Origin of the sequence: Photobacterium makurazakiensis (assembly GCF_050336715.1) — a bacterium.
GTDB lineage: Bacteria > Pseudomonadota > Gammaproteobacteria > Enterobacterales > Vibrionaceae > Photobacterium > Photobacterium makurazakiensis.
In genome coordinates this window covers 1-84530 of record NZ_JAKJSJ010000028.1, presented here as the reverse complement: position 1 = coordinate 84530, position 84530 = coordinate 1, and the positions used below count along the sequence as shown (strand labels likewise).

Here is an 84530-nt window from a genome sequence, read left to right as displayed (position 1 = left end):
CCTTACTATTGAGTTATCAACGATATTAGAGGTAAAAGATAAAATACGAAATATAATTAATGACATTGAATAAGAAGAAAAAGTATAGGCATATTGTTTGTTTAACATTACTTTGTAACTAATGATCCTGTCACTTGGGTCATATTAGGAATTAAAGCCAATTTATCTGCAGACATTTTTTTACCATCTGGTAGTTGAATATGATTAACCATCCAGACTACACAACCTTCATTTAAGTTAAAAAGGCTTCTTACTTGTGAATAGAGCACGCCATCGTTAAATTCATCTGACACGGGAAACGCCTTACCCTGCCATGCGCCTAATACATTTTCCTGACGAACAGGTAAATCAAGGTAAAGTAATTCAGGCTCAACATCTTTGATTACTTTCATGCAAAGGCGGGTTTGTGTATCACTTTGTTTTTCAACCCATAAGCGATGAGGGATCTCACTATCATTCCACTCTAATGTATTCATATAAGCGTTCATATTAATCCTTATTTAACACATATTTTATTGACTAAAGACTTATCAATTTTTACAACGACTTTTTTCACAGCAGTAGGTTCACTGACAGCAACAAGAGGACGATGTGGCTGAAGGGTATCAAAAATTACAAAATCACCTGATTGCAATATAATAAATTTTTCATCAATAATATCTTCGCTGAATGCAACATCCTTTTCTAAAAGAAAATCTTCTTTAATGGATTGAAAAGGATGCTCACTATAACCAAAGCACTCTTGACCTTCTAAGATTATTTGAACATCAATGTATTGACGATGTATTTCACAACATCTTTCTGACAATAACTGAGTATGATCATCAACAACGAAGAAAAATGCTTTATCTTCCGTGATTGTATAGTGGCCAATACCTGAATTCTCGTTCAAACGTCGTTTAACTATTCGTAAAATATTGATGATTACCTCATCGATATTACGATAGTTATCAATATTATTTAAATTGCCTTTTATCATTGTAATTTCATCAAATATAAGTATAAATCACCTTATTATACACAACAACCAACAATTGGTTGACCAGTTGTATTTGAATTATTGATCTTGATCCTGATTTTAATAAAAAAGGCTAGGTAATAATACCTAGCCTTTTTATGCATTTATTTCTTATCGTTTATTTATATATTACTTGTAGCTTAGGCCCCAACCAAATGGGTATAGCGTGTCGCCTACTTTGTATGCTGGATCATCTGAGTCTTGGTCAATAATCGCCTGGGCACTTTTTGCCAATGCAAATGGCAGTTTACCGGTTGGATTAAACTCACCACTCACAACATCCATCACTGCTCGGTCATCAGAACCAAACGTTGCGATAATCGCACCAGCGTCTTTCAGTTTACTTTTTTCATCAAGGACATATGGCTGACGGAAGTAAATAGAAAGTACGGTATTCTCTTCACCAACTTCATCCATCACTTCTTGGATATCGTCAAGTGACGGGGTGATTACCCAAGAATTAGACCCTGCCATACCAGTGAAATCGAGAACTGACAGTTCATCGAAATCAGAGCCACCAAATACTAAAGCACGATTTGTTGAAGGGTCGCTACCGATCACCGCTGGAATATTATCAACACGTACACGAATTAATGCACGATCGCTATCAGATGCATCTGCTACCTTATTGCCTTCTTCATCATCACCGATAGTGACCTCATAACCGTATTCTTCAGCAATTTCGCCGTCCATTCCCATGGTAAACAGGCTAGATGTGGTTGGTAATGGCAGCGCTGTATCTTGATTATCAAGCAAAACCACAGCTTTACGTTGTGCTAACTGCGCTTTTTCTTGGAAGTCAGCGTTGCCAACAATAGAGTTCGCTTTATCGGCATCAACATAGGCATTTTCAAACAAACCTAAGTCAAATTGCACTTTCAGTAGACGTTTAACCGATTCGTCAATGCGCGCTTCGGTAACTAAACCCTGCTCAACGACAGTACGAATTTCATCGTTTCGATTAAAGCCTGAGAACACATCCGTTCCCGCTTCAATCGCGATAACAAATTGCTCTGTTTTATTCTTATCTTGTAGACCCCATGCACGATTATTATGCATCATTTCATAATCTGTATGCGGGTTATTAGGATCATTAATGATCCCCGTATCAGAGTTGATTACGCCACTAAAGCCAAGTTCTTTTCGTAGAAGGTCATCCAAAATACCTTTAGAGAAGGCTACGCCAACATTACCAGCAGGTTGACCGACATCCGTCGAGTAATCATTATTTGCTACACGCACAGTATAGTGATCACGCTCATCTAGAAGATCACCCAAAGGTTGACCATTACCTACATCTAAATCCGTCTCATTATCAGGACTATCAATAGACCAATCTCCACCACCGACAATACCATAGTAAGGCATAATTGCCGCTACCCCAGCATCGATAGCGGTAATGAAAGGCTTAAGGTGATAATCAAACTTATCTGCCGGATAGCTTTGATGTTGACCTGCGAAATAATGAGGGTCAGCACCTAGGAATTGTGGCCCTCCGCCAGGGAAGTGTTTCATCGTCAGTACTATACTCTCAGAATCAACCTCATCACCTTGTAGGTTCTCGACAAGAGTTTTAATAATATCGGACGTTAAATCCGCATCTGAGCTAAAAGTCTCATGCACGCGGTACCAACGTGGCTCGGTTGCCAAGTCAGCCATATAACCGTACATTCCGCGCAAGCCGATAGCATTCCATTCGGCCTGCATCACTTCACCAAACTCAGCAATAAGATCCATATCACCTGTTGCGGCTAGTCCGCCCTCTTTTGGCCACGCCGAGAAAGCACCAGAGTCTACATTAATGCCCGCTTTGGCATTAGGATCGATATGATTACGAGCATTTGATTTAAATAGCGCAGGAATACCCAAGCGTGTACGTTCGGTCATCTCCTGCATGGTATTCATATACTGAGCCGCTTCCATCGGGCTTATTACATAGTTCGCCCCCATTGGGCCACCAGCTCCACCATCTTGTCGCTCTTCATCTGTAAGCGCATCAATTTCTTCTTGGGTCAGTATATTATTTCGGAAAATAAAGCGGTTCATCTTCTGGCGGTTAACCAAGTCTTGGTGTTCACTACCAATATAGCCATAAGCTTCCGCATTCAACGTATCAATCAGCATCATGCCGACTTTTTCTTCTAGCGTCATACGGCCAACCAAGTCAGCAGCACGCTCTTCAGAGGTTAAACGCCAGTCTTCATAAGGATTAAGTTCGCCATCTCCATTAGCATCGCGGAATTGGTAACCATCAACGTCTAAAAGATCATGAACTCGAGATTGGACAACCGGTTGTGTTAAGTCATCATTTGAACTTGATGACGAATTACATCCCGCTAAAAGGAGTGCTACTGCTATTGGTGCTAGGGTAAAGAGTCTGCTGCTCATAGTGTGCCTTTAATATTATATTTAGTTTAAACAACAGCTTTATCATAGTCCTCACTCGAATTTGGTTAACCAAAACAATCTAAAAATCAGATCAAGATCTACCAATTTAAACATTTGGTTAACACTGCTCACAAAACAAAACTTATGACCAATGTTTCATTGGTATTCATTATGTGAATCACAGAAAATAAAATGAAATGTTGATAGTTAACCAATCAACATTCCATTTATTTGCGATATATTGGGGGGTAAATTTATCCAGTAAATAATAAGTAAGGAGCGTATGTGGAGATCATCCCAGCCGACAAGAGTCATGCAGAAAAAATAGCTCAACTTCATGCCACCAGCTGGCAAACCATTTATAAAGGTTTACTCAAAGCAGATTACCTGGAACATAGTGTGTTTTCAGAAAGAACACAGCTTTGGCAAAAACGTTTCTCGGAACCACAGGCAAATCAGCGGGTATTTATTGCAGTCCAAAACGATGTGCTATGTGGGTTTATCTGCTGCTACATTGATGAAGACGATAGCTGGGGGACATTAATTGAAAACCTTCATGTAAACCCACAGTTCAAAGGACAAGGTATTGGCCGCTCGCTACTGCAATATGCAGTAAAGCAAACCGCCAACGAAACCAATTTAGATGGGCTATACCTTGAGGTGCTTGCAGAAAACACCAGTGCACAGGCTTTCTATCATCACCTTGGGGCTGACAAGGCTAAAGCTCAACAATGGCAAGCTCCTGAGGGCAGCACGGTTGACGAATTTGTTTATCGCTGGGATACAGTAAGTACGCTAACCGAGTTGAGCAATCAGCTTTAACGCTCCAGCCTCATGAATAAGATATCGCACGGCATTTTTCTCAGCAGAGGCTCGCTGGGTGACATAGTCAACTGTTGAAAAAGGGTTGATTTATGATGCCCAATGACTAATAAATCAACATCATATTCTTCTATTGCTTTTATAATTTGATCTTCGACATACCCTGCATAAAATACATGTTTATAAATGGGGTAATTCGCCCCTTTTAACAATTTCGTCATTGCCAAAACCGAATGGCTGTGTACATTTTCATCAAACCTTTCGGGATTAAATTCGCGAACGCCTTCATAAATTTTTGAAAAGTCAGGATCGATATGAATAACGCTGAACAAGGCATGGTTTGCTCTAGCTTGCTGCGCAGCTTTCATCACTAGCGGCTCTGCATCTTGATTAAAGTTCACTGCTAGCATCACATGTTTATAATTCATGGTCTGAATCCAAAATCACTCTGAACACCCCTTTCACTATAAATCATACGGCAATGTTGCGTTGCCTTTTACACGAAGAAAACACCGAATACCCAAGCCGCTATACTGTTATCAGCAACCGAATAACCATAACCAATAATCAAGGTCGTTGTATGTATCAAGAGTCCTTTTTAGATTCTCTCTCTATCTACACAATTCTCGCCCTGATCTTTGTTGTCATTGCGTTGATGTTTGAGTTTGGGTACCGGTTAGCCCTTGGTTTTCCTTCGAAACAAATTAGCCACTCGATAAGCCCGATGGCGACGGGATTGGCGAGTTTATTAGCATTTATCCTAGCGATTACATTTAGTATGGCGGCGGCTAAATCTGCAGAAAGAAAAGAGCTGGTACTCCAAGAAGCCAATGCCGTCGGCACTACAATCCTCAGAACATCCTTGCTCGATGAACCTTACCGCTCACGAAGCCGCGAGCTATTAAGAGAGTATGTCACCATAAGGGTTGTTGAAGATCCTAAGCAAACAAAGAAGCTTGTAAATTCAATCATTAAACAAAGTGAAGAACTACAGCTAAAGCTTTGGCACGAAGCCATGGCTGCTCATTCATCAACATCGCCCCAGCAATTGCTGCTTTATATCAACTCACTAAATGAAGTATTTGATCTCCATACAGAACGTGCCAATAAAGGCATTCGTGGCCGTATTCCCTTGAGTATCTGGTTGACACTCGGCTTACTCACTTTCCTGACTGTTGGGCTTAATGGTCTACAGGTTGGTGCACAAAATAAAGGACGAGCATTAGTCGCCGCTATCCCGTTTGCGTTGGCTTTTTCAATTGTACTGACACTCATCGTTGAGCTCGACAGACCTGCAAGAAGTATTATCGACATTAGCCAGCAACCTCTCATAGATCTACGTGACAGTTTAGACAATATGCTAAATACAAATAAAATATGACTATTTATTACAAAAAACAACTTGTAAAACAGTGAATTACAAACAATTCACAAACAAATATTCAACAAAATCATTCACTTTTTTGACGTTGCTCATATATGTAAATCAGTAATACAATCGTAAGCATATTGTCATTCAAAATACTGATTGAATCATGTATATTCATACCGTTATGTGGGAGCAACATCACACCGGTGTTTGCTTTATAAGATATTGATGAATACAAAGTGATGCAGAAAAGCATTGCAGCATGGATTGCATAGGTAGATTACAATGAGTACGGATACCAAATTGGTAAGACAAAAAGTTAAAAAGCACAGTCAAACCGTGATGAGTAAAGTAAGACTTTCTTTCTTGAAAAACTACAAAAAGAATTAATGCCAAGCTCTCCTTAGATAAGTTGGCACTTTTCAAGGCCCAGAAATAAACCACTTAATAATTTGCAGGAACAATCAGGTTGCCCAATACAACGCTCTTTATTTCTGGTTGCATGCTTTGCTCATAATATTTGGCCAACTTTTGCTGATTTGCAGTCATCACATTTTCGGCCTCCCCCCCTTTTCCATTTGGGCTGGGGCTTTCAGATAAAGTAATGGATGGTTCGTTGCGCGGGGCATTTACATACTCTTCGATACCATCATCAAACCATGACAGCTTATCAACAGCCAAGATCCCTAGGGTAATGATCATTACGATAATATTAGCTTGCATGGCGCCTCCTTTTGCAATGCACTGTTATCATTGATAGACCAGAAACAAAGTATGATCAAGATCACATTGACTAACCTAAAGCTTTTTCAATATGGTTTAGTTAATCACGAATAACGCCATAAACTCGTTCACAGGGGTAGATTCAAGTTTGTCTTGATCACTACACAAATCATAAATTCGCTGGCTAATACCAACAGGAAAGCGGGTCTGTAAATTACGCATAAACTTCTGCTCAAGCACAGGAATACCTTCTTCACGGCGGCGGCGGTGTCCTATTGGGTATTCCGCTGCCACTTTTTCAGTCGATGATCCATCGGTGAAATGAATCTGAATCGCATTGGCTATCGATCGCTTGTCTGACTCTAGGTACTCTTGGCTATATCGCTTGTCTTCGATGATTTCCATTTTATTTCGTAGGGCATCAATACGAGGGTCATCATTATGGAAATCATCCTCATAGTGTTCTGCTATCAAATCACCATGAAGCAGTGGAACGGCAATCATGTATTGAAGGCAATGGTCACGATCGGCTGGGTTTGCTAAGTTACCTACCTTCGAAATAATACGAATGGCCGATTCATGGGTTGTAACCTCTATCCGCTCTATCTCATCAATTCTATCTTTCACTTGTTCGTGTAACGTCACTGCACATTCCACCGCCGTTTGCGCATGAAATTCTGCAGGAAAAGATATCTTAAACAGTACATTCTCCATGACATAGCTATTGAATACTTGGTTAACTTGGAAAGGTTCACCGTTAAACAGCACATCGTAGAACCCCCATTGCGGGGCCGTTAATACTGATGGTAATCCCATTTCACCTTTCATGGTGATCATTGCAAGGCGCACTGCACGTGAAGTTGCATCACCAGCCGCCCACGATTTGCGCGACCCTGCATTAGGAGCATGGCGATAGGTACGTAACGCACAGCCATCAACCCAAGCTTGAGAGACAGCATCGATGATTTGCTCTCGATTTCCCCCTAGCATTTTAGTCACTACAGCTGTTGAAGCGACGCGTACGAGCAATACATGGTCAAGACCAACGCGATTGTAACTATTCTCTAATGCCAATACCCCTTGGATCTCATGCGCTTTGATCATTGCGGTTAACACATCACGCATGATTAATGGGGCTTTACCCTGTGAGATAGCAACACGGCTTAAATAATCTGCCGTAGCAAGAATACCGCCAAGGTTATCTGATGGATGCCCCCACTCTGCCGCAAGCCAAGTATCATTAAAGTCTAACCAACGAATAACAGTGCCGATATTAAATGCAGCCATAACAGGATCAAGCTCATGGGATGTTCCCGGAACTCGTGCGCCATTCTGCACCGTTGTACCCGGAATAATTGGACCTAAATGTTTTGTACACTCGGGAAAGCGCAGGGCCAATAAACCACACCCTAATGTATCCATTAGGCAATTTCTGGCGGTATTGTAGGCTTCTGCTGATTGTATTTCAGTGTTGGTAACATACTCGGCAATTTGAACCAGTAACTTATCTGGTTGTGGGCGTTCGTTAATATCAACATTCATACTCATAATCTATTCATCCTTAATATTATTAATCACTTAATGCAGGCTCAGACTGTAGCTAACCTTCTAAATCACTAACGTCGCTGTTCAATAGGTATCCAGTCTTGATGCTCAGGCCCTTGATAGTCTGCACTCGGACGAATAATTCGGTTATTTTCGCGTTGCTCATAAACATGTGCAGCCCAACCTGTTACTCGGCTCATGACAAAAATGGGGGTGAATAATTTCGTCGGGATCCCCATAAAGTGATAAGCAGAGGCATGAAAAAAGTCAGCGTTACAAAATAGTCCTTTTTCGCGTTTCATCACTTGCTCAACGCGTTCTGACACCTCATAAAGATGGGTATCACCAACATCTGCAGACAACTTTTTCGACCACGCTTTAATTAATGCATTTCGTGGATCGGACTCACGATAAATGGCATGACCAAACCCCATGATTTTTTCCTTTATATCCAGCATTTGCATAATGCCATCGTCGGCTTCATCGGGCGTCTTCCATTGCTCAATCATCGCCATTGCCGCTTCATTAGCACCACCATGCAATGGCCCTCGTAAGCTTCCAATTGCAGCTGTAATACACGAGTGCAAATCAGATAATGTCGATGCACAAACACGGGCTGTAAATGTTGAAGCATTGAATTCATGCTCCGCATACAAAACTAGAGAACAATGCATAACTTGCTTATGCAGATCAGAAGGTGCTTTATCAGTGAGCATTTCCAAGAAATAACCACCAATACTGTCTTGGGTAGTTGTTGCAGTATCAATGCGGACACCGTGGTGGCTATAGCGATACCAATAACAAACGATGGCCGGTAGCATCGCTAGTAGCGTATCTGTTTTCTCACCTTGCTCGGAAAAGTCCATTTCCTGATCAAGGTTCCCCAACATCGAGCACCCCGTGCGCATAACATCCATTGGGTGGGCATCTGCTGGAATGGCTTCTAGCACTTGGCATAATGCAGCAGGTAAACCGCGTGATTTTATTAATGTTTGTTTATATTCATTTAATTCAACTTGAGTCGGTAATTTTCCGCGCAATAATAAATGTGCGACTTCTTCAAATTCAGCGTTATTGGCTAAATCCGTAATATCGTAACCACGGTATGTTAATCCAGTCCCTGTTTTACCAACGGTGCACAAGGCGGTTGTACCAGCGCTTTGACCTCGTAGGCCAGCTCCAGTTACTGCATTGCTATTATCTAACTCATCCTTCTTCACATCAGCTACGGCTATCGCAGTCATAGCAGACTCCTTATTATCACGTTATGGAATGTTGTTTAATTTTTATTCTTTGCATTTTCTAGGTTGCAGAAGGCCCTTCTAACAACCGTTAGAATTTAATTTTTTATTATTTAATGAAGCTTACACTGCGAGTCTAATTAGCTTTTAGGCTTAAACAGCGCATCTAATTTCTGTTCGTATTCATGGTAGCTAAGATAGTGGTAAAGCTGTTCACGGGTTTGCATTGTATCGACCACATTACGCTGGTGACCATCACTCAATAAGTGCTGGTAGACATTGAGAGCGGCTTGATTCATCGCCCTAAATGCCGATAGCGGATACAACACCATATCAACACCACACTCAGATAATTCGTCACAACTAAACAATGGAGTTTGTCCAAACTCCGTAATGTTGGCAAGAATAGGCACATCGACCGCAGCAGAAAATTGTTTATATTGATCTAGCGTATTAATGGCTTCTGGAAAAATCATGTCAGCACCGGCATCTACACAGGCTATTGCTCGCTCAATCGCAGCGTCCATACCCTCAACGGCTAGCGCATCGGTACGTGCCATAATCACAAAATCGTGGTTGTCTCTGGCATCTACCGCCGCTTTTATCCGATCAACCATTTCATTTTGGCTAACGATGGCTTTATTAGGTCTATGACCACAGCGTTTTTGCGCGACTTGATCTTCCATATGAATGGCCGCGGCCCCTGCCCGCTCCACTTCTTTAATGGTACGCGCAATATTAAACGCGCCACCAAACCCGGTATCGATATCGACCAGTAACGGAAGTTTTGTTGCCGCAGTGATCCTTCGGACATCTTCCAAAACGTCATTGAGTGTCGTGATCCCCAAATCAGGCAACCCATAGGATGCATTGGCAATACCTCCACCTGATAGGTAAACAGCCTGGTGGCCCACTTGTTCAGCCATCATTGCACAATAAGGGTTCACTGTTCCTACAATTTGCAATGGACGATTGTTTGCAACGGCTTGGCGAAAGCGTTTACCTGGGCTCATGACACGATCTCCTTATCGGTATGTAGTTGCTGTTCTATTAACTGCCGGCTACGCATGATATGTCGCCGCATTAACATCTCGGCTAATTCACCATCTCGCTCTTTAAGTGCAGAAAGTAAATGAAAATGCTCTTTAATTGCTTGCTCTGGACGAGAGTGAGAGCGCTGTGACTGGTAGCGGTACATGCGAAGTAAATGATAAAGCTCATCGCACAATAAGCTAATAAGCTTACTGTTTCGACTGGCTTTAATAATACGGTAATGAAAATCGAAGTCCCCTTGCTGGTGAAAATACGAGGCGCCATCGACGTCATCAATATGTTGTTGGTGGGTCGTTAATAATGCTTCCAACCCTGCGAGTTCATCTTCATTAATATGAATGCAAGCGAGTCTTGCGGCCATTCCTTCCAATGCCTCTCGCACAGCATAAATCTCAATCAGTTTTTCGTGCGTTAAGGCTACCACCCGTGCTCCAACATGCGGTGAGCGTTCAACTAAACCAAATGACTCCATTTTCATTAAGGCTTCACGCAAAGGGCCGCGACTCACACCGAAACGCTTAGCTAATTCAGGCTCTGAGATTTTACTTCCGGCAGGACACTCTCCACTGACAATCAAGTCCACCAGTAACTCAGTCAAGTTCTCCGTTTTTGTCGACTCTTTCACATCAGAAAGATTGTCGACACTTTTAAGCATTACGTTTTTCTCAATCATCTACATTGTCAACAATTTGATAACTTAATAGCTAATATAGACATTGAATATGCAAATACCAAATAAATTGTTAACAAATTGTGTTAGACCTTAGTCTAAATTGTCGACAGTATTGGTTTTCAACCCATCTAATCCGGCATATTCAATCAGCTCAATAACGTTATTATCATCATCGCGGAAAAAAACAGAAATACCTGTAGGATGCTTAGTTGGTCCGCCGCTTGGGGTCAATTCGAGAAGTGTTAATTGCTCAAGTACTGAGGCCATATTGGTGACTTCTAGTGCAACATGGGTATAACCCGTGTATTTGATTGGGTCATCCATCAAAATATTATTACTAGATCGGTCGCTGGCGTTGAGTATCAAGTTGATATTAATACCAGATGGGTGCAATAGAATCGCGACAGGCTCTGGTCCTGAAGGGCCCGTAATAAAGTCAAAACCCAGCTTTCGGTAAAAATGCTTAGCTTTCTCTAAGCTGCTCACCCGAATACCAATATGATTCACTCTGGTAATTTCTTGCATAGTCTCTCTCCTTGATATGCGCGGCGATTCATTTTTTATTAATACAAAAACGGCAGTAACTATTACGTTACTGCCGTTTAATGTTAAGTAATATAATACCGCTATACAAATAAGTACTAGGCTGTCACCGCTCTATCGACTTCCAGCTTAGGTTTACGCTGTGCTAAATACACACCAGCCAGTACCATGCCACCGCCTATATAATGATATATCGCTAGCTGCTCATTTAAAATCACACTAGCAATAATGGCTGTTATTACAGGCATTAGGTTCATGAACATTGCCGTTCTGTCTGCCCCTAAGATCTCAATTCCTTTTAGCCAACACCAAGGTGCAATGACAGAAGCAGGGATAGCAGCATAGGCAATCAAAGGCCACGACTCACTGGTAATGGCCATACGATCACTACTTAATAGCATCGGTAATAACATCGTAACCGCAAAGAGCCCCTGAATATATACAGATTGCCAATTGTTGATAGGCATTTTCCAGCGCTTAAGTAATACACAATACAATGCGTAGACAAAAGCGGCAATTAATAACAAGCCATCGCCTTGAGTGATCCCCTTAGATACCAAGTTTGAAATATCACCATGGCTCAACATTAATACCAGACCACACAATGAAATAACGGCACCAACCACAGCGACTGCTAGCATTCGTTTTCCTAACAGATAAGCACTTAAAAACATGCTTAATAACGGTACTAGTGACATGATCAATGCCATATTCGTAGCTGTTGTGGTGATTGCGGCAAAATAACCCAGCGATTGGTTAAGCACCATTCCGAGCAAAGCAAGAAATGCAAGCTTTGAAAGGTGAGGCTTGATTTTTTCACGATTGCGCCAAACTGAAGGTAATACAAATGGTGTAAGCACAACCATGGCAAAAAACCAGCGGTAAAATGATATCGCTCCTGGGTCAATAACGCTGTAAGACAGCTTATTGACAATGGCATTCCCTGCCCAAATACAAACGGTCAATAAAGGAAATAAGTAAAACATGGCGTGCCTTTTCTTTTGGATATGATGATGAATTATTCATCTACTGCATATTCTGGCAGGTCAGTTTTAAAATAAATATCTCTAAAAAGACATCCTGACTTTATTGTCAGACATTTATTTTACTCACCAGCTAAAATCAGCTCGCCCACATGATAAGAATCAATACAAATAAGCCACATAACATTGATTTATAACAATAAAAAATCATACTGCGAACTATTAATCTCATTCATTCCCAATAAGAAAGAGTGATCTACCTCAAAGGAAATCGTCCGCACAACACTTGCTAGAATTTAGTTTCGCAGATAAAGAGGATATTGCTTTTATTCAACATCTGCTAAAAATATGCACTGATTAATAAGCTAATTTGATGATTAAATGGATTGAATATTCTATTTTTAACTTGCACTGTGGTCAGACCAGACTATAAGTTTATAAATGGTCACCACCAACAAATTGAAAAGGATATTTCGATGCGAAAGAACCTCAAAATATATAAGCAGCTTACCCGCCTTCCTTTTGGCAACGGTATTTTTTCTTTTGTCGTATGCCGCTTGGCCCCTTACTTTGGTTCGATTAAACCAAAAGTAACTGAACTTAAACCCGGCTATGCTGAAGTCACCATTAAAAAACGTCGTAGAGTCACCAACCACCTCAATACCGTTCATGCCATTGCTATGTGTAACATGGCAGAACTTGCGGGCGGAATGATGACTGATGTTTCTGTCCCGATAAAAAGCCGTTGGATACCTGTCGGCATGACCGTTGAGTATTTAAAAAAAGCCAAAACTGATTTAACCGCTCAAGCTTTGGGTGACAATATTGATTGGGCAACAGAAGGCGATAAATTAGTGCCTGTTGAAATACTAGATAAAGATGGAAACATTGTTTTTCGAGCTGAAATCACCATGAATGTAAGGTTAGCTTAATCATAAAGCGCCAGAAAACCTGGCGCTTTATGATTTGTCATACAGACTAGTTTATTTTAAAAGATAAGCAAACCAAGCCCAATGATCGTGCCAGAAGCGAATAGAGACACAACGCAGAACCCCATAATGTCTTTAGCATTTAGTCCTGCAATACTCAGAGCGGGTAATGCCCAGAAAGGCTGGATCATGTTTGTCCATGCATCCCCCCAAGCAATCGCCATTGCGGTTTTCGCAGCAGGAACACCAAGCTCGGCCCCTGCTGGCATCATTATTGGCGCTTGTACTGCCCATTGGCCGCCCCCTGAAGGCACGAAGAAATTCACAATACCAGCACTAATAAAAGTAAATAGTGGGAAAGTATGCTCATTAGAAATACTAACGAACATATCTGACATTGCTCCCGCTAATGACACGCCGTCAGGGCCTTTCGCAACCATCATCCCCATTATTCCGGCATAGAATGGGAACTGCAGTAATATTCCTGCAGTATTTTTGGTTCCCTCTGCCACTGCCTTTAATAAGCGCTTAGGTGTGCCATGCAGTAAAATAGCAGTAAATAAGAAGATGAAATTAACGATATTAAGGTTTAAAGCAAAACCATTAGCTGAAAAATAACTAACAATATAGGTAAACCCAAGCAATGCTAGCAGGCGATTCACCCACGGGCTCTGCTCAAGCCTTTCAGCAGGCGTAAGATCTTTAGAATCTTTCTCTTCTTCTGGCTCATCTGCCAATAAATCAGGTGAAATAGTAATAACTTGATCGCCCGCAGGGTGCATCGCTCGGTTTAAAAGTGGAATAACGACTAACATAACGAGCAATATAATAAGGTTCATACTAGAAAAAAGTGTTTCGCTCGTTGCGATGGGTGCCGTAATCGCCCCTGCCGTTACTGCCTCAAGATTACTGCCACTGGCGAGTGCTAGAGGTACTGATCCCGACAGCCCTGCATGCCAAAATAAAAAACCCGTATATGCCGAAGCAATCAACAGACGATAATCAACCCCTTTTACTTTTGCCGCTAATTCTCGCGCAAAAATGGCACCAACAACCAAACCAAAACCCCAGTTTATCCAGCAGGCAATTGCCGACACAAAGGTAACGATCAAAATAGCATGGCCCGGCGTTTTGGCGGTCATTGCAAGGTACGACAGGCCACGACGAAAGACTGGTGCTGACGCCATTGCATGGCCCGTAACCACGACCAACGCCATCTGCATTGCGAAAGTTAATAGCTTCCAGAACCCGCCAGAAAATGCATCCACCATTTGCATAGGACTTTGCTGAGTAACGGGCATTGCAATTAGAAATACTGCAAACGTCAATAACGCAGCAAATAGAAAGGGATCTGGCAGGTACCGTTGTACTATCGATGTGCATACTGCCGAAAAACGCTGCAATAGCGTCGATTTCTGGTAGGAAAGCGCTTCTGTGGACATATCTTTCTCCTTGATGGTCCGCTGAATAATCGTCGTAGCCGTATTTTTATATCTTTGAGATGACTAACGATTCCAACTGAATCAGGGCTTAATTGATAGGTCTAATTTCAGGAAGTGGCTTTGCATATTTAGGAAATGGAAATGTGAGCTAAAATTTAGCGCTAAATATACTTCTAGCGCTAAAGTAATGATGATTAAAAAGGAGTGCTAACACATCATTAAGCAGATTTAACAAGAGCGTCTTCAGCAGGCGGAAGCCAATGAAACATATAATCAAACAACTCTTTTTCTGTTGGGCGTTCCATTTTCCCGTGAATTAATGAGCTCATATCCAACAAATGATCAACTTTTGCCGTTGGCATATATGCTTCATGGTAGCGTCTGAATAAAGGAGAATGTTTAATATAGAAATTAGCTGCAGTCACCGCTTCTTCAAACGTATCATGCTCTGAAATTTTACGAGGGCAATCCCACGTAGCACCATCAAGTACGAATACACCAATAGCACCCGTTTCCTCGTAGCTGAGTTCATCTATATATGGAACATTCCACCACTGTATAATTTCTTGATGAGCGCGGTGCTCGTTCAATTTATCACCACAAGGAAATAGCTTTGCCGTATCCCTTTGCTTAATAGGAATACGACAGTTTGTAAAATTCATAACCAACCAATTGTACTTATAATTAATATGAAACCAGTTTATTAAATAGCCATAATTTGTCAAACAAAAAGCTAATAATTATGTTTATAAATCAAATGTTAAGGTGTTGAGGTCATAAATACTGACTTTTATATGATATAAGGGAGCAAGGTCACCTTACTCACAGTCATTATCTAGCAGGGTTACTCTGAAACAATAGAGTGTTACGAATCTGCTGGAAATAGGGTTTTGGTTAAACGTGCAAGGTTATAAGCATCATCATAGCCAGAGTGCTGGCGTCCTTCCCACTCTATTCCAGCCATTTCCATCGCAGCACGCTGACCACAGCGCTTCTTATAAACATGTCGCTGCAGGCGAAATAACGTCGCGATATTAAGAAACTCGTTAAATGGTACTTTTACATCTTTCTCTTTACACTCATTATGCAAAATGAGGTCATCACGTCCCCAAGCAGCATAAATCTTATGTCGACCACCAAACTTTTGTTCAATCGACTTTAAAATAATGCCAAGCGGCTTGCCATTTTTTTCTATTACTTCCGGTTTAATACCCGTTAGCTCCGTACAAAACGGCGACACTTCGTCATGTTCAGGTTTAACAAAGTGTTGAGCTCGTCGAACAATTTCACCGCTTGCTAGATCGAGTTCGGCTACTCCGATTTCAATGATCTCTCCTGTTCTTGATTCCCGGCCATCATTCCAACAGCACATTTCGAGATCAAAACAGACAATACGATTAAAATTCATCTTACTTCCGGACTTAACACAAAAAACAGGGCGTGCAGGATAGCATTTAGCGAGGCTTGATAGTAGGGCTTTGCCTAAGTCAATAGCGTGTCGTTAGTAAGAGTAATATAGGGACGAGCCGACTTTATCGGCTCTGTAACTTAAGAAGTACTCTTTAATCAAACAGCTCAATCACTAACTTATTATTCTTGATGACTAAATTGGGTTCAGCTGATCTGATCAGTGCTTCCTGAACTTTAGTACTATCAAGTTTATAGACGGGTTGCTTGGACAGCGCATAACCAATCATTGAAACCGCTGGTTTTAAAAGCTTTTTTATTTCAGGGGGCAGCTGTTGGCTACTACTTTCACCAAAGTGCTCTAAGCGGAGTGAATTTAGAAATACCTCCCCACTTTCTTTGTCATATTTAGGGATAGCACTAAATTCAATATCCAGTTCCAATCCCATATTTTTCATACTGAGCAGCTGTACTTGTGCATTTGTATTGGCAAAAATAGAAACACGCTCAACATCTGCTCGACCAATCCTCACTTTAAGATCTTCAACCGCAACTTGCGCATACATGACATTCTCAACACCCACGGATTGATCCAAATTAACGGTATCTTGTAAGTATTGGGTCATCTCTTGTTCTGTGATGCTATAGCTTGCACAGCCACCAATAACGAGCACTACAAGCGTCGGAATTAGCCTTTTAAATAACTTGCTTATCATCGATATCGACTCTTCTTCGTCCATGGCAAACACAAAGTTTACTGGAACATATAAAACATAATCAAGATAACCAAAAATCCTTATCTCAATTTCAGATTTTTTACTACCATTACAATACCGATATGCAACATATGTCGCATTGAGTTTTATAAATTACATCTCGTTGCGGAGTTTTCTTTATGATATCAGATAAAAAATTTTTGTTGATCGATGACTCGAGTACTGCAATATCGATTATGCGTTCGATTTTAAATACATCTGGTGTTTCTAATGAAAAAATCGATAGTACGATGGATAGTTTAAAAGCCATTCGCCTTTTAACGCAGCATAAATATGACATCGTTCTTTGCGATTATAATATGGGGCATCATATTGATGGTGGGCTTATTTTTGATGAAGTGAAGCAACGAAAGCTACTTGCAAATGATGGGGTGTTTATTTGCGTAACAGGTGACAATACACGGCAGGTCGTTACCCACTTTATCGAATTAGAACCCGATGATTATCTAATTAAGCCCTTTTCTACTGCTGTCTTCATTGAACGCATTAAGTCTGTCCTAAAACGAAAGTCTGCTTTGTATTCTTTGTTATTGGCGGTTGATAATAAAGAGTATGACATCGCCATTGAACATTGCATTCAATTCCACGCCTTATACCCACAATATAGAGCCTATATCGACAGAATACATGGCGACTGCTTATTACGTGCTAATCGACACAACGAAGCTAAACTATTTTATGCCGAAGCCTGTAAAAACTATGAGCATATATGGCCTCAAATTGGTCTTGGCCAAGCATTACAAGGACTCGGTGAATTAAAAAGTGCGGAAGCAACTTTCCAAAATATTTTAGCTAAGCACCCAAAACAGCCACTCGCCAGAAAATACTTAGCCAGTTGCATGATGACCACGAATCGAATTCCTGAGGCATTAGCACAATTCGAGCTTCTACATCAGGTCAACTCAGCTAACCCACTAAGGGAGCTGATTATTGCCAATCTATATGCCACATTACAATGCCATAAAGAAGCCGCTATCTGCTACCAACGATTTACCAATAAGGTTATTGGTACCAGTCGATTTAGCTACGGTGTAAATGTTAATACTTCTGTCTCTCTTATGCTGGCTAGTATTTATGCTGACGAAAGAAAGGTGGCAGAAGAACTCTTAAATGAAGCAAGTCATAGCCTTCATGATCAACACAGTCATAAAGAACTAGAACAAGCGAATTATGAGCGCGAGATAAGCACAATGATTAGTCTGGCCATTCTGGCTTGTATTCATGGCGAAATTGAAGATTGTTTTACGATTGTAAGTAAAATCAACTTAGACGAGAGGCCAAGTAACGACTTTTATACAGTGTTAAACGTCGCCAGAATCTATGGCTTTTGCGGCATGCCGATGCAGTATGAGCACACTATGCAGATAGCAAAAAAACTGTGTGCCGCATCGGATGATGACGTATTAATACAGAGCCAAATAAAATTACTTGAAGCCTGCCATACCGAAGTTAACACTCGCTTAAAAACAGGCGGTGAGTTAGTTGAACGCGCTTTCTGCATGCGTGAAAATAACAAAGCAAAAGACGCAATTAAAGATGCGTACCGTGCATTTCATATGGTGCCTTATCACTACAAACTATGTTTCTTGATTTTAGAACTCACCGCTTTAGCAACACCATCATTTTTAAAACCAGCAGAGGTAAAGTGTGTTATCACATCTTGTCATTGGGTGATTATTCACGATACTCGTCCCAGTAAAGAAGACATGAAACGCGCCGATGACCTTTATACCGTGGCATTAACCAGAATAAGAATGCAGAAATAAAAATCTACCTCTGCACTTTGTTTTTAAGATACGGAATGAACCGTTGTAGATTGGTTATCCATTAATGTATTTTTCGCAAACACCTCGTGGTAAGTCTGCATAAAATCCTGACGAATAAGTTGCTCAAGGTGTGACGCTAACTCTGTTGGGCAAAACAGCATGATATGAACGACCTGCTCACCCGTTGCCGTCGTCGTCACTGTCACATGAGGTTCAGAACCAGGTAAGTCGACACCAGCATGCTTTTCTATGACACCGTTATAGCGGCGTGCTACATCAATAAATTCTTCACAGTGTCCTTCAATTTGTTCAACAATTTCAGGCACTATTAGGTATAGATTGACGAACTCTTTCACTGTGATAGAGAAATTATGGTAAACATAACGCTTCATAAAATTAAGGTTCTTTACCGGGTAGGTAAAGAACATACTATTTGGCAACGTCGCCGTTTTACCAGTGAAATGATACTGTCCATGATGTAAGTCGATCTCTTGAATCACTGTCGCCATCATATTGTGTTCAATAACCTCACCGCACAATGACCCGACTTCTATCCAGTCACCGATGCGAAACGACCGTGAACTGGCACGCTGAATCGAACCAGTGAAGCAAAGAATGATTTCCTTGGAAGCAACAACTATCGCCACAGCAAGTGCGGTGAGTGATAGAGCAAACTCGCTAATTTCAGACTGCCATAAAATAAACAGCGTCAGCACAATGAAAGTAAAAGTGCCGTTCTTAGTTCGGGACATCCACTTTCGCTGGTTCTCAGTTAAGAAAGCAACATCTCCACGAATACTCGAGATCACTAATCGCCTAACCATCAACACCACAGCAACAATCAATGCACTCAAAATAACTTTATGCGTCATTAAAAAATCAATAACGAGCAATAACTTGTCCACGATAGCGGATTCCTTTTCTACAACATTTATCTATGATTGATAACAGTATCAATACAGGTTATTTACTACGCAAATTTCCCATACATTTTTGAAGAGATCTAGCCCGTAATACCAAACATTTGAAATTTTAGTGGTATAAAATGATGAAATTATCGCTCTGTATACGTTATTGAATTCCGCCATTTCATTTATTCAAAGCCAACTTCTCTGAACCCAAAATCACTACAAAACCAGCAACAAGCAAAAAAACGCATGGGACATGCATCAACAAGCATAGCCAGAAAGTATGAAATTCAAACAAGTAATAGACTAAAAACCATGCGAAATATGACGTAATAAGCCACCAAACACCACAACAAATAAAATTTTCAGCTTAATTTTATAATAAGATCATTCCAATCAACCAATTAAACCATTTTCAATTCATTTTCATTATATTCCAACAGGGAATCATAAGTATCAAAAATAGTTAATGTATTAATTTACCCTCCCATCGAATATGAACCAAGCTGAGTATGATTTTATCAAACACGAGGTTGCTCTATGGAAGGATTAACTTATCGCCAGTCATCCAGATTTTTGGATATGGCAACAATGGGAATAAAAAAAGGTGAAGTAGAAGCCTTTATGGCACTCGATAACCGAGCAAGTTGGATTGATGCACAATTAAGTGCTCCATTTGCTAATCACACCGAGCAACTCAATTATCAAGCACAACAACGAGGAACATCAACCCTAACGCAAGAAATGCGTGTGTGTGCTTGGTTTGATATTGCGCTATGGCGTGAAGATCAGCTACGTCAAAGGATGGCTTTTGCACTCAGCCAAATTGTGGTTGTCGGCGATCGTGATGCTCAGTTAGCGCCCTACCCTGCAGAAATGGCGAATTACTATGATCTTCTCACTCAATACGCATTCAGCGATTACAAAACGCTACTCTATCATGTAACGCGATCCCCCATTATGGGCCACTTCCTAACGATGGTAGGTAACCTGCCAAAAAGTCAGACAGGGGTTAACCCTGATCAAAATTACGCCCGCGAAGTGATGCAGCTTTTTACTATAGGGCTTGAAGAGCTTAACTTGGATGGCACTAAAAAGCTTGATTCAGACGGGCTACCTATCCCGACCTATGATGACCAAGATATTGAAGGTATGGCACGCGTATTCACAGGGTGGTTTATGAGTGGCAGCAGCATGTCTGAGCCAATGGTTGCTTACGATGATTCCCATGATATGGATGAAAAAAATATCCTTGGAAATTATTTCCCCGCTGGGGTTGGAGCAGAAGCCGAGCTAGACCAAGCATTAGATATGTTAGTGAACCACTCCAATACAGCGCCTTTTATTAGTACATTACTCATAAAACGCTTTGTCACATCAAACCCAAGACCTGAATATGTTGCGCGTGTGGCATCTGTATTCCGCAATACCTCGGGTGATCTCGGTGAGGTCATAAAAGCCATTTTAACCGATGATGAAGTATTAAAAGAGAATGATCTTCATGTGGCGAAGGTAAGAGAGCCTATATTGGCAATGACCTACTTCTATCGTGCTATGGATGCTTATCCAGGAAAAAATGGCGACATTATCTATAACCCAATGAACTATCAAGAAACCTTTGGGCAGTATCCTTTGGGTTCACCCTCTGTCTTTAACTTTTATTCACCAGACCATAGCCCTCAGGGTGAGTTGATGGATGCAGGGTTAACTGCCCCTGAACTTGAACTGATTGACTGGACACAAATTATAAAAGTTAGCAACGTAATCTATCGTACCGTCTTAGATTATGGGCAAGACAGGAACAAAACTAACAATAAACAAGAAATGTATGTTGCCCCTGTTGATATGGAAGGTGCCGCGAATAACGAAGACAAAGCGGCATTAATGAGCCTTATCCAAGACCGATTCTTACACGGCACTATGGCGCCTGAACTAGAGGAACGTATCAGCAATATTTACGACATCCATGACCGAAAATATTGGGCAGTTCCTAAAATGGTGTTCTTCGCGTTAGCTTCCCCTAGTTTCATGGTTCAGGAGTGATAAATATGAGTATATCCCGTCGACAATTTCTAAAAGGCTCAGCTATCGCATCGGTATCAACAGCCCTGCCTTTATCACTTACCTTACCCCATAACGCTTTTGCAGCAGAGAGCGGTGACTATAAAGCGATTGTTTGCCTGTTCCTTTATGGTGGTAGCGATTCATTTAATATGATTGTCCCTACGTCAGGCGCAAACTACGACAACTACAGTGCAGCTCGCCCTGACATTCACCTCACCAACGCTGAAATGCTCAATATACCTAACACTGAATCAGGACAGCCTTTATCCATCAATGGCAGCATGCCTAATATAGCCCAGATGATGGCTGACGGAGCTGCAACTGCCGTCGTCAATGTGGGGACATTATTAGAACCCACGAATTCCGCTAATTTAAGCTCGGTAAAAAAACCGCCAAACCTTGGTGCACACAACAGACAGCAAGAAGCATGGCAAGTGGCATGGAATAACACCGAATACCATTCATATGGCTGGGCTGGCATGATGATGGACTTGTTAGCCAATGAAGCTGCGACTGTTTCTGAAAGCCTATCGATGTCTGGCAATTCATTGTTAGGAGGGCAAAACAACCAAGATCTTCGTATTAGCAGTGATGGTGTTAGGGCAATGGATGCTTTAGGCCATTCAGGCACCCTTAATAACAATGTGACAAAAATGGTAGAGGCCCCTTACGGCTCTGAGTTCTCCCGTGCATATTTGTCTCGTCTGCAAGGTGTTATTGATTTTCAAGGTGAACTCGATGCCGTCATGAATTCCTACCCAGCTGATGAGTCAATTCCGGCTGGTTACCTCGGCAATCAATGCCGTATGGTGAAGCGGATGATGCAAGCCAGCCAAGAACTCAACCACCAACGTCAGATCTTTTTCATTACTCTCGGCGGTTTTGATAACCACGGCAACCAACGTGGTAAACATGACGATCTACTCGCACAAATTGATACTGTTTTAAGCGCTTTTTACCGTTCACTGGATAACGAGGGTTTACACGACAAAGTGACGACTTTTACAATGTCAGACTTCGGTAGAACCATTGAAAATAACAGTAACCGCGGAACAGATCATGGCTGGGGCAGTAATCAACTAATTCTAGGTGGTGCAGTCAACGGCGGGAAAACTTACGGTACCTACCCTGAGTTTATCCGTGATGGTATAGATGCCAATGGCAATAAATTCATCCCATCAACATCATCAGAACAGTTAGCCGCAACACTGTGTAAATGGTTTGGTCTTTCTGACACCAGTGTTGACTATATTTTCCCGAGCTTAAACCCAGCCAATGAAAACCCATTTAGCAGCCGCTACCTTGGATTTTTAGGCGAGGCCTCTACACCACCAGCAGTGCCAGCCAAGTTAGCCATTGCTGCAGTAGCTGCATCTGAAACACGGGTTGATCACACGCCTGAAATGGCAGTCGATGGCGACAGTGTGACTAAGTGGACAGCACATGGAGAGGGTATAACCTATACCCTTGAACTCGAAACTCCTGCCACTCTTAGTGAGCTCAAGTGGTCGCAAGCCAAAGGCGATATGCGTCAGTACTTTATTGATATCGCAGTAAGTAGCGATGGAACCAATTTTAGTACCCTTTCGAGTATCGTCACACCAGGAACAACAACTGGCTTGATTAGCTTCCCAATGACAGCAGCAAACGTAAAATATGTTCGCTTAACCTGTAATGGCAATAATGATCCCGCAGGCGGCCGCTGGGTGGGCTGGAATAACTTCCAAGAAATAGAAGTGTGGGGTGTTTAACCCCTGACTCATTCTCAATTATAAGGGCCGTTAAGGCCCTGCTTTTTTATCGCGTTTCTTGTTAGGAAGGTGGAGCATAAACGTCGCCCCTTCACCAAGCACTGAATCGACTTTAATCCTCGCTTTAAGCGACTCTACCATCACTTTTACCATCGCAAGTCCCAAGCCGTAGCCCGACTTTGTTCGGCTCTGATCAACTCGGTACAAGCGCTTAAAAATCAATTCATGATGTTCTGGCGCAATACCGACACCATTATCGCCGACACTCAAAAATACCTCGGTACCTTGATCCCCGCAGGCTAAACGAATCATCCCGCCTTCAGGCGTATACTTAAAACTATTGTCGATAAGGTTAACAATAATTTGCATCAATCGGTTAGGTTCCGTTTCAACCTGACAGGGCTTAAGCCCAGACAGATCCAAACTCATTGACCGGTCTTCTGCTAACTCTTCATACCAAGAAGCAACCTCAGCTATCAATTGAGATAAATTAACGTTCTGATAAACAATCGAAGATTTACTTGCTGCTTCATCATTAATTTTCATCAATGTATTGAGCATATCACTCGCTTGCTGGGCTGACTCGGCACAATCAGATAAGGCGCTAGTTAACTGTTCATTTGATGGTGGGGTCGTGCCTGTTAATGTTTTCTCTGTGCTTAATATAATTCGGGAAAGCGGTGTTCTTAAGTCGTGGGCAATAGCATCTAACGTATTATCCATACTTGATATAGTCGCCTGCAGGCGACCGTGCACCAGTTCAAGGCTATGGTTCAATACTGACAGCCTATCTTCTGCTTTAGTCACCCCTATTTCCGGTGAAGCGACCGCCCATTCACTTGCTTGATCCAATGTTTTCGCTAACTTATGTATCGGTGACAATGTCGATGCCAACAAGCGCCAGACGATCAATGAGATCATCGCGCATAGCAGTGCCAATGCACCCACCATAATCAACCACTGCATAAACAGCAGATGTAGACGCGGGTGAACATTTAAAATCAGCCAAAAATCTTGTTGCTGTCCATTTAACTGCAAGGTCAAATAATGGGGCTCAATCAGTAACTGATACCAGCTGCGTGCATCAAGCTGGTAATAATCGAGGGCAATGTCGATATTTTGTTGTTTAGCACCCGCAATATACTGCGGGGTAGCTTCTTTATTTTGGCTGAGGGCTACAGCGGTAATAGCATTTTCGATTAGCCGTTCAGGGTTACCTTCGAGTACATGTATTAGTTTTTCATCCGACTCATATTTCAAAATCCGTTGATATTCTTCCCCCATTGAAGTGAGTAGTTTTTTATCAACACCATCCAGAGAGTAAACCTGCATCAGACCTATCCCGAGCAAAATAACAACAAAGCATAGGGTTACGGTTGCCACAAAACGGCCAAATAACCACCGCTGGGCTAAACGGGTTGATTGTTCAGCTCTCATACTTAAGGACATAACCTACCCCACGTATGGTGTGGATCAAAGGTTGTGCGAAGCCTTTGTCAACCTGTGCCCTCAAACGGCAGACTAAAACGTCGACCACATTGGTTTGCGGATTGAACTGGTAACCCCATATCTTTTCTAAAATAATAGTTTTCGAAAACACCCGCTCAGGTTGCTGCATTAATAATTGGAGCAAATCGAACTCTCGTTGCTTAAGCAGAATTTCTTTTCCTTGGCGGAAAAGCTTTCGGGTAAGGAGATCAAGGGTAAGATCGTTATAAACTAATTGGCTCTGGCTATTGGTCGGCATTTGACGACGAAGCAAAGTTTGGCAGCGAGCAGCAAGTTCAGCAAAAGCAAACGGCTTCACGAGATAATCATCGGCTCCCGACTGCAAGCCTTGGACTTTCTCTTCAACCAAGTGTCGAGCACTCAAAATAATAATAGGAACTTGATAACCTTCACCTCGCAAGCGACGCAATACATCCATACCATCCCAAGTCGGTAGCATCAAATCCAAGATGACTAAATCAAACTCATCTTGTGTCGCCAGCATATAACCCTGCTTACCATCGGCAATACAGCTAACATTAAACCCCATTTCTTCAAAGCCTTGCTTCAAAAAATTGCTGATATGGCTGTCATCTTCGATCACTAAAATATTCATCTTGCATCCTGCTTACCACCATTCCTTTTTACGATACTACATGATGACAACATTTCACTTCATTACAAACATGTAATGTTTCGACAAGGTTGCAGTAATTCTCGGCGGATATTGTTATCTCATCGCAACAACGAATCTAATTCAAAGAATCAATACAACAACCTAATTATTGAAACCGATTAAGGAAAGATCATGAAATTGAATATTGTACTTGCCGCAACACTACTAGCCGCTTCAAGCTCTGTATTGGCAGACGACAAAATCTCGACAATTACCCAGCTATCATCGGCGACAGCCTTCGAGTTAGCCAATGCAGCTGTAGGTCAATGCGCCAAAGATGGCTATAACGTGTCTGCAACGGTAGTCGATGTTTCTGGCCGAGTTCAAGCCCAGCTTCGTTACGATAATGCTAGCCCACACACCCTAGAGAGCTCACGCCAGAAAGCCTTTACCGCCGTGAGCATGAAGCAACCAACGGCCAACCTTATGAAGCTAGTCGCCGAAAAACCGTTGATGGATCCACTACGTGATATGGACGACAACCTGCTATTCCTGGCTGGCGGCCTACCGGTTGAGTATAAAGGTCAGATTGTAGGCGCGATTGGTGTCGGTGGCGCACCAGGCGGCCACCTTGATGTCATTTGTGCTGAAGCTGCGATTAAAACAGTGATGAAGTAAGACAAGAGTAATCAATAGTACAAATACAACAAAGCCCAGCATTCGCTGGGCTTTGTTTTTACAAGAACATTTAAAGGTGCTAGATGATCTCTTTAAAATTGAAGATTTTCTCTTGCATCTTATCTAAGATAATTTCAAAGCGCTGGTTTTCTGGGTTCGCAATTTGAATTTCGCCATCATATTGAATAGGGTTATCCAAAACTGCATTACAAGTAAATGCAACGGTATAATTACCTGCTGGAATATAACCAAATGCATAATCGCCATTATCGTCTACTGAAACTGATGCATAAGGGAAAACGGCATTTTCGGGTAAAACCGTATCTTGATCGTAATCAGGGTCATGAATATCAACATTATCAATTAACGGCTCACCATCATGCCCATGATCTTCATATAAATAAACAAAGTTACCGCTGTTAGCATCACAATCAATGCCAGCAGAGAATAAAGCTGGATCGACATTTCCCCACAAAGAAGCGGCTGCACTGTTATCTATGATCGTAATACCATGAGGTTTAAGGTTGTAACCATTATTGTTATTACCATTTCCACGAAGAACTAATGATTTACGTAAATCAAATTCGATGGTAAAGCTTTGTACTGTTTCAGTGTCTACTTCAAAACCGCCAAGTTTTAATTTATTACTTGGGATTTTTAGATTATGGGTTCCATTATCTTCAACCCAGTTCATGTTGCCTGATTTGGTGTGGATGATCATTTCTTTGTAACTACCAACCGGAATCTCTTCCTCGGTAATAATGAGTGCAGCATCAGTACCTTGATAGTCTAACAAATCAATCTGTTGATAATCATTACCTTGATCGTCAGTGTCGACATCAATGATATAAGATTTACCATTTTCATGCTTTAATTCAATTTTATCGAAGGCAACAACGACTTCAGAAGCTGAATCTACTGGTGCATCTGAAACACTGAATGAAACTTTAGCCGTTTGCGGTGTATTCTCGTCTGAGCTACTGCCACCACAGGCAGAAAGCAACACTGCTGTTGCTAATACCGATAATGATTTATAAAAGGTCATGATAATCTCCAAGTCTGGAGCAACTTTACAGCTTTTATTTTATCCATTTCAATATGCCAGATTAATACTGACATGAAACTGACATTTAATATGGAACTTATTCTATTAAATCAATTTTTAATATTGCCTAGATATAAATACACAAAAGCACTTATTTACCCCTCTATAAAAAAATAAATAAATGCCACATCATATCAGGTCAAGTTAATCTCATCTTTTTAATGAATTTACTGAAGGGATTTTAAAGTAACCATTCGGTAATTGCCCTGCTCGAATATTTACTTGAACAGAGGGATAAAGCAATTTAGGTACATTTAGCTGGGCATCACGTTGGGTACGAAATACAACAAACTCGTCTTTCGCCATTGTGCTAGGAATATGTACATTCTGTTTTTTACTCTCAGACACTGTGACTTGGTACCTAAGCTCCCGACCACCAGGTTGATAGTCATGGCACATCCACAAAATAGTCTCATTCGGTAATTGATATAACAGCGAAATGCTGTCATATAGCTGCTCTGCATTACCTCCTGGAAAATCACACCTTGCTGAGCCAAAGTCTGGCATAAATATGGTATCACCAACAAAAGCATTACCCTCAATAAGGTAAGTAACACTATCACTCGTGTGACCAGGGGTTGAAAGTACCTTTCCGGCTAAGTGACCGAATGAAAACACCTCATTATCAACGAAGCGATGATCAAAGCCATCATGCCCAGCACTAAATAAATCATCCCCAAGATCAAGACTGGCCTTAAAGTATTCTTGAACTTGATCAATACCTTGCCCAACACCAATTTTTCCACCCAGACATTTTTTCAAATAGCTTGCTGCTGATAAGTGATCAGCATGGGCATGGGTTTCTAAAATCCAAACGATTGTCAGGTCATTAACCTCGATAAAATCAACTAGTTGATCGGCAAATTCAGCACTAACTTCACCGGAGCTGAAATCAAAATCTAGGGCGCTATCAATAACAATGCAGTGACCACCTTCCTGATCGAAAACCACATAACTAATTGTCGATGTCGAAGTATGATAAAACGCTTGAATATGAGCCGCCATAAGTTCACCTTCGTAAAATTAGTAACCGTTGCAATGCTAAGTGTAGTTGGCAATGCGCTTAACCATCCCCCACAGCCCCCTCTTTACCAAGGTCCTATCGATGGGGCTTTTAAATCACAGCTTTATACAACTTCTGAATTATCGTAACCTGACACATTCAACAATTAACAAGTGCCCATCATGACGAAAATCTATCAGCCTCTTTTTGATAACGATAATCCACCCGGTGAGATTTTTTTCGGTCATGAGGTTTTCCTACCAAACACGACAACACCAAGCCACGTTCATCCCTGGGGACAGCTGCAGCTTATCAATGGCGGTATTTTAGAGCTACGCGCTGAGAAGAAGCGTTTTCTATCCCCTTCACAATATGCGGTATGGGTGCCTGCGGGGATTGAGCATGAAAGTTACATGCGTCGTAGCATGAATTATTGCTCGATGAATATCATTAAACCGCTTGCAGCGCCTCTGCCGAGCTATCCATGTTTACTTGAGGTGACCCCGATTATGGAAGCGATTGTTACCGATCTTAAACAACGTCGGATCACCGTCCCTGAAACCGAGGAAGATCAACGCTTGGTTAAAGTCCTATTAGACCAGGTTTACAAAGCCAAAGAACACGAACAGTTTTTGCCGAACACCAACGACAAGCTATTGAAACCTATTCTAAAAGATCTTGAACTTAACCCCACGACAGAAAAAAGCCTCAAAGAGTGGGCGGAAGAGTTACACACAACAGAACGAACACTCGCCCGCCATTGTCAGGATAAGCTCGGTATGAGCTTTACTGAATGGCGCCAACGCCGTAAGTTTGTTTACTCATTGCATTTACTCCGTAAGGGCTTATCTGTAAAAGAAATTGCTCTTACGCTGGGTTATCACCAAGCTTCACCATTTATTACCCTATTCAAGAGACATGCGCACTGCACCCCAGAGCAATATCGCCAAAAGTTTTCATCGGCAATAGAGCAGTCAGGAAAATAACCTCGATTACATATCGCGAGAACTTTTTCACTTGGCTTTGAAAGTTCCCTTCTATTGTTCGGTCTGTATTAATAGCGCGATGGAGGGGTAAATGAAGCGGCTCATTCTAATTTTATACGGACTTATCTTCACTCTGCCGTTAGGCATGCATGCTGCATCGCTTAACGGCTTTTCCTTAGATAGATCCATCATACCGACTACTGAAATCTTACCTGGCGGCCCAGGCAAAGATGGAATTCCAGCGATTCTTAACCCCACGTTTATTTCAGCGAGCCAAGCAACTTACCTGAAGTCACACGACCCAATCTTAGGACTCTCGCTCAATGGTCAACACAGAGCCTATCCGATTAAAATCATGGATTGGCATGAAGTGGTTAACGATAAAGTAAATGGTCACCATTTTGTAATCAGCTATTGCCCATTATGCGGCTCAGGCATGGCGTTCAATGCGACATTGAGTAGTCGAAATCTAACGTTTGGTGTTTCCGGCCTACTTTATAATTCAGATGTATTACTTTACGACCACCAAACCCAATCGCTTTGGTCGCAAATAAGAGGACAAGCGATTACAGGCGCTTCAGCAGGCCAACGCCTCACACAAATTCCTTTAACACTTACTCAATGGCAGCGTTGGCAAGCTATGCATCCAGAAACATTGGTGCTATCAACCGATACAGGATTCAGACGTAACTATCAGCAAAACCCATATGCCGATTATCAACGTTCCCCACAATTATTTTTCCCCGTTGCCAATAAGGCACCGAGTACCTACTCGACTAAAGAAACAGTCATGGGTTTTAAAGGCAAAGATCGTGTTATTGCATTTCCATTCTCTGAACTCTATAAATACGGGAAAGCGCAGTTCACCTATTCATTTGAAGGGAAAGAGATCACAGTTCATTTTGACAAAAAGAGTCAATCCGCTTGGGTGACAGATAAAGAAGGTAAACAGGTCTCATCCACATTACTCTATTGGTTTGCTTGGTATGCATTTTACCCCGACACCCTACTATATAAAGCACCAACAGAGTAACTCATTACGCAGTCGCGATTTTAATCGCGAAAAGAATACAACTAATTAAAGCTTTAAACCAACAGTCAATGCCACTTGTTCCGGCTTATAATTTTTATGGCCAATGTCATAATTTAATACTTCATTAGAAACATCAAAATATAATGGACCTGCAACTAAACGTAAGCCAATGCCATAGTAAGTATTTGTATCACTGTAGCTACTTTGATAGCAGTGCTTTTTCGAGCACCAATAATAGTCTTCTTTTGAGTGATGAAAGCCTACGGATACATAAGGTTTCATTGAAATACTATGAGTCAGTTGAAATGCATAACCTAAATCGGCACCCAGTTTAAAAGTTTCGAAATCAAGTGCTTCATCACGAGAATCGTAATCAGACTGCTCATAAGAAAGCGTCATACCCACAATACGGTTAAAGTCATATCCTCCTTCGAACTTAATACCTGAATCGGTATCAATACTACCGAAGTCTGTACTAGATACACCAATACCAAACCTTGGACCCGTGTAATAATCATAGTGGTGTGCATTCGCTATCGATGACATTGCAATTAGTGAAAACACTGCTGTTATTTTAATAATTTGTTGGATCATATATAGAACTTAAAGTAGAGAATTGAGTGATGGCTATAACTAGGTAGCCTCAACGAATGAAAGGATTATCTACTAGTTCAATAAAAAAATACTGTTCAAAAGATGAAAATAACAAAAATATGACATAAGAAAACAACCTAAACCTTTATTTGCTTGTATGTAATTTATACAAAAGTTTAGTAATTAAAGCTCAGTTGTAGGCAAGGTAATTAAACGCTCGCACTTGTTTTAAATTTGAAAGACATCGCCACTTTAGATATAAATCCTTTAATAGAAACAACCGTTTTTCAGTTTGGATATAAAGTCACTAAATATTTAATTTATGACCAAAATAGGGAGCCAAAGCTCCCTATTTCATGGTGTCTACGCTTAATTACTTAACCGCGATAACTTCAATTTCGACTTTAGCATCAAGCGGTAATCGTGCAACTTCCACACAACTACGTGCAGGACAGTTGTCACCAAAAAAATCTGCGTAAACCTCATTCACTGCCGTAAAATCATTCAGATCTTTAACGAATACCGTTGCTTTAACAATATTTACTTTTGTCATACCAGCTTCCGCTACAATAGCGTCAACATTCGCGAGAGATTGTTTCGCTTGCTCTTCAACCGTTTCAGGCATTGTGCCTGTTTTAGGGTTCAGCGGTAGTTGACCAGAAGTAATTAACATATTACCAATAAGTTTAGCTTGAACGTAAGGGCCAACCGCTGCTGGCGCATTAGCCGTATTAATCGTTTTCGTCATTGTAGTTCCCTGTATATCGCTTCAGATAGCAGCAATATTACCTACTTAACTGGGGAAATGTTTACTCAGTATTCTTCTAATATACAAGTCATGTGGAATTTTTTTCTCCATAAATCAGGTTTTATTCATACCAATAAGAAACACGTTACACATTGAGGCGAGCAGCTGTCATTTAAAATGTAAAATAGTGTCAAAATAGGCGACTATTTTGTTTCAATCATTACAATACTGGAAAAGATCATTTTAATGCAAAAGGATTAGCAATAATGAAAGTGCAAGATCTAGTTTTGCGAGTTGCTTGCTTTGTTATTTGCACACCCACAATCGCTGTTAGTGTTGGATTTATTGCCTGCCATATTTCAGATGCAAACGGCATTTAATTTAATCGACAAGCAAAAAAACGCCAGCGCAAAAAGCACTGGCGTTTATAAAGATAAGATCTGAGCTTAAGCTAACTCAGCTTTACTCTCACCAACCTTCAGTGTACGAATCGGCTTCGCTGGAGAGCCAGCACATACGGTATTCGGCGGTAAATCTTTTACCACAACGCTTCCAGCACCAATTACCACATTATCACCAATCGTTACCCCAGGGCAGATTGTCGCATTAGCACCAATCCAAACATCATTGCCAATAGTAATTGCTTTCGCAAACTCTTCACCCGCAGCTCGTTCAACAGGATCGAGAGGGTGACCAGCCGTTGCAATCACTACACCAGGGGCTAATAGACAGTTGTCACCAATGATTATCGGCGCACAGTCTAAAATCGTACAACCATGGTTAGCGTAAAAACCTTTACCTGTTTGAATGTTATAGCCGTAATCGCAATAAAATGGTGACTCAACCCATGCATCACTCTCATGACCAAATAACTCATTAATCACCCCCTGACGAGTCTCTTTCTCAGTTGGGCAAGTCTGATTAAGCGTGAAACATAGTTTCTTAGCTTTCTGCCGTTCTTTTACCAGTACATCATCCCACGCTTGATACATTAGCCCCGAGATCATTTTTTCTTTTTCAGACAACGCCATTCTTCTACCTAATACACCTAAAAAAATTAACGGTTTTATTATGTATTTTATCCAGCAAAGATCTCTGATTATTGGCTTTTTATGTTGAAAAGAGTTGAGCTCGTCACATTCAGTGCAGATGGTAATCATGCGAGCTTCATCTACTGATTACGAGAGCATAATTTTTGCGCCAAGCAAGGTGAATAAACCGCCAGTAATGTAATCAACAACTGATGAGATTTTCTTATAGACCTGCTTTGCCAATGGGTGTGAAAAGGAATATGCCAAGAACAAGTGCCAGATAAGGGTGATAGAAGCCATTATTATCATAATATTGAGCATCATGGCCACGCTGATATCCCTTGGTACAGATACACTGAACAAGCTGACAATGAAAAAACCAGTCTTCGGGTTTAATATGCTCGTCAGAAATGCCGTGCAGGTTAACTTCAATTTAGTCGGTGATTGCTGATAAACAAATGGCTCTCCAGCCTCTAATAGATTACGTTGCTTTCGAGTGCGGTAGAGTTGACTCAATCCGAGATATACAAGGTAACAACCACCAACGATTTTCATCACAGTAAACAACTGCGGATAGAGGGTTAATATCACCATCAAGCCAGAGGCTCCGAAAAAGGCCCATAGCAAAATAGCTAAACTCACACCTAAAGCTGAATACCTTGCCAAACTTCTGTCATGGTTCAACGCGGTATTGATCGTTAACAAGACATTCGCACCTGGCGTCATCACAGCCAAAACCCAGATCACCACCACATGGGCGATAACAACCCCATACTCCATTCCCTGTCATCCCTCTATTTAGTTGTTAAGCTGCTAAGCCGCTGTACGTTCTAACCGTATTTACTAATATTTGGCGATGATAATCACTTGCTAGAGCGATTAATGAGTCCAAAATCACAACGCTATGATATACCGCTATAAATGGAAGTACCTATAGTCCGCAATAAACCTATGTTTATCTGACGATTAATTTCAGCGCCTCTATTTCCCTCCCGCTAAATCAATGAATGAACCCGTTACATAGCTGGCTTCATCAGATAGTAGCCATACAATAGCATTCGCTACTTCCTCTGATGTCCCACCACGCTGTAACGGAATTTGCGGGCTTAACCGTTCAACTCTATTGGGTTCTCCACCATCTGCATGCATTTCGGTATGTATAAAACCAGGTCGAACACTATTAACTCGGATCCCTTTAGGAGCAAGCTCTATGGAAAGTCCTTTGGTTAGGCTGTCCATTGCCCCTTTTGAGGCTGCGTAATCAATGTATTCGTTTGGCGCCCCAGTTCTAGCAGCAGCCGAAGATACATTCACAATCGCTCCGCCATCAGGCATACGCTTAATGGCCTCACGGCAACAGAGAAAACAGCTGGTCACATTCGTGGTCAAAATGGTGTTGAAACGTTCTAGGCTAATATCAACCAAAGGTGTTTGGGTCAGTAGCATTCCCGCGTTATTAACTAAATGAGTCACCCTACCGAGCTGCTGCTCAGTTTGTTCAAAAAGACGGATAACGTCCTCTTCACTAGCAACATCAGCAGCGCAAGCTATAGCCTGTCCACCAGCAGCAATAATATCAGCAACAACCGCTTGCGCATCAGCTTCCCTTACACGGTAATTAACACAAACGGCATACCCGTTTGCAGCTAAAGATTTCGCTGTCGCAGCACCTATCCCTCGACTGCCCCCAGTAACCACGACCACTTTTTTGCTCATCATCTCGATTCCTTGTGCTTATGCCTTTGCTTATAGAAGCCAGGTTGTAACCTTATGCATTTAATCACGGTTAACCATCAAGATCACCCCTTCCAGTACAATTAACAAAGATTATAAGCAGTTGTTAATTAAAGAAAACACACGATATTCTTATAGTTTTCCATTTTTAATGGCTTTTCAACACGTATGCTCATTCCGATATAAAAACATCAATAAGATAAGAGAATCACAAGGTAAAACTGACACTCGAGAACTAGAAAGATTAGCGTGAAGGTAACAGGGATAAGGGATAAGGGATAATAGTTATGCCGGTAAAAGTTAAGTGGAAGAAACAATTAAAACTTACTTAGTTGAATAATGAAATACGAGGCTGCACCTATGGAGCAGTATAGATGAAGATACACCTACATCGTTCGGCAGCTTCGTATTCCTATTCACTTCAAACGGTTAGCCTTGGTTACTACAGGTGCCTTTTTCTGCCATCGAGAGCTTTATAACCTCAGATTTGCCAACGTCAGACTCCACTTTATTTAAGCCTGCACCGCCAACAAATGCCCCCATTTTCATGTACTGTTCAATAAAATACAGTTGTCCACTTTCTGCTAATAAGCTTACTTCATTAGCTGAAAACTCTGACTCAGTTGATACTGTCTGGTTTTTCCCACCTTCAACTTCATGATAGAAAAATACGCCCGGTGCCGTTTCACCAATACACTCATCTTCAATATAAATATCTTTCTTTAACGCTGCGCCAAAAACACTGTCGATTCGATAGACATAGATACCCGCCTTCCCCTCTGAAGGCATGTTGAATTCTTTCGCCTTTGTTGACTGTGAATCAGAAACCGTCGGTACTGATGCACAACCCGTCATTACCATTGCTGACATTAGGCTTAATAATAATTTCTTATTCATACTACTTTCCTTGTAATAACCTCGAGAAAGAAATAGTACAAACAGGTATCTGCTTTTAAAATAAATCTAAAAAAACAAATACGATAAATGCGGCGCACTACACATTCATAGATCCATACCCGAGACAATGGAGAAAGAGCATTAGCTAGATGATTAATTCCTATAGTGAAAACTCACAACAAATAAAAAAGCAGGCTACCAAGGCAGCCTACTTTTAAAATACTAATCGCAGAATGAGCTGTTATGCCGCTTGTTCAAGCTGCTTTAAGTTCGTGTATATTCTTTCTTCTGTCTTACCATCAAACAATAATGCATCAGCAATGTTGAAACCAACGTCAATCGTTTCACCTTCTTGGATACGGTATTGACGATCAACACAAAGTAAGAATTTATAGCCATTCGTAGAGCAATGAATAATACGGTCACTGCCTGTCGTTTCCACAAGATCAACCGAGGTCTGCCAACGCACATCTTTGGATTGACTGGCTTCCAAAATCGTCATTTTATCGGGACGAATACCCAATTTGTACACTCCACCAGATAGACCGTTATCAGAAGCAATGCCTATTGAAATACTCTCCATCAGCGCAGCCTGATCCCCTTCAACCAGCAATGGCATTATATTTGTTGGTGGCGCACCAATAAACGAGGCAACAAACACATTAGCAGGGTTATCATAAATTTCTTCAGGGCTAGCAAATTGCTGTAATACGCCACCTTTCATCACCGCAATCTTATCTGCCAATGTCAGAGCTTCGATCTGATCATGGGTAACATAAACAGTGGTATTACCAAGATTACGGTGCAGTTGTTTAATCTGTGCACGCATAGAGTTTCGAAGCTCAGCATCTAAATTTGAAAGTGGTTCATCCATCAAATAAATACCCGCATCACGTGCAATAGCCCGCCCCATTGCGACACGTTGTCGCTGGCCACCTGAAAGTTGCCCCGGTTTCTTATCCAAGTACTCTTGTAGCCTTAGCGTTTTTGCAACTTCTTCTGCGCGTTGATGGCGAGTACGCTTATCAACACCACGCAGCTCTAGGCTAAACGCAATGTTATCCCTGACACTCAGGTGTGGATATAGGGCATAATTTTGAAAGACAAAAGCTAGATCACGGTTTTGTGGTAACACATCATTCATGCGTTGATCGTTAATGATCAAGTCTCCGCCAGTGATCTCTTCCAGCCCAGCTATCATGCGCAGCAATGTCGACTTACCACAACCGGAAGGCCCTACGATCACTATAAACTCGCCGCTTTCTATCTTCATATTTACATCAAAGACAACCTGATTGCCTTCTTGGTAAGTCTTATCTACGTGCTGTAATGCAATTGCAGTCATGATTTTTTCTCCAACATAAAGGCTTCTCGGAGTTTTATCGCCATATCGGGACGATCTGTCGTGAAGGCATGAACACCATAATCAAGCGCAGTTTGAATCAATTCAGCAGTATGCGCGCCATAGCATCCATACTTTAATTCACTTGCTTCCACGGCTCGCTTAGTTTGCTTATCAAGCTGAGTAACATGAACCGAAACCTCATTCACACACAAAGATTGAGCTAGATCGATCATTATGTCAGTGCCCAATAGCCGTGATGAGTTCTTTGCCATCAGCCATATAGTGAACATTGTTGGGGCTTTTTCAGCTAGCTCTGCAAGTACTTCACAATTAAATGACGAAATAATAGTCTTCGATATCATGCCTGTTCGCTGCAAGATCTGCAGTACGCTATCGACAAGCCCAGCGTAAGGTACTTTATTTACATCGGCTTTTATTTCTAGTCGCATGATAATGTCGCTGCTACGGTATAACTCACATAGCTCTTCTAGCGTCATGATTCGTTGACCGCCAGAATAGTTCACGCTTCCCTTTGCTAATTCCTGCCATGTTTTATCATTAACGGGGCCTGTCATGTCCGTTGTACGATCCAGTGTTGCGTCATGGTGGACAACCACCACTCCATCTTTCGTTGGATGTACATCAAACTCAACTAATTCAACAGGTAATCGCAGCGTATTTTCAAATGCACGACGGCAGTTTTCTCCCCAAACCAGTGTGCCACCACGGTGTGAAGCGATTTGTGATTTCATCATATTCATCTCTTACTTTAACGCGCCCATGGCAATACCACGGACCAAGTGTTTTTCGACTAACTTAAAGCACAGCAATGTAGGTAACATGGTCAGCGTCGCTCCCGCCATAACTAGCGGCCAGTTCACCATGCCATCATCGGCTGCACTGGCATAAAGCCGTGATAATGCAATCTGAAGTGTGCGCACTTCTTCACTATCTGTAGCAATTAAAGGCCAGATATATGAATTCCATTCACCAAGAAAGGTAAACAACGCCATCGCTGCAATAGCAGGGCGTGCCATTGGTACAATCACTTTCCATAGTACTTGCAAGTGGTTAGCACCATCGATCCATGCGGCTTCATCCATTGCCTTGGGAATACCCTTGAAATACTGGCGCAAGAAGAACGTAACAAAACCACTCGCAATAGATGGCAATATCAATGTCCAATAGCTATCCAACAGCCCAACTTTCGCCATATTGAGGTAGTTCGGGATCAAACTGATATGCCCGGGTACCATTAACGTGGCAACCACCAGCCAAAATAATACCTCACGCCCTTTAAACTCGATTCTGCTAAACGCATACGCAGCACAAATAGAGACGGTTAGGCTTAAAACTGTAACCGCTATTGAAACGATAGCTGTATTGAGCAAATAAAGCGGAAAGTTCATCTCAGTAAAAGCGTAAACGTAATTCTCTAATGAGAACCCAAGCTGTCCAGAAGCGTATGAATCAAACGGTATAAATGACAGGAAGACACCATAGCCTATCGGGAACAAAAACATTAAGCCCATCGCGGTTAGGATAACCATCGATAGTGACCAACGCGTTTTCTTTGGCGCTAGTTGGATTGCTTTAACTGCCTTCATAATGCACCTTCTTACCAATCAACTTCGATTTCACAATGGCTAATATCAACAACATAATGAATAAAATCACAGCTAAGGCTGAACCTTGCCCTATATCAAACAGCACAAAGCCAGTGCGATACAACAAGTTAACCAACATATCAGTGGCAAATGCAGGGCCGCCATTTGTCATGACATTTACGATGGTAAAAATCTGGAATGACTCCACAACAGATATAATCAACAAGAAGTACGTCGTTGGCATCACAAGTGGGAAAGTCACGCGTCTAAATACATGCCACTTTTTACCGCCATCAACCTGAGATGCTTCATATAGTTCATTGGGGATCGCTTGCAGACCAGCAACATAAATGACCATGTCATAGCCAAGCTGTTTCCAGGTATTGACTATAATAACAACCCAAAGGGCTAACATTGGTGACTGCAACCAAGTAACCTTCTCAGCACCAAACACTGATAATATATTGTTAATCAGCCCAAAATCAGTCGCGAATATCCAGCTCCAGATAACAGAAATAGCCACAGTCGATGTCACTGACGGCAGGAAATATGCGCCACGTAGAAAGCGGACAAGCTTGGTTTCATTAACTAAAAAGTTAGCTAATAAAAGAGCGAGTCCTAACCTGACAGGGACGGATATCACTACGAATATCAAAGTAATATAGAGTGAATTTCGAAATTCATCACCAGACAGCAATTCTTTGTAATTATCCAGCCCGACATAGGGCATGTCATTACTTAGAAAATTCCAGCTATGAAAACTATAAATAAAGGACGAAACTATCGGCCAATACGTAAATATACCTATAAGCAATAAGCAAGGTAGTACAAATAAATAAGGTGCTATTCTTTTCATAGTTTTGCTTTATAGGCGGAATTGCTTCCGCCAATTCAATAATTAAAGGCGAGATTCAACTCGGCGGTTAAACGCTTTCAGGGCTTTATCTGCACTTTGCTGGCCTAGCGCAATTGATTCCCAAATACCTTGCTCTTGCGCTCGGATCCACGCCATTGCAGGTGGACGAGCTCGCCCTTGAGCCACTGGTAACTGCTCCATTGCTGCACCAAAATCAGGGTTTTCTTCAAGCAGTTTTTTAGACGAGTCTGTTTCTAACGCGTGCTTATTTACAGGCATATAACCCGTATGCTGAAACCAAGTCGCACTCGTATTTACTTGTGCTAAATATTCCATAAATTGCCAAGAGGCCGCTTTTTTATCATCGCTAATATTCGCCATCATGCCGACACCAGCACCGCCGATTGGCACACGGCATTCAACCGTACAAGGCATCGGTAATACAACCAAATCATCACCGAGCAAGCGCTTGTAGTCACCAAGGTTACCAGTGGTGTCAAAATGAATTGCAACACGGCCTGAACTGAAGTGTTGTTTCACCATCTTCTCGTCAGTAACACTTTCAGCGGAAGCCACTCGGTGCTTGTGGTACAAATCCCCCATCCACTGGAAGGCTTCAATCGTAGCTTCATCTGCTAAGCCTGATTGGTTTGTTGTGGCATCAACCCAATCACCACCGTTTTGCATTACCAAGCCAAAACGAGTGAACTGGCTTGGTGTATTTATGCCATAAACGTTGTCCGCTCCCAGTTCGCTCTGTACTGTCTTAGCAACATCCAAAATTTCATCAAACGATGTCATCACTGGAACAGATTCATAACCCGCTTTTTCTAACAACGACTTATTCACATACATTAGTGGTGTCGAAGAATTAAACGGCATCACGTAATTACCGTCTTTATAATTACCTATCTCTAACGCAAATGGCTGAAGCTCTTCAGTGAACGCTGTGTTCTCGTCGTAATAACCATTAAGATCATTCAGCACACCAGCCTCGGCAAAAACACCGTATTGTGTCACCTCAAGCACTGCCATTTCAGGATTACGGCGAGCAGGAATAGATGCTTGAAGCTTAGTAATAATATCTGAGTAACTACCGTTATAAGTCGCTTTAACTTCTATGCTGTCATGCAAAGAATTAAAATCGTTAATGATATTTTCCAATACAACTTCGGCATCACCAGATTGGTTATGCCAAAGCTCAACGTGTACAGGGTTAGCTATCGCACCTGCCGCTACAAACGACAATGCCAATGCTGAAAGGCGCAGTTTCATGATTCATTCCGTGGTTATCTGAAAAACTGCGAAGTATGCTAAGCAAATAAAATGACATTTCTGTTTCAGTAATTCGTATGTTCGTTGAAAAGAGCTTTGCAACGATTGCAGAAGAAAGATAAATATATGTTTATTGGCGAAATTAATATTTTGCAATCAAAGTTGCAATTGGATGAATTTTGCAATTTTGACATTTAACCGTCATTTAAACTGGTTATATTCAGCGTAAATGTACTATTCATCGTGAATGAAATGAACAATAAACAAATCAATTACCAAGTAAAATTTCGCAATGCCATTCAACAACTTATTGTGGGCGTAGAAGGTAAGCTCACCAAATCAGAAGTTAAAGTCATCGACTATTATCTAGCAAATACAGACCACGCTGGGCACAGTGGAAAACAAATTGCCGAAGCAACTTATGTCCATCCATCAACCCTAGTCAGGCTTGCACAAAAATTAGGGTTTCGAGGTCATCCTGAGCTCAAACAGTATTTAATTAAGTTTGCTAATCAATCTGTCGATGCGAGTGATCGTCATCAACACACCCTGTCACAGATGGAAGGTTCGGTACTACAATCCACCATCAACCAAGAGATTGAACACCTAAAACTAATAACCAGTGCAATATCGCAACCGTTGCTAGATGAAGCCTGCCAGCTAATCTTGTCGGCGAATAAAGTCTTTATAAATGGTCAGGACAATACTGAAGGCGTCGCCAATCATTTTTCACGTCGACTGAACCGCTCCGGTATTGATACTGCAACGGTTTCATTAGGCCGTTCTAAACTTGCTGAATGCCTGACAACATCTCAACCCGAAGATGTCCTCATTTTATTTTTCAATAACACGATGAGTGAAATGACCGAGAAACTGATCAAGATAGCCAGAAACTTGCAGTTACAGGTCATCGGCATTAGCGATCTCAGTTCACTGACTGTTCCCCAAGACTTATTGCTGCTGCGTATTTACCGTGGGGAAACTAAAGGAACTAAATCTGTCAGTCCCCCTTTAGTCATCAGTAACGCGATCATTCGTAACCTAACGGTATTAGCAGAAGAAAGAGTTATACAGGGGCTTCGCCGATTTGAAATGATCCGAGCATTAGAAAGTTAACGAATGATATTCAACGCCTGATATCCGATTAACCCAACGATTAAGATAGCAGTTGGATAAATTGAGCCTTTAACCAATTTCGCAGCGTCAATACCGATTCCAATTTCAGTTTTTCAGGCTGGCAGACAAAATAAAAGCTATGGTGCGGGTTCAATACTGGTTCGCCAACCTGTACTAACATGCCATGCTTAATATCGTCACGCACAAATTGCTTGTGGGTGATCAGCACCCCTAAACGACGAATGGTTGCCTGTACCGCTTGTACCGACGCGGTAAAGCTTAAGTTACGCTGCTGGCTCGGCACCACTAAAGTATTGGCATCACACCAAACTTGCCAGTCATTTTTACGCCTTGGATTAGTGGTAAAAATAGCCGGAAACTGTGCTAATAGCTCTGCAGGGGAAATATCCTCATTCCCTTCAATTAAATGCGGGCTACACACCATGATCAACTCATCGTCACCTAATTTTTCACAATGGTAGTCCTGCCAGTCATCCGACTGACCGTGAATCAGTGCGATATCGACCCCTTCATGCTCCAAGTCGAAGACATGAATAATGTTAGAAATTCGAATATCAATATTGGGGGCATGATGCTGAAAATCTGACACTCTAGGGATCCACCAATGCAAAGCAAGTGAGTTAACCATGTTTAGGGTTAACCGGTTTCCTTGCCCTTTATTGGCTAGCGATTCACTGGCTTCAACTATTTGCGTCAGCGCTGGTGCCACCTTGCTATAGTAACGACGCCCATCTTGATTTAGCTCGACTCGTCGTCCTACTCGACGAAACAACCTAATGTTCAGCTGACTCTCTAACGCTTTAATCGCCTGGCTCACCGCGGAGTGGCTGACATTCAGATGCTCTGCCGCCTCCGTCATACTTCCTGTCTCGGCAACGGCAACAAAGGCATAGATAGATTTAAGCGGTACGAGCTTTCTCATTAGTAAGTTTTTCTAACAGTTTTAGTTAATATTATTCGCTTTTTTAACCATCGCAAGCCACTTACAATTTTATTATCAAAAACCCGATGCTTATCCAGTTTTCACTCTCTAGACCAATCGTTTTCGTACTTAAGGAAATATAATGCCCACCGACCTTCGCCCCGTTGCTTTCATGCTTATCTCAACCTTTACACTGTCTTTTAACGGGCTGATCATGAAGTTTTTGAGTGGTAGCTTTAGCACTGAAGTGCTGGGGGCATTACGCTTTATTTTTCCGGCTCTTATCATGTTGGGGCTACTAAAGCTCTCTGGTTGGGCTATACCGGATAGCACCAACCGCCGCCCTATTATCATTCGAGCACTGTGTGTTGTTGGTAGCCAGTTATGCTTCATCACAGCTTTAAACTCACTCACATTAGTTGAAAGTGTGGTGCTATTTAGTACTGGTCCGTTATTTATACCTGTATTAGAAAAACTGTTATATAAAACCCCGATTCAAGCAATAACTATTTTTAATCTGGGGCTCACTTTCACGGGGGTGCTATTACAAGCAGGTAGCCCAGCAGGCATTGATATTCGCCCAGAGTTATTAATTGGTTTAGCCGCTGGTATGTTCAATGCCTTATCGCAGGTCACCTTGTTTAAAGGGGCTAAATCAACCTTGCCAGCGGCAGCGGTGAATGGTTGGTGCTTTTTACTTGCCGCGCTTATTTTGACTCCTGCTGCCACGCTGGCGGTGTTTAAATCAAACGGACAGGTACTGTACGACAACGTACAACTCCCAGAAGCCTCAACACTATTAATTGCAGCTATGCTCGCGTTGCTCGCGTTAAGTACCGTTGGCACCCAAATGTTTAGAGCCAAAGCCTATAAACTTGCATTATCAAGTTCAGAACTCGCACCTTTAATTTTCACCAATCTATTTTTCGCGATTATTTGGCAGGTACTGTTCTTTGATGAAAAAATGGCATTGAATAATGTGCTCGGTATTAGTCTAATCATTCTTGCTACCTTGGTTAATACCTTCTATCCAAGGTGGCTACAGTATCAACGTGCATGTAAACATCAGCAGCTCAGTGTTAGGTAATAATCAGTTAATGATTGCTAGGAAAATCTAACCGATGTTGCTGCGGGATACCGTGTTTACTGCAATATTTTTATTTATGGGATCAAAATACGGCCCATTTGTACTCGAAAGAAGAGCCAAAATAAGAACCGCCCCTGCTTACCAGAAGTAAACAGGAGCGATGAATATTGCTTAGGCATGTTTTTTAGCTGCTAAAGAAACCTTCAATCTGGCTCAGCTCATCGGTTTGAGTCAAGGCTAGCATTAACATGATACGTGCCTTCTGTGGGTTAAGTACCCCAGCAGCAATAGCGTGCTCTTTAGGTGTTACAAGCCCCGCACCAGTTCGACTAGACAACACAATTGGATAACCTTCTTCCTTGAGAGACTGAATTTTCTCCCTAACAGCCGTCGGCGTTGAACCATTACCGCTACCAGCAACAACGATACCCTGTGCGCCAGCTTTAATGAGCAAATCTAACTGATCTGCCTGCATGTCTTGGTAACTATAAACAATATCGACTCTTGGCAAAGATTCTAATTCTGACACATCAAAATTCGGCTTACCCATCGCTTTTGCTGGCTCATAATAGAACCTCGGCTGACTACCAGCAAAGGTGCCTAAGTAACCTTGATCGTGAGCCTTGAAGGTATCGAGAGAAATGGAGCTTGTCTTCGATGTGTAATAAGCGGCACCAATGGCATCATTAAGCAAAATCATCGTACCTCGCCCTACAGCCTCATCACTTGCCGCTAACTTAACAGCATTTAACAAGTTCATTGGGCCATCAGCACTGATCGCTGTTGCCGGGCGCATCGCCCCAACCACTACAATTGGCTTATCCGTCTGATTAACCAAATCCATGAAAAAAGCCGTCTCTTCAGTGGTGTCAGTACCATGCGTGATCACGATACCCTTCGTATCCCCCGCAAGTAACTCATTGGCTTTATTCGCCATATTAATCAGGATCTCACCTGTAATATTCGAGCTCGACGTATTCGCGACTTGAACACCATCGACTTCAGCAACATCGACAATATCCGGCACGGCCTCAATTAAAGTAGAAACAGCAATCTCACCAGCTTTATAGCCTGTAACATCGGTGGATTTCGCCGCTGCACCAGCAATCGTACCACCAGTGCCTAGAATTGCGACCTTAGGCAATGAGTCAGCCCACGTTGAAGTCGAAAAAGCGAGAATAGAAGCAATTGTGGTTGCTGTAATAATTTTGCGCATAATAGCCTTACCTATAATGTTTATTTTGTCATTAAATATGGCTAATGCACAGACTGTGCCAAACGAGCATGCCGTTAAATTGGGGATATTTGAAAGATGAAATTTGCTTGAGATGGGTAATTACAGTGCAAGCCGCACTAAACTAAAGCAAACTTAGGAATTAAATCATATAATTTTTAGAAAGTTAGTTTCTAAAACACACATGGATGTAGCTATGCAGAATCGACTAGGCACCGCAATACAACTCGTATTGGCCATTGCTATTTTTTACCTGGGTTACACCATTTACACGTTCACCAATACTATTAATAAAGTTGTCGACACCTATCCGCAAATGATGGCAGATATCAACACCACGGCGGATAAACTCGAAATTGAACAGTGGCTGTTACTGGCAAAAACCTTTGAAGCGCTAACACCCCAAGCTTTAATACTGGCTGACGACATCAAAACAACCATTAACGATGTTAATCAAACTGTTGCTTCAGTCGATCAAAAAATCCCACGATTTTTAGATGAAGTAAAAGCCATACGCAGCGAAACTATCCCTTCGGTTATTCAAACGGTGGAAACCGTTAATACAACCGCTCTGCCTAATACGTTGGCTGAGCTTGAAAGCTACCGCAAAGAGATACTCCCTGCGGTATTAGTCGAAAGTAAAGGTTATCGGGAGACCACTATTCCCGCTGTCATTATCGAGTCAGAATACTTACGCCAAGACGTGCCAATCATTCTGGCGAAGACTGACGAGATTGTAGAAAAAAGCGAACAACTTACCCAACAAGCAACTCAAGGGGCAGTGAAAGGCGTTATTCTCTCGCCAGTAAACTTAATCCGTGATGCTGGAACAGAGTTGAGATCCAAAATTCAAGAATAACTCGTTGTGTTGTGTATAGAAGCATCAATCTCATTATTGAATACACCGATACAGCTAGCGATAAAAATGAGTTTAGCTTGGTGGCTCACCAACAGCATGGGTAATCGTCACAGTTTTGATTAACAAAAATATCAACAAAATGTCACAGAAATACGTTCTTAATCAAATACCCTACTATTACAACGGATTTAATAGCACTTTTATCGTCACAGATCAGTGCTAATGTAAGGAATAAGCTGAATTGATGGAACATTTAACACTGCACCCTATCGAAAAGATATCTGGAATCGTTAACCTCCCTGGCTCCAAAAGCATTTCAAATCGGGCATTAGTCCTTGCTGCACTTGCCGAAGGAACAACAAAATTAACTAATTTATTAGACAGTGATGATACTAAGCATATGCTTACGGCCCTTACTCAATTTGGTGTCGAGTATCAACTCTCTCACGACAAAACGGAATGTACTGTTCAAGGCCTAGGAAAACCATTTAATTGCTCTACTTCATTAGAGGTGCTTTTGGGTAATTCTGGCACATCAATGCGAACGCTGGCCGCAATATTATGCCTTGGCGAAGGCGAATACATTCTTACGGGTGATCCTCGAATGAAAGAGCGGCCTATCGGCCATCTAGTTGATGCTTTAGATCAAGCGGGCGCAAACATTGAGTACCTAGAAAACGAAAATTATCCGCCTCTTAAAATCAGTGGAACAGGTTTGGTCGGGGGCAACGTTTCTATCGATGGTTCTATTTCGAGTCAGTTTCTCACAGCAATACTGATGGCTTTACCGTTAGCAAAAAACGATACCACCATTGAGATCCTTGGTGACTTAGTTTCCAAACCTTATATCGATATTACGATTCAATTGATGAAGCGATTTGGTGTTGAGGTTGAAAACCGTAACTACCAGCAATTCATAATAAAAAGTGGTCAAAAATATATTTCTCCCGGTAATGTTTTAGTGGAAGGTGACGCTTCATCTGCCTCCTACTTTTTAGCCGCTGCTGCGGTAAAAGGCGGTGAAGTGCAAGTGACGGGTATTGGCAAGCACAGTATCCAAGGAGATATTCAATTTGCCGATGCGCTTGAAAAAATGGGCGCTGTGATTGAATGGGGAGACGACTACATTAAATGTCGTCGCAATGATCTCGTGGGTATCGATATCGATTGTAACCATATACCAGATGCAGCAATGAGTCTCGCCATCATCGCTTTATTTGCCAAAGGTCCAACAACTATCCGCAACATATATAACTGGCGAGTTAAAGAAACAGATCGTTTGGCAGCTGTCACGGCAGAATTAAGGAAAGTCGGTGCGAATGTAGAAGAAGGGCACGACTACATAATCGTTGAATCCATTAATGATCTACAGCACGCTGAAATTGACACCTATGATGATCATCGAATTGCCATGTGTTTTTCGCTCATTGCACTTAGTGGTACTGCTGTAACGATCAATGATCCGAAGTGCACCTCGAAGACTTTCCCAGATTACTTTGACAAACTTAAAAGCCTCTGTCAGTAACACTCACCTTCAATAAAACTTCTCATTACAGGCATAGAGCTTAAGACTAATTCGCCTTAAGCTCTTTTCGTTCAAAAGCCGCTTATTTGCTCATAATAATCGATTTATTAACACCCACTTCTGCAATGAAATCTTGATCATGGCTGACTAAAATAAAGGCCCCTTTATAGTCCTTCAGCGCTGTAGCCAAAATTTGTTTAGACTCAATATCTAAATGGTTGTCTGGCTCATCAAGCAGTAGCAAAGGTGAATTCGCCATGTGGCTAACCATTAGCATTGAAAGTTTCATTTTCTCTCCCCCACTTAAATGAGCCACCTTTCGATATACAGAGTCGCGCCTAAATCCAATGCCTGCCAATAGTGTCCGAGCGTCACTTTCTGCCAGCCCCTCACAATTATTCATTAAGCTAACCAGCATTGTTTCGTTAAGCTCCAATAATCCAAAATGTTGATCCAAATACACGGTGTCAGTGTGCAGTTTTATGACTCCTGTGTAATTAGAGCCAGCCCCTTGGATCGCTTTTAACAACGTTGATTTACCACAGCCATTACCCCCAGACAGATAGCCTCGTTCGGCTTGAGAGAGCGAGAACGATAGCGCTTTACCCGAACCATACTTCAACCGACAGTCTTCAACCTTTAGCAAGGTACGCTTCTTTACGCAGCTTGATTGCTGTAAATACATGGCTTGGGGCTTTAACGTTTCCTGTTGTTGCTTCAACACCTGTAATTTCTCTTGATTACGCTCCAAGTAGTTCATCTGATTTATCGCAGCCGCAGCTAGGCTCTGCCCCGCCTTTTCCTTCATAGCATCCATTAATATCTTGGGTTGGCTGCCAGATCGTCTTATTCGATTTCCGTGCGCTTCTCTTTGCTGCGCCTTTTCTTTATTCGCCTGAGCTTGACGTTCAAGTCGCTTTTGTTCTGATTTATAGTGGAGAATCTGCTTATCCAATGCATCTGCTTGGATAGATGATTGCTCGAAATACGCATCATAGTTTCCACTGAAAAAACGCAGTCCTAAACTTGTTAGCTGATAAATACCATCGACATGCCTAAGTAAAGTACGGTCATGACTAATCAGTAGTATTTTTCCTTCAAACTGCTGAAATTGTTCAATTAACCATTGCCGACCACCAGCATCTAAATGATTCGACGGTTCATCGAGTAATAGAATGTCTGCATCGGATTCGAACAATTGGTGTAACTGCAAAAGTGCCAGTTGTCCCCCGCTCAAAGTATGACAATAAGTATTAAGGTTCGACTCGATCCTAAGCGCTTTAAGTGTGTCGAGTGTACGGGTTTCTATTTCCCAATCTTCTCCAACCACATCAAAGTGCGCTTGTTCACAGCTACCCAGCTCTATGGCGCGCAGAGCCAGGATCTTATCGTTGATGCCGAGAAAGTCTGCGATACGCTGATTGCTATCTAACAAGACAGAAGGTAATTGTGAATAAGCAGCGATCTTACCTTGGGACGACACAGAACCTTGGCTGGGATGAATATCCCCAAGTAACAAAGAAAATAAAACCGACTTTCCGGCCCCGTTTCGCCCAACTAACCCTGTAATGCGGCAGTTTAAGCTCAGATCGAGATCTCGAAACAGCCATTCACCCGTATCAAGTTGGAATGACAGTTTATGTGTATATATTGCAGGCATAAAAATACCTCCTTTTACGAAAACAAGTAAAAGGGGTTGTACCTTTCTATCGACGATAGATTGGCTAAGCCGTTACTTAGATGCAAACACCGCGCACGAACGAATATTGTTCAGATACGGTATTTCTCTGATTTTCTGCAAGATAGAAATGACGAAGTAACGCCCACTAACCCCTAGTGTCCAAATGTTTATTGCTAATAAAATGGATGTCAGGAAGTTAGTACTTCATTGGCGCGTTAAATCCTATAGATATGATGGCGATGATTTTAACGATAAGGGTATGGAAGAGTCAAGATTGTCCATCTTTAGCTATATATTTCCATTTATATAACAGGAGCCCCCTCCCTTATTATTTATTCACCAGCTGCATATTTCCGCTCTTTTTGTTCACTTTTTTGTCACACACCTGTCAACTTCACATCATCTAACTGTCACTTTCCAAGCTAATAATGTGCAACATCGAATGTGTACACGTGTTCACATTACCTCTCTGTTGTAATTTGCCTTTATGTCTTGGAGACACGCAGTGATAAATTCTGGAATACCACATCGTGCATTGAAGCACAGCCTAGTGTGCCTTTCTCTTGCTTATGCTGGCTTAGCTAGCGCAGCAAACTACGAAATTTCTGTTGTTGCTGGTGGCGCAGGTCCAAATGACCATTACCGTACAGATGCAATCGAGATGGCTGCTAACATTTTGATGCAAGAAGCCGATGCCGTAGGTGAAGAGCTAACAATCACCGTTAACAAACGTAACTACTCTGATTGGGATAGTTTCAAGCAGGCAGTTACCCTTGCATCAGAGTCTGGCTCTGCGCCCGACATTGTAGTAACAGGCCACGTCGATATCGCACCTTGGGCGCAATCGGGATTGATTTCACCTGTTGAAGATTATGTCGACATGGATGCATGGCCACTTAATAATTTGTATCCAAACCTTGTCGAAATGTCTTCTTTCAACGGTATGGTTTATGGCATTCCTCAAGATTCTGAAGCCCGTCCATTCTTTGCGTGGAAAGAGTACCTAACAGGCATTGGCTACGATGACGCAGCAATAGAATCCATGCCAGATCGCATCGAATCAGGTGATTACACCTTATATGACATGCTAGATGATGCAAAAAAAGCGCAAGACAAAGGCCTAGTCGCAAAAGGTTACGGCTTCTACCCTCGTGTGACCAATGGCCCTGATTTCTGGCAGTTTTACACCAGCTTTGGTGGCAAGCTACAAGATGCAGACTCTGGTCGCCTAATTTTCGATAAAACCGCCATGGAAAAAACCTACCAATTCTTTATCGATGCCGTGGAAATGGGCGTTACTCGTCGTAACCACATTGGTACACCTTGGGATCAATGGTATGCAGAAGTCGCAGACGGTAAAGCAGCCTTCTGGCATGGCGGCACTTGGCACTACTCTCGCTACACCGAAGCTGAAGGTCTCGACGATTTCTTTGGCAATGTACAGTTCAGCCTGATCCCATCAGGTAGTGCTGAAGACAAAGACAATGCAAATACCCTAACTCACCCAGTTGTTTACCTTGTTACTCAGCAAGACAACGAAGACAAAATGGAAGTCGCAGCCAAGCTAATTAAAATTGCTTCGGAGCCTCGAATTAATACGCTTCATGCCATTAAGTCATCTCACTTAGGCATAAGCCCAGAACAAATGAATATCGGTTTGTACAGCAACGACCGCTGGGCAATGGAAGCAACGGAGCGTCTACTTCCTCACGCAAGCTCAATGCCAAACAACGCTGATTTTGGTTCATTTTGGAACATCTATTGGAAAGGCTTGGAAGCTAGCTGGACAGGCCAGAAAACAGCTAAACAAGCTGTCGCCGACGCGGAACAAGAGCTTCGCGGTACCCTTGGCAACGGTGTGATTATTCAATAATCCAAACCGTAATTCCCTCCGGCAGATTTGCCGGAGGGTAATAGAGAGAACACCATGAATCGTTCAAAAACACTAGGGCCAGTGATGATGGCACCCGCTCTGGTCTTTGTTGTCTTATTCTTTCTGCTACCCGTTGTTATGACAGCTGTATTCTCATTTACCAATATGAGTACGGCAACAGGGATCAGCAGCGGAACATACCAAGTAACGCCTTCAGCTCTTCGCAATCTGAGTGCCGATTACGGCATGAATGAGCTTGCTAACGAGCTTAAGGAAACCCGCTTTACCGTTGATCAAGCTGGCCTTGATACGCTTGCAGAAGATGATACCGATGCACGCTTTATCGCACAGATGCAAACAAACCTACTTGGGCAGTCATTCGATAACCGCCGTGAGCTAACACGTGAGATGCGTAAACTACGCCATAGTCCGCGTAGTACTCGTGAGTTGAATGGCATGGCCAACCAATTTCAGCGTTCGGTCGGTACAACACGATACGATACCAAAACCGACATGCTTACTGCCGTTAACGCAGCAGGGATAACGTTAACAGATACTGAAGCCGAAGCGCTGCTAAAGGCATCATACACGGGTTGGGTTTGGACTAAAGAAAACTACCAGCGTATGACTTCGCTGCCTGATACCAAAACAGCCTTGAGCAACACCATTGTCTATGTATTCACCACGTTGACTTTGTTTAATATTGGCTTTGCGTTAGTACTAGCAATCGCCACTCACTACATGCCAAAAAATATTGCAGGTTTTTACCGAGCAGTTTGGTTGCTGCCACGTATCACCCCGCCAGTACTATATGTACTGCTATGGAAATGGTTGGCATGGGACACTGGCTTTATTTCAAACCTGCTTGGTATGTTCGGGGTCGCGTCGAAAAACTGGATGCTCGACACTCCAACCCATGCGTGGACTTTCGTTGTCTTAATTAATGGCTTCGTCGGTGCATCAATGGGCATGTTAGTACTGTCTTCTGCGATTAACGCGATTCCGAAAAGCCATTTCTGGGCAAGTGAAGTCGACGGCGCTAATCGCTGGCAGCAGATCCGCTACATTATTTTGCCCCAGTTACGCTGGCCAATCCTATTTATGACCTGTTACCAAACGCTATCACTACTGGCTTCATTTGATTACATCCTGCTTGCAACAGGCGGCGGTCCTGGTGGCTCGACCGAAGTTTGGGCGCTGCGTGCCTTCCGCACAGCATTAAGTAATTATGCCGGCAACTTACAATACGGTTATGGCGCAGCCCTTGCCATGGTATTAGTCGCCATCGGTATAGTGATGTCTATCGTTTACCTCAAAATGTTTGGCTTCAAAAAGATGGTTGCCAAGCCACGTATCGAGATTTAGGAGGATTTATGTCAGATATCCGTACCAGCCGTAAATCTATCATCGCATTAGGTGTACTGAGTGCCCCTTTGTTGCTGATGTATCTGTATCTCATCATCGATACTTTCTCTAATACCGCACCGGGGGCGCTATTGCCCTACGAATTCACCTTAGAGCATTGGCGGTTCTTGTGGGAAGACTTACCCGGTAAACCAAATATTTGGGGCGTAACATTCAATACCTTTGTGTTCTCGGTGGTCTCAACCTTGCTGACGCTATGTATCGCATCGACTGCCGCTTACGCACTATCGCGGTTGAATATTCCAATGCGCAGCTTTTTCCTTGGCGGCGTGATGGTGTTGCACTCATTCCCAACGGTCACCCTGTTAATTGCGATATTTTTGATCCTGCAATACGTCGGCCTATACGACACTTTGATCGGCGTTATTTTGGTAAAAGCGTCACTTGAGCTGCCATTTGGTATTTGGATTTTAAAAGGTTTCTACGACTCTGTGCCATGGGAGATAGAAATGGCTGCCATGCAAGACGGTGCAAGCCGTTTTACCGTGTGGCGTAAAATCGTTCTGCCTCAAGTTGGTTCGGCGTTAACTGCACTGGGCATCTTTTCATTCCTCGCAAGTTGGAGTGAGTTCATTCTGCCACAGGTATTAGCACCGGGTAACGATGCACAAGTTCTATCGGTCTACTTGGCTGGCTTAATCGCCGATGACAACAACTTTGATATGGCAATGTTTAAATCTGTCGGGCTGTTCTATGTACTGCCCGTGATCATTCTTTTCGCAATTTTCCAAAAACAGCTAATGAACATGTACAGCGGAGGCAATAAAGGCTAATGGGTATTCAAATTAACAACTTCACAAAAACGTTTGGGGATACCACCGTTATTGACAACCTGAACTTAGAAATTGGTTCTGGTGAAATGATCGCCCTACTTGGTCCCTCTGGCTGCGGCAAGTCGACCACGTTGTTTGCCATTAGCGGCATCCACAAGATTGACAGCGGTAGTATTGTTTTTGCTGGCAAAGATGTCACGAAGCTACCACCGCAAGAACGCAATGTCGGCGTGATCTTCCAGTCATATGCGCTATACCCGCACATGACTGTTGAAGAAAACATCGCATTTCCGCTGATGATCCGCAAAGAAAGCAAAGCTGAAATTAAACGCAAAGTCACCGACATAGCCAAGCTGGTTCGAATTGACAACTTATTGCACCGCAAACCAGCCGAACTGTCTGGCGGCCAACAGCAACGTGTTTCTTTAGCTCGTGCCATTGTACGTGAACCGGATGTATTGCTACTGGATGAGCCACTGGCCAACCTTGATGCCAAGTTACGCCTTGAGATGCGATCTGAGATCCGTCGTATTCAACAAGAAACGGGCATTACCGCCGTCCTGGTTACCCACGACCAAGTGGAAGCAATGAGCATGTGTGATCGTATTGCCATTATGAACGGTGGCAAGATTGTACAGGTTGATGCCCCGACCGAGATGTATTCCAACCCAGTAAATGAATTCGTTGCCGGCTTTTTGGGCAATCCACCCATTTCATTCATTTCTGGTGAGATTTGCAACAACCGTTTTATCAACGGAGAAGATGGGATCACCCTGCCGCTCGTTGAAGGACACAGCGATAATCAAACCGTTAAAGTTGGCTTACGCCCAGAGCACGTCATTCTATGTAGCCAAGAAAACAGCAACGAAGAAAATACCGCGACTGTGTGCTTCATTGAGAACCAAGGCCGTGAAAACCTCTATGACCTAAAACTACCCGATGGCAACATCATCCGCACAATCCAACCTGTACGTGATGACCTAAGCCTTGGCGATACTGTTCATTGGGCTATAAAAGCTAAACACATTCTAATTTTCGACCAACAGGGAGACCGCCTACATGCTGCGCCAGCAACGTTTAAAAAAGCTAGTTAATCGAGCTAATCAGTTTCCTCTTTGCATTGCCCACCGTGGTGCAAGTGGCCATAAGTTAGAAAACACACTTGAAGCATTTGCCTATGCCGCAAAACTCAACGCTGAAATGTGGGAAATTGATGTTCGCTTAACCGCTGATGGCACCTGTGTTGTAAGTCACGATGATAATCTCATGCACACCGCAGGTATTGATGTTGATATCTCTAAAATGACCTACAAAGCCCTGCAACAGCATGCTTTGTTCAATGGCGAGCTGGTACCAACGTTCGAACAGGTACTTGCACTGGCAATCGACACCGATTGTGGCCTTTATATTGAATTGAAAGGTGAAGGGGCTGGTCTGGAAGTATTACGTATTCTTGATACACAACCGTATGAGAACATCAGTATTGGCAGTTTTACTCCTGAGTGGGTCGCCGAGCTGGATGAGTATGGCTGCCCTTACCCACTTTCGGTACTTGTTCGTGTGGGTGATTGCCCATTCGAACAAGCAGAAAAAGCAAAAGCCGATATGATTCACCTCTGCTGGGAGCGTGCTTCAGATACACCACATAAGCTCTTAACCCCAGCACTGATGGACAAGGCAAAAAGCCTGAACTTACCCGTCATTATTTGGCATGAAGAACGACCAAGCGAAATTGAAAAACTGATCAAGATGCCGGTGGTAGGCATCTGTTCCGATCTCCCTGAGTTAATTACAGGCCATCGCCCAGATCCGAGTAACCCCATCGAATTGGTATTACACCGTGGTGCCAATGATGTCGCACCAGAAAATACTCAAGCAAGTGCAGTTATTGGTTATCGTATGGGTGCCAAAGTCATTGAGCTGGATCTCAATACCAGTGCCGATGGTAAATTGATGGTGATCCACGATTTAACCGCTGATCGTACGACCAGCTTGCAGGGCTTAATCCGCGAATTAGACAGCCACCAGCTAATGGGGAGCGATGCGGGAAGCTGGTTCGATAAAAGTTTTAAGCAAGAACACGTTAAGCTTTTTGCTGATTACCTGGTGCTATCCGCTAACTTTGATGGTCAACTGTATGTTGAGCTAAAAGAAGCAAATGTCGACCACGTTATGCAAGAAGTCATTCAGCACGATGCCATCGAACGTTGTTTTTTTTGGAGCTTTAACAGCGAATATCTCGACGAAATACGTACTCGCTACCCCGACGCAAAACTCATGAAACGCCGTCAAGATTTTGCTTCATTAGAATTGCTCGTCGAAGCAGGTAAGCCCGCTATTATTGAGTATGACTACCTAATTGATAACTTAGATGAGTTTAGCCAGTGTCGAGACCAAGGGATCAAAGTGATGCTTCGCTATCCGGGTAGCGATCTTAACTCGTGGATTGAGCTTATCAAGTTACAACCGGATATGGTTAATATCGATCATCCTTTTGCCTTTATCAAAGCCTACAAACTATGGCTGGCACAGGAGTAGCACTTGAGTAACTCCAAGGTAAAACAAGTCACGTCTGTTGACGTCGCCAAAGCAGCTGGGGTTTCCCGAGCTGCGGTCTCTCGGACATTCTCTAATAACGGCTATGTCTCAGAAGCGACAAAAGAGAAAGTACTTATTGCTGCGAAAACGCTTGGCTATCGCGTTAATCACCTTGCACGCAGTCTAAACCGCCAGCGCTCTGACTTGGTGGGTTTAGTGGTGGCGGATATGGATAATCCATTCCGTAGCCAACAGGTTAATGATTTAAGCGAAGCAATTTTGGCCAATAACTATCGCCCTCTGCTGATCCCGACGGCAAAAGGGCGAGACAGCTCGCAGGTCATTGATATGCTTCTGCATTACAACGTATCTGGCGTGATTATTACCTCAGATACGCCACCTGCGGCTATCTATCAAAACTGTGCTGAGCATCAGGTTCCAGTCGTACTCATCAATAAGCAAGATGAACACCCTTTTGTCGATCGCGTATTTTGCGACAACATCAAAGGCATTAAGTTAATTATTGATGCCTTTCGCGAGAAGCAATGCCAGCATATTGTCGTCGTCAGCTCGGAAGCTAACTCCTACAGTATCCGAAAGCGTGAACAACTTTTTTGCCAATACGCCCAGCAAATAGGGCTAACGACAGACGTCGTTTATCCACATACCCACTGTTATCAAGGTGGGCTAGAGGCCGCTGATAAGCTGTCTCAATTAACCACTCAACCAGATGGTATTTTCTGCACTAATGATTATCTCGCATTGGGCGTCATTGATGGAATCAGAGAAACCCAAGGCCAAGATATTCTCGCCAACCTGCCAATCGCAGGGTTTGATGACATGTTGCAAGCTAAATGGAAGAGCTACCAATTAACCACGATCAAACAAGCAACAGATAAAATGGCGGCCCTCTCGGTTGAACTGCTTATCAGCCGAATTCAAAACCCAGAACAAGAAGCCCGTACCTATCATCTGGATGTCTCTTTGATCCGCCGTGACTCACTGTAATGGAATAACAATGAACAACGAACTACAACAGCGCTATACCTTCGTTTGCCAACTTGCGAAAGAAGCAGGCCAGCTAGCCTACTACTACCAAAGAAAACTTATTGAAAATGGCCTGACTATTGATGTTAAAGGCCAACAAGATTTTGTGAGTGAAGCCGATAAAGAAACAGAAATATTTATTCGTCAGCAACTCACACAAACGTTCCCTCAAGATGGATTCTTAGGTGAAGAGAGCGGAGAAGGTAGTGGTCAACATAACGGCGAAGAAAACGATAACGATAGCACTACCGGTACCTGGGTCGTTGACCCGATCGACGGCACAACCAATTTTCTTCGCAAACAGCCAATGTGGTGTGTTTCTATCGCCTACTTAGTTGATGGGGTACCTGTCATTGGTGCAATTTACGACCCTTGCCATGACGAGCTGTTTTCTGCACTACACGGCGAAGGGGCATGGCTTAATGAGCAGCCTCTCAAAGTCAACCAAGGAAGCAATGACATGGTCGGTTTGGTCAATCTGGGGTATTCCGCCAAGATGCCTCTCGATACTTACCTCACGACCATGAAACGATTGCTAGATCATGGCATCGAACATCGCCGCCATGGTTCAGCGGCCCTCGGTTTAGCGCATGTTGCTGCTGGTCGTTTCGATGGCTATCGTGAAGATTTTCTTAACGCATGGGACATTATGGCTGGTGTTGTGATCCTTCAAGAAGCAAGTGCTGACGTTATCCTCAATGAAGTACCGGGTGGTTATACTATTCAAGCCTGCACCCCCGCATTAACCGACTTACTTAAGGGCTAAAGTTTAAAGGCTAAAGTTCATCAGTAAACCTAGATATTCATGGTGCCGGTAATAAGCATATTGCTTGGTCGCCATGAATTGCTGTTCATTTCATTCTCGGCTCTACATCCATGAAAATAAAACCAACACTAAACCACACGCATAGCTTGTGGTTAATCAGTCTTGTTCCTTTAATATGGGGAATGCTGACAGCAACAACCAACCTGCTTGTGCCCTATTTAAAAGACGTTTATTCACTTAGCTATACCCAGTCTATTTGGGTACAGGTCATCTTCTCTTCGACCCCCATTTTAGCTAGCCTTCCTACCGCAGCGCTTATAGGTCGCATCGGCTTTAAATCAAGTTTACAGCTCTCGTTAATATGCTCCGCTCTTAGTTGTTTACTTATGCTACCAGCAGGTGCGTATGCCTCTTACACAGCAACATTAGTGGCTATTTCTGTAGTTGCCGTAGCCGTTACCGCCTTACAAGTCGTTACGAACCCGATAATTGCTGAGCTTGGTCCTGAAGCTGGCGCTTCACAACGCCTCACATTTAGTTCAACCGTTAACGCGCTTGGCGTCACACTTGCCCCCATGCTTGCAGCCGGTTTTTTATTCCGTAGCTATGAACAAACGACAGCTGAGCAAGCCAACAACGTCCTGATCCCCTTCATCAGCTTGACGGTACTCATTACTATCATTAGTTTCGCACTAAGAAAAATACCTATTGCCTATCCTGCTAGGCCAGCGACGAGGCACTCGAATGACCCGTCAAAGCCAAATCGCGTTATGGCGATAAAGCAGCGCCATTTCTGGCTCGGGGTAATTGCAATATTCTGTTATACCGGTGCAGAAGTAAGTACTGGTACTTTTCTCATTAGTTACTTGAGTAATGCGGGGGGGATGACCTTTGCTGAAGCCAGTCGCTACATCGCAATTTATTGGGCAGGGGCAATGATCGGCCGCCTGATCGGCACTGTCTTATTTCTTAAAATTAATGCCCGCAAAATATTAATCTTGAACACAGTACTTGCGGCTTGTTTTGCCTTAACAGCTATTCTACTCCCAAGTAGAAGCGGCGGGCTCTTACTGGTATCACTCGGACTTTGCCATTCCATCATGTATCCGGTGATCTTCTCACTCGCGGTTAAAAACCTTGGGGATAACATGGCGAAAGCAACGGGTATCTTGGTGATGGCAGGGTGTGGCGGAGCAATTCTGCCCTTTGTTCAAGCCTTACTCGCAGATCGTCTATTCATTGCCGATACCTTCTGGCTTGGGTTTGGGTGCTACGCATTTATTTTATTTTATGCCACCGTCGGGTTTCGTGTCATCGCTAATCGGTCAACTCAACCCAATAGCACCGTGGCTATGCAAGCTCACCACCCTGACTCGCAATAAAGTATACAAATCAAACGACAAAAGCCCGCTTTACAGCGGGCTCTATCAATATAACCTTTTCAAACAATCAACGATGCTGCTTACTTTCTTTAATTGGTCGATAAATATACTTAAAACCAACTCTGAAAATTTGAATGATGATCACCGCCTGCATCAAAAAAGAGCTTACATAATGGAAATATTCATCGACAGGGTAAAACTGATTCTCTAGTGAAATCGTGGCCATCACCATCCCAGCGAGGATCAACACAGTAATAACCACGTTAAAGGCAATCATAAAAAGGTTTTTCAAAATATTCATAAACTTACCAATACCACACCGATGATTTGTTGCTGGTGTACTATTACCTTGAAAATAAAAAACAGTATTTTATATTTAAAGGCATTTTAGTGCAAACCTCTCAATGCTTACCTTTTAAGCAGCGACCATAACCGTATTACTCTCTTTCCTCTTTCGCATAGCGATTCGCTAAAATAGCACAGTAAAAAATCTGAATTTGATGGTAGAACATAATAGGCAGCAATATCATGCCTATCATTGGGTTGGCACCAAATATTACTTTTGCCATGGGTACACCCGCTGCCAGTGTTTTCTTGGTACCACAAAACACTGCAGCAATTTCGTCTTCACGGCTAAAGCCAGCACGACGAGCAAACCACTGCATACTATGTACGACTACCAGCAAAATCACGGTAGTAAGTGCTAACGTCAGTAACAATGTCGAAAGCGCGAAATCTTGCCATATTCCATCAACCACTGAATCACTGAATGCGTTGAACACAATCATCAAAATGACCCACTTATCGATTTTATTGATGATGGCTTTATGTCTCTCCAGTGTCTTCATTAGGGCTGAACGTGCTAGTTGACCCAGTACCATTGGCAGCAACAGCATGGTTGCGATAGATTTTACCGTTGCCAGAATGTCCATTTGCACGCCTTCCATACCCATGAAAACTTGGATAAGAAGCGGCGTGATCACGACACCCAGCAAACTCGATAATGAAGCATTAAAGATCGCACCCGGAATATTACCCTTGGCGACACTGGTCATTGCTACTGAAGAGGAGATAGTACTTGGCAAAACAAAAAGGTAACAGAAGCCAAATGCCAGTGCGGCAGGCATCATGGCATGAAATGCTGAGCCAAAGATAAGCCATAGCAGAGGGTAAGCAATAAACGTGGCACTCTGAACAAATAGGTGTAATTTCCAGTTTTTCACCCCTTGCTTAATCGCTTGAGGCGATAGCCCTACCCCATGCAAAAAGAATACTAACGCAATACCTAGCGCGGTTACTTTATCAAGGTGTAATAGACCGTTTGTTTGCCCAACAGTGGGCATAATAACAGCCAGTACGATTGCCATTAACATACCGCTTAAAAACCATTCTTTCTTAAAATACTGAACTATCTTACCTAGCACTTTGCACCTACTTGTGATCATATTGTGTCAACATGTCCCTGACGTCATGTTGGCATCCATTACACAATAGGTTACGCTAAACATCACTTCCTGCTATCGCAAATAAGTCATAATATGTCGCATACCAGACAAGAACGCCCTATACCCACGTTCAAAACGTTGCCGCGTCCGGTCTATGCTCGTGTTGAAAACTGGGATGACTCTGGCAGCCACACTCAATGGCATACCCACCATTGGGGCCAATGGTCCTATGCTGTTGAGGGTATATTGGTTGTGCACACTCAAGATGGTCACTATGTAGCGCCACCACAATATGCTATTTGGATACCAGAAGGCGTAAACCACCGGGTTATTTCCAATGGCGCAGCACAAATGCGTAGCTTATATATTTCATCAGATCTTCTCAATGAAGCGAGCTGGCACCAGCCAAGGGTATGTAGCATATCGCCATTGGTAAGAGAGCTGGTCTTACAATTTTGCCAGTTTGATAGTCATTACACTCTTAATGGCACAGATAGTCGTTTAGTCCAAGTACTGATCGATCAGATCTCTTTGCTGCCAACGGCCACCACACAACTCGTCATGCCAAGCGACAAGCGCCTGCTCACTATCGCACAAAGGCTACAAGCCGATATTGCTCAGCAAACCGATATTGAGCAACTCGGTGAACAAGTGGGTTTATCTGGTAGAAGTATCAGCCGCTTGTTCAAACAAGAAACTGGGCTTAACTTTCAACAATGGCGACAACGACTAAGATTATTAGAAGCCTTGAGCCAACTCGAGCATGGTGACCCTGTAACAAAAGTATCATTAGAGTGCGGCTACGATTCCGTATCAGCCTTCGTCTCTGTGTTCAAAAAACAGTTTGGTGCAACGCCGGGGAAATATTTTCGCCAAGTCTAATTTTATATTCCTTAATCGCTATCACTTAATTAAATAACATTTCTGGAATTCATCTTTAAACACTTGCTCAAAAAACGATTGAACGGTCGTTCAATCAATTCTATAGTTATCTCAAGTCAATGGGAAAAGCCCTAATCAAACCATTACAAAGAGAAAACATCATGACTGAAAAAATTAAACTCGACATTATTTCCGACGTGGTTTGCCCATGGTGTGCAGTCGGCTATAAACATTTAGAAGCCGCTATCTCTGAGCTTGGCCTTCAAGATAGAGTCGAAATTGAATGGCAGCCATTTGAGCTTAATCCGGATATGCCATCAAAGGGTGAAAACCTCCGTGAACATATTATGAAAAAATACGGTTCTAGTGCCAAAGAAAGTGCGCAAGCAAGAACTAGGATCACTCAAGCAGGGGCAGAGCACGGATTCACATTCGACTTCTTTGACGATATGAGAATGGTTAACACACTGGATTCACATGTTTTGCTAGAGTTCGCCAAAGAATCAGGCAATCAAACCGAACTTAAATTACGTCTCTTTAATGCATACTTCAGTGAGCATAAAGATATTTCTAAGAGAGACACGTTACTTCAAGAGCTTCAAACGGTTGGTCTAGATATCAATGAAGCCGTTAGAAGACTTGAAGACCATGCATTTGGTGAAGAAGTACGCAATCAAGAAGCCTATTGGCAACAACTGGGTATTTCAGCCGTACCAACGGTTGTTATTAATCGAGAAAGCGCTCTTGCTGGGGCACAAACCGTTGAAACTTATAAACAAGTACTCAAGCAAGTGCTTACCGAGCTTGCCTCAGAGCAATAGCCTCATTAGCCCTGCCTACTTGTATCAGCTAGAACTCAAAAGCCGCTCAGGTTACAATTGAACGGCCGTTCATAGCTGCTGGAGAGGAATACTACATCATGGCAAAAACTGCGAAATTCAACCGCGATGACGTCATTAAGAAAGCCACTAACCTGTATTGGGAAAAAGGCTTTCACGGCACTTCCATGAGAAATCTACAGGATGTCATCGATATGCGTCCCGGTAGTATTTATGCTTCTTTTGGTAGCAAGGAAAACTTATTCAAAGAAGCGATTAAACATTACGCAAGCATTAGCCAAGATCTCCTTAACGCATGCCGAGCTGACACCGACTCACCACTCGACGCCCTGAAAATATTCATAAAAAAAGCGGTACTTGATAGCCAGCAAACAGCTCCAAATGGTATGTGCATGCTGGTGAAAACCATCGCGGAGCTAACCGAGGAGCAGGAGGATCTACTCACAGAGGCGAAACACCTTCTCGCCAATATTGAAAATGCGTTTGCTAATGTCCTTCAAGAAGCCATTGAAAAAGGTGAGTTAGACAAGTCGAAAGATCCGCATCAACTCGCTAAATACGTCCAAATTCAAATTATGGGCTTACGAACTTATCTTCGTACTACTGGTAATACTTCGGCTGTTGAACAGCTAATTGATAATATGTTTAGCTGTGAGCTAGCAGGTTGAGTTTATTGAAGTCGTAATGGGAGAGCAGATTAAGTCGCACCTCGCCACCGAAGCTGATCGTTTGACCTAACGCACTTTTGCCCCAAAACGTGTTTAAATAGCAGTAAACCTTCATAAGAATAATTTGGTCAACAGGTTGTTGGCTAAATTGCGAAACAAGATGTTTCGTAAATCATCTCTGCCCCAAAGCTTTTTAGCCTCTGAGTCATTTGCGATTTACTGCATTTGCTTTCCGATAGAAAAGCTTATGTTCAGCTCTATCGGCTATTGTCAGTCTCAAAAACTCACCCCCCCCTTCACAGTTTTTTTTCTTAAATTGAAAATCTGGAAATAATACWATTAGTTCAAATAAATAACGATTAATAGGAACCTCTGAGCTGACCTATACTTACAAACGATGCTTAAAAGCTAGGAGAAAGCTTACAAGAYCATCAACATCAACTTCTCTTACTTAGGGCGGTGTAATGGCTACAGGTTCGCGAAATGRAGGGCAGATTCCTAAAGCTTTGGAATTTGATCGCATACTCGATGCTGCGCTGGAGATGGCGGCTGAGCGGGATGACTGGTCCAACCTTAGCTTTGTGGAACTGGCGAAATACTTCGGCACCTCCGTTAACCATATACGTCACTACTACGCGGATACCAATGCTATCGCTAATGCTTGGTTTTCACGTGCGCTTGAAGYCATGCTGRCTGCGGATCTTGAGGGCATTGAGGTGTTGCCGGTCAAAGAGAGGCTGGAGTATATTATTTGGCGCTGGTTTGAGGCTCTCGCCCCCCGTCACCGGGTAACTACTCAGATGTTGGGGGCCAAACTTCATCTACCTCACGTTCACCATTGGGTACCCATGATYTTTGATTTGTCACGTCTGGTTCAATTTTGGCGTGAAGCGGCCGGACTGCATGCAGGCGGCCGGCGCAGACAGATCGAAGAAGTTGTCCTGACGGGTATTTTTTTAGCGACTTTGCGAACATGGTGCCGGGATGAAAGCCTGCAACAATCTCAAGCGCATGCTCGACTTTTGGCCCTTCTAACAAGAGCTGAACGGTCGGTKACCTTCTGGTTCTCAACGGATCCCCATTGAAGTTACATCTATTGTTGTATAAGTGATGCAAAGCTTACTGGATGTAAGGCGCGACCAAACGGTTTACGTTGACCTGTGCCCGTAGACGGGCGCAAAGTAGATAAGTCCCTCCGATCTTTCGGTGTAGAAACAGCATATCAGTAGGCGGCAGGTGCATATAACGCTGATTCAGCCGTAGGGAGACGGCTAATTCCACGACCCKCCGKGACAGGTCGGAGGTGCCGAAATCAAATCCCCCCTGGTATCGAACCGGCTCGGCAACCGCACAGATCATCTCGTATAACCCCCGACGATACGGTATGGACTCACCTTTCCGCAGATAACCCAACTCTACAGCAGTGTTCTCAATGGCAGAAACATCGCCTTTTGTAGCCGCCTTCATCAAACGGCGGAAAGCGTCAACCAAATCATCGGAATAGTGTCGGGTGGCACCGAAGTCAAGGAGCCCTATACGGTCCTGCTCTGCCTGGTACCGGTAATTGCCAAATTGAGCGTCGGTCTGTACCAGGCCCCACTCAAACACCTCCCTCAGCASCAAAGACAGCAGTCGCGTCGCAACACGGTTCCTCACATCGATCGGTGTATTCACCAGAGTTTCGATAGGAGCCCCGGTGACGAAAGACATTGTGAGCACATYAGAAGTGGTTCGTGATCTGTCCACAGCCGGAAGATCGAAATCGGAATCCTCGCCAATAAAACGCCTGTATTCGGCGATACTATCCGCCTCGGCGCAGTAATCGGCTTCTTGGTGGAGTTGCTGTTTGGCTTCTTTAAGCAGTGTCGTGATGTCGTAGTCCCTTGGAATCAGGCGCAATAGATTGAACAGTGCCGCAACATTGTCGACGTCACTATCGATACTTTTTCGAATTCCGGGGTACTGCACCTTGATCGCCAGATGCCGACCATCCTTGGTGGTGGCTTCGTGCACCTGTCCGATGGAAGCAGCAGCAAGAGGTGTGAATGAAAACTGCTTAAAATCATCTTCCCACTTCTTACCCCAGGCGCCTTCCAGCACCTGCGCCACCTGACCCTGCGGCATGGGATGCGCGTTCTCACGCAGGGTCGCCAGAATCTCGGTCAGSATCGGAGGAAGATACTCACCCGCCTCCATCGAGAGCAGTTGGCCGACCTTCATCGCTGCGCCGCGCATCTCAGACAACCTGTYCGCCAGCAGCATGGCATTGGCCGGTGTCAGCAGTAAATCGTTTGCTTTGAGTGGTTTGCTATCAGTCAAGGCCGATGCGCCATCCCTGAGCACCTGCACGGCAACCCCTCCGAGCAGACGGCCGATCTTCAGCAAGCGGCTGGCTCGATTTATCGGAACCGGTATCTCTCTAGCCATACCGTTACATGACCTCCAACATTAGAAATATCCCCTTCTCCTAATATTAGAGGATCTATGAGTAGAGCCGCTTGCTCAACAACAGAAAAATGCAGAGCAACATCCGCGAACTGTCGATTGGAGTTCAAGCTGTTGGATAAGTAGGTTAGGAATGGGCCCTTGAAGTTAATCTGATAATGCTTTGTTCAGTATCTTCAACCKTCTTGCCCTTTGCATATCCAGTCCTGTTGCAGACTCGTTGTATATGAGTGTCCACCGCAATAAAGTATCTACCTTCATTATCTTTTAGCCACACAATCATTCTGTGCAATGATAAGTTTGCAGCTCAGTGTGAGTAGAACCTGGCTCGCTTTTGCCCCAAAATGAGTTACGCCTCCAAATCACACAATGATGCTCATTCAACTTTGATATACAAAAAGTAATAAGAGTCAAAAGGCAAGACCTGACCCCGTGATTTTTAATAGCTTCCCTTCGGCTGTGTAAAAATCGTACAGGCGTAGCCCTTTTTACAAAGTCTCATAACTACACCGCTCAATATTTAACAGGTTTTACTTGCATTCATGGAGTATTTGTACAAAATAAATCCTTTCTAACCGTATGGTAACTATGGTGATTTTATTTGCTTCGACCTGGTATGGTGGTGAAATCAGTTTTAAGAACATAACGAGATCGCGAGTTGTTCCCAGTGCGCGAAGTTAAGGTAGAGTAAATCTAGGAGTAATCGACAGGATGACAGAAGGTTTTGCCAACAACGCTACACCAAAGTATTTAGGCTATGTTTACCAAGTCTTAATCGCCATTGAGAAGTGCTTTGATGCAAAACCGAATGAGACTATCTGGATAGAGTGCTTTGGGGATGTCTATGATGGTAAGACGTTCACAGAGGTAAAACACCATCTAGAAGAACATAACTTAGCTAGTAACTCAAAAGATTTCTGGAATACTTTGAAGAACTTGGTGGTTGAAGACTCATCTATGTTTGAGCAAATTGTATTACACACGACATCTTTTGTTTCCGATAGCTCAATATTTCATGCTTGGAACACACGAAGTGCCCATGAAAAACTCAACATCATAAAGTCTCACGTACCATCATCTTCGATTAAGCCTCTCTATGACAAAATTTTTGAAGATGCATCGGATGCTGAGCTATTGAGAATATTGTCTAGATTTACAATTGACCAATCTCGGGAACATGTAGAAGAGAAATGGAAGAGCTTATTGGAAGCTCGCAAATTGAAGTGCGTGTTAGAGCAATACAGAGAAAGCATTTTCCATTGGATATACTCATACGTTAATAAAAATGCAATCGTAGACCGCCGACATTGGAAGGTTAATATCAATGATTTTGATGATGCTTTTCAGTTTCAAGTTAACAGTTGGAGTGGAGATAGCATTCCTTTTCCTGTAGACCGCACTGAGTATGACACGGAGCAGCAGCATGCTGACGGTTACTTGTTTTTATTAGAGTATAGAGATATTGGTTTGAAAGGCAGGGATAGAGGTGTTGCCCTCAATGATTACTTCAAAGCTAAAAACAGTGAAGAGAGCCTTGTAGATCTTAAACCAGACATTATGCCCGAAATTATTGATAACTATTTAGTAGATGCAGTAGAGAAAGCTACAGGGTATAAAAGACAATATGCCTATGAAATAGATTATGAAGATTTAGGTACATCTAAATCTAACAAGGCAGCTCGTGAAGCATATTTTGAATTTCATAATAGTTCGGTGTTAGAAGTGCCTGAGGTAAGTGGTACGAAACCTTACTTCATGAGAGGTAAAGTACACGAAGCTATTGATAACACCTCTTATACTTGGAAATATAGTAAAGAGGATGTTGACTAATGAATCCTCAGGTTATTAGAGATTTGAAGTATTCTCCCTCTTTTGTTGCTGAAATACTATACTCATTTATTGAAGGAGCTAGGCGAATTGATGAACGAGGCGCAAAGTTTGAGTTGATTTATCTTGTTGTTCCTTTTGTTATGGATGATGTTTTAAGGGGGAAACTGAGTAGGTCTAATGCTAGTAGTACATTTCAAACTGCATTTCTAAAAGATGATGAAATTAAAGAACGATTGTTTTTTATAAATGATAAAGTTCAATACTCAAAGTCTGTGACAAATTATGGGGTAATCTATCTCAGTTCAATTTGTGAAACTATAATTGATTCTTTCATTTTGAATGGAAATAATTTAGAAAAAACATCAATAACAAATGACTATAAAAAAGAGTTTCTAAAGGCATCTTATAACTTAGGTATTATTTTTGCAAAAGAAGGATATGTTAATGTTCTTCTTAAATCCAGGGTCACAAATATATGAAGGCTTTTTTAAAAAATATAATTCTCATTGGTCATAATGGTGATTTGAAACGTCTTGGCCTTGATCGAGGGTTAAACATAATAACAGGTGACTCTAAAACAGGTAAAAGTGCTTTAATAGAGATTGTAGATTTTTGTTTGTTTTCAAAGCGCTCTACAATCCCTGTGGGAAAAGTTACTGATTTCACAGATATATTCTGTTGTGTATTTGAACACAACAGTAAAAAGATAATCATTGGACGCTCAAATAATCAACCAACAAAGTGTTATTTTTCTGTTGAATATTCGGCTGATTTCAATGTTGATGATGAAATTAACTCTAACTATTTTAAGTCAAAAAAAACTAGAACTAGACTAGAGGTTCAAAAGGACTTCGAAGAGCACTTAGGATTATCGGTTGAAGATACATCATTGAATGATGATGACGATTATAAACTTAAGAAAGGGAAAGTCTCAATTCGGAATGCTACTTCACTATTCTTTCAGCATCAAAATTTAATAGCTAATAAACATAGTTTGTTTTATAGGTTTGACAACTTCATTAAAAGTAGAACGGTAATTGATCAGTTTCCTATATTTATGGGTTGGGTTGATAGCAGATACTACAGATTGAAGAAAAGATCTGAAGATTTAGAAAAGCAAATAAAAAAGATAGAGACAGAAGAAAAGAAAGCTCTGCTAGATATTCAAGAAAAAAGAGAAAAATTACTTTTACCAATTAGGCAGTACTATAGGGTTTTAAATCTTAAATTTTTGGATGAAGATGCATCACTGGAAAAGCTGAAATATTTAGCGAGAAACCTGCCTTCTGTACCATTGAATGTAGAACAAAATGTTGATTTCAATAAGCAGCTAAATGCCTTAGAGAAAGCAAAAGATAAAGAGCTAACGTATTTATATGAATGTAATCAATTAATAAGTCTTATTAAGGCAAACGAGGAGGAGTCAATAGATTACTCCAACTCGATGGCACGCCTTGCAGAGGTATCGCAAGATGAGTCTGCATCTAAAAATAGTGTTAGTTGCCCGTTATGTAGCACACCAGTAACCAGTGTTGTTTCTAAAGTGGAAGAGGTTAATCGCTCTAGAGCGTTACTTCTTGATGAACTCTCCCGAATTGGTAGTTACAAACAGGACAGCTCCAAGTCTCTTAACTCATTACTTTTAAAGCGAGACAAGCAAAAACAGGTCGTAGCTAATATAGAGAATGAAATTAGGCAATTAAGAAAATTATTTAGAGTTAAAAATAATCTAGATATAAGGGACTCACTAAACAATATTCGAGGAAGAATAGAGAACACCTTAGAGTTCTTTATTGAAGGGCAAAAGTTAGAAAAAACTAATCACGATCTTTCAACTATGAAAGAGGAATTGGAAACCTGTATCGGACTGATTCGAGGCTATGGTCTTGAACATAAATTTTCCGAGGCTAATGCTCTTATCAATGAGACAATGAATGAGCTTAAAAAAGACTTAGATTTTGAAGATGATTTAAGAAATGGTGAAATGAAATTCAAAACAGAAGATTTCACATTCGCTTATTACTTTAAAAAACAAGAAATACTACTATCAGAAATGGGTAGTGGTGCGAATTGGTTAGCTTGTCATCTAGCGGTTTTCTTGTCAATTTTAAAACTAACCTCAAGCTCAAACTCTGTAATACCAGCAATATTATTACTAGATCAACCTAGTCAGGTATACTTTCCAAAAGTAACAAGAAGATTTTCCTCTAATAATAAACAAGAGATATTGGGTGAAGATGAAGTTGATGAGAATATTAAACAAGTAATARATATATTCAAGGTTTTTGAGCGGTTCTTAAATGAACTTGAAAGAGATCCAAAAATTGGATTTAAACCACAGATTATAGTTTTAGAACATGCAGATGAACCTGAGTTTGATCAGTATGTTAGATATAGATGGTCTTCAAATGGTCAAAAGTTGATATAATGTGATATCAACTTTTCACCTTAAAATTAACTGCTAATGCCATCGATAAAATAAATGCTAACAATGCTCGGGGTCAGCCCTTTATTTATGCCCGAGCAAAATTTATCTGAGAGTACGACATTCACCAGAAATCGTAACACGGAAATGTCCAAAAACGAGTTTCCTTCTAGCTAACAACCCTGTGATCACCCAGCGAACTGATCCTGCATACCTCTTCACTCTATAGATCAGATGCTTTTTTACTTTGATAAGTGTACACTTATCAAACTCACATCGGATCTGGACTTACCTTGAAAGATAGCACTGAAAAACGCCGTTGCGGTAACAGAGGCGGCTCAAGGCCGGGCTGTGGTCGCAAGCCCGGTGAGAAAACGCGTCCGGTACGTTTACCTGAATGGTTGTTGGATGCATTAGAAGATATCGATGACCCTCGCCACTGTATTGTCAAAGCTTGCATTGAACATTACGGCATTGAACCTCCTCGAAAGAAAGAGTCACATGACTAAAAAACAGTTTATCGCGCATTTTCTGCGTATGAATCGCAAATCATATATGCTTGCGATTGTTTTCATATTTCTCGTTAACTGGCTTCAAGTCGAAATTCCCCGCTATATTCAACTGTCGATAGACCTGATTGACAGTGCATCTTCAGCCGAGCATCAACAGCTTAAAACGTATGTTGGCATTGTTGTGGTGATGGCTGTATCTATGACGGTGGTTCGAATTTTTTCTCGTATTTATGCGCTTAACCCAGGTCGAATCACTGAGGCTGCATTAAAAAACATTCTTCTGAAAAAGCTGAATCGTTTGCCAAACAGTTTTCATGAAAAGTTTGCGTCGGGAAAACTCATTTCAATTATTAATAATGACCTGAATGGTGTCCGTCTATTTTTTGGTGTCGGTTTTCTGCAGTTTTTTAATGCTTTGCTTGCGCTTTCGTTAACACCTTTATGGATGTGGCGCATCTCACCAGAGCTGACACTTTACTCGGTTATTCCTATCGCAATTGCTTTCGTGATTTTTCGGATTGGCTTTAAGCGGATGAAAAAGCTTCATATGGAGCATATGCATCGCTTGCAAAATCTCTCAGCTCAATTGATGAGTTATTTAACGGGTATTGATTTGATTAAAAGCCAGCAAATGTCGCCTTGGGTGAAAGGCGAAATTGAAAAGCTTAATCAGCAATTACTTCGTTGCCGAATCCAGATCACACGCATACAGGTATATTTTATGCCGGTATTGGATTATGCCAATGATTTGATGAAGATTATGATCCTTGGTCTTGGCGGTTATATGCTGATGAATCAGCAGCTCACGCTTGGTGAAATTACAGCTTTTCTTACCTATTCAGTGTTGCTTGCGATGCCGCTAATGCAATTAGGCCGAATAGCGACCATTTATCAGCGCGGTATGGTTGGCATTGAAAGTGTACAGACCATTTTGAATGCTGAAACGCCAAAAAAAGATGAAGTACTACTTTCTCAATCAGGCGTTGATAAGTTAAAAGCCAAAACCCTCTCAGTTCGAAACTTGAGTTTCAGCTATCAGGGTGAGGAAGCTTTAATTTTAGATAACATCAGCTTTGATATTCCGCCTGGTAAAAAAGTCGGTGTATTGGGGAGTATTGGTGCTGGTAAAACGACGCTAGTGAACTGTCTGAACCACCATCTGGATGTGTCAGAGGGCACTGTTTTTATTGGCGATACAGACGTGACAACGTTCTCTCGTACGGATTTACGCCGTTATATAAAAACAGTGACTCAAGATCCGTATTTATTCTCTGCAACCGTAGAGGAGAATATTCGTTTTGGTAGTCGAGATGCCGATATTGCTAAAGCTCAGGTTGATGAAGTACTGGAACTGAGTCAATTGGCGAGTGATGTTTACCGGTTTGAAAATGGTGATCAGACATTGGTTGGTGAGAAGGGGATTATGCTATCTGGTGGCCAGAAGCAACGCTTGAGTATTGCTCGTGCTTTGCTTGAACCTTGTGATGTGATCATTATGGACAATGTACTGTCGGCCGTAGATTACGAAACCGAACGTAAAATTCTTGAAGGTTTATTTGATCGATTGGATAACCAGTCTGTGCTTGTGGTATCTCATCGTGTCAATGCACTTGAATATATGGATGAAATTATCGTGCTCAATGAAGGGAAGGTTATTGCCAAAGGTAATCACGCCACTCTATTACAAACTTGCCCTTATTATTTTGAAACGTGGCAACTGCAACAGAATGAAACGGAGGCGGCAGCATGTTAAACGGCATTGATGTTAAATATTTAAAGCACTTTTTCAAGTTTGCCAAAAAATACAAAAGCTCCGCAATACTTGGTATTAGCATGCTTCCATTGACTGTGATCACCAGTCTATTGTTCCCTTGGCTAATTATTCAGGTCATTGATGTTCACCTGTCGCAGGGGAATACCGATGGACTGTTGCTATATATTTTCTTCCTGCTCATTGTGCTTATTGCAAACTATGTTGTTGATACAACCTATTCATACAACTTGCGCAAGACCGGTCAGTACACAATTACCGATATGCGTTCGGTGCTTGTTGATCGCGTACTTAAGTTGCCACGTAGTTATTTTGATAACACACCGACAGGGGTAACACTTTCTCGTTTAACGAGTGACTTGGAAACTATTGGTGAGACGTTTATTCAGTCCATTGTTGGATTGGTGAAAGACACGCTCAATACCATCGCGTTACTGGTGATGATGTTATTTATTGACTGGCAGCTGACACTGATCGTCTTGGTTGTTATGCCACCGGTGATGTACTTAACTGTCTATGTTCGTAATCGTCTTCGGGCGTTGTATCAGGTCACACGCTCGACGTTGGCACGTGGTATTGGTTTTTTACAGGAAGTCTTACTAGGAGTGAAAACCGTTCAGCTTTATCGTGCCGAAGAAGAAGTTGAAATTAAATATAAGGGATTTACTGATGAGTTTTTAAAAGCTCAAAAGAAGGTCAATAAATATGACGCCATTTTGTTTGCCTTTATTTCCGGTGTTACCTCAATCACCGTTGCACTGATGATTTGGTATGGTTCCGGGCAAGTCATTCAAGGTACGGTAACTTTGGGTGTATTGATTGCATTTATCAATACATTGGAAAAGGTCTTTGTGCCAATACGGGATTTTACTTCCCAAATTGCATCTATTCAGAGTTCGTTTGCTGCTTTTGACCATATTGAGGAACTCTTTGTTGAACCAACTGAAGAAGAAGGGCGTAACTTACAGCCTGCACATAAGGTTGAAAAACAGCTAAGCGAGTTTGTCAGTCTTGAGTTCAAAAATGTTAGTTTTCGTTACAAAGATGATTCCCCTTATGTACTGAAAAATGTGTCATTTTTTCTAGAAAGAGGGCATCAAATCGCGCTTGTTGGTTCAACAGGCTCTGGCAAGTCGACTATTATGCGCTTGATATCAAAAACGTATCAAGATTACGAAGGCAGTATTCTTTTAAATGGTATCGAGCTTTCTGAAGTGTCAATTGAGGATTGTGCTCATCTATTTTCACTGATGATGCAGGACGTTCATCTGTTTGAAGAGAGTGTGCATTTCAATATTGCTTTGGGCAAGAAGGATATTTCTCGAGAGCAGGTTGAGCAGGCTTCACGGTATGTTTATGCCGATCACTTTATTGAGCAACTTCCTAAAAACTATGACTTCTGTTTGGATAAAAATGGTTCAAACCTTTCAGTAGGTCAGACTCAGTTGATCTCATTTGCTCGTGCTGTTGCACAGGGCGGCCAGGTAATGATGTTGGATGAGGCGACAAGTTCTGTAGACTCCATAACCGAAGATCTGATCCAGAAAGCGATGCAGCGTTTGTTCAAAGAAAAAACGGTGATCGCCATTGCTCACCGTCTAAGCACAGTACGGCACTCAGATATCATTCTAGTACTAGAACAAGGTGAAATAGTTGAAAGGGGTAACCACCAAGAATTGGTCGCCCACAGCGGTATATATGCAGGCTTGCTGAACGAGTCTATTCTGCAAACGGAAGAGCTGAAAGTCGCTGCAACTTAATTTGATAGCAGTTGATGTGGAGGTACATAAACTACTGCAATCCGTTGTCGGCTTTGATGGTTACTATGTTTATTGTGCCTTCAACAGCAATTGCCTGAAAAAGTACTGGGTCATAATCTTGATGGCGACTTAAGTTGTTATTGTCTTGCAGCAGTAGGCGCTAATGCGCCTATCTTTCTTTTTTGTGTTTTTATTGGACATACGTTGTAACACAACATATGATTTTTTTCTGTTCAAAGCACTTAAGTTATTTATAATCCGAAATATCATTGGTAAAGGTTAGTTAGATCTTGATTAAACACTTTTATACAGTCGTTGTGTTATTCGTACTATCGTTTGGTGTAAACACCGCGATAGCACAAGAGCAGGTGACATTTAATAAAGTGGGATATTTACTAACAACGAATGACTGTGAACCGTGTATGGTTAACGGACAGCTCCAAGGTGAGCCCTTAGACATTATTGCTTTAACCCAAGAAGATGATCGCTCGGTTAACAATGAAATGTCTGATGGATATATTCTTAATGCTCTACGACGCATAATGAGTTCTGATCAATATGCTAGTGTTGGAATATCCCCTAATTACGACCTTGTCATGGCATTCTTGCCGCCGCCTTTGCTCGAAATAGCACTAACTTCTGATTCTCTTCCTAAAACACAATCCCACTGGACAAGTCGGGTTTCTGTAAGCCTTTCGCGGCTCTCTGGCTGGAAAGACGGTAACACGTTATACAGCCATAACCACCCCCGCTTTAGCTAACTGACAGCTCCATTAAGGAGCTAATAACTTTTTTAGGTGAAAGTGAGGCGCTTATTGATAGCGTCGGTATTTTCATGTCAGTTCGTGTGAAGTTAAAGGGTGGTTTTTTGTTTAATCATTTTTCAATTCAACCGTTTGAAGAATTTAACGCCTTGAAATGCAGCGTTATATTTATTGCGGTTCTTATTTTAGTACTCCATGTCATTACCACATATTATTGGTCAGAGCCTGAGTGGCGAAACTATGGAATAGCTAAATACAGTATTGAGTCTTTGGTTAATAGTTGTGAAGGGAACTTATCGTCGAGAGTTCTGATCAATTTGATTTCAGGTACCTCTCATCGCGATGAAGTCAGGATACCGGTATGAAAATTTTCGGTAGTGCGTTACTCGGATGCACTTGCTATCAAGCTAGTGACCCTTACGGCATCTTGATGTTTGAGTAATGGCAATTTTATTTTGGTGCTAGGCATGTGCCTAGTGCTGTGTACGTATGTTTTTTATTAACATCGCTATTGATGATGGAGTGGGTTATGCAAGAGATTTTGTTAGCGATCTGGCACCATGACTTTGAGACGTTGCAGCAAGTTAGCTCTTTAAACTGGTTTATATTCTTACTTGCTACTGTTCTATTTCTAGAGTCGAGTTTTGTTTTTTTGCCACTACCTGGCGACAGTTTAGTTTTGTTTGCTGGTGGAATGATAGGGCTTGGTATTTTAGATTTTCATACTACCGTTGCAGTGTTAACCATGGCGGCAGCCATCGGTGGTTATATAGGCTACCTGCAGGGCAGGGTGTTACATAAAACGGCTTTCGTTAGTTGGCTTGAACGAATATTGCCTGATGGAACGTTAGAAAGAGCGCGAGATCTACTGAATAGGTATGGTTTCCTTTCACTGTTTGCTTCTCGCTTTGTCCCTTTTGTTCGAGTTCTGACTCCAATGTTAATGGGCATTGCCAAGCTGAGTGCATGGCGGGTGTTGCTGAGCAATATCGGTAGCTCCTTAATATGGTGTTTATTGCTGTTACTTGCAGGTAAGTGGGTTATGTTGAATCCAATGCTGAGTGACTATCAGGCTATTCTGATCAAAGGGTTAGTGTTTACCAGTTTAATTTTAATGGCCTCAGCGGTTTTTGGTTTGCTATACCGCATGATCCGCACTAAGAATATGGCGACAGCCCCTATTGAAGACAAGGGTAGAGTGCGATGAGTAAGAGTAGTACAGCCATCATGTTCTTGATTTGCCTTGGATGGGTGGCATTTATTTTATTCTATTTCTATGGGATCTTTGTCTTTGAAGATATGCCCGTAGAGTTAGGCCTTGATATATTTCACCTTGACGGGGTGAACGAGGAGCAAGCGGAAGCGCTGTGAGAAGAGTTGATTTTCAAGCCCTTGAGTAAGCAGACCTTGCTCAAGGGTAAGTGGTAGCATTAATTGATATTGATATTGATCGTTTGATTATTTATCTAATGTCGCCATCGATTCGATACAAATTGCATCATGACGCCAGTATTCGAGATCGCAGTCTATTAGGTTATCGTGCTGGTCGTAATTCAAGCGCTCGACCAACATCGCTGGGCTGCCAGCAGTTGCACGAAGATGGTGTGCTGTTTCGCCTAATAAAGAGGTTGTACTCACACGATAACGGGTTTTAGAGTAAATAACCCCATACTCTTGCTGATAGAGTGCCGTTAATGATTCAGTGAAATTCTTTTCTAACAAGCTAGGAAAAAATTTGGGCAAAATAAAGTTGGTGACAACCACAACAGGACGCTCATCAAGAAAGCGTAAACGATCAACACGGTATACTTCAGATAGAGGCGGCACTTGCAGCAGTGATGCAGCGCGGCGACTGGCAGGTATTAATTGCGCGTTTATGAGCTCTGTTTTTGCCTTGCGACCTTGTTCTTCAGCCATTACCGGAAAATTGGTGGTGTAAGTTGGATCATAGGTCAGCGGCTCTGGTGAGACAAACCAACCACGTCGATCTTCACGATACAGTTTTCCTTCGGCTTCTAGCAATGCCAATGACTCTCGCAGCGTGACACGTGTAGTATTAAATGACTCTGCTAATTTTCGTTCGGCGGGTAATTTATTACCTGCGGCAAGAAGGCCAGCATCGATTTGTTCGTTAATGGCTTCCATGATTCTTAAATATTGCACGATTTACCCTATATAAAATGCAGATTCGATTATTACCTTCATCAAGAGTGAAGAGAGTAATCGAATGGGCATTATACCCTATGTATCAATGAATAAACGGTAATAGAACGTTAAAAGACTTCTATTACCGTTTGGTGAATAGCGTGCGAATGACACTAATTGCTAGCGTTTACGCCAAGATTGGGTGTAGCGATCAATCAGTTGGCTTGAGCCGACATGCAGTAATTTCACACTTGCAGCGGTTAACAATATCATTACGGCCATTGCAGCTGCTGGCCCTGTTTGACCCGCATCATCCATGTTTAACACCGATACCGACGCAGGCATGGTGTCAGAGGCGTACAAGAAGACAATGGCAGAGGTTGTGGTCATTGCATTCACGAACATGTAAACCGCAATTTCTAAAATCGCAGGCATACAAACGGGTACGGTAACTTTAAAAAACACTTTGTATTGTGGCATTTTGATTGATGCAGAAATGGCTTCGACTTCAGCAGGTAGCTGCTTCAATGCCGTTAATGCCGTCATATGCCCAACCGTGTAGTAGTGAATTACCGTGTTTATCACCAAGATTGTCATGGTGCCGTATAACACTGATAGTGGGTTGGTCGGACTATTGAAGAAAAAGATATAACCTAAACCCAGTACCATGCCTGGTACTGCCATCGGAATAATCGCAATCATTTGTAGTAAGTTACGCAGTGGCGCAAAGGCGCGGCCTTTCTCAATGCTATAAGCACCAATGAAAATCACCACGGTACCAATGACAGCAACCCATGAAGCCAGTTTGATGGAATTGAAATACGGTGCCCAGCCATAGGTACTGTATTGAGCAAAGTCGTAGTTATTTAAACTGAGGGTTAAGTTCCAAGGCCAGAAGGTAACCAGTGAGCCATAAATAGCCATACCAATAACAGTAAGAATTGATAAGCAAATAACACTACAGAAAACAAAACACAGGCTATCACGCAGTTTATTGGGCTCTGGGCTATAGGCGACTGAACGTGAATCAAACAGTCCTTGCTGTTTTTTCTGTACCCAGCGATCGGCAAAGAAGGCCAGTAAGGCAGGAAGTAGAAGAATAACGCTGGTTACAGCACCCATTGAAAAGTTCTGCTGTCCGACAACCTGCTTGAATATGTCTGTCGCTAATACGTTATAACTACCACCAATGACTTTCGGTACACCAAAGTCACACACAACTAAGGTGAAAACAACGATTAATGCACTGATCAAACCGTACTTAGCTGCGGGTAATGTCACTACAAAGAAAGTCTTAAAAGGAGAGGTATTCAGCGCTTTGGCTGCTTCGTATAAACGCGCATCAGAGGTTTTTAACGAGGTCGTTAAAATCATTACCGCATGAGGAAACGTCCAGAAGATCAAACCAATCGCAATACCAATAGGACCATAAATTGAATGTCCTAACAGTAGGTCTTTAGCAATGCCTTGATTGCCGAAGAGATAAATAAGACTAATAGCTGGCAGCAACGATGGAGCGAGGATCGGGGCTGCACCTAATACACTAAATATCCCTTTGAATGGCATACAACTACGGGTAATCGCATAGGCATAACCAAAAGCCAGCACACCGACACAAACCGTAACGATGGTACCAATGAAGACTGTGTTCTTAAGTGATAACCACAGTGCTGGAGACGCGAAATATTCAGCGAAGTTTGCAAGGCCAACAAAGTCTCCTTGGCTGTTTAGCACACTTTTTTGTAGCATCGCGGCTAAAGGACCAAGCACGAAAAGCCCCATGATAACCATGATAAGTATCAGAATGGWGGCCAAAATTAAGCTATCACGACTTAGTGCATTTTTTAGCATTGCCAGTCGATAAGGTGAAAACGGGTGACGTGTGCTTCTTGCACTTTCATTAGCTAACGTATTCATTCCGGTGTCCATCATGACTGAGCCGCTTGAAAAATGTGAGTATGTTTTTTCGACATATTCACGTAGTGAAAATGGCCACGTTCTAATGCCAGTTCGCGAAGCTCACGAATAGGCACGTCGACTTTAATGCTGTCGCCTTTATATTCACCTTGCAGTTTGCATTCAGCACGTACAAACGTCCCCTGAAACTCTAAGTCATCGATTTGAACGGGGAAGCTTGATTCACTGTGTTCGCCTACCGGCATAAAGTGAAGATCTTCAGGGCGAAGTCCCAATTCAAATTGTTGCCCGCGTACTAACGCATCATCTGGTTTTGGTATAAGCGTTTCACCAATGCGTATTTGACTTTGACTGACGACAGAAGCAGGAATGAAATTCATGTTACCAACGAAGTCGGCGACGAAGCGTGAGGCAGGCTGTTGGTATATCTCTTGTGGGGTGCCTACTTGTTCAATTACGCCGTGATTCATAACAACAATGCGATCGGCCATTGCTAATGCTTCTTCTTGGTCATGGGTGACCATAATAGTGGTGATCCCGAGTTTACGTTGTAAACGGCGGATCTCTTCACGCAGGTGTGAGCGAACTTTTGCGTCCAACGCCGATAATGGCTCGTCAAGTAATAACAGACCAGGTGATAATGCTAAGGCACGAGCAAGTGCAATACGTTGTTGTTGGCCGCCAGAAAGTTGGTTTGGGTATTTAATACCTGAATCGGGTAGGCCGATGGTGTTAAGCCAAGTATTCACAGTATCGGCAACCGTTTTATTGTCTTTACCTTGGTTACGTAAACCAAGTGCAATGTTTTCGGCAACCGTTAAATTTGGAAAAAGAGCATAAGATTGGAATACAATGCCAAAATCACGTTTTTCTGGCGAAAGAAAGGTGATTTCTTTATTGTTTTGAGTGATCTTGCCCGATGAAGCCAGATCTAAACCCGCAATGGCGCGTAGTAATGTTGTTTTACCGCAGCCTGATGGGCCTAAGAAGCAAACGAATTCACCTTTATTGATCTCAAGTGAGATATCTTTTAGTGCGGTGAACTGACCAAATTGTTTGCTGACATTTTCAATCTTCAGATACGTTTCCATGTTAATACTCATTAATTTTGGTATATACCAAAAGTAACGAAGCAGCGTTACACTTCAATGACATACACTTTACGAAAAAAAGACAGGTAAAAATTGGCGTAAATCACACATCCATATAATACTTAACGCATACTGAATATCGGTTTATTTGTCGTTTAAAAATAAGTGATTTGAATAGATAGCCACGAAATAATCTTTTTCAAGTTGATATTCTGAAGCGGAAGAAATTTCATAAGGATTCAATCATGGAAAGAAAAATGCTGATTAGAAACATCTCTTATATGGAGCGTGAGTTATCTGAAATGAAGAAAGAGCTCGCTAAACTTGATGCCCACCAAGAGCAACAAGAGCAGCAGGTACGTCCAAAAGAAATACTATTTTCCCCGACACATTAGTATGTGTGCTTGTATTCTTAGAATGTGCTGTCGTCAATGTTATTGCTGTATGAAAGAATAAAAGCGTGATGATAAAACTATCATCACGCTTTTATCATTTGATGCTTATTGGTAATAAATTATGAGCGAGGTTCAGATTTCGCATCAAACTTATCAGACCATGTTTTTAATACGCCTTCACGGCTTTGTGCCATTTTGCCGAAATCCATATCAACCATCGCGTTTTCTACATCTGGGTAGTTTTTCACTGCGGCTTGAATGTCTTTGTGGCCAACGACTGGATAAAATTCGTTATAAAGCTTGTTGGCTTCTTTTGATATAGACCAATCAACCAACGTTTTCGCCGCATCTGATTGTGTATTTACTAAACCAACCGCTTCAGCTTCCCAGCCTACGCCGCCTTTAGGCATGATGATATCAATCGGTGCACCTTGGGTTTTTAGTGTCGCGCCGCGGATTGCCATTGAAATACCGATAGCGACTTCCCCCATTCCTGCTTGTACACAAGGCTTCGAGCCTGAGTGAGTATAGTGCGCAATATTGTTATCTAGCTTGCTCATATAATCCCAAGCCGCGTCGTCACCCATTGATTGGATCCATGCTGATACCTGCATGTAGCCTGTGCCAGAAGACGCAGGGTTTGGCATTGCGATATGGCCTTTGTATTCAGGCTTCAGTAAATCGTCCCATGTTTCTGGTTTTTGCAGGCCTTGTCGCTCGGCAACGATTTCATTAAAGCAAACGGCGTTAAAGAAAGCATCGTTACCGAACCAGGCTTTATCTTCCTGTGGGTCGACAAGGTTACTACGGACGAGCTCTAGTCCTTTTGGTTCATACGCTTTTAAAACACCTTCATTCTTCAACAGTGCCATAGAAGAACCCGCTAAGCCCCAAACAACATCGGCGCGAGGGTTGCTTTTTTCAGCTAATAGCTTGGCTGTCATAATACCTGTTGAGTCACGTACCCATTTAATTTTGATATCCGGATTTGCTTGTTCAAAGCCGGTTTTAAATTTCGCCAGCATATCCGTTTCAAATGCGGTGTAGACCGTTAGTTCCTCTGCTGCAAAAGCTGAAGACGCGGTCATAGCTGCAAGTGCAGTCAGTGGGGCAATAATCCAACGGTTTTTCATCGTTCTTCTCCATGAATGGTTACGTATCTTAACTGGTCTTTACCAGATGATTTCAATACGAATGATGCTATGCAGTAAATATGACAATTCAATGTGTTGAATATTTCAATTTTCTAACAGTTTTATGGGTGAAATTTGACAGTTTAAATCGCAGCTAAATAAAGGATAAATATAATTTGCGTTCATTATGAAGGTTTTATTAATTCTAATTCTGGGGGGTTTACATGAAACCTGCTCGCTCTTTATAGTGAACTCAATCTGGTATAGTCCAACATTGGAATCGAGAATGGAAAACTTGGATAATCAATATTTGCTACTCACCCCTGGTCCTTTATCAACGAGTCGTACAGTACGAGAAGCGATGCTAAAAGATTGGTGTACATGGGACGATGACTATAACAAAGCTATCGTTGAAGTGATTCGTCAGCAACTGGTTACGCTAGCAACAGATGTTGAAGGTTATACAAGTGTATTGATGCAAGGTAGCGGTACCGCATCAGTTGAAGCGACCATTGGCTCTGTTATACCGCAAGGCGGTAAGTTGCTTGTCATTAATAATGGTGCTTATGGCGAGCGAATCGGGCAAATTGCTCAGTACTTAAATATTGATTATCACGTTGTTGAACTAGGTGAAATAACCCAACCGAGTGCAGGGCAAGTTGCTGACGTTTTAGATAACGACCCTACGATAACCCATGTTGCGATGGTACATTGTGAAACCACCACGGGCATGTTGAACCCTGTTGAAGCAGTTTGTGATGTCGTGAAATCTCGCAATAAGATCATGATCCTTGATGCGATGTCGAGCTTCGGTGGTATCCCACTTGATATTGGTGCACTTGGCATTGATTTTATGATCAGCTCCGCCAATAAATGTATCCAAGGTGTACCGGGCTTCGGTTTTGTTATTGCTAAGCAATCTGAATTGGAAAAATCCCAAGGCATTGCACGTTCGTTATCGCTAGATCTTTATGATCAATGGCACTGCATGGAACATAATCATGGTAAGTGGCGCTTTACCTCTCCAACTCATACAGTACGTGCTTTCCATCAGGCCATGAGCGAATTGCACGAGGAAGGTGGAATTGAGGCTCGCCATCACCGCTACACAACAAATCAGCGTATTCTGGTTGAAGGCATGGAAAAGCTTGGTTTTAAATGCTTACTGGATAAGTCGCTGCATTCGCCAATTATTACCTCTTTTTATTCGCCAACGCATGCTGATTACGATTTTAAGACATTCTATAACCAGCTGAAAGAAAATGGCTTTGTGATTTATCCGGGGAAAGTTTCCAATGCGGATTGTTTCCGAATTGGCAATATTGGTGATGTTCACAACGACGACATGCATCGCTTAATTGACGCGATTGAAGCCTCGATGTACTGGGTAAAGGGATAATTTAATGTCAGATATAAATACGTTAAGCGATCAATCTTTACGCAGCGAAGGGGATACGAATATAACCCCGGCACGTGAAACATGGAAAAGCACGATTTCTGATGTAAAAACGCAACGTATGTTGGAAGAAGACAGCCAATACTTTTTACACCAAGCAATGTCGACGCCTTGCCTTGATGCACTAACGGGGGCTGAAGGGATCTATATTGAAGATGCTGCAGGCAAAAAGTACATGGATTTTCATGGCAACAATGTTCATCAGCTAGGTTATGGTCATCCACATGTGATGAACCGTATCCAAAGACAGTTAGCTGAGTTGCCTTTTTCGCCTCGTCGTTTTACCAACCAAACTGCGATTGATTGTGCGAAGAAGCTGACGGAAATTGCTGGTGGTGATCTTAACCGTGTGCTGTTTGCACCTGGTGGTACGTCTGTTATCGGAATGGCTTTAAAGCTTGCCCGTTATATAACGGGTAACTACAAGGTTGTCTCATTGTGGGATTCATTCCACGGTGCTTCTCTCGATGCTATTTCGGTGGGTGGTGAAGCTTGTTTCCGTGAAGGCATGGGACCGTTAATGGCTGGTGTTGAACGTATTCCGCCAGCTGTAAGCTATCGTGGTGCTTTTCCAACAGAAGACGGCAGCGATGTGCATTATGCCGATTACCTTGAGTATGTGATCGAAAAAGAAGGTGGTATTGGCGCTTTCATTGCTGAAGGTGTGCGCAATACTGACGTGCAAGTACCAAGCAAAGCGTATTGGAAGCGTATTCGCGAAATTTGTGACAAGCACAATGTATTGCTAATCATTGACGATATTCCTAATGGTATGGGGCGTAGCGGTAACTGGTTCACTTACCAAGAGTTTGGTATTGAACCTGACATTTTGTGTATTGGTAAAGGGTTGGGTGGTGGTGTAGTACCTATTGCCGCGATGATCACAAAAGATAAATACAACACAGCATCGCATGTTTCTTTAGGGCATTACACTCATGAAAAAAGCCCGATTGGTTGTGCGGCAGCCCTTGCGACTATCGAAGTAATCGAGCAGCAAAACCTGCTGGCTAAAGTAAAAACCGATGAAGCCTATATGCGAGATCGTCTAGAAGCAATGAAGCAGCGTTACCCAATTATTGGTGACGTGCGTGGCGTCGGTTTATTGTGGGGTGTCGAGTTAGTGACATGCCAAACTGCCAAGACGCGGGCTTTAAAAGAGGCCGAGCAAGTTATGTATCGATGCCTAGCACTAGGGCTGAGCTTTAAAGTGTCACAGGGTAACGTTTTGCAGCTTAGTCCACCACTGATCATTGAACGCAAAGATTTAGATCGCGCTTTAGAAATCGTTGAGCAAGCTATCAGTGAAGTAAACAAGTAAACAAGTAAATAATCCACTAACGAATTTAATGAATAATAGATTCTAGCGCTAAACAAAAAAGCGCTACATGATCTCAATATAAGGGGAATAAAATGACGAAGCATGTTCAGGCAGTAATTTTTGATTGGGCGGGTACGGTTGTTGACTTTGGCTCATTTGCGCCAACCACTATATTTGTAGAGGCATTTCGCCGTGAATATGATTTCGATATTTCATTAGCCGAAGCACGCGTACCTATGGGGCTGGGTAAATGGGATCACATTAAATGTGTGGGTGAAATCCCAGAAGTTGCCGAACGCTGGCTGGCAAAGTTCGGCAAACCTATGGCCAAAGAAGATATCGATAATATCTACCAAACCTTTATGCCATTGCAGGTAGCCAAAGTGGGTGCACACGCCGACTTAATCCCCGGTGCAAAGCATGTGATTGATGATCTTCGTGAACAAGGCATCAAGATTGGTTCTTGTACAGGGTATCCACGGGTAGTTTTAGATGCGCTTATCCCAGCAGCAAAAGCGCATGGTTATAGTCCTGATTGCGCCGTTGCGACAGATGACTTACCTGCTGGTGGGCGTCCAGCACCCTATATGGTATTAAAAAACATGATCGATCTTCAGGTCGATGATGTGAAAGCATGTATTAAAGTTGATGATTCCGTGCCGGGCATTACTGAAGGTTTAAATGCTGGTATGTGGACAGTGGCATTATTACTGTCAGGCAATGAAGCTGGATTAACCCAAGCTGAGTTTGAACAAGCTGATGATGCAATGTTGACCGTATCTCGCGCGAAAGCACAAGATGCATTTGCACACTCAGGTGCGCATTATCAAATCGATACCATTGCCGATTTTCCTGATGTTGTGGCTGATATTGAACGTCGTTTATCTGCAGGCGAACGCCCTTAAGCTTTCGCTTTTCAATCGTATTCAAAATGAAATACATAAGCCCTTTTGTTCACGTATTTACAAAAGGGCTTTTTTGGTGCATCGGAATAACATTAAGCTCCTAAACGGTGCGGTGCATTTGCTTTAATATAAAAAACTTCAATAATAACAACCAATTAAAAAATTAAAACTTCAGGCCTATTA

The 84530-nt window shown here is 42.3% G+C and carries 79 protein-coding genes; 38 read left to right on the top strand and 41 right to left on the bottom strand.

The window, feature by feature from the left end; genetic code table 11:
• Positions 1-107: 107 nt before the first annotated feature.
• From L4D09_RS13920 to L4D09_RS13910, 3 genes are all read right to left on the bottom strand, one after another.
• The gene (locus L4D09_RS13920) at positions 108-488 is read right to left on the bottom strand and encodes a hypothetical protein (RefSeq protein WP_428458114.1); all 381 of its coding nucleotides are present in this window, start codon (positions 486-488) and stop codon (positions 108-110) included.
• An 8-nt stretch (positions 489-496) separates the two neighbouring features.
• The gene (locus tag L4D09_RS13915) at positions 497-979 is read right to left on the bottom strand and encodes a NanQ anomerase/TabA/YiaL family protein (RefSeq protein ID WP_428458113.1); all 483 of its coding nucleotides are present in this window, start codon (positions 977-979) and stop codon (positions 497-499) included.
• 168 nt (positions 980-1147) lie between these two features.
• Complete coding sequence (locus tag L4D09_RS13910; protein WP_428458112.1) at positions 1148-3406, bottom strand: glycoside hydrolase family 3 protein; 2259 nt, start codon at positions 3404-3406, stop codon at positions 1148-1150.
• 285 nt (positions 3407-3691) lie between these two features.
• Here L4D09_RS13910 and L4D09_RS13905 point away from each other — a divergent pair, with 285 nt between their 5' ends.
• Complete coding sequence (locus L4D09_RS13905; protein WP_428458111.1) at positions 3692-4228, top strand: GNAT family N-acetyltransferase; 537 nt, start codon at positions 3692-3694, stop codon at positions 4226-4228.
• On the opposite strand, the gene L4D09_RS13900 is transcribed toward L4D09_RS13905, so the two are convergent.
• On the bottom strand, positions 4225-4656 hold the full coding sequence (locus L4D09_RS13900; RefSeq protein WP_428458110.1) for a universal stress protein: 432 nt from the start codon (positions 4654-4656) through the stop codon (positions 4225-4227). The two genes, L4D09_RS13905 and L4D09_RS13900, sit on opposite strands and share 4 nt — an antisense overlap.
• Before the next feature lie 152 nt (positions 4657-4808).
• Here L4D09_RS13900 and L4D09_RS13895 point away from each other — a divergent pair, with 152 nt between their 5' ends.
• On the top strand, positions 4809-5609 hold the full coding sequence (locus tag L4D09_RS13895; protein WP_428458109.1) for a bestrophin-like domain: 801 nt from the start codon (positions 4809-4811) through the stop codon (positions 5607-5609).
• 432 nt (positions 5610-6041) lie between these two features.
• Here the strand turns inward: L4D09_RS13895 and L4D09_RS13890 are convergent, their stop codons facing one another.
• The 7 genes from L4D09_RS13890 to L4D09_RS13860 form a co-directional block, all read right to left on the bottom strand.
• Entirely contained in the window at positions 6042-6320 is a 279-nt protein-coding gene (locus L4D09_RS13890; RefSeq protein ID WP_428458108.1) for a hypothetical protein, read from the bottom strand.
• A 96-nt stretch (positions 6321-6416) separates the two neighbouring features.
• The gene (locus tag L4D09_RS13885) at positions 6417-7868 is read right to left on the bottom strand and encodes a bifunctional 2-methylcitrate dehydratase/aconitate hydratase (protein WP_428458107.1); all 1452 of its coding nucleotides are present in this window, start codon (positions 7866-7868) and stop codon (positions 6417-6419) included.
• Positions 7869-7936: 68 nt separating this feature from the next.
• Positions 7937-9109, bottom strand: coding sequence for a bifunctional 2-methylcitrate synthase/citrate synthase (gene prpC, locus L4D09_RS13880; RefSeq protein WP_428458106.1), 1173 nt, complete (start codon positions 9107-9109; stop codon positions 7937-7939).
• Positions 9110-9246: 137 nt separating this feature from the next.
• Entirely contained in the window at positions 9247-10119 is an 873-nt protein-coding gene (prpB, locus tag L4D09_RS13875; protein ID WP_428458105.1) for a methylisocitrate lyase, read from the bottom strand.
• Positions 10116-10814, bottom strand: coding sequence for a GntR family transcriptional regulator (locus tag L4D09_RS13870; protein ID WP_428458104.1), 699 nt, complete (start codon positions 10812-10814; stop codon positions 10116-10118). Before L4D09_RS13870 ends, prpB begins: the two co-directional genes overlap by 4 nt.
• Before the next feature lie 108 nt (positions 10815-10922).
• Positions 10923-11357 carry a VOC family protein gene (locus L4D09_RS13865; protein WP_428458103.1) on the bottom strand — a complete coding sequence of 145 codons (435 nt, stop codon included), beginning with the start codon at positions 11355-11357 and terminating at the stop codon, positions 10923-10925.
• 116 nt (positions 11358-11473) lie between these two features.
• Positions 11474-12361, bottom strand: a complete 888-nt coding sequence (locus tag L4D09_RS13860; protein WP_428458102.1) for a DMT family transporter — start codon at positions 12359-12361, stop codon at positions 11474-11476.
• A 473-nt stretch (positions 12362-12834) separates the two neighbouring features.
• Between L4D09_RS13860 and L4D09_RS13855 the strand changes: the two genes are divergently transcribed.
• Positions 12835-13290 (top strand): hotdog fold domain-containing protein, encoded by a 456-nt coding sequence (locus L4D09_RS13855; RefSeq protein WP_428458101.1) that lies wholly within the window; start codon positions 12835-12837, stop codon positions 13288-13290.
• A 56-nt stretch (positions 13291-13346) separates the two neighbouring features.
• Here the strand turns inward: L4D09_RS13855 and L4D09_RS13850 are convergent, their stop codons facing one another.
• From L4D09_RS13850 to L4D09_RS13835, 4 genes are all read right to left on the bottom strand, one after another.
• On the bottom strand, positions 13347-14729 hold the full coding sequence (locus L4D09_RS13850; protein ID WP_428458100.1) for a short-chain fatty acid transporter: 1383 nt from the start codon (positions 14727-14729) through the stop codon (positions 13347-13349).
• Between the two features lie 218 nt (positions 14730-14947).
• Positions 14948-15391 carry a hypothetical protein gene (locus tag L4D09_RS13845; protein ID WP_428458099.1) on the bottom strand — a complete coding sequence of 148 codons (444 nt, stop codon included), beginning with the start codon at positions 15389-15391 and terminating at the stop codon, positions 14948-14950.
• A gap of 203 nt (positions 15392-15594) precedes the next feature.
• Positions 15595-16137 carry a 3'-5' exonuclease gene (locus L4D09_RS13840; protein ID WP_428458098.1) on the bottom strand — a complete coding sequence of 181 codons (543 nt, stop codon included), beginning with the start codon at positions 16135-16137 and terminating at the stop codon, positions 15595-15597.
• 154 nt (positions 16138-16291) lie between these two features.
• Positions 16292-16852 (bottom strand): YceB family lipoprotein, encoded by a 561-nt coding sequence (locus L4D09_RS13835; RefSeq protein WP_428458097.1) that lies wholly within the window; start codon positions 16850-16852, stop codon positions 16292-16294.
• A 179-nt stretch (positions 16853-17031) separates the two neighbouring features.
• Here L4D09_RS13835 and L4D09_RS13830 point away from each other — a divergent pair, with 179 nt between their 5' ends.
• A complete protein-coding gene (locus tag L4D09_RS13830; RefSeq protein WP_428458096.1) occupies positions 17032-18678 on the top strand; it encodes a response regulator in 1647 nt (548 codons plus the stop codon).
• 23 nt (positions 18679-18701) lie between these two features.
• Here the strand turns inward: L4D09_RS13830 and L4D09_RS13825 are convergent, their stop codons facing one another.
• Entirely contained in the window at positions 18702-19583 is an 882-nt protein-coding gene (locus tag L4D09_RS13825; protein WP_428458095.1) for a mechanosensitive ion channel family protein, read from the bottom strand.
• A 543-nt stretch (positions 19584-20126) separates the two neighbouring features.
• On the opposite strand from L4D09_RS13825, the gene L4D09_RS13820 reads away from it, so the two are divergent.
• The gene (locus L4D09_RS13820; RefSeq protein WP_428458094.1) at positions 20127-21629 is read left to right on the top strand and encodes a DUF1800 domain-containing protein; all 1503 of its coding nucleotides are present in this window, start codon (positions 20127-20129) and stop codon (positions 21627-21629) included.
• Between the two features lie 5 nt (positions 21630-21634).
• Positions 21635-23401 carry a DUF1501 domain-containing protein gene (locus tag L4D09_RS13815; RefSeq protein WP_428458093.1) on the top strand — a complete coding sequence of 589 codons (1767 nt, stop codon included), beginning with the start codon at positions 21635-21637 and terminating at the stop codon, positions 23399-23401.
• 30 nt (positions 23402-23431) lie between these two features.
• On the opposite strand, the gene L4D09_RS13810 is transcribed toward L4D09_RS13815, so the two are convergent.
• Positions 23432-24850, bottom strand: coding sequence for a sensor histidine kinase (locus tag L4D09_RS13810; RefSeq protein WP_428458092.1), 1419 nt, complete (start codon positions 24848-24850; stop codon positions 23432-23434).
• Positions 24828-25505 carry a response regulator gene (locus L4D09_RS13805; RefSeq protein ID WP_428458091.1) on the bottom strand — a complete coding sequence of 226 codons (678 nt, stop codon included), beginning with the start codon at positions 25503-25505 and terminating at the stop codon, positions 24828-24830. Before L4D09_RS13805 ends, L4D09_RS13810 begins: the two co-directional genes overlap by 23 nt.
• Positions 25506-25697: 192 nt before the next feature.
• On the opposite strand from L4D09_RS13805, the gene L4D09_RS13800 reads away from it, so the two are divergent.
• The gene (locus L4D09_RS13800) at positions 25698-26183 is read left to right on the top strand and encodes a GlcG/HbpS family heme-binding protein (RefSeq protein ID WP_428458090.1); all 486 of its coding nucleotides are present in this window, start codon (positions 25698-25700) and stop codon (positions 26181-26183) included.
• A gap of 79 nt (positions 26184-26262) precedes the next feature.
• Here the strand turns inward: L4D09_RS13800 and L4D09_RS13795 are convergent, their stop codons facing one another.
• Together L4D09_RS13795 and L4D09_RS13790 are read right to left on the bottom strand one after the other, a co-directional pair.
• Positions 26263-27228, bottom strand: a complete 966-nt coding sequence (locus L4D09_RS13795; RefSeq protein WP_428458089.1) for a DUF4382 domain-containing protein — start codon at positions 27226-27228, stop codon at positions 26263-26265.
• Positions 27229-27438: 210 nt separating this feature from the next.
• Complete coding sequence (locus tag L4D09_RS13790; protein ID WP_428458088.1) at positions 27439-28293, bottom strand: MBL fold metallo-hydrolase; 855 nt, start codon at positions 28291-28293, stop codon at positions 27439-27441.
• Positions 28294-28473: 180 nt separating this feature from the next.
• Between L4D09_RS13790 and L4D09_RS13785 the strand changes: the two genes are divergently transcribed.
• Both L4D09_RS13785 and L4D09_RS13780 read left to right on the top strand, forming a co-directional pair.
• On the top strand, positions 28474-29277 hold the full coding sequence (locus tag L4D09_RS13785; RefSeq protein ID WP_428458087.1) for an AraC family transcriptional regulator: 804 nt from the start codon (positions 28474-28476) through the stop codon (positions 29275-29277).
• A gap of 91 nt (positions 29278-29368) precedes the next feature.
• Positions 29369-30310: a DUF3179 domain-containing protein gene (locus tag L4D09_RS13780; protein ID WP_428458086.1), complete on the top strand. Its 942-nt coding sequence runs from the start codon at positions 29369-29371 to the stop codon at positions 30308-30310.
• A gap of 45 nt (positions 30311-30355) precedes the next feature.
• Here the strand turns inward: L4D09_RS13780 and L4D09_RS13775 are convergent, their stop codons facing one another.
• The 11 genes from L4D09_RS13775 to L4D09_RS13725 all read right to left on the bottom strand — a co-directional run bounded on the left by L4D09_RS13775 (position 30356) and on the right by L4D09_RS13725 (position 40397).
• Positions 30356-30904 (bottom strand): porin family protein, encoded by a 549-nt coding sequence (locus tag L4D09_RS13775; protein ID WP_428458085.1) that lies wholly within the window; start codon positions 30902-30904, stop codon positions 30356-30358.
• A 373-nt stretch (positions 30905-31277) separates the two neighbouring features.
• Entirely contained in the window at positions 31278-31652 is a 375-nt protein-coding gene (locus L4D09_RS13770; RefSeq protein ID WP_428458084.1) for a RidA family protein, read from the bottom strand.
• A gap of 446 nt (positions 31653-32098) precedes the next feature.
• Positions 32099-32683 carry a sugar O-acetyltransferase gene (locus L4D09_RS13765; RefSeq protein ID WP_428458083.1) on the bottom strand — a complete coding sequence of 195 codons (585 nt, stop codon included), beginning with the start codon at positions 32681-32683 and terminating at the stop codon, positions 32099-32101.
• A gap of 147 nt (positions 32684-32830) precedes the next feature.
• Complete coding sequence (locus L4D09_RS13760) at positions 32831-33463, bottom strand: LysE family translocator (RefSeq protein ID WP_428458082.1); 633 nt, start codon at positions 33461-33463, stop codon at positions 32831-32833.
• 201 nt (positions 33464-33664) lie between these two features.
• A complete protein-coding gene (locus L4D09_RS13755) occupies positions 33665-34399 on the bottom strand; it encodes a glucose 1-dehydrogenase (protein ID WP_428458117.1) in 735 nt (244 codons plus the stop codon).
• A gap of 447 nt (positions 34400-34846) precedes the next feature.
• Complete coding sequence (locus tag L4D09_RS13750; RefSeq protein WP_428458081.1) at positions 34847-35314, bottom strand: DUF2846 domain-containing protein; 468 nt, start codon at positions 35312-35314, stop codon at positions 34847-34849.
• Positions 35315-35555: 241 nt separating this feature from the next.
• Positions 35556-36659, bottom strand: a complete 1104-nt coding sequence (locus L4D09_RS13745) for an ABC transporter ATP-binding protein (RefSeq protein WP_428458080.1) — start codon at positions 36657-36659, stop codon at positions 35556-35558.
• Complete coding sequence (locus L4D09_RS13740; protein WP_428458079.1) at positions 36656-37414, bottom strand: glycerophosphodiester phosphodiesterase; 759 nt, start codon at positions 37412-37414, stop codon at positions 36656-36658. The genes L4D09_RS13745 and L4D09_RS13740 overlap by 4 nt, the downstream gene beginning before the upstream one ends.
• Positions 37415-37423: 9 nt before the next feature.
• Complete coding sequence (locus L4D09_RS13735) at positions 37424-38266, bottom strand: carbohydrate ABC transporter permease (RefSeq protein ID WP_428458078.1); 843 nt, start codon at positions 38264-38266, stop codon at positions 37424-37426.
• Positions 38253-39122: a carbohydrate ABC transporter permease gene (locus L4D09_RS13730; RefSeq protein WP_428458077.1), complete on the bottom strand. Its 870-nt coding sequence runs from the start codon at positions 39120-39122 to the stop codon at positions 38253-38255. Before L4D09_RS13730 ends, L4D09_RS13735 begins: the two co-directional genes overlap by 14 nt.
• 42 nt (positions 39123-39164) lie before the next feature.
• Positions 39165-40397, bottom strand: coding sequence for an ABC transporter substrate-binding protein (locus L4D09_RS13725; protein ID WP_428458076.1), 1233 nt, complete (start codon positions 40395-40397; stop codon positions 39165-39167).
• Positions 40398-40649: 252 nt separating this feature from the next.
• Between L4D09_RS13725 and L4D09_RS13720 the strand changes: the two genes are divergently transcribed.
• A complete protein-coding gene (locus L4D09_RS13720) occupies positions 40650-41513 on the top strand; it encodes a MurR/RpiR family transcriptional regulator (protein ID WP_428458075.1) in 864 nt (287 codons plus the stop codon).
• 40 nt (positions 41514-41553) lie between these two features.
• Here L4D09_RS13720 and L4D09_RS13715 read toward each other — a convergent pair whose 3' ends face one another.
• Positions 41554-42456: a LysR substrate-binding domain-containing protein gene (locus L4D09_RS13715; RefSeq protein WP_428458074.1), complete on the bottom strand. Its 903-nt coding sequence runs from the start codon at positions 42454-42456 to the stop codon at positions 41554-41556.
• A 142-nt stretch (positions 42457-42598) separates the two neighbouring features.
• On the opposite strand from L4D09_RS13715, the gene L4D09_RS13710 reads away from it, so the two are divergent.
• Positions 42599-43543: a DMT family transporter gene (locus L4D09_RS13710; RefSeq protein ID WP_428458073.1), complete on the top strand. Its 945-nt coding sequence runs from the start codon at positions 42599-42601 to the stop codon at positions 43541-43543.
• Between the two features lie 184 nt (positions 43544-43727).
• Here L4D09_RS13710 and L4D09_RS13705 read toward each other — a convergent pair whose 3' ends face one another.
• Positions 43728-44759 (bottom strand): type II asparaginase, encoded by a 1032-nt coding sequence (locus L4D09_RS13705; RefSeq protein WP_428458072.1) that lies wholly within the window; start codon positions 44757-44759, stop codon positions 43728-43730.
• Between the two features lie 214 nt (positions 44760-44973).
• Between L4D09_RS13705 and L4D09_RS13700 the strand changes: the two genes are divergently transcribed.
• Both L4D09_RS13700 and aroA read left to right on the top strand, forming a co-directional pair.
• Positions 44974-45636 (top strand): hypothetical protein, encoded by a 663-nt coding sequence (locus L4D09_RS13700; RefSeq protein ID WP_428458071.1) that lies wholly within the window; start codon positions 44974-44976, stop codon positions 45634-45636.
• Between the two features lie 244 nt (positions 45637-45880).
• Positions 45881-47161: a 3-phosphoshikimate 1-carboxyvinyltransferase gene (gene aroA / locus L4D09_RS13695; RefSeq protein ID WP_428458070.1), complete on the top strand. Its 1281-nt coding sequence runs from the start codon at positions 45881-45883 to the stop codon at positions 47159-47161.
• Positions 47162-47243: 82 nt separating this feature from the next.
• On the opposite strand, the gene L4D09_RS13690 is transcribed toward aroA, so the two are convergent.
• Positions 47244-48821: an ATP-binding cassette domain-containing protein gene (locus tag L4D09_RS13690; RefSeq protein WP_428458069.1), complete on the bottom strand. Its 1578-nt coding sequence runs from the start codon at positions 48819-48821 to the stop codon at positions 47244-47246.
• Positions 48822-49347: 526 nt separating this feature from the next.
• Between L4D09_RS13690 and L4D09_RS13685 the strand changes: the two genes are divergently transcribed.
• The 8 genes from L4D09_RS13685 (at position 49348) to gluP (ending at position 58646) form a co-directional block, all read left to right on the top strand.
• The gene (locus L4D09_RS13685; protein WP_428458068.1) at positions 49348-50715 is read left to right on the top strand and encodes an ABC transporter substrate-binding protein; all 1368 of its coding nucleotides are present in this window, start codon (positions 49348-49350) and stop codon (positions 50713-50715) included.
• Positions 50716-50769: 54 nt separating this feature from the next.
• Positions 50770-52080, top strand: a complete 1311-nt coding sequence (locus L4D09_RS13680; RefSeq protein WP_428458067.1) for a carbohydrate ABC transporter permease — start codon at positions 50770-50772, stop codon at positions 52078-52080.
• Positions 52081-52088: 8 nt separating this feature from the next.
• Positions 52089-52913 (top strand): carbohydrate ABC transporter permease, encoded by an 825-nt coding sequence (locus L4D09_RS13675; RefSeq protein ID WP_428458066.1) that lies wholly within the window; start codon positions 52089-52091, stop codon positions 52911-52913.
• On the top strand, positions 52913-54007 hold the full coding sequence (locus tag L4D09_RS13670; RefSeq protein ID WP_428458065.1) for an ABC transporter ATP-binding protein: 1095 nt from the start codon (positions 52913-52915) through the stop codon (positions 54005-54007). Before L4D09_RS13675 ends, L4D09_RS13670 begins: the two co-directional genes overlap by 1 nt.
• Positions 53973-55451, top strand: a complete 1479-nt coding sequence (locus L4D09_RS13665; protein WP_428458064.1) for a glycerophosphodiester phosphodiesterase family protein — start codon at positions 53973-53975, stop codon at positions 55449-55451. The genes L4D09_RS13670 and L4D09_RS13665 overlap by 35 nt, the downstream gene beginning before the upstream one ends.
• Positions 55452-55454: 3 nt before the next feature.
• A complete protein-coding gene (locus L4D09_RS13660) occupies positions 55455-56459 on the top strand; it encodes a LacI family DNA-binding transcriptional regulator (protein WP_428458063.1) in 1005 nt (334 codons plus the stop codon).
• Between the two features lie 10 nt (positions 56460-56469).
• Positions 56470-57264, top strand: coding sequence for an inositol monophosphatase family protein (locus L4D09_RS13655; RefSeq protein WP_428458062.1), 795 nt, complete (start codon positions 56470-56472; stop codon positions 57262-57264).
• Positions 57265-57374: 110 nt separating this feature from the next.
• Positions 57375-58646 carry a glucose/galactose MFS transporter gene (gene gluP / locus L4D09_RS13650; protein ID WP_428458061.1) on the top strand — a complete coding sequence of 424 codons (1272 nt, stop codon included), beginning with the start codon at positions 57375-57377 and terminating at the stop codon, positions 58644-58646.
• Between the two features lie 67 nt (positions 58647-58713).
• Here gluP and L4D09_RS13645 read toward each other — a convergent pair whose 3' ends face one another.
• Positions 58714-58947 carry a hypothetical protein gene (locus L4D09_RS13645; RefSeq protein WP_428458060.1) on the bottom strand — a complete coding sequence of 78 codons (234 nt, stop codon included), beginning with the start codon at positions 58945-58947 and terminating at the stop codon, positions 58714-58716.
• Positions 58948-59083: 136 nt separating this feature from the next.
• Positions 59084-60091, bottom strand: a complete 1008-nt coding sequence (locus L4D09_RS13640; RefSeq protein ID WP_428458059.1) for a bile acid:sodium symporter family protein — start codon at positions 60089-60091, stop codon at positions 59084-59086.
• A 93-nt stretch (positions 60092-60184) separates the two neighbouring features.
• Here L4D09_RS13640 and L4D09_RS13635 point away from each other — a divergent pair, with 93 nt between their 5' ends.
• The 4 genes from L4D09_RS13635 (at position 60185) to L4D09_RS13620 (ending at position 63565) form a co-directional block, all read left to right on the top strand.
• On the top strand, positions 60185-60973 hold the full coding sequence (locus L4D09_RS13635) for an AraC family transcriptional regulator (protein ID WP_428458058.1): 789 nt from the start codon (positions 60185-60187) through the stop codon (positions 60971-60973).
• Positions 60974-61134: 161 nt separating this feature from the next.
• The gene (locus L4D09_RS13630) at positions 61135-61794 is read left to right on the top strand and encodes a DsbA family oxidoreductase (RefSeq protein ID WP_428458057.1); all 660 of its coding nucleotides are present in this window, start codon (positions 61135-61137) and stop codon (positions 61792-61794) included.
• Positions 61795-61892: 98 nt separating this feature from the next.
• The gene (locus L4D09_RS13625; protein ID WP_428458056.1) at positions 61893-62480 is read left to right on the top strand and encodes a TetR/AcrR family transcriptional regulator; all 588 of its coding nucleotides are present in this window, start codon (positions 61893-61895) and stop codon (positions 62478-62480) included.
• 464 nt (positions 62481-62944) lie between these two features.
• Positions 62945-63565, top strand: coding sequence for a hypothetical protein (locus L4D09_RS13620; RefSeq protein WP_428458055.1), 621 nt, complete (start codon positions 62945-62947; stop codon positions 63563-63565).
• A gap of 34 nt (positions 63566-63599) precedes the next feature.
• Here L4D09_RS13620 and L4D09_RS13615 read toward each other — a convergent pair whose 3' ends face one another.
• Positions 63600-64865 carry an ABC1 kinase family protein gene (locus L4D09_RS13615; RefSeq protein ID WP_428458054.1) on the bottom strand — a complete coding sequence of 422 codons (1266 nt, stop codon included), beginning with the start codon at positions 64863-64865 and terminating at the stop codon, positions 63600-63602.
• A 771-nt stretch (positions 64866-65636) separates the two neighbouring features.
• On the opposite strand from L4D09_RS13615, the gene L4D09_RS13610 reads away from it, so the two are divergent.
• The 9 genes from L4D09_RS13610 to L4D09_RS13570 all read left to right on the top strand — a co-directional run bounded on the left by L4D09_RS13610 (position 65637) and on the right by L4D09_RS13570 (position 75358).
• Entirely contained in the window at positions 65637-66755 is a 1119-nt protein-coding gene (locus L4D09_RS13610) for a hypothetical protein (protein ID WP_428458053.1), read from the top strand.
• Positions 66755-67234, top strand: coding sequence for a three component ABC system middle component (locus L4D09_RS13605; RefSeq protein WP_428458052.1), 480 nt, complete (start codon positions 66755-66757; stop codon positions 67232-67234). The genes L4D09_RS13610 and L4D09_RS13605 overlap by 1 nt, the downstream gene beginning before the upstream one ends.
• On the top strand, positions 67231-69183 hold the full coding sequence (locus L4D09_RS13600) for a DUF3732 domain-containing protein (protein ID WP_428458051.1): 1953 nt from the start codon (positions 67231-67233) through the stop codon (positions 69181-69183). Before L4D09_RS13605 ends, L4D09_RS13600 begins: the two co-directional genes overlap by 4 nt.
• Positions 69184-69473: 290 nt before the next feature.
• A complete protein-coding gene (locus tag L4D09_RS13595) occupies positions 69474-69689 on the top strand; it encodes a hypothetical protein (protein WP_428458050.1) in 216 nt (71 codons plus the stop codon).
• Positions 69682-71445: an ABC transporter ATP-binding protein gene (locus L4D09_RS13590; protein ID WP_428458049.1), complete on the top strand. Its 1764-nt coding sequence runs from the start codon at positions 69682-69684 to the stop codon at positions 71443-71445. The genes L4D09_RS13595 and L4D09_RS13590 overlap by 8 nt, the downstream gene beginning before the upstream one ends.
• Positions 71439-73223, top strand: coding sequence for an ABC transporter ATP-binding protein (locus L4D09_RS13585; RefSeq protein ID WP_428458048.1), 1785 nt, complete (start codon positions 71439-71441; stop codon positions 73221-73223). Before L4D09_RS13590 ends, L4D09_RS13585 begins: the two co-directional genes overlap by 7 nt.
• Before the next feature lie 290 nt (positions 73224-73513).
• Complete coding sequence (locus L4D09_RS13580; RefSeq protein ID WP_428458047.1) at positions 73514-73984, top strand: hypothetical protein; 471 nt, start codon at positions 73514-73516, stop codon at positions 73982-73984.
• A 532-nt stretch (positions 73985-74516) separates the two neighbouring features.
• Entirely contained in the window at positions 74517-75194 is a 678-nt protein-coding gene (locus tag L4D09_RS13575; RefSeq protein WP_428458046.1) for a DedA family protein, read from the top strand.
• A complete protein-coding gene (locus L4D09_RS13570; protein ID WP_428458045.1) occupies positions 75191-75358 on the top strand; it encodes a hypothetical protein in 168 nt (55 codons plus the stop codon). Before L4D09_RS13575 ends, L4D09_RS13570 begins: the two co-directional genes overlap by 4 nt.
• Before the next feature lie 87 nt (positions 75359-75445).
• On the opposite strand, the gene phnR is transcribed toward L4D09_RS13570, so the two are convergent.
• From phnR to L4D09_RS13555, 3 genes are all read right to left on the bottom strand, one after another.
• Complete coding sequence (gene phnR, locus L4D09_RS13565) at positions 75446-76150, bottom strand: phosphonate utilization transcriptional regulator PhnR (protein ID WP_428458044.1); 705 nt, start codon at positions 76148-76150, stop codon at positions 75446-75448.
• A 162-nt stretch (positions 76151-76312) separates the two neighbouring features.
• Entirely contained in the window at positions 76313-77983 is a 1671-nt protein-coding gene (locus L4D09_RS13560; RefSeq protein ID WP_428458116.1) for a putative 2-aminoethylphosphonate ABC transporter permease subunit, read from the bottom strand.
• A gap of 77 nt (positions 77984-78060) precedes the next feature.
• The gene (locus tag L4D09_RS13555) at positions 78061-79152 is read right to left on the bottom strand and encodes a putative 2-aminoethylphosphonate ABC transporter ATP-binding protein (RefSeq protein ID WP_428458043.1); all 1092 of its coding nucleotides are present in this window, start codon (positions 79150-79152) and stop codon (positions 78061-78063) included.
• Between the two features lie 233 nt (positions 79153-79385).
• Between L4D09_RS13555 and L4D09_RS13550 the strand changes: the two genes are divergently transcribed.
• Positions 79386-79535, top strand: coding sequence for a hypothetical protein (locus tag L4D09_RS13550; RefSeq protein WP_428458042.1), 150 nt, complete (start codon positions 79386-79388; stop codon positions 79533-79535).
• Between the two features lie 119 nt (positions 79536-79654).
• Here the strand turns inward: L4D09_RS13550 and L4D09_RS13545 are convergent, their stop codons facing one another.
• A complete protein-coding gene (locus tag L4D09_RS13545; protein ID WP_428458041.1) occupies positions 79655-80668 on the bottom strand; it encodes a putative 2-aminoethylphosphonate ABC transporter substrate-binding protein in 1014 nt (337 codons plus the stop codon).
• Positions 80669-80963: 295 nt separating this feature from the next.
• Between L4D09_RS13545 and phnW the strand changes: the two genes are divergently transcribed.
• The 3 genes from phnW (at position 80964) to phnX (ending at position 84347) form a co-directional block, all read left to right on the top strand.
• Complete coding sequence (phnW, locus tag L4D09_RS13540; protein ID WP_428458115.1) at positions 80964-82067, top strand: 2-aminoethylphosphonate--pyruvate transaminase; 1104 nt, start codon at positions 80964-80966, stop codon at positions 82065-82067.
• A gap of 4 nt (positions 82068-82071) precedes the next feature.
• Entirely contained in the window at positions 82072-83442 is a 1371-nt protein-coding gene (locus L4D09_RS13535; protein WP_428458040.1) for an aspartate aminotransferase family protein, read from the top strand.
• A 92-nt stretch (positions 83443-83534) separates the two neighbouring features.
• Positions 83535-84347 (top strand): phosphonoacetaldehyde hydrolase, encoded by an 813-nt coding sequence (gene phnX / locus L4D09_RS13530; RefSeq protein WP_428458039.1) that lies wholly within the window; start codon positions 83535-83537, stop codon positions 84345-84347.
• Positions 84348-84530 lie beyond the last annotated feature (183 nt).

Coding starts and splice junctions, on each gene's coding strand:
- L4D09_RS13920 (WP_428458114.1), bottom strand. CDS start 488: ATGAACGCTTATATGAATACATTAGAGTGGAATGATAGTGAGATCCCT.
- L4D09_RS13915 (WP_428458113.1), bottom strand. CDS start 979: ATGATAAAAGGCAATTTAAATAATATTGATAACTATCGTAATATCGAT.
- L4D09_RS13910 (WP_428458112.1), bottom strand. CDS start 3,406: ATGAGCAGCAGACTCTTTACCCTAGCACCAATAGCAGTAGCACTCCTT.
- L4D09_RS13900 (WP_428458110.1), bottom strand. CDS start 4,656: ATGAATTATAAACATGTGATGCTAGCAGTGAACTTTAATCAAGATGCA.
- L4D09_RS13895 (WP_428458109.1), top strand. CDS start 4,809: ATGTATCAAGAGTCCTTTTTAGATTCTCTCTCTATCTACACAATTCTC.
- L4D09_RS13890 (WP_428458108.1), bottom strand. CDS start 6,320: ATGCAAGCTAATATTATCGTAATGATCATTACCCTAGGGATCTTGGCT.
- L4D09_RS13885 (WP_428458107.1), bottom strand. CDS start 7,868: ATGAGTATGAATGTTGATATTAACGAACGCCCACAACCAGATAAGTTA.
- prpC (WP_428458106.1), bottom strand. CDS start 9,109: ATGACTGCGATAGCCGTAGCTGATGTGAAGAAGGATGAGTTAGATAAT.
- prpB (WP_428458105.1), bottom strand. CDS start 10,119: ATGAGCCCAGGTAAACGCTTTCGCCAAGCCGTTGCAAACAATCGTCCA.
- L4D09_RS13870 (WP_428458104.1), bottom strand. CDS start 10,814: ATGCTTAAAAGTGTCGACAATCTTTCTGATGTGAAAGAGTCGACAAAA.
- L4D09_RS13865 (WP_428458103.1), bottom strand. CDS start 11,357: ATGCAAGAAATTACCAGAGTGAATCATATTGGTATTCGGGTGAGCAGC.
- L4D09_RS13860 (WP_428458102.1), bottom strand. CDS start 12,361: ATGTTTTACTTATTTCCTTTATTGACCGTTTGTATTTGGGCAGGGAAT.
- L4D09_RS13855 (WP_428458101.1), top strand. CDS start 12,835: ATGCGAAAGAACCTCAAAATATATAAGCAGCTTACCCGCCTTCCTTTT.
- L4D09_RS13850 (WP_428458100.1), bottom strand. CDS start 14,729: ATGTCCACAGAAGCGCTTTCCTACCAGAAATCGACGCTATTGCAGCGT.
- L4D09_RS13845 (WP_428458099.1), bottom strand. CDS start 15,391: ATGAATTTTACAAACTGTCGTATTCCTATTAAGCAAAGGGATACGGCA.
- L4D09_RS13840 (WP_428458098.1), bottom strand. CDS start 16,137: ATGAATTTTAATCGTATTGTCTGTTTTGATCTCGAAATGTGCTGTTGG.
- L4D09_RS13835 (WP_428458097.1), bottom strand. CDS start 16,852: ATGATAAGCAAGTTATTTAAAAGGCTAATTCCGACGCTTGTAGTGCTC.
- L4D09_RS13830 (WP_428458096.1), top strand. CDS start 17,032: ATGATATCAGATAAAAAATTTTTGTTGATCGATGACTCGAGTACTGCA.
- L4D09_RS13820 (WP_428458094.1), top strand. CDS start 20,127: ATGGAAGGATTAACTTATCGCCAGTCATCCAGATTTTTGGATATGGCA.
- L4D09_RS13815 (WP_428458093.1), top strand. CDS start 21,635: ATGAGTATATCCCGTCGACAATTTCTAAAAGGCTCAGCTATCGCATCG.
- L4D09_RS13810 (WP_428458092.1), bottom strand. CDS start 24,850: ATGTCCTTAAGTATGAGAGCTGAACAATCAACCCGTTTAGCCCAGCGG.
- L4D09_RS13805 (WP_428458091.1), bottom strand. CDS start 25,505: ATGAATATTTTAGTGATCGAAGATGACAGCCATATCAGCAATTTTTTG.
- L4D09_RS13800 (WP_428458090.1), top strand. CDS start 25,698: ATGAAATTGAATATTGTACTTGCCGCAACACTACTAGCCGCTTCAAGC.
- L4D09_RS13795 (WP_428458089.1), bottom strand. CDS start 27,228: ATGACCTTTTATAAATCATTATCGGTATTAGCAACAGCAGTGTTGCTT.
- L4D09_RS13790 (WP_428458088.1), bottom strand. CDS start 28,293: ATGGCGGCTCATATTCAAGCGTTTTATCATACTTCGACATCGACAATT.
- L4D09_RS13785 (WP_428458087.1), top strand. CDS start 28,474: ATGACGAAAATCTATCAGCCTCTTTTTGATAACGATAATCCACCCGGT.
- L4D09_RS13780 (WP_428458086.1), top strand. CDS start 29,369: ATGAAGCGGCTCATTCTAATTTTATACGGACTTATCTTCACTCTGCCG.
- L4D09_RS13775 (WP_428458085.1), bottom strand. CDS start 30,904: ATGATCCAACAAATTATTAAAATAACAGCAGTGTTTTCACTAATTGCA.
- L4D09_RS13770 (WP_428458084.1), bottom strand. CDS start 31,652: ATGACGAAAACGATTAATACGGCTAATGCGCCAGCAGCGGTTGGCCCT.
- L4D09_RS13765 (WP_428458083.1), bottom strand. CDS start 32,683: ATGGCGTTGTCTGAAAAAGAAAAAATGATCTCGGGGCTAATGTATCAA.
- L4D09_RS13760 (WP_428458082.1), bottom strand. CDS start 33,463: ATGGAGTATGGGGTTGTTATCGCCCATGTGGTGGTGATCTGGGTTTTG.
- L4D09_RS13755 (WP_428458117.1), bottom strand. CDS start 34,399: ATGAGCAAAAAAGTGGTCGTGGTTACTGGGGGCAGTCGAGGGATAGGT.
- L4D09_RS13750 (WP_428458081.1), bottom strand. CDS start 35,314: ATGAATAAGAAATTATTATTAAGCCTAATGTCAGCAATGGTAATGACG.
- L4D09_RS13745 (WP_428458080.1), bottom strand. CDS start 36,659: ATGACTGCAATTGCATTACAGCACGTAGATAAGACTTACCAAGAAGGC.
- L4D09_RS13740 (WP_428458079.1), bottom strand. CDS start 37,414: ATGATGAAATCACAAATCGCTTCACACCGTGGTGGCACACTGGTTTGG.
- L4D09_RS13735 (WP_428458078.1), bottom strand. CDS start 38,266: ATGAAGGCAGTTAAAGCAATCCAACTAGCGCCAAAGAAAACGCGTTGG.
- L4D09_RS13730 (WP_428458077.1), bottom strand. CDS start 39,122: ATGAAAAGAATAGCACCTTATTTATTTGTACTACCTTGCTTATTGCTT.
- L4D09_RS13725 (WP_428458076.1), bottom strand. CDS start 40,397: ATGAAACTGCGCCTTTCAGCATTGGCATTGTCGTTTGTAGCGGCAGGT.
- L4D09_RS13720 (WP_428458075.1), top strand. CDS start 40,650: ATGAACAATAAACAAATCAATTACCAAGTAAAATTTCGCAATGCCATT.
- L4D09_RS13715 (WP_428458074.1), bottom strand. CDS start 42,456: ATGAGAAAGCTCGTACCGCTTAAATCTATCTATGCCTTTGTTGCCGTT.
- L4D09_RS13710 (WP_428458073.1), top strand. CDS start 42,599: ATGCCCACCGACCTTCGCCCCGTTGCTTTCATGCTTATCTCAACCTTT.
- L4D09_RS13705 (WP_428458072.1), bottom strand. CDS start 44,759: ATGCGCAAAATTATTACAGCAACCACAATTGCTTCTATTCTCGCTTTT.
- L4D09_RS13700 (WP_428458071.1), top strand. CDS start 44,974: ATGCAGAATCGACTAGGCACCGCAATACAACTCGTATTGGCCATTGCT.
- aroA (WP_428458070.1), top strand. CDS start 45,881: ATGGAACATTTAACACTGCACCCTATCGAAAAGATATCTGGAATCGTT.
- L4D09_RS13690 (WP_428458069.1), bottom strand. CDS start 48,821: ATGCCTGCAATATATACACATAAACTGTCATTCCAACTTGATACGGGT.
- L4D09_RS13680 (WP_428458067.1), top strand. CDS start 50,770: ATGAATCGTTCAAAAACACTAGGGCCAGTGATGATGGCACCCGCTCTG.
- L4D09_RS13675 (WP_428458066.1), top strand. CDS start 52,089: ATGTCAGATATCCGTACCAGCCGTAAATCTATCATCGCATTAGGTGTA.
- L4D09_RS13670 (WP_428458065.1), top strand. CDS start 52,913: ATGGGTATTCAAATTAACAACTTCACAAAAACGTTTGGGGATACCACC.
- L4D09_RS13665 (WP_428458064.1), top strand. CDS start 53,973: ATGCTGCGCCAGCAACGTTTAAAAAAGCTAGTTAATCGAGCTAATCAG.
- L4D09_RS13655 (WP_428458062.1), top strand. CDS start 56,470: ATGAACAACGAACTACAACAGCGCTATACCTTCGTTTGCCAACTTGCG.
- gluP (WP_428458061.1), top strand. CDS start 57,375: ATGAAAATAAAACCAACACTAAACCACACGCATAGCTTGTGGTTAATC.
- L4D09_RS13645 (WP_428458060.1), bottom strand. CDS start 58,947: ATGAATATTTTGAAAAACCTTTTTATGATTGCCTTTAACGTGGTTATT.
- L4D09_RS13640 (WP_428458059.1), bottom strand. CDS start 60,091: ATGATCACAAGTAGGTGCAAAGTGCTAGGTAAGATAGTTCAGTATTTT.
- L4D09_RS13635 (WP_428458058.1), top strand. CDS start 60,185: ATGTCGCATACCAGACAAGAACGCCCTATACCCACGTTCAAAACGTTG.
- L4D09_RS13630 (WP_428458057.1), top strand. CDS start 61,135: ATGACTGAAAAAATTAAACTCGACATTATTTCCGACGTGGTTTGCCCA.
- L4D09_RS13625 (WP_428458056.1), top strand. CDS start 61,893: ATGGCAAAAACTGCGAAATTCAACCGCGATGACGTCATTAAGAAAGCC.
- L4D09_RS13610 (WP_428458053.1), top strand. CDS start 65,637: ATGACAGAAGGTTTTGCCAACAACGCTACACCAAAGTATTTAGGCTAT.
- L4D09_RS13605 (WP_428458052.1), top strand. CDS start 66,755: ATGAATCCTCAGGTTATTAGAGATTTGAAGTATTCTCCCTCTTTTGTT.
- L4D09_RS13590 (WP_428458049.1), top strand. CDS start 69,682: ATGACTAAAAAACAGTTTATCGCGCATTTTCTGCGTATGAATCGCAAA.
- L4D09_RS13585 (WP_428458048.1), top strand. CDS start 71,439: ATGTTAAACGGCATTGATGTTAAATATTTAAAGCACTTTTTCAAGTTT.
- L4D09_RS13575 (WP_428458046.1), top strand. CDS start 74,517: ATGCAAGAGATTTTGTTAGCGATCTGGCACCATGACTTTGAGACGTTG.
- L4D09_RS13570 (WP_428458045.1), top strand. CDS start 75,191: ATGAGTAAGAGTAGTACAGCCATCATGTTCTTGATTTGCCTTGGATGG.
- L4D09_RS13555 (WP_428458043.1), bottom strand. CDS start 79,152: ATGAGTATTAACATGGAAACGTATCTGAAGATTGAAAATGTCAGCAAA.
- L4D09_RS13550 (WP_428458042.1), top strand. CDS start 79,386: ATGGAAAGAAAAATGCTGATTAGAAACATCTCTTATATGGAGCGTGAG.
- L4D09_RS13545 (WP_428458041.1), bottom strand. CDS start 80,668: ATGAAAAACCGTTGGATTATTGCCCCACTGACTGCACTTGCAGCTATG.
- L4D09_RS13535 (WP_428458040.1), top strand. CDS start 82,072: ATGTCAGATATAAATACGTTAAGCGATCAATCTTTACGCAGCGAAGGG.
- phnX (WP_428458039.1), top strand. CDS start 83,535: ATGACGAAGCATGTTCAGGCAGTAATTTTTGATTGGGCGGGTACGGTT.